This window comes from Gryllotalpicola reticulitermitis, from assembly GCF_042651345.1.
Lineage (GTDB): Bacteria > Actinomycetota > Actinomycetes > Actinomycetales > Microbacteriaceae > Gryllotalpicola > Gryllotalpicola reticulitermitis.
On sequence record NZ_JBHSCN010000002.1, the window covers coordinates 340,441 to 450,686 of the forward strand.

General features: G+C 67.9%; 113 protein-coding genes, 2 tRNA genes and 2 pseudogenes (2 of these 117 only partly in view). 45 read left to right on the forward strand and 72 right to left on the reverse strand.

All coding sequences use genetic code 11. The features are described from left to right. Together ACFOYW_RS02045 and ACFOYW_RS02050 are read left to right on the forward strand one after the other, a co-directional pair. Nucleotides 1-239, forward strand: the 3' end of a protein-coding gene (locus ACFOYW_RS02045; protein ID WP_390226936.1) for a bifunctional 4-hydroxy-2-oxoglutarate aldolase/2-dehydro-3-deoxy-phosphogluconate aldolase. 406 nt of this gene lie to the left of the window's left edge; only the last 239 of its 645 coding nucleotides appear in the window; the start codon falls outside the window, past its left edge; the stop codon is at nt 237-239. Next, nucleotides 236-1,216, forward strand: coding sequence for a phosphotriesterase family protein (locus tag ACFOYW_RS02050; RefSeq protein WP_390226937.1), 981 nt, complete (start codon nt 236-238; stop codon nt 1,214-1,216). Before ACFOYW_RS02045 ends, ACFOYW_RS02050 begins: the two co-directional genes overlap by 4 nt. A gap of 5 nt (nt 1,217-1,221) precedes the next feature. Here ACFOYW_RS02050 and ACFOYW_RS02055 read toward each other — a convergent pair whose 3' ends face one another. The 10 genes from ACFOYW_RS02055 to ACFOYW_RS02100 all read right to left on the reverse strand — a co-directional run bounded on the left by ACFOYW_RS02055 (nt 1,222) and on the right by ACFOYW_RS02100 (nt 11,026). Continuing rightward, nucleotides 1,222-2,295, reverse strand: a complete 1,074-nt coding sequence (locus ACFOYW_RS02055) for a zinc-dependent alcohol dehydrogenase family protein (protein WP_390226938.1) — start codon at nt 2,293-2,295, stop codon at nt 1,222-1,224. A gap of 3 nt (nt 2,296-2,298) precedes the next feature. Then, nucleotides 2,299-3,627 carry a hypothetical protein gene (locus ACFOYW_RS02060; protein ID WP_390226939.1) on the reverse strand — a complete coding sequence of 443 codons (1,329 nt, stop codon included), beginning with the start codon at nt 3,625-3,627 and terminating at the stop codon, nt 2,299-2,301. Continuing rightward, a complete protein-coding gene (locus tag ACFOYW_RS02065; protein WP_390226940.1) occupies nt 3,624-5,027 on the reverse strand; it encodes a GH1 family beta-glucosidase in 1,404 nt (467 codons plus the stop codon). Before ACFOYW_RS02065 ends, ACFOYW_RS02060 begins: the two co-directional genes overlap by 4 nt. Beyond that, on the reverse strand, nt 5,024-5,413 hold the full coding sequence (locus ACFOYW_RS02070; RefSeq protein WP_390226941.1) for a tautomerase family protein: 390 nt from the start codon (nt 5,411-5,413) through the stop codon (nt 5,024-5,026). Before ACFOYW_RS02070 ends, ACFOYW_RS02065 begins: the two co-directional genes overlap by 4 nt. A 25-nt stretch (nt 5,414-5,438) precedes the next feature. Further along, entirely contained in the window at nt 5,439-6,410 is a 972-nt protein-coding gene (locus tag ACFOYW_RS02075) for an aldo/keto reductase (protein ID WP_390226943.1), read from the reverse strand. Next, the gene (locus tag ACFOYW_RS02080; RefSeq protein ID WP_390226944.1) at nt 6,403-7,197 is read right to left on the reverse strand and encodes a VOC family protein; all 795 of its coding nucleotides are present in this window, start codon (nt 7,195-7,197) and stop codon (nt 6,403-6,405) included. Before ACFOYW_RS02080 ends, ACFOYW_RS02075 begins: the two co-directional genes overlap by 8 nt. Nucleotides 7,198-7,211: 14 nt before the next feature. Next, complete coding sequence (locus tag ACFOYW_RS02085; protein WP_390226946.1) at nt 7,212-8,099, reverse strand: carbohydrate ABC transporter permease; 888 nt, start codon at nt 8,097-8,099, stop codon at nt 7,212-7,214. Continuing rightward, complete coding sequence (locus tag ACFOYW_RS02090; protein WP_390226947.1) at nt 8,096-9,058, reverse strand: carbohydrate ABC transporter permease; 963 nt, start codon at nt 9,056-9,058, stop codon at nt 8,096-8,098. Before ACFOYW_RS02090 ends, ACFOYW_RS02085 begins: the two co-directional genes overlap by 4 nt. 35 nt (nt 9,059-9,093) lie before the next feature. Further along, complete coding sequence (locus ACFOYW_RS02095) at nt 9,094-10,431, reverse strand: ABC transporter substrate-binding protein (RefSeq protein ID WP_390226949.1); 1,338 nt, start codon at nt 10,429-10,431, stop codon at nt 9,094-9,096. 331 nt (nt 10,432-10,762) lie between these two features. Beyond that, on the reverse strand, nt 10,763-11,026 hold the full coding sequence (locus tag ACFOYW_RS02100; RefSeq protein ID WP_390226950.1) for a DUF1905 domain-containing protein: 264 nt from the start codon (nt 11,024-11,026) through the stop codon (nt 10,763-10,765). A 95-nt stretch (nt 11,027-11,121) separates the two neighbouring features. Between ACFOYW_RS02100 and ACFOYW_RS02105 the strand changes: the two genes are divergently transcribed. Beyond that, nucleotides 11,122-11,772 (forward strand): TetR/AcrR family transcriptional regulator, encoded by a 651-nt coding sequence (locus ACFOYW_RS02105; RefSeq protein WP_390226951.1) that lies wholly within the window; start codon nt 11,122-11,124, stop codon nt 11,770-11,772. 73 nt (nt 11,773-11,845) lie between these two features. On the opposite strand, the gene ACFOYW_RS02110 is transcribed toward ACFOYW_RS02105, so the two are convergent. From ACFOYW_RS02110 to ACFOYW_RS02140, 7 genes are all read right to left on the reverse strand, one after another. Next, nucleotides 11,846-12,274: a tautomerase family protein gene (locus tag ACFOYW_RS02110; RefSeq protein ID WP_390226952.1), complete on the reverse strand. Its 429-nt coding sequence runs from the start codon at nt 12,272-12,274 to the stop codon at nt 11,846-11,848. A gap of 68 nt (nt 12,275-12,342) precedes the next feature. Further along, nucleotides 12,343-13,365, reverse strand: a complete 1,023-nt coding sequence (locus ACFOYW_RS02115) for a GlxA family transcriptional regulator (protein WP_390226953.1) — start codon at nt 13,363-13,365, stop codon at nt 12,343-12,345. Then, nucleotides 13,365-13,925 (reverse strand): TetR/AcrR family transcriptional regulator, encoded by a 561-nt coding sequence (locus tag ACFOYW_RS02120; protein ID WP_390226954.1) that lies wholly within the window; start codon nt 13,923-13,925, stop codon nt 13,365-13,367. Before ACFOYW_RS02120 ends, ACFOYW_RS02115 begins: the two co-directional genes overlap by 1 nt. 153 nt (nt 13,926-14,078) lie before the next feature. Beyond that, nucleotides 14,079-15,095, reverse strand: a complete 1,017-nt coding sequence (locus tag ACFOYW_RS02125) for an alpha/beta hydrolase (protein WP_390226955.1) — start codon at nt 15,093-15,095, stop codon at nt 14,079-14,081. A gap of 10 nt (nt 15,096-15,105) precedes the next feature. Further along, the gene (locus ACFOYW_RS02130) at nt 15,106-15,576 is read right to left on the reverse strand and encodes a nitroreductase/quinone reductase family protein (protein WP_390226957.1); all 471 of its coding nucleotides are present in this window, start codon (nt 15,574-15,576) and stop codon (nt 15,106-15,108) included. 91 nt (nt 15,577-15,667) lie between these two features. Next, nucleotides 15,668-16,399 carry an SDR family NAD(P)-dependent oxidoreductase gene (locus ACFOYW_RS02135; RefSeq protein WP_390226958.1) on the reverse strand — a complete coding sequence of 244 codons (732 nt, stop codon included), beginning with the start codon at nt 16,397-16,399 and terminating at the stop codon, nt 15,668-15,670. 50 nt (nt 16,400-16,449) lie between these two features. Beyond that, nucleotides 16,450-17,187: an SDR family NAD(P)-dependent oxidoreductase gene (locus ACFOYW_RS02140; protein ID WP_390226959.1), complete on the reverse strand. Its 738-nt coding sequence runs from the start codon at nt 17,185-17,187 to the stop codon at nt 16,450-16,452. 220 nt (nt 17,188-17,407) lie between these two features. On the opposite strand from ACFOYW_RS02140, the gene ACFOYW_RS02145 reads away from it, so the two are divergent. Continuing rightward, nucleotides 17,408-17,812, forward strand: coding sequence for a pyridoxamine 5'-phosphate oxidase family protein (locus ACFOYW_RS02145; protein ID WP_390226960.1), 405 nt, complete (start codon nt 17,408-17,410; stop codon nt 17,810-17,812). A 111-nt stretch (nt 17,813-17,923) separates the two neighbouring features. Here the strand turns inward: ACFOYW_RS02145 and ACFOYW_RS02150 are convergent, their stop codons facing one another. Genes ACFOYW_RS02150 through ACFOYW_RS02160 form a run of 3 tightly spaced genes read right to left on the reverse strand, consistent with a single transcriptional unit; the run spans nt 17,924 to nt 21,524 of the window. Then, nucleotides 17,924-19,399 (reverse strand): carboxyl transferase domain-containing protein, encoded by a 1,476-nt coding sequence (locus tag ACFOYW_RS02150; RefSeq protein ID WP_390226961.1) that lies wholly within the window; start codon nt 19,397-19,399, stop codon nt 17,924-17,926. Beyond that, a complete protein-coding gene (locus tag ACFOYW_RS02155) occupies nt 19,396-20,562 on the reverse strand; it encodes a CaiB/BaiF CoA transferase family protein (RefSeq protein WP_390226962.1) in 1,167 nt (388 codons plus the stop codon). The genes ACFOYW_RS02150 and ACFOYW_RS02155 overlap by 4 nt, the downstream gene beginning before the upstream one ends. Then, nucleotides 20,562-21,524 (reverse strand): cyclase family protein, encoded by a 963-nt coding sequence (locus tag ACFOYW_RS02160; RefSeq protein WP_390226963.1) that lies wholly within the window; start codon nt 21,522-21,524, stop codon nt 20,562-20,564. Before ACFOYW_RS02160 ends, ACFOYW_RS02155 begins: the two co-directional genes overlap by 1 nt. A 128-nt stretch (nt 21,525-21,652) precedes the next feature. Here ACFOYW_RS02160 and ACFOYW_RS02165 point away from each other — a divergent pair, with 128 nt between their 5' ends. The 3 genes from ACFOYW_RS02165 to ACFOYW_RS02175 all read left to right on the forward strand — a co-directional run bounded on the left by ACFOYW_RS02165 (nt 21,653) and on the right by ACFOYW_RS02175 (nt 24,049). After that, nucleotides 21,653-22,000, forward strand: a complete 348-nt coding sequence (locus ACFOYW_RS02165; RefSeq protein WP_390226964.1) for a Zn-ribbon domain-containing OB-fold protein — start codon at nt 21,653-21,655, stop codon at nt 21,998-22,000. Beyond that, complete coding sequence (locus ACFOYW_RS02170) at nt 22,000-23,160, forward strand: acetyl-CoA acetyltransferase (RefSeq protein ID WP_390226965.1); 1,161 nt, start codon at nt 22,000-22,002, stop codon at nt 23,158-23,160. The genes ACFOYW_RS02165 and ACFOYW_RS02170 overlap by 1 nt, the downstream gene beginning before the upstream one ends. A 73-nt stretch (nt 23,161-23,233) precedes the next feature. After that, entirely contained in the window at nt 23,234-24,049 is an 816-nt protein-coding gene (locus ACFOYW_RS02175) for an IclR family transcriptional regulator (protein WP_390226966.1), read from the forward strand. A 103-nt stretch (nt 24,050-24,152) separates the two neighbouring features. Here the strand turns inward: ACFOYW_RS02175 and ACFOYW_RS02180 are convergent, their stop codons facing one another. The 4 genes from ACFOYW_RS02180 to ACFOYW_RS02195 form a co-directional block, all read right to left on the reverse strand. Further along, nucleotides 24,153-25,541, reverse strand: a complete 1,389-nt coding sequence (locus tag ACFOYW_RS02180; RefSeq protein ID WP_390226967.1) for an MFS transporter — start codon at nt 25,539-25,541, stop codon at nt 24,153-24,155. A gap of 137 nt (nt 25,542-25,678) precedes the next feature. Further along, on the reverse strand, nt 25,679-26,518 hold the full coding sequence (locus tag ACFOYW_RS02185) for an SDR family NAD(P)-dependent oxidoreductase (RefSeq protein WP_390226968.1): 840 nt from the start codon (nt 26,516-26,518) through the stop codon (nt 25,679-25,681). A 71-nt stretch (nt 26,519-26,589) separates the two neighbouring features. Continuing rightward, on the reverse strand, nt 26,590-27,588 hold the full coding sequence (locus ACFOYW_RS02190) for a zinc-dependent alcohol dehydrogenase (protein WP_390226970.1): 999 nt from the start codon (nt 27,586-27,588) through the stop codon (nt 26,590-26,592). Then, nucleotides 27,589-28,278 carry a GntR family transcriptional regulator gene (locus ACFOYW_RS02195; RefSeq protein WP_390226971.1) on the reverse strand — a complete coding sequence of 230 codons (690 nt, stop codon included), beginning with the start codon at nt 28,276-28,278 and terminating at the stop codon, nt 27,589-27,591. It lies immediately after the preceding gene. A 107-nt stretch (nt 28,279-28,385) separates the two neighbouring features. Between ACFOYW_RS02195 and ACFOYW_RS02200 the strand changes: the two genes are divergently transcribed. From ACFOYW_RS02200 to ACFOYW_RS02210, 3 genes are read left to right on the forward strand one after another with little or no spacing between them, the layout of a single operon-like run. Continuing rightward, nucleotides 28,386-29,414, forward strand: coding sequence for a zinc-dependent alcohol dehydrogenase (locus tag ACFOYW_RS02200; protein ID WP_390226972.1), 1,029 nt, complete (start codon nt 28,386-28,388; stop codon nt 29,412-29,414). A 10-nt stretch (nt 29,415-29,424) separates the two neighbouring features. Continuing rightward, nucleotides 29,425-30,309 (forward strand): sugar phosphate isomerase/epimerase family protein, encoded by an 885-nt coding sequence (locus ACFOYW_RS02205; RefSeq protein ID WP_390226974.1) that lies wholly within the window; start codon nt 29,425-29,427, stop codon nt 30,307-30,309. 11 nt (nt 30,310-30,320) lie between these two features. Beyond that, nucleotides 30,321-31,145 (forward strand): fumarylacetoacetate hydrolase family protein, encoded by an 825-nt coding sequence (locus tag ACFOYW_RS02210; RefSeq protein WP_390226975.1) that lies wholly within the window; start codon nt 30,321-30,323, stop codon nt 31,143-31,145. A 43-nt stretch (nt 31,146-31,188) separates the two neighbouring features. Here ACFOYW_RS02210 and ACFOYW_RS02215 read toward each other — a convergent pair whose 3' ends face one another. Beyond that, nucleotides 31,189-32,403: an LVIVD repeat-containing protein gene (locus tag ACFOYW_RS02215; RefSeq protein ID WP_390226976.1), complete on the reverse strand. Its 1,215-nt coding sequence runs from the start codon at nt 32,401-32,403 to the stop codon at nt 31,189-31,191. A gap of 4 nt (nt 32,404-32,407) precedes the next feature. Continuing rightward, on the reverse strand, nt 32,408-33,988 hold the full coding sequence (locus ACFOYW_RS02220) for an AMP-binding protein (RefSeq protein WP_390226978.1): 1,581 nt from the start codon (nt 33,986-33,988) through the stop codon (nt 32,408-32,410). A 57-nt stretch (nt 33,989-34,045) separates the two neighbouring features. Between ACFOYW_RS02220 and ACFOYW_RS02225 the strand changes: the two genes are divergently transcribed. Next, entirely contained in the window at nt 34,046-35,089 is a 1,044-nt protein-coding gene (locus ACFOYW_RS02225; RefSeq protein WP_390226980.1) for a tartrate dehydrogenase, read from the forward strand. Between the two features lie 8 nt (nt 35,090-35,097). Here the strand turns inward: ACFOYW_RS02225 and ACFOYW_RS02230 are convergent, their stop codons facing one another. Then, nucleotides 35,098-36,000, reverse strand: coding sequence for a DUF6282 family protein (locus ACFOYW_RS02230; protein WP_390226981.1), 903 nt, complete (start codon nt 35,998-36,000; stop codon nt 35,098-35,100). An 87-nt stretch (nt 36,001-36,087) separates the two neighbouring features. Then, nucleotides 36,088-36,708 carry a DedA family protein gene (locus ACFOYW_RS02235; RefSeq protein ID WP_390226982.1) on the reverse strand — a complete coding sequence of 207 codons (621 nt, stop codon included), beginning with the start codon at nt 36,706-36,708 and terminating at the stop codon, nt 36,088-36,090. A gap of 146 nt (nt 36,709-36,854) precedes the next feature. On the opposite strand from ACFOYW_RS02235, the gene ACFOYW_RS02240 reads away from it, so the two are divergent. Further along, nucleotides 36,855-37,907 carry a sensor histidine kinase gene (locus ACFOYW_RS02240; protein ID WP_390226983.1) on the forward strand — a complete coding sequence of 351 codons (1,053 nt, stop codon included), beginning with the start codon at nt 36,855-36,857 and terminating at the stop codon, nt 37,905-37,907. Nucleotides 37,908-37,911: 4 nt separating this feature from the next. On the opposite strand, the gene ACFOYW_RS02245 is transcribed toward ACFOYW_RS02240, so the two are convergent. Beyond that, complete coding sequence (locus tag ACFOYW_RS02245) at nt 37,912-38,667, reverse strand: phosphatase PAP2 family protein (RefSeq protein ID WP_390226984.1); 756 nt, start codon at nt 38,665-38,667, stop codon at nt 37,912-37,914. A gap of 61 nt (nt 38,668-38,728) precedes the next feature. Further along, the gene (locus ACFOYW_RS02250; RefSeq protein ID WP_390226986.1) at nt 38,729-39,184 is read right to left on the reverse strand and encodes a MarR family winged helix-turn-helix transcriptional regulator; all 456 of its coding nucleotides are present in this window, start codon (nt 39,182-39,184) and stop codon (nt 38,729-38,731) included. Nucleotides 39,185-39,273: 89 nt separating this feature from the next. On the opposite strand from ACFOYW_RS02250, the gene ACFOYW_RS02255 reads away from it, so the two are divergent. The 4 genes and pseudogenes from ACFOYW_RS02255 to ACFOYW_RS02275 all read left to right on the forward strand — a co-directional run. Continuing rightward, a complete protein-coding gene (locus ACFOYW_RS02255) occupies nt 39,274-40,689 on the forward strand; it encodes an MFS transporter (RefSeq protein ID WP_390226987.1) in 1,416 nt (471 codons plus the stop codon). A 31-nt stretch (nt 40,690-40,720) separates the two neighbouring features. Then, entirely contained in the window at nt 40,721-41,287 is a 567-nt protein-coding gene (locus ACFOYW_RS02260; protein ID WP_390226988.1) for a YbhB/YbcL family Raf kinase inhibitor-like protein, read from the forward strand. Nucleotides 41,288-41,366: 79 nt separating this feature from the next. Continuing rightward, nucleotides 41,367-41,914: pseudogene (locus tag ACFOYW_RS18715) on the forward strand (transposase); the annotation flags it as partial. Then, nucleotides 41,899-42,295 (forward strand): annotated as a pseudogene (locus tag ACFOYW_RS02275) (ATP-binding protein); the annotation flags it as partial. The pseudogenes ACFOYW_RS18715 and ACFOYW_RS02275, both read left to right, overlap by 16 nt. A 164-nt stretch (nt 42,296-42,459) precedes the next feature. Here the strand turns inward: ACFOYW_RS02275 and ACFOYW_RS02280 are convergent. The 4 genes from ACFOYW_RS02280 to ACFOYW_RS02295 are packed head-to-tail and all read right to left on the reverse strand — an operon-like array spanning nt 42,460 to nt 44,233. Next, nucleotides 42,460-43,041, reverse strand: a complete 582-nt coding sequence (locus tag ACFOYW_RS02280; RefSeq protein WP_390226989.1) for a carboxymuconolactone decarboxylase family protein — start codon at nt 43,039-43,041, stop codon at nt 42,460-42,462. Then, the gene (locus ACFOYW_RS02285) at nt 43,028-43,360 is read right to left on the reverse strand and encodes a hypothetical protein (protein WP_390226990.1); all 333 of its coding nucleotides are present in this window, start codon (nt 43,358-43,360) and stop codon (nt 43,028-43,030) included. Before ACFOYW_RS02285 ends, ACFOYW_RS02280 begins: the two co-directional genes overlap by 14 nt. Before the next feature lie 34 nt (nt 43,361-43,394). Beyond that, nucleotides 43,395-43,889, reverse strand: a complete 495-nt coding sequence (locus tag ACFOYW_RS02290) for an SRPBCC family protein (RefSeq protein WP_390226992.1) — start codon at nt 43,887-43,889, stop codon at nt 43,395-43,397. After that, entirely contained in the window at nt 43,886-44,233 is a 348-nt protein-coding gene (locus ACFOYW_RS02295) for an ArsR/SmtB family transcription factor (RefSeq protein ID WP_390226994.1), read from the reverse strand. The genes ACFOYW_RS02290 and ACFOYW_RS02295 overlap by 4 nt, the downstream gene beginning before the upstream one ends. A gap of 474 nt (nt 44,234-44,707) precedes the next feature. On the opposite strand from ACFOYW_RS02295, the gene ACFOYW_RS02300 reads away from it, so the two are divergent. The 4 genes from ACFOYW_RS02300 (at nt 44,708) to ACFOYW_RS02315 (ending at nt 47,103) form a co-directional block, all read left to right on the forward strand. Beyond that, nucleotides 44,708-45,271, forward strand: a complete 564-nt coding sequence (locus ACFOYW_RS02300; RefSeq protein WP_390226995.1) for a VanZ family protein — start codon at nt 44,708-44,710, stop codon at nt 45,269-45,271. A 294-nt stretch (nt 45,272-45,565) separates the two neighbouring features. After that, on the forward strand, nt 45,566-45,877 hold the full coding sequence (locus ACFOYW_RS02305) for a hypothetical protein (protein WP_390226996.1): 312 nt from the start codon (nt 45,566-45,568) through the stop codon (nt 45,875-45,877). 204 nt (nt 45,878-46,081) lie between these two features. Further along, entirely contained in the window at nt 46,082-46,450 is a 369-nt protein-coding gene (locus ACFOYW_RS02310) for a TfoX/Sxy family protein (protein ID WP_390226998.1), read from the forward strand. Beyond that, entirely contained in the window at nt 46,447-47,103 is a 657-nt protein-coding gene (locus ACFOYW_RS02315; RefSeq protein ID WP_390226999.1) for a DUF2461 domain-containing protein, read from the forward strand. The genes ACFOYW_RS02310 and ACFOYW_RS02315 overlap by 4 nt, the downstream gene beginning before the upstream one ends. A 395-nt stretch (nt 47,104-47,498) precedes the next feature. Here the strand turns inward: ACFOYW_RS02315 and ACFOYW_RS02320 are convergent, their stop codons facing one another. From ACFOYW_RS02320 to ACFOYW_RS02330, 3 genes are all read right to left on the reverse strand, one after another. Then, the gene (locus ACFOYW_RS02320) at nt 47,499-47,807 is read right to left on the reverse strand and encodes an HNH endonuclease (RefSeq protein WP_390227357.1); all 309 of its coding nucleotides are present in this window, start codon (nt 47,805-47,807) and stop codon (nt 47,499-47,501) included. Beyond that, nucleotides 47,698-47,964 (reverse strand): hypothetical protein, encoded by a 267-nt coding sequence (locus ACFOYW_RS02325; RefSeq protein ID WP_390227371.1) that lies wholly within the window; start codon nt 47,962-47,964, stop codon nt 47,698-47,700. Before ACFOYW_RS02325 ends, ACFOYW_RS02320 begins: the two co-directional genes overlap by 110 nt. A gap of 213 nt (nt 47,965-48,177) precedes the next feature. Further along, a tRNA-Ala gene (locus ACFOYW_RS02330) sits at nt 48,178-48,250 on the reverse strand. Between the two features lie 84 nt (nt 48,251-48,334). On the opposite strand from ACFOYW_RS02330, the gene ACFOYW_RS02335 reads away from it, so the two are divergent. After that, a complete protein-coding gene (locus ACFOYW_RS02335) occupies nt 48,335-49,279 on the forward strand; it encodes a cation diffusion facilitator family transporter (protein ID WP_390227000.1) in 945 nt (314 codons plus the stop codon). Here the strand turns inward: ACFOYW_RS02335 and ACFOYW_RS02340 are convergent. The 3 genes from ACFOYW_RS02340 to ACFOYW_RS02350 form a co-directional block, all read right to left on the reverse strand. Beyond that, complete coding sequence (locus ACFOYW_RS02340) at nt 49,276-50,469, reverse strand: hypothetical protein (protein ID WP_390227001.1); 1,194 nt, start codon at nt 50,467-50,469, stop codon at nt 49,276-49,278. The genes ACFOYW_RS02335 and ACFOYW_RS02340 overlap by 4 nt on opposite strands. A 64-nt stretch (nt 50,470-50,533) precedes the next feature. After that, nucleotides 50,534-51,190, reverse strand: a complete 657-nt coding sequence (locus ACFOYW_RS02345) for a GNAT family N-acetyltransferase (RefSeq protein ID WP_390227002.1) — start codon at nt 51,188-51,190, stop codon at nt 50,534-50,536. A 26-nt stretch (nt 51,191-51,216) separates the two neighbouring features. Further along, nucleotides 51,217-52,137: a UTP--glucose-1-phosphate uridylyltransferase gene (locus ACFOYW_RS02350; RefSeq protein WP_390227358.1), complete on the reverse strand. Its 921-nt coding sequence runs from the start codon at nt 52,135-52,137 to the stop codon at nt 51,217-51,219. Here ACFOYW_RS02350 and ACFOYW_RS02355 point away from each other — a divergent pair. The 4 genes from ACFOYW_RS02355 (at nt 52,073) to mscL (ending at nt 53,634) form a co-directional block, all read left to right on the forward strand. Continuing rightward, the gene (locus ACFOYW_RS02355; RefSeq protein ID WP_390227372.1) at nt 52,073-52,213 is read left to right on the forward strand and encodes a hypothetical protein; all 141 of its coding nucleotides are present in this window, start codon (nt 52,073-52,075) and stop codon (nt 52,211-52,213) included. The genes ACFOYW_RS02350 and ACFOYW_RS02355 overlap by 65 nt on opposite strands. Before the next feature lie 7 nt (nt 52,214-52,220). After that, nucleotides 52,221-52,838, forward strand: coding sequence for a 5-formyltetrahydrofolate cyclo-ligase (locus ACFOYW_RS02360; RefSeq protein WP_390227003.1), 618 nt, complete (start codon nt 52,221-52,223; stop codon nt 52,836-52,838). 32 nt (nt 52,839-52,870) lie between these two features. After that, a complete protein-coding gene (locus ACFOYW_RS02365) occupies nt 52,871-53,131 on the forward strand; it encodes an FmdB family zinc ribbon protein (RefSeq protein ID WP_390227005.1) in 261 nt (86 codons plus the stop codon). Between the two features lie 74 nt (nt 53,132-53,205). Then, on the forward strand, nt 53,206-53,634 hold the full coding sequence (gene mscL / locus ACFOYW_RS02370; protein ID WP_390227006.1) for a large conductance mechanosensitive channel protein MscL: 429 nt from the start codon (nt 53,206-53,208) through the stop codon (nt 53,632-53,634). 126 nt (nt 53,635-53,760) lie between these two features. On the opposite strand, the gene ACFOYW_RS02375 is transcribed toward mscL, so the two are convergent. Then, entirely contained in the window at nt 53,761-53,955 is a 195-nt protein-coding gene (locus ACFOYW_RS02375; RefSeq protein WP_390227008.1) for a hypothetical protein, read from the reverse strand. Continuing rightward, nucleotides 53,952-57,704 (reverse strand): AAA family ATPase, encoded by a 3,753-nt coding sequence (locus tag ACFOYW_RS02380; RefSeq protein WP_390227009.1) that lies wholly within the window; start codon nt 57,702-57,704, stop codon nt 53,952-53,954. Before ACFOYW_RS02380 ends, ACFOYW_RS02375 begins: the two co-directional genes overlap by 4 nt. A 75-nt stretch (nt 57,705-57,779) precedes the next feature. Here ACFOYW_RS02380 and ACFOYW_RS02385 point away from each other — a divergent pair, with 75 nt between their 5' ends. Then, nucleotides 57,780-59,357: a Mur ligase family protein gene (locus ACFOYW_RS02385; protein ID WP_390227010.1), complete on the forward strand. Its 1,578-nt coding sequence runs from the start codon at nt 57,780-57,782 to the stop codon at nt 59,355-59,357. Nucleotides 59,358-59,430: 73 nt separating this feature from the next. Here the strand turns inward: ACFOYW_RS02385 and pdxR are convergent, their stop codons facing one another. Continuing rightward, the gene (gene pdxR, locus ACFOYW_RS02390; RefSeq protein ID WP_390227011.1) at nt 59,431-60,888 is read right to left on the reverse strand and encodes a MocR-like pyridoxine biosynthesis transcription factor PdxR; all 1,458 of its coding nucleotides are present in this window, start codon (nt 60,886-60,888) and stop codon (nt 59,431-59,433) included. Between the two features lie 67 nt (nt 60,889-60,955). Here pdxR and ACFOYW_RS02395 point away from each other — a divergent pair, with 67 nt between their 5' ends. Continuing rightward, on the forward strand, nt 60,956-61,690 hold the full coding sequence (locus tag ACFOYW_RS02395; RefSeq protein ID WP_390227012.1) for a pyridoxamine 5'-phosphate oxidase family protein: 735 nt from the start codon (nt 60,956-60,958) through the stop codon (nt 61,688-61,690). Nucleotides 61,691-61,711: 21 nt separating this feature from the next. Here ACFOYW_RS02395 and ACFOYW_RS02400 read toward each other — a convergent pair whose 3' ends face one another. The 5 genes from ACFOYW_RS02400 to ACFOYW_RS02420 all read right to left on the reverse strand — a co-directional run bounded on the left by ACFOYW_RS02400 (nt 61,712) and on the right by ACFOYW_RS02420 (nt 67,305). Then, nucleotides 61,712-63,304: a S53 family peptidase gene (locus tag ACFOYW_RS02400; RefSeq protein ID WP_390227013.1), complete on the reverse strand. Its 1,593-nt coding sequence runs from the start codon at nt 63,302-63,304 to the stop codon at nt 61,712-61,714. Between the two features lie 68 nt (nt 63,305-63,372). Then, on the reverse strand, nt 63,373-64,512 hold the full coding sequence (locus tag ACFOYW_RS02405) for an esterase-like activity of phytase family protein (protein WP_390227014.1): 1,140 nt from the start codon (nt 64,510-64,512) through the stop codon (nt 63,373-63,375). Nucleotides 64,513-64,740: 228 nt separating this feature from the next. Next, nucleotides 64,741-65,406: a response regulator gene (locus tag ACFOYW_RS02410; protein ID WP_390227015.1), complete on the reverse strand. Its 666-nt coding sequence runs from the start codon at nt 65,404-65,406 to the stop codon at nt 64,741-64,743. Further along, nucleotides 65,399-66,826: a sensor histidine kinase gene (locus tag ACFOYW_RS02415; protein WP_390227016.1), complete on the reverse strand. Its 1,428-nt coding sequence runs from the start codon at nt 66,824-66,826 to the stop codon at nt 65,399-65,401. The genes ACFOYW_RS02410 and ACFOYW_RS02415 overlap by 8 nt, the downstream gene beginning before the upstream one ends. A gap of 119 nt (nt 66,827-66,945) precedes the next feature. Then, the gene (locus ACFOYW_RS02420) at nt 66,946-67,305 is read right to left on the reverse strand and encodes a histone-like nucleoid-structuring protein Lsr2 (RefSeq protein ID WP_390227017.1); all 360 of its coding nucleotides are present in this window, start codon (nt 67,303-67,305) and stop codon (nt 66,946-66,948) included. Nucleotides 67,306-67,647: 342 nt separating this feature from the next. Between ACFOYW_RS02420 and ACFOYW_RS02425 the strand changes: the two genes are divergently transcribed. Further along, complete coding sequence (locus tag ACFOYW_RS02425) at nt 67,648-68,619, forward strand: phosphodiesterase (RefSeq protein ID WP_390227018.1); 972 nt, start codon at nt 67,648-67,650, stop codon at nt 68,617-68,619. Here ACFOYW_RS02425 and ACFOYW_RS02430 read toward each other — a convergent pair. The 9 genes from ACFOYW_RS02430 to ACFOYW_RS02470 form a co-directional block, all read right to left on the reverse strand. Continuing rightward, a complete protein-coding gene (locus tag ACFOYW_RS02430) occupies nt 68,552-70,192 on the reverse strand; it encodes a stealth family protein (protein WP_390227019.1) in 1,641 nt (546 codons plus the stop codon). The genes ACFOYW_RS02425 and ACFOYW_RS02430 overlap by 68 nt on opposite strands. 72 nt (nt 70,193-70,264) lie before the next feature. Further along, nucleotides 70,265-71,464, reverse strand: a complete 1,200-nt coding sequence (locus ACFOYW_RS02435) for a threonine synthase (protein ID WP_390227020.1) — start codon at nt 71,462-71,464, stop codon at nt 70,265-70,267. Nucleotides 71,465-71,495: 31 nt separating this feature from the next. Next, nucleotides 71,496-71,972 carry a GNAT family N-acetyltransferase gene (locus ACFOYW_RS02440; protein WP_390227021.1) on the reverse strand — a complete coding sequence of 159 codons (477 nt, stop codon included), beginning with the start codon at nt 71,970-71,972 and terminating at the stop codon, nt 71,496-71,498. A 4-nt stretch (nt 71,973-71,976) separates the two neighbouring features. Beyond that, a complete protein-coding gene (locus ACFOYW_RS02445) occupies nt 71,977-72,810 on the reverse strand; it encodes a M55 family metallopeptidase (protein WP_390227022.1) in 834 nt (277 codons plus the stop codon). Continuing rightward, nucleotides 72,807-73,820, reverse strand: a complete 1,014-nt coding sequence (locus tag ACFOYW_RS02450) for an ABC transporter ATP-binding protein (protein WP_390227023.1) — start codon at nt 73,818-73,820, stop codon at nt 72,807-72,809. Before ACFOYW_RS02450 ends, ACFOYW_RS02445 begins: the two co-directional genes overlap by 4 nt. Next, on the reverse strand, nt 73,820-74,902 hold the full coding sequence (locus tag ACFOYW_RS02455) for an ABC transporter ATP-binding protein (RefSeq protein ID WP_390227024.1): 1,083 nt from the start codon (nt 74,900-74,902) through the stop codon (nt 73,820-73,822). Before ACFOYW_RS02455 ends, ACFOYW_RS02450 begins: the two co-directional genes overlap by 1 nt. Before the next feature lies 1 nt (nt 74,903). Further along, nucleotides 74,904-75,812 carry an ABC transporter permease gene (locus ACFOYW_RS02460; RefSeq protein ID WP_390227025.1) on the reverse strand — a complete coding sequence of 303 codons (909 nt, stop codon included), beginning with the start codon at nt 75,810-75,812 and terminating at the stop codon, nt 74,904-74,906. A gap of 20 nt (nt 75,813-75,832) precedes the next feature. After that, a complete protein-coding gene (locus ACFOYW_RS02465; RefSeq protein WP_390227026.1) occupies nt 75,833-76,777 on the reverse strand; it encodes an ABC transporter permease in 945 nt (314 codons plus the stop codon). An 81-nt stretch (nt 76,778-76,858) separates the two neighbouring features. Beyond that, complete coding sequence (locus tag ACFOYW_RS02470) at nt 76,859-78,427, reverse strand: ABC transporter substrate-binding protein (protein ID WP_390227027.1); 1,569 nt, start codon at nt 78,425-78,427, stop codon at nt 76,859-76,861. A 195-nt stretch (nt 78,428-78,622) separates the two neighbouring features. Between ACFOYW_RS02470 and ACFOYW_RS02475 the strand changes: the two genes are divergently transcribed. From ACFOYW_RS02475 to ACFOYW_RS02525, 11 genes are all read left to right on the forward strand, one after another. Continuing rightward, complete coding sequence (locus tag ACFOYW_RS02475; protein ID WP_390227028.1) at nt 78,623-79,846, forward strand: amidase; 1,224 nt, start codon at nt 78,623-78,625, stop codon at nt 79,844-79,846. Nucleotides 79,847-79,982: 136 nt separating this feature from the next. Continuing rightward, nucleotides 79,983-80,936, forward strand: a complete 954-nt coding sequence (locus ACFOYW_RS02480; RefSeq protein ID WP_390227029.1) for an isoaspartyl peptidase/L-asparaginase family protein — start codon at nt 79,983-79,985, stop codon at nt 80,934-80,936. A gap of 64 nt (nt 80,937-81,000) precedes the next feature. After that, nucleotides 81,001-81,909: a MurR/RpiR family transcriptional regulator gene (locus ACFOYW_RS02485; protein WP_390227030.1), complete on the forward strand. Its 909-nt coding sequence runs from the start codon at nt 81,001-81,003 to the stop codon at nt 81,907-81,909. 7 nt (nt 81,910-81,916) lie between these two features. Continuing rightward, entirely contained in the window at nt 81,917-82,615 is a 699-nt protein-coding gene (locus ACFOYW_RS02490; protein WP_390227031.1) for an SDR family NAD(P)-dependent oxidoreductase, read from the forward strand. A gap of 14 nt (nt 82,616-82,629) precedes the next feature. Beyond that, the gene (locus tag ACFOYW_RS02495) at nt 82,630-84,375 is read left to right on the forward strand and encodes a DUF885 domain-containing protein (RefSeq protein ID WP_390227032.1); all 1,746 of its coding nucleotides are present in this window, start codon (nt 82,630-82,632) and stop codon (nt 84,373-84,375) included. Further along, nucleotides 84,372-85,229 carry an alpha/beta fold hydrolase gene (locus ACFOYW_RS02500; RefSeq protein ID WP_390227033.1) on the forward strand — a complete coding sequence of 286 codons (858 nt, stop codon included), beginning with the start codon at nt 84,372-84,374 and terminating at the stop codon, nt 85,227-85,229. Before ACFOYW_RS02495 ends, ACFOYW_RS02500 begins: the two co-directional genes overlap by 4 nt. Before the next feature lie 27 nt (nt 85,230-85,256). Beyond that, nucleotides 85,257-86,222, forward strand: coding sequence for a ketopantoate reductase family protein (locus ACFOYW_RS02505; RefSeq protein WP_390227034.1), 966 nt, complete (start codon nt 85,257-85,259; stop codon nt 86,220-86,222). After that, nucleotides 86,222-87,466 carry a methylaspartate ammonia-lyase gene (locus tag ACFOYW_RS02510; protein WP_390227035.1) on the forward strand — a complete coding sequence of 415 codons (1,245 nt, stop codon included), beginning with the start codon at nt 86,222-86,224 and terminating at the stop codon, nt 87,464-87,466. Before ACFOYW_RS02505 ends, ACFOYW_RS02510 begins: the two co-directional genes overlap by 1 nt. Before the next feature lie 32 nt (nt 87,467-87,498). Beyond that, nucleotides 87,499-88,212 carry a creatininase family protein gene (locus ACFOYW_RS02515; protein ID WP_390227036.1) on the forward strand — a complete coding sequence of 238 codons (714 nt, stop codon included), beginning with the start codon at nt 87,499-87,501 and terminating at the stop codon, nt 88,210-88,212. Then, nucleotides 88,209-89,609, forward strand: coding sequence for a M20/M25/M40 family metallo-hydrolase (locus ACFOYW_RS02520; RefSeq protein WP_390227038.1), 1,401 nt, complete (start codon nt 88,209-88,211; stop codon nt 89,607-89,609). The genes ACFOYW_RS02515 and ACFOYW_RS02520 overlap by 4 nt, the downstream gene beginning before the upstream one ends. Continuing rightward, entirely contained in the window at nt 89,606-90,793 is a 1,188-nt protein-coding gene (locus ACFOYW_RS02525; protein ID WP_390227039.1) for a dipeptidase, read from the forward strand. The genes ACFOYW_RS02520 and ACFOYW_RS02525 overlap by 4 nt, the downstream gene beginning before the upstream one ends. 25 nt (nt 90,794-90,818) lie before the next feature. Here ACFOYW_RS02525 and ACFOYW_RS02530 read toward each other — a convergent pair whose 3' ends face one another. Continuing rightward, nucleotides 90,819-91,586, reverse strand: a complete 768-nt coding sequence (locus tag ACFOYW_RS02530; RefSeq protein WP_390227040.1) for an SDR family oxidoreductase — start codon at nt 91,584-91,586, stop codon at nt 90,819-90,821. 189 nt (nt 91,587-91,775) lie between these two features. Between ACFOYW_RS02530 and ACFOYW_RS02535 the strand changes: the two genes are divergently transcribed. The 4 genes from ACFOYW_RS02535 to ACFOYW_RS02550 are packed head-to-tail and all read left to right on the forward strand — an operon-like array spanning nt 91,776 to nt 95,578. Next, nucleotides 91,776-92,855, forward strand: coding sequence for a LacI family DNA-binding transcriptional regulator (locus ACFOYW_RS02535; RefSeq protein WP_390227041.1), 1,080 nt, complete (start codon nt 91,776-91,778; stop codon nt 92,853-92,855). 5 nt (nt 92,856-92,860) lie between these two features. Continuing rightward, entirely contained in the window at nt 92,861-94,216 is a 1,356-nt protein-coding gene (locus ACFOYW_RS02540; protein ID WP_390227042.1) for an MFS transporter, read from the forward strand. After that, a complete protein-coding gene (locus ACFOYW_RS02545; RefSeq protein ID WP_390227043.1) occupies nt 94,216-95,043 on the forward strand; it encodes an MBL fold metallo-hydrolase in 828 nt (275 codons plus the stop codon). Before ACFOYW_RS02540 ends, ACFOYW_RS02545 begins: the two co-directional genes overlap by 1 nt. A 19-nt stretch (nt 95,044-95,062) precedes the next feature. Continuing rightward, a complete protein-coding gene (locus ACFOYW_RS02550; RefSeq protein ID WP_390227044.1) occupies nt 95,063-95,578 on the forward strand; it encodes a gluconokinase in 516 nt (171 codons plus the stop codon). An 18-nt stretch (nt 95,579-95,596) separates the two neighbouring features. On the opposite strand, the gene ACFOYW_RS02555 is transcribed toward ACFOYW_RS02550, so the two are convergent. From ACFOYW_RS02555 to ACFOYW_RS02595, 9 genes are all read right to left on the reverse strand, one after another. After that, on the reverse strand, nt 95,597-97,405 hold the full coding sequence (locus ACFOYW_RS02555) for a glycoside hydrolase family 2 protein (protein ID WP_390227045.1): 1,809 nt from the start codon (nt 97,403-97,405) through the stop codon (nt 95,597-95,599). Further along, nucleotides 97,398-98,762: a family 1 glycosylhydrolase gene (locus tag ACFOYW_RS02560; protein ID WP_390227046.1), complete on the reverse strand. Its 1,365-nt coding sequence runs from the start codon at nt 98,760-98,762 to the stop codon at nt 97,398-97,400. Before ACFOYW_RS02560 ends, ACFOYW_RS02555 begins: the two co-directional genes overlap by 8 nt. 5 nt (nt 98,763-98,767) lie before the next feature. Beyond that, on the reverse strand, nt 98,768-99,634 hold the full coding sequence (locus tag ACFOYW_RS02565) for a carbohydrate ABC transporter permease (RefSeq protein WP_390227047.1): 867 nt from the start codon (nt 99,632-99,634) through the stop codon (nt 98,768-98,770). After that, nucleotides 99,624-100,580: a carbohydrate ABC transporter permease gene (locus tag ACFOYW_RS02570; RefSeq protein ID WP_390227049.1), complete on the reverse strand. Its 957-nt coding sequence runs from the start codon at nt 100,578-100,580 to the stop codon at nt 99,624-99,626. The genes ACFOYW_RS02565 and ACFOYW_RS02570 overlap by 11 nt, the downstream gene beginning before the upstream one ends. Beyond that, the gene (locus ACFOYW_RS02575; protein ID WP_390227050.1) at nt 100,577-101,848 is read right to left on the reverse strand and encodes an ABC transporter substrate-binding protein; all 1,272 of its coding nucleotides are present in this window, start codon (nt 101,846-101,848) and stop codon (nt 100,577-100,579) included. Before ACFOYW_RS02575 ends, ACFOYW_RS02570 begins: the two co-directional genes overlap by 4 nt. Nucleotides 101,849-101,912: 64 nt before the next feature. After that, nucleotides 101,913-102,971 carry a LacI family DNA-binding transcriptional regulator gene (locus tag ACFOYW_RS02580; protein ID WP_390227051.1) on the reverse strand — a complete coding sequence of 353 codons (1,059 nt, stop codon included), beginning with the start codon at nt 102,969-102,971 and terminating at the stop codon, nt 101,913-101,915. Nucleotides 102,972-103,192: 221 nt separating this feature from the next. Continuing rightward, on the reverse strand, nt 103,193-104,044 hold the full coding sequence (locus ACFOYW_RS02585; RefSeq protein ID WP_390227052.1) for a nucleotidyl transferase AbiEii/AbiGii toxin family protein: 852 nt from the start codon (nt 104,042-104,044) through the stop codon (nt 103,193-103,195). Then, a complete protein-coding gene (locus ACFOYW_RS02590) occupies nt 104,041-104,598 on the reverse strand; it encodes a type IV toxin-antitoxin system AbiEi family antitoxin domain-containing protein (protein WP_390227054.1) in 558 nt (185 codons plus the stop codon). Before ACFOYW_RS02590 ends, ACFOYW_RS02585 begins: the two co-directional genes overlap by 4 nt. A 192-nt stretch (nt 104,599-104,790) precedes the next feature. Further along, nucleotides 104,791-104,862 (reverse strand) — tRNA-Arg (locus ACFOYW_RS02595). A gap of 70 nt (nt 104,863-104,932) precedes the next feature. Between ACFOYW_RS02595 and ACFOYW_RS02600 the strand changes: the two genes are divergently transcribed. After that, nucleotides 104,933-105,316, forward strand: a complete 384-nt coding sequence (locus ACFOYW_RS02600; protein ID WP_390227055.1) for a VOC family protein — start codon at nt 104,933-104,935, stop codon at nt 105,314-105,316. Between the two features lie 5 nt (nt 105,317-105,321). On the opposite strand, the gene ACFOYW_RS02605 is transcribed toward ACFOYW_RS02600, so the two are convergent. The 5 genes from ACFOYW_RS02605 to ACFOYW_RS02625 form a co-directional block, all read right to left on the reverse strand. Continuing rightward, nucleotides 105,322-105,597: a hypothetical protein gene (locus tag ACFOYW_RS02605; RefSeq protein ID WP_390227056.1), complete on the reverse strand. Its 276-nt coding sequence runs from the start codon at nt 105,595-105,597 to the stop codon at nt 105,322-105,324. Further along, nucleotides 105,594-106,754 carry an inorganic phosphate transporter gene (locus ACFOYW_RS02610; protein WP_390227057.1) on the reverse strand — a complete coding sequence of 387 codons (1,161 nt, stop codon included), beginning with the start codon at nt 106,752-106,754 and terminating at the stop codon, nt 105,594-105,596. Before ACFOYW_RS02610 ends, ACFOYW_RS02605 begins: the two co-directional genes overlap by 4 nt. A gap of 79 nt (nt 106,755-106,833) precedes the next feature. Next, a complete protein-coding gene (locus tag ACFOYW_RS02615; RefSeq protein ID WP_390227058.1) occupies nt 106,834-107,334 on the reverse strand; it encodes an HNH endonuclease in 501 nt (166 codons plus the stop codon). Between the two features lie 456 nt (nt 107,335-107,790). Further along, nucleotides 107,791-108,711 (reverse strand): C40 family peptidase, encoded by a 921-nt coding sequence (locus tag ACFOYW_RS02620; RefSeq protein ID WP_390227059.1) that lies wholly within the window; start codon nt 108,709-108,711, stop codon nt 107,791-107,793. A 249-nt stretch (nt 108,712-108,960) separates the two neighbouring features. Further along, the gene (locus ACFOYW_RS02625; RefSeq protein ID WP_390227060.1) at nt 108,961-109,650 is read right to left on the reverse strand and encodes a metal-dependent transcriptional regulator; all 690 of its coding nucleotides are present in this window, start codon (nt 109,648-109,650) and stop codon (nt 108,961-108,963) included. 52 nt (nt 109,651-109,702) lie between these two features. Between ACFOYW_RS02625 and serC the strand changes: the two genes are divergently transcribed. Next, nucleotides 109,703-110,246, forward strand: partial view of a phosphoserine transaminase gene (gene serC, locus ACFOYW_RS02630; RefSeq protein WP_390227061.1) — the beginning only. 569 nt of this gene lie beyond the right edge of the window; the window shows 544 of its 1,113 coding nt (coding positions 1-544); its start codon is at nt 109,703-109,705; its stop codon lies beyond the right edge, outside the window.

A 110,246-nucleotide genomic window follows, 5' to 3' on the forward strand; every position in this document is an offset into this window, starting at 1 on the left:
CGGCCGGGCTTCAGGGGCCGGGGCTGCTCAAGGCGCTCGCCGAGCCCTTTCCCGAGGTGGATTTCGTCCCGACGGGCGGCGTCACCGCCGAGAACCTGCCGGAGTGGTTCGCCGCGGGCGCCGTCGCCGTCGGAGCGGGCAGCTCGCTGTGCTCGAGCCAGGCCCTCGCACGCGCCGACTGGAGCGAGGTCGAACGCCGGGCGCGTCGATTCGCGGACGCGTTCGCCGCGGTCCGATGAGCTCCGCCGCGGCGCGCGTGCGCACCGTGACCGGCGATCTCGACGCGGCCGAGCTCGGCGTCACGGACTATCACGAGCATCTGTTCCAGGTCTCGCCCCTGCTGCCGGGCGATGAGCTCGACGATGAGGCCGCCGCAGAGCTCGAGGCACGCGAGCTTCGCGCCTGCGGATTCGACGCCATCGTCGACCCCACGCCGATCGGGCTCGGACGTCGACCCGAGGCCCAGGCTCGCGTCGCCGCCGCCACCGGCCTCCGCGTCGTCGCGGCCACCGGCGTGCACCGCGACGACCACTATGGGCCGGACCACTGGATCGGCACGATGACCGAAGAGGCGCTCGCCGAGCGCTTCGTGCGCGAGCTGACCGCCGGGCTTCCCCTCTCCGACGTGCCCGGCACCGACCGGGCCGGTGCCGCCGAGAGCGCCGTCGCGCCCGACGGCACGCCGGTACGGGCGGGCCTCATCAAGACCGGCATCGACTACTGGCGGATCACGCCCCGCGAGCACGTAGTCCTTGCTGCCGCGGCGCACGCGCACGAGCGCACCAACGCGCCGGTCATGGTGCACCTCGAGCAGGGCAGCGCGGGATTCGAGGTGCTTCGGCTCCTCGATGAGCTGGGCGTCCCCGCCGACGCCGTCGTGCTCGCCCACGTCGACCGCAATCCCGATCCGGGGCTGCACGCCGAACTCGCCGCCGCCGGCGCGTACCTCGGCTACGACGGGTGGGGGCGGTACAAGGACTGGCCCGACTCGGTGCTGATCGATTGCTTCGTCGCGGCGGCGGAGGCCGGCGCATCCGATCGCCTGCTCGTCGGCGGCGACGTCGCGCGCCGATCCCGCTTCCGCGCCTATGGCGGCATGCCCGGTCTCGCGTACGTCGGCGAGCGCGTAATGCCCCGCCTGCGCACCTTGGCGGGGCCAGAGCTCACCGACGCGGCGACGCGCCGCAACCCCGCGCGCCTCCTCGCCCGGTTCTGAACCGGCTACGCCCCGGGCACCAGCACCGTCTTGATGCTCGCGCTGTTCGCGACGGCGGCGAGCGCGGCGCCGTAGTCGTCGAGCCCGTAGCGGTCGGTGATCATGCCGGTCGTGTCGACGCGCCCGCTGCGCAGGGCGTCCAGTGCCCGATCGAAGGAGAACTGCTGCGCGAACGAGCCCTTCACCGTGAGCTCGCGGCGGAACACGTCGTAGGGCCGCAGCGGCCAGACGGCGCCTTCGCGTGTCATGCCGTACACGAAGATCGTTCCCCCGACACGCACGAGGGAGGGAGCCAGCTCGAGCACGTCGGCGGAGCCCGACGCATCGATCACGATGTCGAATCCGTCGCCGCCGAGCCCGCCCGCCGCAACAGGATCGATCTGCCGCCCCGTCACCTGGGAGAGCGCCTCCAGCGACGCATCTCGCGCGCCGGGAAGATCGGAACGATCGACCCTGACGGTGCGGTCGGCGCCGCGCGACGCAATCAGCTCGAGCTTGTGGGCGCTCGGCGCGGCGACCGTCACGGAACCGGCACCGGTGCGGGCCAGCAGCTGCGCGAGGATGATGCCGGTCGGCCCGGCGCCGAAGATCAGGATGTGAGCTCCCGGTGCCGGGGCGAGCACGTCGAGTCCGTGCACGACGCATGCCGTCGGCTCGGTGAACACGGCGACGAACGGGTCGAGGTCGCCGATGTCGAAGCAGCGGTCGGCGTCGGTGGTGAGGTATTCGGCGAATCCGCCGGGAGCGTTCACGCCCTGAGCGACCAGGTTGCGACAGAAATTGGGCCGCGCGCGCCGGCACTCGACGCAGTGACCGCAGGCGGCGGTGTTGTCGACGACGACGCGCGCGCCGATCGCGGGCGACGCGACATCCGGCCCGAGCGCGACGACCTCGCCGACGAACTCGTGACCGGGAGTCAGGGGGTACGTCGGGCCGAACTCGCCGTCGTGCAGGTGCACGTCGGTGCCGCACACCCCCGCCACGAGAACGCGCAGCAGCACCTCGCCGCGGCCGGGTTCCGGCATCGGGCGGTCCGCGACGGTGAACGAGCCGGGCTTGTCATAGACGACGGCGCGCACGCGTCAGATCCTGGTGGTTCCGACGCCCAGAGCGTCGCCGACGAGTTCGAGTCGACGGCCGACATCGCCGACGGCGAGCACGGCGTGGTGAGACGGCAGCTTCTCGACGTAGCGGTAGCCGTCCTCGACGCGCAGCACGGCGCCGTTCAGGCAGTCGGAGTTCGCGTACTGCTCATAGTTCTCGAGCACCGCCGGGGTGAAGGTGAGCTCGTCGAGGGTGCTCGTGATCTTCACGATCGTGAGGTCGCCTTCGGGGAAGCGCGCGTCGAGCGCGTGCGCGTTCTCGTCGACGATCTCGAGCACCCGCGGCTTGATCTCCCACTGGGTCGACCACGACTTCGGCACGATTCCGAAGAAGCCGCAATGCGCCGCGAGGATGTGGTTCTCCGGCTCGTCGGCCGCGGGGAAGTACGGAATCTTCTCGTGTTTCAGCGCGGCGTCGCCGAGCAGGAACGGGTACAGGTTCGTCATCATCACCGGCGTGCGAAGCGCGTTCCACACGAGGTACTTCGTCATCATCGAGGTGAGATCGGATTCGCAGCCCCAGATGAGCCCGCGCTCCTCGAACAGCATGCTCCACGCCAGACACGGGGTCGTGGCCGACGTCGCGGATTCGTTGAGGCAGTTGATGCCCGCCGCGATCACACCCGGCGTCTCGTCGAGCTCGTCGCTGAGGGCGAGCTTGAGCCGCAACGCCTCCATCCGGGCTCGCCGTGCGACGTCGCCCGAGATCGGGTACTCGGCTTCTGCCGCCGCGACGGCGTCGGCCACCCGTGACTCCGGGATTCCGTTCGCGCGCTCCACGAGCCCGCGGAAGCTGCGCCGCTCGACGGTCGTGCCGAACTGCTGCTTGATCAGGTCGACGCACTCGTCTTCCCACCAGAAGAAGCGCTTGAAGATGTCCGGCTGCTTGCCGCCGCCCAGATCGTCGAGATACGCGAGCATGGTCGCGGTCTCGAGCCTCTCGCGCGCGGCGAGGGCACGGAACAGATCGTGCATCTCCGTCAGGGACGTCGGCGCCAGCGTCGAGACGCCGCGCCTGCGCAGGAAGTCGCGGATCTCCCAGTCCCACATCGACACGGTGCCGAATTCGGTGCTGATCACGAGGATCGGCGCCTCGATCCGCGCGAACGAGTCGAGCAGCCGGTAGGCGACGCCGCTCATGTCGGGCACCACGACGGCCGTGCAGCGGATGCCTGCAGCATCCGTCACCCGCGCCGCGGGGAGCCAGTCGACCTCGTCGCCCGCCAGCTCGATCAGAGCCGCCAGCTGATTGCGGAACGAGTCCTGCGGCTCCTCCTCCAGCCAGACGGGGAGCAGACGGGGCTTCATCGCGCTGCCTGCGCGGGAACGCCGTCGGGCGCCTCGAGAGCGCCGGAGAGGAATCCTGCGAGCCAGGTTCCGCTCGACTTCACCGTGCGCCGCTGCGTCGCGTAGTCGACGTACGCCAGCCCGAACCGGCGGCTGAACCCCCACGCCCACTCGAAGTTGTCGATCAGCGTCCAGATGAAATAGCCGCGCAGCGGAAGGCCTCGGCCGATCGCCGCGGCGCACGCGGCCACGTGCTGCTCGAGATACTCCTGCCGTTCGGGGTCGTCGACGCGGCCGTCGGGCTGGACGACGTCGGGCCACGCCGACCCGTTCTCGGTGATGTAAAGCGGCAGCTCAGGCGCGTAGGCGTGCGCCTGCTCGAGCACGTCGATCAGCCCATCGGGGTGGATCTCCCAGCCCATCTGCGTCTTCGTCGCACCGGTGTCGATGAAGCGGACGAACTCGCTGCCGGGGTTGGCGCTCGGCGTCGCGCTCGTGTCGGCGTCGCGCTCACCGGCGGCCGCCGTGTGCCGGCTGTAGTAGTTGATGCCGAGGAAGTCGATCGGCTGCGCGATCTCGGCGAGGTCCTCGGTGCGCTCGCCGAACCAGGCCTCCTCGCCGAGGTCGGCGAGCACGTCGGCCGGATAGCGGCCGGTGAGCACGGGCTCGAGGAACAGACGATTCTGGAGGCCGTCCGCGCGTCGTGCGGCGTCGCGGTCGGCGTCCGAGTCGCTCGCAGCCCGCACGGAGTACAGGTTCAAGGTGATTCCGACGGATGCCTCGGGCTGCAGCCTGCGGATCACGGCCACCCCGCGACCGTGCCCGAGCAGCAGGTGATGCGCGGCGTGCGCAGCCTGCGAGCCGACGTGCCTGCCCGGCGCGTGATGCCCCGAGGCGTACCCGAGGAACGCGGAGCACCACGGCTCGTTGAGGGTGATCCAGTGATCGATCACGTCGCCGAGCGACTGCACGGCGAGCTCGACGTAGTGCACGAACGCATCGACGGTCGCCCGGTTCAGCCAGCCGTCCGCGTCTTCGAGGTACTGCGGCAGGTCCCAGTGATACAGCGTCGCCCACGGCGTGATGCCACGGTCGTTGAGCTCGGCCGCGAGCGTCCGGTAGTACTCGACGCCTGCGGGGTTGAGCTCGCCGTCCGGCGTGACCAGCCGTGACCACGAGATCGAGAACCGGTAGGCGTTCACTCCGAGCTCGCGCATCACCGCGATGTCGTCGCGCCACAGGTGGTAGCTGTCGTCGGCGACATCGCCGACGTTCCCGTCGGAGACCGTGCCAGGGGTGTGGGTGAAGGTGTCCCAGATGCTCGGGGTGCGTCCGTCATCGGCGACGCCGCCCTCGATCTGGTACGACGCCGTCGCCGTTCCCCAGGCGAAGTCAGACGGGAAATCGCTGCGCCGAGTCATTCGGTCACCCCCGCCGCGACAGGCGCCTCGTCCTTCTCGGGGGCGTACCAGTCACTGCCGTCGTTCTCGGTGAGTGCGATGAGGATATTGTCGCGTTTGAGCCCGACCGCGGCCAGCTCGTCGACGATCGCGCGGCAGGCTCGCTGCTTGACCTCCGGCGTATAGATCCGCGCCAGCAGGATCTGGATGTACACGATGTCGGTGCGCTCGGCGTTCGGGAACGTCGTCGTGTAGAAGAGGTCGCCGCGAGGGTGCAGGCGGAAGATCTGGAACAGGTCGTCCGGCGTCATCTCCAGGCCGCTGACGAGTCCGCGGTGAATCGCGGCGCTGATCTGGGGGCGCTGGTCGGCGAGCGTGTCGTGCGCGTCGATGCGAACGAGAGGCATGGGAACTCCTTTGGGTAGTGGACCGTCAGGCCGCGTGGTCGAGCCAGTTCTCGGGCGGCGGCGTCAGGCTCTCGAGCTCGTCCCAGAACGCGAGAGGCAGGTCGACGGATGCCGCGGCCATCGACTCGTCGATCCGCGAGCTCTTCGTGAAGCCGACCACGGTCGAGCTGATGCGTTCGTCGCGCAGCGACCAGGCCAGCGCGACGCGGGCCAGCGTGGTGTCGTGCCTCTCACACAGCGCCTCCATGTCGGCAATCGCGCTGAGCGTGGCGGCAGAGGCCGGGCGGTAGCCGTAGTCGGTGAGACCGGGCCGGGACCGGGTGAGGATGCCTCCGCCGTACACCGCCGCATTGAGCACGCCCATTCCGCGGGAGACGGCGGCCTCGATCAACTCGCCGGCGCTGCGGTCCACGAGCGTCCAGCGGTTGTGAGTGAGCAGCACCTCGAAGACACCGAGGTCGACGAAGCGACGAATCGCCTGCACCTTGCCGCCGGCCACCCCCAGGTGGCCGATGACGCCTTCGTCGCGCAGTGCGACGAGAGTCTCGACCGCGCCGCCCGGGCCCGCGAGCGTCTCGAACGGGTGGAATTCCGGATCGTGCAGGTGCACGACCGGAAGGAAGTCGAGGCCGAGGCGCGACATGCTCTCCTCGATCGAGCGGCGCACGCGGTCCCCCGAGTAGTCCCCGTCGCGGGCATCGACCTTCGTCTCGACCAGCACGCCATCGGGCAGGCCGCCGGCCTCGGCGATGGCGAGGCCGATCCTCCGCTCACTCGCGCCGTCCGAGTAGCCGTTCGACGTGTCGATGAAGCGGATCGGGCTCTCGAAGACCTCTTTCACGAGCGCCACGGCGGCGGCTTCGGGCACGTCGTAGCCGAAGATGCGCGGCATGCTGCCGAGCGGAGCACCACCGAGGCAGAGGGCGGAGACCGTGAGACCCGTGCGCCCGAGCGGGCGCAGCCAGTTCTCCGGAGTGCGAGAGGACGGCTCAGCCAAGCGCGGCCTCCGTGACGAGCGTGAAGGGGAATCCGTCGCGGTCGGAGACGACGGTCGTTCCGGCCGCGGTACGACCGACCTCGATCGCGTCGGCCGGCGCGCCCTCCTGCGGACCATCGAGCACGGCCGCGACGAATCCTGGCGCGCTCAGCTGCGGCGCACGCGGGTGCTTGGGAACGTCGTAGCTGAAGATCTCGAGGACCGTGTCGCCGCTCTTGAGGAAGTCGAGGTGGTACCCGCGCGGGTCCCATTCCTGTTCGATCGTCCCGATCCGGGCGAAGCCGAACGGACGATAGAACTCCTCGGTCGCCGCCTCGTCCTCGACCGTCACCGCGATGTGGTCGAAGCGGGGTCGCTCGGGCACGCCGAGCGCCCGTTCCCGCGCGACTCCGACTTCGTCGTGCACGACGTGGTACTGCAGATCGCGCTGCACCAGTTCGAGCAGCGTTCCCTCGGGAGCGAAGAAGAACGCGATGCGCACCCCGCCCTCCGCCTCAAGCGGGTCGAGGTGGAAGGGCACGCCCGCACCGCGCAGCGCCTCGACGAGCGGGTCCACTTCGGCCACCTTGAACCCGGTGTGCCGGAAGCCCTTCACGAGGTCGTCGGTACTCCAAGTGGACTCGTCCGGCTCGTCCACCCGGCGCAGCTCGAACGTGGCGGTGACAAGGTCGAGCACGGCGTGGTCCGAGTCGATCTCGCCGACCGACAGTGCCCCGAGGAACCGCTGGTAGAACGCAGCCGATCGCTCGACGTCCGGCGTGTTGATCAGAATGTTGCGAATCGCCATGACGGCTCGCCTCCTTAGTTCTTGACCGCGCCGAGCGTCAGACCCGCGACGAACTGCCGCTGCATCCAGACGTAGACGAGGATCACCGGGATGATCGACATGGTGAGCCCGGCGGTCAGCGTCGGCCAGTTGGTGTTGTACTGGCCGAGCAGGCTGAAGAGCACCGGCTGCAGAGGCAGCTTGCCCGTGTCCTGAAGCACGGTGTTCGCATAGAGGAACTCGTTCCACGTCTGCAGGAACTGGAAGATGATGACCGTGGCGAGTCCAGGGCGCGCCATCGGAATGATCACCCGCCAGAACACCGCGAACTCGCCCGCGCCATCGACACGTGCCGCTTGAACGAGCTCGTCGGGCAGCGTCGAGAAGAACGCCCGCATGAGGAACATCGAGAACGGCGCCGAGCTGCTGACGTAGAGGACCACCAGACCGAACTGATCGTTCAGCAGCCCGATCGACTTGAGCTGCAGATACAACGGAATGATCAGCGTCGTCGCCGGCATCATCAGAGTCGCCAGAAGTGCGACGTAGATCACGTTCTTGAACGGGAAGCGCAGCTTCGCGAAGGCGTAGCCGGCGATCGACGCGAAGATCAGGACGCCCACGACGGTCGCCACCGTGATCCAGAGACTGTTCAGGAAGTGGATCGCGAAGTCCGTCGACACCCACGCCTTCGGATACGCGGCGAAGGTGAAGCGGGTCGGGATGATCGGCCCCGTGAAGATCGTGTCCGCCGGGCGCAGCGAGGTGAGCACCAGCCAGATCAGCGGGAAGATCGTGAGCGCCGCGACGGCGATCAGGATGAACGACGCGAACGACTTTCCGAACGGGAAGCGCCGGCGCCGGCGCGCCGTCCGTTCCGAGCCTCGCGTGGTCGTGATGGCTTCCGAGGTCGCGGCGGTCATCGCTGAGCCCTTCTGGTCAGGAACACCTGCACGCCCACCGCGACGCCGCAGAGCAGCATCACGATGACGCTGAAGGCGCTGCCGTAGCCGAGTTGCGGAATCGATCCCGCGGTGGATCCGAAGGCGAGGGAGTAGAGGTACGTGCCGAGCACTTCGGACGCATGGCTCGGGCCCCCGCCGGTCATGACGTAGATGATGTCGAACACCTTGAAGCCGTTCAGCAGGTTGAGGCTGATGACGATCGCGGTCACCATGCGCAGGCTGGGGATCGTCACGTAGCGGAACTGCTGGATCTTGCTCGCGCCGTCGATCGATGCCGCCTCGTAGTAGCTCGGATCGACGCCCTGGATGCCGGCGAAGTAGATCAGCATGTTCGTGCCGATCGCGCCCCACAGCGAGACGACCATGATCGCCGGCAGCACCGTGCTCGGGTTGCTCAGCCAGTTGTTCGTCAGCGAGTGCAAGCCGATCGCGGTCAGCGCCTTGTTCAGGGTGCCGATGTTCGGGTCGTAGATCAGGCTCCACAGCACGCCGGACACGACGAACGACACGATCCCCGGGATGAAGATGATCGTGCGGATGACCACGCTGAGCGCCCGCCACACATTCGCGAGGAGGACCGCGATGACGAGCGGGATCGCCGTCTGCAGAATCGTCGTGACGACCGCGTAGACGATGGTGACGACGAAGGCGCGCCGCGCGACCGGGTCGTTCCACATCCGCACGTAGTTCGCGAGGCCGGTGAACTGCGGCGTTCCGAACCCGGCCCACGTGGTGAAGCCGAGATAGACCGCGTGGATGATCGGCCAGCCGACGAAGATCGCGAACAGGATGGTGATCGGCGCGACGAATCCGTACCCTGCGAGCCGCTCCGAGCGCTGCATCTTCCAGAGGGATGCGCCGCCCCCGGCGCGGGCCTTACGGCCGCGCGCCGGGGTGTTGACTGCTTGAGTTGACATGAATCACTCGAGTTCTCTCGTTGGCGCTCCCTCGCCTACTGGCCTCCGGCAGCGTTGGTGACAGCGGTCTGCATCTGCTGCGCGACCTGCTGCGGCGTGGCCGTCTGATCGAAGATCTTCGTCAGCGGGTCGCCGGCCGCGGACGAGCCCGCGCCGAACGGGATGTGCGGGCATCCGTTGGGAAGCCAGCCGGCCATCAGCTTCACGGTCGGGTCGGTGATCTGCTCGACGGCCGCCTGCGTCGCGGGCATGCTGCTCGAGGAGTTCATCAGCTTCGGGTACACGTCGTTCGAGTAGAGGTACTGCAGGAACTCGAGCGCCGCGTCCTTCGACTTGCTCGTCTCGGACACCGCGAGGCCTGCGCCGGCCTGGTCGGCCGTCCAGTGCCTCGCACCGGACTTGATCGCCGGGGTCTGCATGACCTTGTACTTGGCCTGGAACGCAGGCGACGCGTTGGTCTTGAAGGTCGGGACCGAGAACGACCCGGAGTAGAGCATCGCCGCGGCCTCGGTGTAGAACAGCTGCGGCGCCTGGGTGCCCGAGGTGCCGGTGGTGCCCTTCTGGAAGACCTTCGCCTTGACGATCTTGTCGTTCAGCTCGAGCGCCTGGACCACCGGCTGGTTGGTCCACTTGTAGCCCTTCTCGAGCTGGTCGAGCTTGAGGAAGTACGTCGGGTCGTCCGTCACCTGGGTGATGAGCGGCAGGAAGAAGTCGAGCGCGCTGGTTCCCGGGTTGGCCGAGAACGAGACGGCCGACTTGCCCATCGCGTTGATCTTCGCCGCGGCCGCGATCAGGTCGTCCCACGTCTCGGGCTCGCCGTCGATGCCGGCCTGCTTGAACATGTCCGGGTTGTAGAAGATGCCGAAGGTCTGAGCCTCCCAGCCGACCGCGTATTGCTTGTCGCCGTCGCTGTACTCCTGGTTCTCGGCCGGGAAGAACTGCTTGAGGAAGCTGCTGCCGAGCTCCTTCTTGAGGTCGGCCGAAATCCCCTGCTTCCCGTAGGTGATCGCGCGCACGTGAGGCGCGAAGATCTCGGGGACGTTGCCGCCCGAGACCGCCGCGGTGAGGGCGGGGAGGTACTGGTCGGGGGTGCCGAAGGTGCGCAACTGGACCGTGATGTTCGGATGCTTCGCCTCGAATGCCTTGATCACGGGCGGAAGGGTGTTCTGGTCCTCGGTGTACCAGGTCCACATGCGAACGGTGGCCTTGCCGTTCTTGCTCGTGCTCCCCGAGCCGCCAGTCGAGCAGGCAGCCAGCAGGCTGCTCGTCGCGGCGGCGCCGGCTCCGGCGAGACCGAGCTTCAGAAGTGATCGACGGTCCAGCTGGGACCGTGAGAAGACGGAGCCCAGGGGCCCGCTGCTGGTGCTGTGCATTTCGTATCTCCTCATTGAGATGACCGCCGGCCTCACCGGCGGACGGTGTCGTGGTCGTGCTGCCCTTGCAGGTGTAGTAACACTACACACTCGGGTCAAAATAATTACAGATCAACGGAAACGCTGGGAACGCAAGCGCCGTTTCGAGCGCTCCGCCTCCAGCATGTGGAGCGTTACTACATGGATCGATCGGCTCGCGCCGTCACGGACTTTCTATCTCAATCTAAGCAAGTAGACAATACCGAGGTGCGCAAAAACACAGGCCCCGGCCAGAACATCCGTTCTGACCGGGACCTTTTGGTTCCGAGAATGCCGCGTGGCGGCGAGCTCGTCAGCGGTCAGGATCGACCAGCAGCTCGACCTCGATCTCGTCACCGGCGCCGCGGCCGGTGTTCTTGCGCGTCTCCGCGTTGAACGAGACGAGGTAACGACCCCCCATGACGCCGATCGTGGTCTTGTAGGTGTACGCGCCGTCGATGGTCACCACGACGGGAACGCGCTTGCCGCGCTCGAAACCGAGGACGATGTCTTCCGGCACGACGATGCCGACGTTGTTTCCGCCGGTCGACTCCAGGGTGGTGCGAAAAGTGGTCATGCCATCTCCTTGAGGACGCGGGCGTGCGGTGCAGCAGCAGAGTAGACCGCAGAGAACTGTACCGTCCAGTACTTGCCCGCGATTAGGCTGAGCTGATGAACGCGCTGCCGGAGCCGGCGTCTTCCAGCCGCACCGAGCAGAAGCGTCGAGCGATCCTCGCTGAGGCGACCACGCTGTTTCTGCGCAATGGGTACCGCGGCACGAGCATGGACGAGGTCGCGTCCGCGGCAGCGGTTTCCAAGCAGACCGTCTACAAGCAGTTCACCGATAAGGAAGGTCTCTTCCGCGAGATCATTGCCGGCGTCGCGCAGAACGCCGACGCGATCGTCGAGACCATCAGGTCGGCCTTCGGGGCGGTGCGGGCCGCCACACGGGAGGAGCTGGAGACCGGATTGGCTTCGGTCGCGCGTGCGTACCTGGATGCCGTGCTCGAGCCGCAGGTGCTGTCACTGCGCAGGCTGATCATTGCGGAGGCGGAACAGTTCCCCGACCTTGCCGAGAGCTATTTCCGCGCGGCGCCGTCACGCGGCATCGACACGACCGCGGCATGCCTGGCGCCCTATGTCGAATCCGGCATCCTCGTCGTCACCGACGTGCAGCTGGCTGCCGCCCATTTCGCCTACCTTGCGCTCGCCGTTGCGCAGGACCGCGCCCTCTTTCTGCCGTCGAGGCTGCCCGGGGCGAAGGAGCGTAAGCGCCTCGCCACCGCGGCCGCACGCGCATTCATCGCGGCATATGCTGCCTAGTCGCGCACTTCCGTCAAGTGGTCACTGGGCGCCTTGACTGAAGCAGCGAGGACGCGGGCGTGCGGTGCAGCGGCTATCCCTGCAACGAGGCGATCTCCTTGCGGGCCGCATCAACGAGCTCCTCGTTCGTGTGCGCGTGCCCCCAGAGCCCCCAGCCGCCGGGCGCAGCTTCGGTGAGCAGTACCCAGGTCCTCTCACGGGCCGACTCGTCGCCCGCCTCCGCAGCGATGATGTCGGTGAATCGCGCCACGACCGCGAGTTGCTTGCCCCGGTCAAGCGCCCCGGCATTGGTGAGCACCTGCACGCGCACATGGGCGCTCCCGCCATCGACATTGGAGATCGCGGATGCGGGCAGCTCGTGCACGAATGCGCCCGTGTTCGAGCGGAACATCGGGATGTCCGGCACGCCCTCGATCTCCATCAGGGTGGCCGCCAGGCGCTGGGCGAGGCGGTGAGTGCTGGGAAAGGTTCCAGACTGGGCGTACACGTCGATCATCGGCATGGCGGCAGCTCTCTTCTCGGACTATGACGGTCAGCATAATGCTAGACCGTCGCAGCCGAGAACGCGCGTCAGGCGAGCTCTAGTGCTGGTTCAGCCTTGAACGCGCGTCGATACGACGTGGCCGAGGTGCCGACAAGGCGGCTGAAATTGCGCCGCAGCGACTCGGCGCTGCCCAGCCCGACCATCGCCGCGATCTGCCCGATGGGCAGGTCCGTCGTCTCGACGAGAATCTTCGCCTGATTCACGCGCTCCCTCGTGATCCAGTCGTAGGGGCTCATGCCGACCGCCTGATTGAACTTGCGGGCAAGGTTGCGCTCGCTCATGTGCTCGTGTTCCGCGAGGCCCGCCATCGTCAATGGCTCGTCGAGGTGCTCGCGAATCCACTCCGTGAGGGAGCCGAGCGGCGGTTCCCTGTCGATCCTGATCGAATCCTTGATGAACTGCGCCTGACCGCCAGGGCGGACGGGAGCCGAGACCAGCAGCCGGCTGAAGTCATTCGAATACGCGTAGCCGAGATCGACCGCCAGCATGTGGAGGCTCAAGTCAGTGGCAGAGAAGATCCCGCCGGACGTGAGCACGTTGCCGTCCTCGATGAACAGCTGCTCCTCCTGCAGCGTCGCCAATGGGAACTGCTCCCGAAATTCGGAAGCGAGCACCCAATGCGTGGTCACCCGCTTGCGGTCCAGGATTCCGGCCTGTCCGAGAACGAACGCCCCACCGCAGAACGAGACCATCCGAGCGCCCGCGGCTTGCGCGTCACGCAGCGCCTGAAGCAGTTCGTCGCTGCGCTGGGCGAACGGATTCTCCAACCCTGTGACGATCACCGTATCCGCCTCGCGGAGCACGTCGAGCGGTGCCAGTCGCCCGAGATCGGCCCCCGACGGGAGCACGTAGTGCTCTTCCTCACCGCAGAGAATGACTTCGTAGGGGCTGGTGTCATCCCCGGTGATGCGAGCGAATCCGTACATTCGCGGACCGAAGACCTGCTGGGCTATCGCCACCTCGAGCGCGACGGTGTCCGGGACCACGAGCACCGCGATGCGATGACGGTCTCGGCCGCGAGTCAGCGGCGGCTTCTTTCCTGGCTGCATCAGCACCTCTCCCCTCGGGCTCGCGCCCGCAGCTCGTCCGCGACCGTCTCAAGCGGCTCGACACTGCGAGCAGCCCGACACATCACCACGGCGCCCTCCGTCGCCGCGATCAGCAGCGTCGCGAAGCCGCCGGCCTCTGACGCCTCGAACCCGGTCTCCTCCAGTCTCGCCGCGAGGGTGCCGCGCCAGTCGCGGAAGACCTCGGCGGCGCGATCCAGAACCACCTCGGTGTCGGCCGAGACGGTCACCCCGAGAACCGAGCACCCCGCCTCGAACTGTGTGCCCACGAGAAGGCGCCGCCACATGCCGATGAACTGATCCACGACTCCGAGCGCCGTCGTGGCGTCGCCATTCGTCAGGGCCGTGAGCGCCTGAGCATCCGCCAGCTCGAGCGCGGCCACGACCAGCTCGTCCTTCCCGCCCGGGAAGTGGTGATAGATCGATCCGCGAGGAGCACCAGTCTGCCCGATCACGTCGGCAAACGAGGTGCCGTGGTAACCGCCGCGCGCCAGTAACCGGACCGTGCCCTCCACCATTCGCTGCCGCACGTCGCCTGCCATCAAGCCGCCTCCCGTTTCCGATGATATGCGGCGGACGTACGGGGGCCGGCCGGTGAACGAACGGCAGCTACCTCCCGGCGAACACGAGGAATCCGTATACGACGAAGGCGGTAGCAGCCGCGAGCACGACGAGGGCGCACCACCCGAGTGTCTTCATCGATTTCCCGTCTGTTCGTGAAGGAACGCAAGTGTTCGCTGAAAGGCCTCGCGTGCTTCGGGTGTCGAGTAGTTGAACTGGTATTCGTGCCCCAGCCCGTCGCCTGAGCCGTCCCAGAAGAGCGTGTCGACGGAGACGCCGTGCGTGTGCAGTGCTGTGGCGAGCTCGTGGCCCTGACCGTCGAAGGGGTCCTTATCGCCCACCGTGACGAACGTCGGCGGATAGGCGGAGGTGACGTTGGCGACCGTCGACATCGCCGACGCACCGGGCGCCGTAAGCCAGTTGCGCTTGCCTGTATAGGCCCATAGATACGTCCGAAGCCCCGGGAAACCTGTCGAACCGACGGACTCGAGGTTGTAGAGGCCGCAATAGAGCACCACGGCGGCGAGGCCGCTGGACACGGCGGGAACGATCCCGTCCGCTTTGGCCACTGCGGGGTTGCTCTGCACGGCCGCGAGCTCGCTTGCGATCTGCGCGCCGGCCGAGTCGCCACCGACGACGATCCGGCCGGGATCGCCGCCGTAACTCCCGGCGTGCTTCTCGAGGAACGTCAGGGCGGCGTTGGCCTGCCGCACCGGCGTCGGATGCGTGGCGGCGGGAGCCAGCGTGTAGTCGAGGCTCGCCACCGTGTACCCCGCGTCGGCGAGCATGATGGCGAAGTCGGCGACAGTCGACGGCGAACTGGAGATGAACCCGCCGCCGTGCACCCACAGGACGATCGGGCGCGGTCCGGTCGTGCCGGCGGGCGTGTACAGAACCAAGCTGCTCTGCGGCGCGCCCGTCGCGGTGATCGGAACCGACGGCCAGACCTTCACTTGCGCGCGAGTCGAGGCGAAGCCGGCCGGCGGCGTCACCTCGGGGGAGGCTTCAAACACAGCACGGACGATGCGTGCGCCCGGCTGCACGCTGACGTGGTACCACGCGAAGCCGACGAGGCCCCCGATGATCAGAGCGACCAGGGTGCGCGCACCACGCCGGAAAGCCGGGTGGGCGCGCCATGCCTGCAAGAACATCGCGCGTGGATCAGTCGACGGGTTCGAGGACTACCACCGGGATGTCGCGACCCTCGGCCTTCTCCCGATATTCCGGGAAGTGCGGCCAGAAGCTCTCTGCCACCTGCCACCAGTGGTCTTTCTCGTCCCCGTGCACCTCGCGAGCAATCCGCAGGTCCACGGTGGGCCCGTCCTGCAGACGCACCACCGGGTGCGCGGTGAGGTTGCGATACCACTGCGGGTCTTCCGGCGCACCCGCGGCAGACGCGACGACGACGTAGACGTCGCCTTCAAGCGCCCTGATGAGGGGGTTCTTTCGGACTTTCAAGGAGCTCGCTCCAACCGTGGTGAGGATGATGACCGGCCGGTCCTCCAGCGTGTTGTCCCGCGTGCCGGAGCTGGCCTCGAAGCCCGCCACCTGGTCGCGAATGCGCGGGATGGGAGAGGGCACGTAGGTGCCGTCCAGCAGAGCGGCGCCTGCCGCAACATCGGGGTGGGTCATGTGCTTTTCTCTTCTCTTCTCGTCTCAGCGCGACTCTGCGTCGCGGGGAACAGCTCGAACTCATTGTCTTCGCGCGGCATCCGCGCCGGAATCAGATGGCAGTGCGGCCGCCGTCCGCCGCGTAGACCGCCCCCGTCACGTAGCTTGCGCGAGGGGATGCGAGGAAGGCGACGACCTCGGCGATCTCCGAGGGCTCGGCGGCCCGCTGAAGTGCCGTGCTCGCGCCCAAGGTGTCGAAGAGTGCGCGCGCCTCCGGCCGCGTGTAGATCGGGCCGGGGGCGACGGTGTTGACTCGCACCCCGCGAGGGCTGAACTCCGCCGCCCAACCGCGGGTCAGGGACGCCAGCGCCGCCTTCGTCGCGCCATACGCCGCTCCCGCCGGCAGCCCGATGGTGCCTGCCATGCTGCCGATGTTGACGATGCTGCCCGACCCTCGGCTCGCCATCCCGGGAGCGAATGCCGCGACCAGCAGGAACGGCGCACGAACGTTGCTGGCGAACATGCTGTCGAAGTCGCTCACCGAGATCTCCTCCGTGGGGCCCCAAGTCGAGTGGCCGGCGTTGTTGACCAGAACGTCGATGTCGCCGATGTCGCGAGCCAAGCGGCTGATCTGCGCCGGGTCCTCGACGTCGGCCGTGAGGAACTCGACCTGACCTCCTTCGCCCGTGATCTCGCTGACGGCGGCCGCCCCTCGTTCGGCGTTCCGGCCGACGATGGTCACACTCATGCCATCGCGGGCAAGCAGGCGCGCGACCTCCTTGCCGAGACCGGCGGTGCCGCCGGTGACGAGAGCACGCAGGGCTGGTTCTGCTGAGACTGACATTTCATTCCTCTTGTTCTGTGGGACCTGGATCATGTGCTGCGGGAACCGGATCAGATCGCCGTGCGTCCGCCGTCGACGGCGACCACGGCCCCGGTGATGTACGAGGAGCGCGGCGACGCGAGAAACGCGATCGTCTCGGCGATGTCCTCGGGCTGCGCGGCTGTGCCGAGCAGCGTCGTCTCACCCAGAGCAGTGGTGAGGCCGTCGTCGGCAGCGCCCGTGTAGATCGGCCCCGGCGCGACGGCGTTGACCCGAACCCCCTTGGGCGAATACTCAGCGGCCCACGAGCGCGTGAACGAACTGAGTGCGGCCTTGGTCGCGCTGTATGCGGCGCCACCCGACATTCCGATGTTCGCCGCCATACTCGAGACGTTGACGATCGCGCCTTCGCCGCGCGTGACCATGCCGGGTGCGAGCTGCGCGGTCAGAAGGTATGCCCCCTCGACGTTGCCGGCGAACAGCCGGTGGTAGGTGTCCGTGTCGAGTTCCTCGCTGGGGCCGAACCAGGCCGCCCCCGCGTTGTTGACGAGGATGTCGACGTCGCCCGCCTCGTGGGCGAGCTTCGAGGCCCCGACGGGAAGGTCCGCACCGATGAATCGTGCGCGTCCGCCGCTGAGCTCGATCTCCTCGATCACGCGGGCGGCGCGCGCAGCGTCGCGTCCGTGAATGATGACGTCTGCGCCAAGCGCTGCGAGCGCGATCGCGGTGGCGCGACCGATACCCGATGTGGCCCCAGTGACGAGGGCCGTCTTACCGGTCAGTTCGCCGGTGGTGACTGTCGTAGACATGTGCGTTTTTCCTTGTCTGTCGCGTCGCTCTGCCCGGTTGGCTTTATTTGTTCGGCGCACTATCGAGAATGCAGCCGAACGCGTTGTCGTATCCCACCCCGACGGACGGCGAGCGCTCGAATCCGGACGTCTTGCGCAGCCGGGCCGGCCGGGAATGCCGCACCACATTGCGACGTCGCCGAGGGGCGCGCGCGGCGGCCATCTGCGACAGACTGTGAGCATGCCCGCGAACATCCCCGCCACGCACGCCGACCTGCTCGACAACCCGATCGTCACCATTGCGACGACGGGCGAAGACGGCTACCCGGCCGTCGCCGCCGTCTGGTTCCTCTACGAGGACGGCCTCATCAAGACATCCGGCGTCTCCAGTCGCAAGTGGTTCCAGAACGCCGCCCGCACGGGCAAAGCGACCTACTTCTTCACCGACGCCTCCGGCTACAAGACCCTCGAGGTTCGCGGCGACGTCAGTGTCGCGGACGACTCGTCGCTCGAGTGGATGCGCCACCAATTCGAGAAGTACGACACGAAGATCGAGGACTTCGGCGACCCCGAGGCCCCGATCCGCAAGGTGCTGATCCTGACGCCGACGAAGGTCCGCGCCTGGGGCGGCGACGGCGCCCACTGAGCATGCCCCATCTCGGCCCTGGCATCTGCGCGCTGTCGGGCCCGAGGCCGTCACTATCAGAGATGCTGTCCCGCGCGGTCGCGCCAACCGGACAGAGCCGGCCACGCCGTGCTAAGCGTCGACCCGGAAACGCTCGCTGCGGTCGCGCAAGCGCACGCCCAAAGGGATGGCCGATGCGACCGCGATCTGTTGCGCGATGACCGTGGACAGCGCTTCGAGAAATGCTGCCCAGCTGCGCCCTTCGCTGACGACCACATCGATGACGCCATGTTGGGCCAGGTTCGCCGCGGCGACCCCCTGGAGCTCGGCAAGCATTGGAGCAAACGAGGTGTCGCCGTCATGCAGGATGGCGCTCGCCCCTTCGGGCGGCAGGGGTGCGAGCCACGCGTGCTCCGCGGCAATAATGCGGTCGGCGGGAAGCAGCGCCAGCGCGCCGCCGCCGCTCCCCTCACCCAGCAGGACGGACACGACCGGCGCATCCACTTCGAGAAGGTCGACGAGGCAGCGCGCGATCTCGCCTGAAAGGCCGCCCTCTTCCGCCTCCTGCGACAGCGAGGCGCCCGGGGTGTCGATTACCGTCACGAGCGGCAGTCGCAGTTCGCGCGCAAGGCGAATCCCGCGCCGCACCTGCCGCAAGGCGCCCGGCCCGATCGGGCCCCGATGGCGCTGCGCGCCGCGGTCCTGCCCGACGACAACGCAAGAAACGCCCGCGATTCTCGCCAGCGCCGTCACAACTCCAGGCTGGTGCTCACCCTCCGCCGTGCCGAACAGCGGCACGGCGGCCGACGCCGCGTCGCGCAGCATGCGCCGGATTCCGGGCCGGCGCGGTTCACGGGTCGTCTCGATCGAGTCCCAGACTGGCGCGTCGATGATGGGGCGGCCGGCGGCGACAGCCCCCGGCTCAGCTGGTGCCGTGAGGATGCCGATCGTCTTTGCCGCAATTTCTGCGAGGTCAGCCGGGGACACCACCGCATCGATCACTCCGTGCGCCGCGAGATTCTCGGCGAGCTGAACACCACGCGGGAATTCGCCGCCATGCAGGGCTTCGAATACCTTCGGCCCGAGGAATCCGATCAGCGCGCCAGGCTCACCGACCGTGAGGTGGCCGAGTGAGCCCCAGGAGGCGAAGACTCCGCCCATGGTCGGATGCCGCAGGTAGACGAGGTAGGGAAGGCCCGCGTTCTTGTGGTCGACGATCGCCGCAGTGATGCGCACCATTTGGAGGAAGGCAATCGTCCCTTCTTGCATCCGGGTCCCACCTGAAGCGGGTGCGGCGAGCAGCGGCAGCCGATCTGCCGTTGCGCGGCGCACAGCTGCCTCGATGCGATTGGCGCATGCGACACCCACAGAGCCGGCGAGGAAGCCGAACTCGCTGACCACGAATGCGATCGGGTGCCCCTGAATGCGGCCCTGGCCCGTGAGCACCGCCTCGTCGGACCCGGTTCTCGCGCGGGCTCGGTCGAGGTCCGCCGCGTACGCGGGAGTGATGCCGGATGGCCTCGGGATCGGCACGTCCCACGACTCGAAGCTGCCCTCGTCGAGGACGGTCGCGATGAGTTCTTGCGCGGTCAATCGGGCGGTGCTCATGGCGCGAATTCTTCCCTGACCGCAGTGGTGTGCTCGCCATAAAGCGGAGGAGCTGCGTGGGTACGGTGCCATTCGCTCCCCTCGATGTCGAAGAAGCGGAGCGGCGGCCCCGGCAGCTGCATCCGACCGAGAACGGGGTGGTCCACGTCGATAATCAGTCCTTGGCTGCGCACCTGATCCCACTCGTAGACCTGCTGGAGGTTCCGCACGCGGCCCGCCGGGACGCCGATGGCGTCGAGCTTCTCCAGCAGCGCTTCGGTCGTGAACTCGGCGAACGCCGCATCGACGGCTTCGCGCAGTTCACCCGCGTGGCGCACGCGATCGCTGTTGACGGCGAACCGGGCATCGTCGACAGGTAGGTTGAACGCGGGAGCGAACCGGCGCCACAGCGACTCTGACCCGACCGCGATCTGCACAACGCCATCGGATGCGTGGAACAGGCCATAGGGACAGATCGAAGGGTGGTGTGCACCCTGCGTCACGGGTACGCGGTGGGCAACCGTCCACACAGTCCCCTGAAACGCATGCATGCCGACGAGCGCGCCGAGGAGCGACGTCCTCACGACCGAGCCGCGGCCCGTTCGCTCCCGCTCATGGAGTGCCGCGAGGACGCCGAATGCGCCGTACATGCCTGCCGCAACATCACCGATCGGCACACCGACCTTGGTCGGCGTTGCAGGGTCGGGGCCGGTCACCGACATAATTCCCGCCTCGCCCTGGGCGATCTGGTCGTATCCCGCGCGTTCGCCCTCTGGGCCGCCGTCCCCGAACCCGGAAATCGCGAGTGTGATCAGTCGAGGATTCAGCTCGGTCAGACGAGCGACCGGAAATCCCAGGCGATCAAGCACGCCGGGACGGAAATTCTCGATCAACACGTCGGCCGAGCGGATCAGCCGCGCGAGCACGTTTGAGTCGGCGGGGTCCTTCATGTCGAGGACCACCGACTCCTTGTTCCGGTTGGCAGAAAGGAAATATGTGGAGATCGAATCATCCGGCCCGACGAACGGCGGCCCCCATGACCGAGTATCGTCGCCGCCGCCTGGCGACTCGACCTTGATGACACGCGCTCCGAGATCCCCGAGCATCATCGACGCGTGCGGGCCGGCCAAGGCCCGGCTCAGATCTACGACGGTGATTCCATCAAGAGGGCCTGATGAGCCCATTATTTGATCGCGATCGGGTTCAGCGGTGAGGCGACGGCGTTCGTGAAGGGCAGCGCCGGACCGACGAAGAAGAACTCGTACGTGCCGTCCGATGCACAATCGGCCGCGAGCCCCTCAAGGTCCCAGATCTCACCAACGAGCAGCCCGAGATGCACGATGAAGACCAGGTGCAGCGGCTGGAAGACATCCGCCGTCTCGTTCGGAAGTACCTCCATCCCCCACGTATCGGTGGCGATCGCGGCGATCTCATGGCTGGCCACCCAGTCAATGGCGCCGAGCCCGAGCCCGGGCGCGCTGCCACCCGCGTAGTCGCCCCACGAGCCGCGACTGCGCACCTGGGCCACGTTCCCGGTGCGAACCAGGACGAAGTCGCCCTTCTGCACTGCGATGCCCTCAGCAGCCAACGCCGCATCAAGGTCGTCGCCTGTGATGGGGGTGCCGGGCTCCAACCAGTCGACGCCCTTCAGCTTCGGAATGTCGAGCAGGATGCCTCGTCCCGCCGGTTCGACTGACGCGTGCGTGATGTCGTTTCGGAGAGCGCCCTTGCTCGACACCTGGTCGGCGCTGTAGCCGTTGTAGATCTTGTCGTCGAGGACCACGTGCGCGAGTGAGTCCCACTGGGTGCTTGCCTGCAAGGGCAGAATGACCAGGTCGTCGGTCCCCCGGAAATGGCGGTCGCGATCGCCATAGAAGTCGCGGACGGACGTCCCCGCGATCGCGTCTGCTCCGTCGCGGGTCATCAGGTGAATCGGGTTGAACCGGTTGAAGGTACCCCGCTGCGGCCCGTTTTCGTCATACGGGATCGCAAGCGAGAACACCTTGCCGGTTTTCACGAGCGATGCGGCGCGCTGCCTGATCTCGGGCGTCACGTGGTTCAGCGTGCCGAGTTCGTCGTCTTCCCCCCAACGCCCCCAGTTGCTGTACTTGTCGATGTACTCGCGAACGGTGCTGAAATCGGGCACGGGGAGTCCTCTCAGTGGGTGACGTCGTTGTTCTGTCTATATTATATTGCAACACCGTCTCATTGTTAGAGCACCGGAGGCCACATATGGTTCGAGTCGATGCCAGTCGTCCACGCGGTGAGGAGGCCGTGTACGCCGACGCGCTTCGCGACGGGCGCATCGTGTTTCAGCAGTGCACATCCTGCCAGGAGCCGGTTTGGTACCTGCGGACGGTCTGTCCGAAGTGCATGTCATCGGACCTGGTAGTCACGGAATCGCGCGGGCTCGGCACCGTTTACACCCTGACCACACTGCTCCGAGCGGGCGACCCCGCCCGCGCCGAGGACGTGCCCTATTCGGTTGGGCTCGTGGATCTCGATGAAGGCATACGGGTCATCGGTGAGCTGACCCGCGAGGCCGCGGCCGCCGGAATCGGCGGGCGCGTCGTGGCCGCAGCCGACGAGACGGGCGTGACGTTTGCGCCGGTGACGCCGTGATGGCGAAGCGCGGGGCGTCGCTACGCGGCCGTATTGCGATCGTCGGGATCGCAGAGCTCGCGGAGCCGGCCGGCGCCCGCTCACCTGCGGGAATGATGGCCGACGCAGCGCGACTCGCCATCGCCGATGCTGGCGTGCGCAAGGACCAGATCGACGGGCTGTTCGCTACGACGCCCTATTACTACGCCCCAACGCTGACATTCGCCGAATACTTCGGTCTGGCGCCGCGGTACACGGACTCGAGTGTGCTCGGCGGATGCTCCTTCGAGGCCTACGTCGGGCACGCCGCCGCCGCGATCGAGACCGGCCTCTGCGACTACGCGCTGATCACCTACGGCTCAACGCAGCGTTCAGACGGACGTGCACTCGTGAGCGGCTCGGAGTGGCTCGAATACGAACGGCCCTACGGCATGATGCATCCCATCAGTCCGATCGCCATGATCGCGGCGCGCCACATGCACCAGTACGGCAGTACCTCAGAGCAGTTCGCGCACGCCGCCGTCGCCGCCCGCGAGTGGTCACGGCTCAACCCGCGTGCACCATATCGCGATCGCCCGCTCACCATCGATGATGTGCTGAGCTCTCCGCTCATCTCGACACCCGTGCACAAGCTCGACTGCTGTCTGGTGACCGACGGCGCAGCCGCACTCGTCATCACCTCCGCCGAGCGAGCCCGCGAGCTGCCCACGGTCCCGGCGTTCGTACTCGGCTTCGGCGAAGCATCCGATCATCGCAACATCACCGGTATGACCGACCTCACCGTCACCCGCGCCGTGGACTCGGCACAACGCGCGTTCGAGATGTCTGGGCTGACTCCCCAGGACGTCGATGTGGCCGAGGTCTACGACGCGTTCACGATGAGCCTCGCCGTACTGCTCGAAGACATTGGATTTTGCGCGAAGGGCGACGGCGGGGCACTTCTGGAATCAGGCGCGACGAGGCCCGGCGGATCGCTGCCGCTCAATACCAACGGCGGCGGCCTCTCGTTCGTGCACCCCGGAATGCTCGGAGCATTCCTGTTGACGGAGGCGGTGCAGCAGCTCCGGGGCGATGCCGGCGCCCGACAGGTGACGGGAGCACGAACCGCCGTCGCGCACGGAATGGGATTCACACTCGGCGGCCACGCGACCGTCGTGCTGGGTGCGGCAGAGACTCTCTGAGACTGCCGCGACCGCGCCACTAAAGTCGTCATGTCCACTGATCGAAGCAGTGGCCGAGGAAGGGGGCTCGCGCGTGAGTATCGAGGCAGCCGAGGGCGCGACCACCGAGACCGCGATCGCCGCGCGGCGGCGGAACCGTCCCACGACGACCAGCAAGGTGATCATGCTCCTGCGCGAACTGGCCGCGCGCCCGGAAGGCATCGGTGTGCGCGAGTTGGCACGGGATCTCGGCATCGACAAGAGTGCCGTTTCTCGCCTGCTCGAGCAGCTGACAGACCAAGGAATCGCCTTGCAGGACGAGTTCTCGGGCCGCTTTCGCGTCGGGCCTGAGCTGTTCGCCTTGGCGGCGACGATCCACAGTCGTGACACGCTCTGGCAAGCCGCCGAGCCAATCGTGCGGGAGCTCGCGACCACCTTCAACGAGACGTGCTATCTCGCAGTGCGCGAAGGTGACGAGATCATCTTCCGCGACAAGGTCGACTCGACGCACAATGTCCGCTACGTCATCGACCCCGGGGAGCGTGCCCCGCTGTACGCAGGAGCCGGCGGCCGCGCTGTCCTGTCCACTCTGTCGGACGGCGAGATCGCGGCGCTTGTTCGGCGAGTGGGTCTGATCCCCATGACGCCGAGCACGATGACGGATGCCACTCGGCTGATCGAGCAAGCCCGGGTCGATCATGAGCGTGGCTTCAGTGTCAGCCATGGCGAGCGCGTCGTCTCGGGGGCGGCCGTTGCCGCCCCGTTCTTCGACGCCGCGGGGTCCTGCGTCGGCTCGATCGTCTTCACCTGGCCGTCGCAGCGTTCGGACACCGCGCAGGAGCCCGAGATCGCGGCCGCGGTTGTCGCAGCCTGCCACGAACTCAGCGGGCGGCTCGGGTTCCGAGACTGAGCGTGCGACCGAGGTCGCCCGTTCGGGGAGAGAATGTGCGCTGGGGAAGCCGCGTCGGCCGAAAACTCTCCCCGAGCGCGCATTCTCTCCCCGCGCGTGGCGGTCACAGTTTGAGGTCGGCCTTGTTGGTCTCGCGTGCGAACAGCACCGCGACTGCGGTCAGCAGCGCGACGGCTGCGACGTAGATCGCGACCGACGAGAACTTCCCGCCAGATGCCGCGACGAGCGCTGTCGCGATCACCGGCGAGAGGCCGCCGAAGATTGCAGCCGAGACCTCGCGACCAAGTGCGAAGCCGCTGTAGCGCAGTTTGGTCGAGAAGACCTCGCCGAACAGCGAACCCTGCACGCCCGCCATCATCTGGGTCGTGACGCCACCGACGAGAATCACGGCGAATGCGGCCCAGAACGGGTTACCGGTGTTGATCATGAGGAAGTACGGGAATGTGAGCGCGGCGGTGAGCAACGCTGCGCCACCGAAGACGACCTTCCTGCCGATCTTGTCGGACAGCAATCCCCATAGTGGAGTGCCGATGACGGACGCCACGCCCGCGAGGAACACGAACCAGGTGCTCTGCTGCGGCTGGAAATAGGCGGCGCCCGACGCATCCTTGAGTCCATTGAGGTACGACAGGATCCACGTGAGGAACACGTAGGTTCCCATCTGGACGCCGGCGGCCAGGCAGAACACGAGGATCAGAGAGCGCCACTCACGGCGGATGACGCCGCCAAGCGGGACGCGTTCGACAAGGTCCTTCTTAACGACGGCCTCGAAGAGCGGCGATTCGCTGACCCGGTATCGAATCCAGATGCCGACGGCGACCAGAATCGCGCTGAGGTAGAACGGCAGGCGCCAGCCCCACGCGAGCAGCTGGTCGTGCGGCAGGAACTGAAGCAGCAGGAAGACAGCGGTGCCGAGCATGAGGCCCGTGGAAGAGCCAACCGTGCCGACCGACCCGTAGAGCCCGCGGCGCTTCTTGGGGGCGTATTCGAGCATGATGACGGATGCCCCGGCAAACTCCGCGCCCGCACCGAAGCCCTGGGCGACACGAAGCACCGTCAGGAGGATCGGCGCCCAGACACCGACGAGGGCGTACGAGGGCAGGAAGCCCATTAGGAGCGTCGAGATCCCCATGAGGAGGAACGTCGCGACCAGCACCGGCTTGCGACCGATCTTGTCGCCGAGGTTGCCAAAGACGATGGCGCCGATTGGGCGGGCGAACTGCCCGACCGCGAAACCACCGAATGACAGCAGCACGCCGGTGATGGCGTTCTGGTTCGGGAAGAAGATCGCCGGGAACACGAGCGCCGCGGCTTGCGCGTAGATGAAGTAGTCGAACCACTCGATGACGCCGCCGAAGATAGCGCTCGTCGCGACGGTGCGGAGCGCTCCAGGGGGTGGGGGCGGCACCTCGGCAGGATCGATGGCGATGCCGGTCTCGGTGCCGACCTGGAAGGAGGGTCCCGCGGCGCGCGGGGTTATCTGCTCTGACATGATCTGGTCCTTCTCCTTTGAATTGATCCCAGAGGTGGGGCGTCAGTTTGGGCTGTGCAGCGGGTTGAATGGTCGGGCGGCGGTCTCAATCTCAGTTCGGCAGGGTGTGTTGAGTTGATGTTTCGCGAAGGACACCGTTAGGCGCGGGACGCAAGCGTCTCGGCGTCCCCCGATGTCATGGGGCCGACGCCGCCGGACGCGGCCCAGCCGCCATCGACGCGGAGGTCGGCGCCAGTGATCCATGACGCGTCGTCGGAGACGAGGAAGAGGACGGCGTTGGCGATGTCTTGTGGGTGCCCGGTGCGCTGAGGCAATAGAGCAGGACGGCTCACCAGTTCTCGTCTGGGTGTCCCGGGCAGGCCATAGCTGCGCAGGGTCGACGCGGTCTCGACGATGCCAGGTGACAGCGTGTTGACGCGCACACCGGCCGCCCCCAGCTCGTTAGCGAGTGCGACACTGAGTCGCAGAATGCCGGCTTTGGCGGTGGAGTACGCGACAAGGTTCGTCGTGTTGCCGGGATAACCGGTGCCGAACTGGGCGCCGGAAACCGAGGCGATGAAGAGCACCGAGCCCTGACTCTCCTTGAGCGCGGGGATGGCGGCTTTGGTCACCAGCCATGGCAGAGTGAGGTTGCGGTCGATCGTGAATCGCCAGTCCTCGGCGCTCGTCTCTTCACCGGAGCCGCCGCGCGCCGCCTTCGCGTTGTTCACGATCGCGTCGATGCGGCCGTGACGCGCGAGTGCGAACTCCACCCAGCGCTGGGCGTCCCCTTCGACGGAGAGGTCGAGCGGATGCAGCGAGTCCATGCTGCCGCCCGCGTCCCGCACAGCGGCCACGGTCTCCTCGGCGAGTTCGACATTGATGTCGCAGCCGACGACGTGGGCGCCTTCCCGTGCCAGCGTGATCGCCGCGGCCCGCGCGATATCACCGCCGGTACCCGTGACCAGCACGACCTTGCCCTCTGCGCGACCGCTCATTACAACAAACTCGATCCGTTCTATCGATACAGTGTCTCGTTCTTAGCACAACTTGTGCACGGCGTACACAATTACGCGGGGTAATCCAGCACAGCGCCGAGCACGTTCGCCGGATCCCTGTCAACGAGTTCATAGGCCTCGGCAGCAGCGGCGAAACCGACGTGGCTGCTGATCATGTCGGCAACGCTCAATCGCTCGAGCAAGCCGAACGCCGCCTCCGTCCGACGCACCCAGTTCCACCTCGCCTGATCGGTCGCCTGTGAACTCGTGATGCGCAGCCTGCGGAAATGGAACTCGGGCGCCAGCCTGAGCGGCACCTCGTGATTTCCGTACAACGAGATCGCCACGATCTCGCCCTGATCGGCCGCGATCTCGATCGCGGACTGAAGCGCAGGCGGTGCGCCGCTTGCCTCGTACACGACGTCGGCGCCGCGGCCGTGGGAGAGCTCGAACACCACATCCTTCACGTCCTGGGGCTCGACGGCCGCGCGCGCACCGTAGTGCAGAGCGAGCGCGCGGCGCTTCTCGAATCGGTCGACGACGACGGTCGCGGCCGCGTTGAGCCCAGCGATCCGCGCACACATCATTCCGACGATGCCCTGCCCGAACACAACGGCGGTCTCGCCCACTTTCACGGGGACGTCGAGCACCCCGGTGAGGGCGACGCGCGTGAGGTTGAGGAATGTCGCGGTCGAGTCGTCGACACCGGCTGGCACGCGGACGACATACTCGGGTCGCGCCTCGATCGTGAAGAGATCCTGATGCGGATGCCTGGTGAACACGTGCTCGCCAACATGGAAACCGCTGTCCTCGCCTGCAGCGACAACCTCGCCCACGGTCTGGTAGCCGTACTTCGTCGGGAACGGGAACTGCCCCTCCGAGTTCGGCGGCATACGGTCGCCCGGGTTCGTGTCGCCGCGATACACGAGCATCTCAGTGCCGGCACTGATCAGCGAACGCGTGGCACGGACTGTGATCTCGTACGGCTCCGGCCTGTGCACCGGTGCCTCGCGCAGTTCGATCTGACGTGGTCCGACAAACCACACGGCACGGCTGGTATCGAAAGGCACTTAGTCCTCCTCCTTCTCACCCTCAGCACCGAGGGCTTCATAGACGACCGAGCGGGTGTGCTCGAGGTGCTTGTAGACGAGTGCCGACACTGCGTCGGCATCGCCGAGCCGGCATGCGTCGGCGATCGCGCGGTGCTCGGCGACGCGATCCTCTGCACTGCCGCGGATGCCGGTGGAGATGCGTTGGTAGCGCTGGCTGTTCTCCCAGAGCATCTGCTGCACGTCGATCAGCCAGCGATTGCCACATTGGTTGTAGATCGAGAAGTGGAACGCGTGATGGTCGGCGTCGTAGCTGTCGACGTCGCCGGCCAGAATGGTGCCCGACAGCTTTTCGAGAGCCCGGCCCATGGCGTCCATGGCTGCGCCATCCATGCGCGGCACGGCAAGCCGAGCCGCGTAAGGATCGAGGAGTTGGCGCATCTCGTAGGTCTGCTGAAAGTCCTCACGATCGGCTGGGCGCACCCGGAACCCGCGCTGCGGGATGGCCTCGACGAGCCCGCGTGAGGCGAGCGTGCGCAGAGCTTCACGTACCGGAATCGCACTCATTCCGAGTCGGTCCGCCATCTCGTCCGCATAGATTCGCACTCCCGGACGCAATTCGCCGCTGAAGATCAGCTCGCGCAGCATGTGCTCGGCATGGCCGGTGAGCGTCAGGATCTTCGATCGATGGGGTGTACCGTCTCCGGCCATCTGTCCTCCTTGACACGAAAACTATATTTTATAGACTCGCTCGCATGTCAAGCACAACTGCCGTGCGGGCGCCAATGAGGGCAGCCCGTCTTTATGGCCCAGCGGACATGCGGATCGAAGAAGTTCCAGCCCCTTCCGCCCCGGGCCCGTTGCAAGCCATCGTCTCGCCGCTCTGGAGCGGCATCTGCGGAACGGACATCAAGGAGTACACCGGCCACGGCACGAGTGACTACGCCGCGCGGCATCCGTTAACCGGCTATGAGGGGCGCCCGCTGATTCTCGGTCACGAGTTCTCAGCGCGCGTCGAGGAGATCGGCGCCGAAATCGAGAACGTCAAGGTCGGTGACGAGGTCGCGGTCTACCCTCTGCTGCACTGCGGCAAATGCGAGGCGTGCCTCCGCGGCGAGTACCAGAACTGCCGCATCAAGGCGTGGAACGGGCTGAGCTCGCCGTGGGGTGGCTTCGGCGAGAAAGTCCTCGTCGAGCACTACCAGCTCACACCCTTGAACGGCATCCCAGCATCGACCGGAGCGCTGATCGAACCGGCCGCCGTCGCGCTCAACGCCGCGCAGAAGGCGGGCGTGTCCGCTGGAGATACCGTCTTTATCGCGGGCGCCGGTGCGATCGGCGTACTGTCGCTTCTCGCGGCGCGGGCCCTGGGTGCCGCACAGGTGCATGTGTTCGAGCTCAACCCGAAGCGCGCGGCGCTCGTCGGCAAGTTCGGTGGGACGGTGATTCCGGCCGACGCGGCGTCGGACATTCCCGGGTATCTGCGCAACATTACGGGCGGTCTTGGCGTGGACGTCGCGATCGACGCGGCGGGCAAGCCGGCGGCGAACGCGACCGCACTCGAGTCCGTCAAGCCGGGCGGAACCCTCGCCGTGCCCGCGGTGCACCTTGAGGCGGTCACCTTCGACATACGCCGCATCACCCGTGCCGACCTGACCATGGTCGGGTCTGTGGGCTACACCCGGCACGCGTGGGATGCCACCGTCGCGATGGTGCGTTCCGGCGCTTACCCGATCGATGGAGTCGCAACCGCGAAGATCCCCCTCACGGAGATCGTCGCCCGTGGTTTTGAGGTCCTGTCGCAGCCGAGCGACGAGCTGAAGGTGTTGGTGCAGGTCAATGAGTGAGGAGACGACGGTGTCCGAAAAGCCTCTGTTCGCCGTATCGGAGGGGACGACCTACCACGCGCCCTTCATCAACGAACTCGCCGAGTACCCGAAGGCGGATGTGCACGGCATCGGCCTGTGGGAGTTCAAGCTCGAGGGCGACCGCGATGCGGAGCGTTCGGCTGCCCTCGCAGACGCCGGCCTGAGCGCGACCTTCTGCTTCCCGCTCACTCCGGGCATCTTCACCGGCAATGGGCACTTCGCCCACCCGAAGGACGCGGCCGCGCGGCTGCAGATGCTCAAAGAGTCCGTCAAGCGGTTCAGCGTGTTCAACCCCGTAGCCGTCTGCATTCTCGCCGGCGCTCCACAGGGCGGTGACTCGACAGATTCCCGCCGTCGCGTTGTGGCGGCGTTCAAGGAGGTCATCGACGTCGCCAAGGACGCAGGTGTGAAGCTCGCGCTCGAGGTGATCAGCCCCGGAAGCGCGGGCAGCCTGGTGCAGACGATCCCCCAGGCCGCTGACCTCATCGCCGACGCCGGCGGAGAGGGCACGATCGGCGTGCTCCTCGATAACTGGCACATCGCCGACGAACCCCTCGAGAATATCCGTGAGTACATCGACGTGATCGCCGGCATTCAGGTCTGCGATCGAGCCCCCGGCAATCCCGGCCGCTTCGACCGGGCGCTTCCCGGTCAAGGCGTCTTACCGGTCGAAGGCGTTATTCGCACCGCGCACGACGCGGGCTATCGCGGCTGGTACGAGCTCGAGATCTTCTCCGACGACGGAACGTTCGGCGAGCCCCTGCCCGACCCGATGTGGCAGTGGCCTACGGCGCGGCTTCTCGACGAGGGAAAAGCCGCATTCGATTCCGTCTACGCCGCCGCGACCGCGCCTCGCGCGACGGTCGCCGACTGAAGCGGGTCGTCATGCGTCTTGTCGGCTATCGCTCTGGGCGGCGCGTCATCGTTGCGCGACGGATCAGTGCGAGCACGGCTCTGCCAATCGCCGAGCTCGAGGAGTTCTGGGAGGACCCGTTCCGCTGGGGTGAGTCCGCAGGCGAGCGCGAGAGCGAGCCGATCGCCCTTGCCGCCGTCGAACAGGTGCCACCCGTGCGCCCGTCGGCTCGCGTGATCTGCATCGGGCTCAACTACGCGGAGCATGCGGCGGAAGGCAGCTGGGCGCCGCCCCGGCATCCGACCGTGTTCGCGCGCTGGACCGCGTCGCTCGCCCTGGACGGCGACGCGGTGCCGGTGCCGCGCAACGAACCCGGCCTCGACTGGGAGGCCGAGTTGCTCGCGGTTGTGGGCCGGCCACTATATCGCGCACGCGCGGCCGAGACGGCCGGGGCGATCTACGGCTATGCGCCGTTCAACGATCTGACCGCCCGTACGCTGCAGAAGCTGACGACGCAGTGGACGCTGGGGAAGAACACCGATCGCAGCGGGCCTATCGGCGATATTGTGACGTCGGCCGAGGTCGGCCCGATCGACGGTGGCCTCGCGATCGAGTCGCGCGTCAACGGCGAAGTCGTCCAGTCCGATTCCACGAGCAACATGATCTTCGGCATCGGCGAGTTGCTCGAGTTCCTGAGTCAGGAGATGACTCTGAACTCGGGCGACCTCATTGCAACCGGCACGCCCTCGGGCGTCGGCTATGTCCGCACACCGCCACGCTTCCTCGTGCCTGGCGATGTCGTCGAGGTCGCGATCGAGCGCGTCGGGGCGGTGTCGTCACCGATCGTCGCCGCGTGACGAGTGGGCGGGCGAACAGTTCCGGCTGCCGCCCGCCCTCCGGTCAGTCAGCCAGCGTCAGCACGAAGAGCCCGTAGTTCTTGTCGGTGCAGTAGATGTAGCCGCGCTCGTCCACGATGAGGTCCTCGAAGGACGTCGTGAGCTGAGCTGGCTTCGGCCCGAGCCGCTCGGTGGGGTCGGCGGGAACGTAGTGGGCGATTTCGCGCGGACGCAGCGGCTCGGTGAAGTCGTACACCCGCAGCCCCGCGTTGAAGTGGGTGAAGTACACCCGCGACGAGTCCTCCAGGGTGCCTGCCACGCCCTGATACTGGTGTTGATTGTGCGGCCCGTGACGACCGCCCTTCTGCTGATAGCTGCGCAGACCCGTGCTCTCTTCCGGGATCGGTGTCGGGAACCAGGAAACGATCCGTGGCATCGCCGGGTCATGCACGTCGACCGCAACCGCATATGGCAGTCCCTCGCTGTCACCCTCACCCAACGACTCGCTGTTCACGACAACGAAATCGCCGTGCTTGAACGCAGTGTGCACACCGAGGGGACTGCCGAAGTCCCCGAAGCTCACCCGCGACACCAGCGTCGGCTGCGTCTTGTCGGAGACATCGAGAATGAGGAATCCGTACTGCCCCCAACTGCAATAGGCAAGGTCGCCGACCACGTGCGCGGGTCCGTGCAGTCCCCACTTCGAACCTCCGGTCTCACCGGCGGCCAGGTGCTGACCGGGCGCCCACCAGCGTCCGACCTCGACGACGTGGGTGGGGTCGGAGACGTCGACAATTGAGAGGATGTTGCCGGTGAAGCCGTCGGCCTCCGTCGCCAGGTAGGCGTAGCGACCGCCGTCGTAGTAGTTGCGATGAGTGCCGCGTCCGCCCGTGTCGTAGTGGGCGATGAATGACGGATGCGCGGGGTCGGCCTTCACATCGAAGAGCAACACACCGACCTCTTCGGTCGCGGCGGGGTCGTAACCCCAGCCCGGCGTGGGACGTTCGAGCGCGCCGATCATGAGTCCGTCGGCCACCTGGACCTGATAGGTCCAACTCGCAGGCGGCCCGTCGACATGCGAGATGAGTTCGGGGTTCGCTGGATCTGTGACATCGATAACCGACCAACGCGATACCCAGAAGTGACTCAGATATAGGTAGTACCGCTCACCCACCCTCTGCATCGCCACTTTGAACGCGGGGTTCTTCCCGAGATCGTGGTACCCGACGAGTTCTATGCCGCGCGACTCCGCTGTCGCCGGCGCGTCCTTCAACGCCATGTTCCTACCTTCTCGCGCCGGCGCGCTCGATGCGACCGGACCGGTCATCCGCGTCGATCGCGCGGAGCTTCTCCTTCTGGACTTTGGCGGTCGCTGTTTTGGGCAGCTCACCGATGAGGCGCACGTACAACGGCACCTTGAAGTCGGCCAGGTGTTCGGCCGCCCACACGAAGACCTCGTCTGCTGTCACAGGCTCACCGGGGTCACGCGGCACGACGAAGACGAGCAACTCTTCGTCTGAGAGCTCTGCGGGCACGCCGATGACGGCGGCCTCCGCGATGTGCGGGTGGCGCGCAACGGTTCGCTCGACCTCGAGCGACGAGATGTTCTCACCGCGACGCCGGACGATGTCTTTCATTCGGTCGACGAAGAAGAAGAATCCGTCCTCGTCCTGATATGCACTGTCACCGGTGTGCAGCCAGCCATCGATGAGCGTCTCGGCGGTCTTGGCTGGACGGCCGAAATACCCGAGCATCATTGCGGCATTCTTGAGCAGCAGCTCCCCCGCAGTCCCGCGCGGCACCTCCACACCGTCGCCATCGACGATCTTCGCCTGCGTGCGCGGCACCATCGGATCGGGGTGGTGTCGCTCGATCCCCATCGAGCCCGGTCGACGCGGCTGATCGAGCGGCTCGAGAAGACCGAACGTCGTCTCGCTCATGCCAAAGCCGGAGATGCACCTCAGCCCGAAACGGTGCTCGATCGCGTCGACGACCTCTGTGGCGAGTGTTGGCACGCCATACGCGATTCTGACGGCGTTGTCGGCGTCGTCCGCGGATGGCTCGGACTTGGTAAGGATGAGCGCCATGGCACCGATGAAGTTGAACACGGTGACCCGATGCCGCCGCACCTCGGACCAGAATCGACTCGCGCTGAAGCGTGGCGAGAGCACCATGGCGCCACGGGCGGCGATCGCCGCCATCGTCGAGTACGCCTGCGAGTTGATGTGGAAGAGTGGCAGGCACGCGTAAATGCGATCACCGCGCTCCATATGCATCCAGTCGACGTACGCCTGGCCCGTGAGAACGAAGTTGCGATGGGTCTGCATGACCCCTTTCGGATTGCCAGTGGTACCCGACGTGTATATCAGCGAGATAACGTCATCGCCCGAAAGTTCAACGTGCGGTGCAGGATCTAGCTCGGCCTCCATCAGCGCCGTGAACGATTCGGTCCCCGCGTCGCCGTGTAGCACGGCGACCTCCGGAAGGGCCGCCTGCACGCCACGCAACACCTCGACGTGCTCATCGCCGGCGAGGACGAAGCGCGCGCCCGAATCGCGCACCAGGTATTCGGCCTCCGAAGTCTTGAAGCCGGTGTTGATGGCTACGAGCACGCCGCCAATGCTCGCGAGTCCGAGCCAGGCCCAGACGAACTGCGGCGAGTTATCGAGCATGAACGCGACGCGATCACCTTTGCCGACCCCGAGGCTGTGCCACGCCGCGGCGGCGCGCGTGATCTCCGCGCCGGCGTCGCGGTAGCTCCACTCGCGATCGTCGCCGGTGAACACGAGGAACGACGACCCGGGGGTCTCGGCAATGGCCCCGCCGAAGAAGTCGCGTACGTTAAGACGCGCGAGATCGATCATGACAATACAATAAGACGCTGTATCAAAATAACGCTAGACACGACGCGAGGAGCCCAGATGCCGACGTTCACCATCTCCGTAATTCCAGGGGACGGCATCGGGCTCGAGGTTGTTCCTGCAGCGACCCGTTGCCTGGAGCGCGTCGCATCACGGCACGGCATCGGCCTCGTGTTTAACGAGCATCCGTGGGGCTCCGAGCACTATCTCGCTACCGGCCGCATGATGCCGACCGACGCGCTCGATACGCTCGCGGCGTCGGACGCAGTGATGCTCGGCGCAGTGGGACACCCCGACATCCCTGACACCGAAACCCTCTGGGGTCTGCTCATTCCCATTCGCCGGGGATTTCAGCAGTACATCAATCTGCGCCCCGTGCGCACCCTGCCGGGGGTTCGCGGGCCCCTCGCCAATGACGCCCCAATCGACTTTCTCATCGTCCGCGAGAACAACGAGGGGGAGTATTCGGAAATCGGCGGCCGACTCTACCGTGGCTCGCCAGACGAGATTGCGAGTCAGCTCGCCGTCTTCACACGACGTGGCGTCGAGCGCGTGACTCGCTTCGCCGCCCGTCTGGCGCATGCGCGCACCGGCGTGCTTACGTCGGCGACCAAGAGCAACGGCATCATTCATACGATGCCGTTCTGGGACGAAATCGTCACGGAGCTGGCGGCAGACGAAGACGTCCAGGTCGACAGCGTTCTCATCGATGCGCTCGCCGCGCGCATGGTCCTCAAGCCCGAGTCGCTTGACGTGGTCGTAGCCTCGAACCTTTTCGGCGACATCCTCTCTGACCTCGGCAGCGCCCTCACCGGCTCGATCGGTGTCGCGCCGAGCGCGAACCTCAATCCGGAGCGGAACTTCCCGTCGCTTTTCGAGCCCGTGCACGGCTCCGCCCCCGACATCGCCGGCCGCGGCATCGCCAACCCCGTCGGACAGATTTGGTCTGGCGTGATGATGCTCGAACACCTCGGCGCAAGCGAGGCTGCCAGCGATCTCATGCGCGCAGTCGAGGAAGTGCTCAGCGCCGGACTGGCGACACCCGACCTCGGCGGCAGCACGACCACCGCCGAGTTCACCGACGCGGTCCTCGACGCCATCTGACGGCGGGTTCAGATTCCGAATAGTTCCGAGGCGTTCTGCCCCGTCAGCTGTCGGACTTCGTCATGCGAGAAGCCGAGGTCGAGGCACATCACGATCGTCGCGCGCATCCCGTCGACCGGATGAATCGAATTCGGCTGGCCGAGATCGCTTGCGAGCACGGTGCGGTTCACGTTCGCCGCCCTCACGTACTCGCGCAGAAGCTCAGGCTCGAATCGCCGAAACGGGGAGCCCTCGAGGAAGAGGTTCATCGAGTGCTCGGTGAACACCCCGTCGCGGGCGAGCTGCGCTACGTCTGAGGTGCTAGCGCCCACGATCTCCGGCGGGTGAAGCAGAAGAAGCCGGGTCACGCCCCGGCTGCGTGCCTCATCGAATACCCGGACAACCTCGCTGATGTGAAGGTGGCCGCTGATGAGGACTTGGTCATGCTCGGCGACCACGTCGATGACGCGTTTGAGGTCGTCCACGACAGCACCCCCGTCAGTCAGCACGTCGACAGCGCCTCCAGCTATGCCAGCCGCCACACCGGGGTGGGCATAGCCTGCCTCGTTCTGCTGCCATCGGATGTGGTTGCGCGCCGAATAGGTCGGGAGCCACACGGCGCGGCCACCGATCGCGGCCGACGCCTCAACTGCGGCGGCATTCAGTCCCCCCACCGCCGCATTGAGCACCACGCCCGAGTACATTCGTGTGCCGCGGTCGCCGTAGTGCGCGTTGACCAGCGCCGCGATCGGGGCGCCGTCGTAGTAATGGTCCTTGGTCACGATCGCGCGATAACCGGCGGCCGAGGCTGCGGCAATCATCTCGATATGGTCGAGCGCGCGAGGCACCCGTGAGGGCCCGGAGTGCACGTGAGTGTCGACGACGCCGTGCAGCAGCTGACTGACCTCGTCGCGGCGCCCCTCGATGTTCACGCGCCCATCATCGCACTAGAACACAACACCGTCTGGATTTTGCATATGCGACGCGCCTTCGCCACCAAGGCATCGGCAGCCCGTTGACTATTCGCCGGCGGAGGCCTTGCGCCGTGCGCGCAGCGCGCTGACCGCGAGCGGGAGGACGGAGATCAGCACGACGACGACCATCAGCACGTCGATGTTCTTCGTGACGAACGGGATTCCGCCGAGAAGGATGCCGAGGATCACCATGATGCTCGCCCAGATGCAACCGCCGAGCACATTCCACGGCGTGAAGCGCCGGTAGGGCATCGCGACAATACCGGCGGCCAGCGGAACGTATGTGCGCACGACGGGGACGAAGCGCCCGAGCACGAGGGAGACCGCGCCGTAGCGGAGGAAGAACGCCTCGGCGCGATCGAGGTGAGCGGTCTTGAGCACGCGCGCATCGGGCTTGAACAGTCGCCGGCCGAGGCGCTTGCCGATCAGGTAGCCGGCTTGGTCGCCGGCGAATGCTGCGATTGCCGCGACGAGGACGATCGACCAGGGCTGGATGCCGAGCACCGGAGCGAGGATCGCGGCGGTGATGAGCAGCGAGTCGCCGGGCAGGAACGGGAACAGGACACCCGACTCGATAAAGACGATGACGGCGATGCCGATGAGTACCCATGGCCCGAAGGAGTGAAGCAGGCCGGACGGGTCTAACAGGGGAATCGAGGCGAGCATGAAAACACTCTCGCGTGCTCTCCGCGAGGAATTACTAAGAATCGGCCGACATTGACGTTCCCGCGTGTCGACCGCGAACAGGGGTTCGGGATGGGTCTTGCCTACGATGTGCACGCCCGCAGATCACGGGCCGGAAGGGGCGCCCTGTGAGGCGATGGCTGAGCGCATTGCTGGACCGGATCGGCCTGTGGGTCGTGCGCCGATTCAACGGATGGCGCGTCGGCGACCCGGACCGGCAGATGTACCTGGAGTCCGCGGCTCGGATCGGAGTGCGTGTCGCAGCGGTCTCCTCAGCACTGGTCGTGGGGATGGCCGTCGTCGTCGCGGCATATATCGCGTGGAAGGCATCCCCCGCACAGATGCACGCGCATCACGGGCCCCGCTACGTGCATATCTATCTCGACACCCGCGACCTCACGATCGGCGTCATTGCGTTGGGCTCGTTCTCCGTGGCGATGGCGTGCGTGGCGACCTGGGTCATCGCGGGCCGTGCGGTACGTCCGCTGGGCGAGGCGTTCCAAGCCCAGCGGCGGTTCGTCGCGGACGCCAGCCACGAACTGCGCACCCCGCTCGCCGTCTTGAGCGCTCGGGTGCAGCAGCTCCAGACTCAGTTGGGCAACCCCGATCGGCGCGAGGAGATCGCCGGCCAGGTGTATGCGGACACGAACGTCCTCATCGACATCGTCAACGACATGCTCGAAGCAGCGGCGGGGCGCGCCGCCGAGGTGACGGAGGCGTCCCTCGTGGCAGAAGCGGACGGCGCCCTGCGCGACATGGCCGTCATCGCCGAGCAGCACGACGTCAATCTCACCTGCGAACAGCTGCCCGAGGTACGCGTGCATCTCCCGCCGATTCAGCTGCGCCGCGCCATCGTGGCGCTGATCGACAACGCGATCGACCACACGCCCTCCGGCGGCCACGTCACCGTGACCGCAGGCCTCCTCGGCAGCCGACTGCAGTTGCGCTTCACCGACACGGGCCGCGGGATCACGGGCATCGACCTGACCCACATCTTCGACCGATTCGCCCACGGCGAGCCGGGGGGACGCAATCCGCGAGCCAACTCCCGCACCGGCTACGGCATCGGCTTGGCGCTGGTCAGGGAGATCGCAGCTCGCGCGGGTGGAAGCGTAAGCGTCGAACGGACGGGCGCGAACGGCACCGTGTTCCTCCTCGACCTGCCGGTCGTCAGAGGCTGAGGTCTCAGGCGACGAGCTCGAGGCGGTCGTGGCGTTCGAAGATCCTCGGGAACACCGCGGCCGCGGCGGCGTCGATGACCCGGCCGACCGGAGTCGTCTGATCCAGCCACGCGATGACGACGAACGCGCTCGGGGTGACGAGGAATCCGTAGAGAGCGGCCGCGAGCACATCGCTCGGGTAATGCGCGCCGACGTACAACCGCGCGAAAGCAACCGTCACCGTCACGCAGAGACCAACGACCGCCGTGAAGACGCGCCACTCGAACCTGCGCAGCAGCATCACCGCGGTGACAGTCAGCGCGGCGGCGAAGGTCACGTGCCCGCTCGGGAAGCTCGGATCGATCTCGGCCACCCCGACGTGGTGAGGAAGCAATCCCCAGTCGGGCCGCGGGCGGTGCACAAGGAGTTTGACGATGTCGCTCGATGCCCAGCTCAGTCCCGTCACAAGGCCAGCCGCGAGCCCAGTGGCTGCCCGCTTCGTGAGGATCGCCACAACCACGGCGAACACGAAACCCATGGCGACAGCGGGTGCCGGGGAGAACAGCTTGCTCAGGCCGAGCGCGAGCAGAGTCACCCCGGGGCGGTGGTGCGCGTCGAGCCAGAGGTCGACGTCGAATCCCGCCCTGCTTCCGCGGCTCGCGAGACCCCACAGGAGAATCACCAGGGCCGCGCCTGTCCCGACCATCAGCGTGATCCACGGATGACGCCGCTGGCGAAGGCCCGAGACGGTGGTGCGCGCGTAGGAGGGTGATCCGGTCATGCGATGAGGATCGCCTGCCGGCTCAGAGGTTCCTCTGAGAAATCCTGGGTCGACTGCGCGCCTACGAAGCGGCGATCTGACTGAGCAGCGCGCAGGCGCGGGCGATCGCGCTCTTATCCTCGGGGTCGAGCGCCAGCAGCTGAGCGTCCAGCCAGGCATGACGCTGGGCACGCGTGGCCAGTGCGAGCTCGGCACCCTCAGGCGTGGTGACGAACAGCACCTTCCGGCGGTCCTTGGGGTCGTGGGTGCGGATCGCATAACCGGACGAGGTCAGCCGGTTCACGCTCTGGCTCATCGAAGCGGGCGCCACTTGACCGTATTCGCTGAGCTCCGTCAGCGTCTGCGGGCCGTTCTTGTACAACCAGCTGAGCACATCCAGCGCGGTATCTCCGAGGGCGCCCTCAGGGCGTTCGCTGCGGAACCGGCGGTAGAGCAACCCCACCGTCGATCGCACCTCGGCCCCGAGACCGGGATCGTCGGCGTCCCGTGGCCGGCCCCGACTTGCATTCGCATCCATAGGTAATTAGTGTATCTAAAAGAAAGTCTTTAGTAGACCTAAACATCGATTCGGATCGGATCGGTGACGCACCATCTTCGGAGCACCCCATGTCATCACCCACCACCGCCGGCGACACCGCCGTGAGGGGTAAGTCGTTCTCCTGGCGATTCACCACCCCGTTGTTCATCGGGTCGGCGTTGAACCCGATCAACAGCTCCATGATCGCCACGGCACTCGTGCCGATCGCGACAGGCCTTCACGTCCCCATCGGCCAGACCGCCTCGCTGGTCACTGCCCTGTACCTTGCCAGCGCCATCGCTCAGCCGACCGCGGGCAAAGTGGCCGCAGTCTTCGGCGCCCGCCGGGTGTTCCTCACCGGGATCATCCTGGTGCTCCTCGGTGGTGTGCTGGGCGGGGTGGCGCAGAACCTTCCCATGGTGCTGATCGCCCGCGTGCTGATCGGCTTGGGCACCTCCTGCGCGTATCCGTCGGCGATGATGCTGATCCAGCGCCGCGCCAAGGCCGCGGGAATGGAGAAGCCGCCGGGGGGCGTGCTCGGCGGGCTCCAGATCGCCGGTCTCGCGACCGCCGCGCTCGGCCTTCCGATCGGCGGGGTGCTCGTGGAGACCGCCGGATGGCGGTGGGTGTTCCTCGTCAACGTCCCGGTCGCCCTGATCGCGCTGGCCGCGGCACTGATCTGGATCCCGCGCGATCCCGCTCAGAACGAGCGAAAAGGCATCCGCTCGGTTCTCTCCAGCATCGACCTGACCGGCATCATCGGCTTCTCGCTGGCGATGATCGCGCTGCTCCTGTTCCTCTTCTCGTTGCAGGACCCGAATTGGATCATGCTGGCCGCCGCGGTTGTTCTCTTCGCCACGCTTACGCTCTGGGAGCTGCGCGCAACGTCGCCGTTCATCGACGTGCGACTCCTCGTGCGCAATGCCGCCCTGACCCGCACCTACCTGCGCTACGCGCTGATCGCCTTGTGCGTCTACGTCGTCATGTACGGCATCACCCAGTGGATGGAGGCGGCACGTGGAACGTCCGCGCTGAGCGCCGGGCTCCTCCTGCTGCCGATGAGCGTCATCTCCGGTGTGGTCGTCGCGCCGATCTCTCGTCGCAACCTGGTCCGCGGCCCCGTCGTCATCGCCGCGATCGCCAGCCTCGCCGGCTCCATCGGCGTGCTGTTCCTCACCTCGAGCACGAGCATCGTCTGGATCGTCGTCATCACCGTGATCTTCGGCGTGGTGCTCGGAACTGCCTCGAGCGGAAACCAGCTCGCCCTGTACACCCAGGCTCCGCCCGAGCAGCTCGGCGTCGCATCCGGCCTGTTCCGCACCTTCGGCTACATCGGCTCCATCGCCTCGTCCGCGATCACCGGCATCGTCTTCCACACCAGCGTGACCGACAGCGGCGTCCACACCATCGGACTGATCATGATCGGCGTCAGCATCGTCGCCATCGCATTCACCATCTTCGACCGCACACTCCGAGCCCCGAGCCGCACGGCGCCCCAGGCATAGAGACCCCAGTCATAGAGAGGTAGACATAACCATGCCCGCAAACCCCCTCGGTGTCCTCCTTCGCAACCGACGCGCCGGCCACCACACCCTCGCCTGGGCCGATCCCGCTCTCCAGGCGCCCGAGACCTTCACCCTCACCAGCCCCGCTTTCGAGCACGGCGCACCGATCCCCGAAAAGCACCGCGGTCGGATGCGAGGGCCGAACATCTCCCCCGCGCTCAGCTGGACCATGCCGCCCGTCGGCACCCGCGAGCTCGTCCTGATCGTGCAGGATCCCGACGTGCCCATCGGCAAGCCCGCCACGCACGCCCTCACCGTCGGCATCGACCCGGCCCTGCAGGGCATTCCGGAGAACGGTCTCGCCCACCCCAGTCCCGTCGACGGACTCGCGCACGGCAAGGGTGCCCTCGGCCGCCTCGGCTACGCAGGCCCGCTTCCCATCCGCTCGCACGGACCCCACTCATACGTCTTCCAGCTCTTCGCCCTCGACACGCGAATCGAACTGCCGGGCACTTTCACCCTCGATGACACGCTGAAGGCCATCGCCGGGCACGTCATCGCCCGCGCCCGCCTCGAGGGTACGTACGAGATCAAGTAGGGGGGTCTGTCGGGATTTTCGTGTAAGTGGCTCGGCGTGATGCCGCGGGCGCAGCTCGTGGCGGAAGGAGCATCACGTCATGGAGTCCATGGATGAGGGCCGAGCGGAACCGGTTGTGCTGGGCCCGGATATATACCAGGTCGCGCAGGAGCTGGTCGCGCAGGCGTCCGAGCGCGGGATCGCCTTGACCGGGGAGGGCGGCCTGCTGACCGCCTTGACCCGGCAGGTTCTGCAGACCGCGCTGGAGGCCGAGCTCGCCGCGCATCTCGGGTACGAGAAAGGGCGATCGGGCCGGCGGCAGCGGCGGCGACTCCAGGAACGGGTCGAGCCCGATGACGGTCACGACCGAGAGCGGGCAGGTCACGGTCGATGTGCCCCGGGACCGGGAGGGAAAGTTCGAGCCGCAGATCGTCCCGAAGCACCAGCTAAGGCTGGCCGGGTTCGATGAGGCGGTGATCTCGCTCTACGGCAAGGGCATGACCAGCAGGGATCGCCGAGCATCTCGCGGAGGTCTACGACACGTCCGTCTCCCGCGACCTCGTCTCGACCGTGATCGCGAAGGTGGCCGAGGAAATGCGGGCCTGGCAGGCGAGGCTCCCGGACACGATCTACCCGGTGGTCCTCATCGCGACGAGGCGTGGCGGCTGGTGAGTCACCCGGCGCATGGACGCCCATTGGCGGCTCAGTCGCCACTACGGCATCGCCAACATGCTCGTGTTCCACCGCCTTGGCGACCTCGACAACGTCGGCGACCAGGGCTCGGCAATGCGCGCCCTTGCGTCCTCGCTTCTGGCGAACGCAGAGACGCGGATCATCTACCGACAAGAATCTGATCAGCTGGGCGCAACCGCCGCTGCGCTCGGCCTCACCGGAACAGAGCAGCGACTGATCGCGGGGCTTGGGACCGGGCAGGGCCTGTGGCGCATCCGCGAGTCCAGCTACATCGTCCAGCACCAGATGCACCCCGACGAACTCGCCTGGTTTGACACCACTGCGCGCATGGTGAGCGATTCCCGCGGGTTCACGAATCGTGAGCGCCGAAAGGGCCAGAACTCACTGGTTCAGGGAAGTCTTGGGGCGAGTAGCGGTGTGAGTTCGCGGAATTTGCGCTCTCGCCCTTGGTCTCGGCTGTTGACGATGCGTGGTTCTGATCGGAGGGGGGCGAGGGCTGGTCAGCGGTAGCCACGCTTGAGCATCATCCCGGCGGCTTTGTCGAACTCGTCGTCGGTGGGGATGGCGAAGTCGAGTGTGTCGGCGTAGTGGGTGGTGATGTTGAAGATCGCGGCGACGGCCGCAGCGTCGGCGAGCTGGGCCTGTGACGCTCCAGCCTTGAGCGCCGCTTGCGCGTGGGCGGCGCTCAGTGTCTCTGGTTCTCGGGTCATGGTCTCCAGGAAGGAGAGCGAGGCGCGTAGCGGTTCCGAGATAGGAGCCGTTCGGTAGTCGGCCAGGCAGGCGTTGACGGTGTCACGGTCGAGGCCTCGGACGGCGATGGCGCTGTGGGCGCCGACGCAGAAGGTGCAGGAGTTCCAGTGGGCGACCATCGCGGCCATGAGCTCGCGTTCACCGACGCTCCATTCGCTGGGGCCGCGCATCAGCGCCTGGGTCCATGCGCCGAACGTCGGTCCGACGAAGCCTTTGTCGTAGAACGCGACGCGGGCGGCGTCGGGGAGGCGGATGCCCGAGACAGCGGAGATGATCCGGATCAGGGCGCGAGAGCGCAGATTCTCGCCGCGTTCGATGTCAGGGAGCCGCATCACGGGCCTCCTCGATCGCCCGCACGGCCGCGCCCCACCGCGCCAGTCCTGCGCCGATGCAGGCAGACATGATGATCTCGAACGCGGCCTTGTCGCTGCCTGTGGCCTCGCGGACGGCCGCGACCTGCGCATCGGTGACCTTGTAGGCCGCCTCCCCGATCTGGCGGGCAAGCTCGTCGCGGGGCTGGTCGATGGGTGCGCCTCCGCCTGCGCGCTCCAGTGCCGCAGCGCGCAAGAGCGCGTCAGTCTCGCTGCCGTTGCGGGTCACGGCCGCTTGGAGCGCGCTCGCACGGTCCTGGTTCACAAGGACTGATTCCATCGGTGGTCTCTCTCTGCTGGCCTCTGTCGGCGGGCTATTCGGCCTCTGCCGAGTGCTCGACGACGGTGCGGAAGCGTTCGAGGTAAAGCGGCCAGCCGTCGCCGGTCTCCAGGCTGGTGAAGCTCTCCCATCCGGCGCCATGCCGGTCCAGGTGTCGGTGCTCGAGTTCGACCCGGGTGCGCGTCGCGGACTCTGGGACGAACCGGATCTCGACCTCGCTGGTCCGGTTCGGATCGGTCTCGATCTGCCATCGGGGGCTGATGTCCCAGCTCAGCACGAGCCGGTGCGGGGGCTCGTAGGCGAGGACCTTCGCCCACGTGCAGGTGCTGCCATCGGTGCCGATGTCATACACCGCGCCGCCGACGCGCGGCTCCAGCACGGTACGGTCGATGGGGACCTGGAGCAGGTTGTGCTCGTGCGGCTTGATGTCGTCGAAGCGTTCGGTGAAGACGCGGAATGCATGCTCCGCGGGGGCATCAACGGTCACGGCGACGTGGATGCTGGTGGCGTGATCGGGTGTTGCGCTCATCGCGATGGGATTCCTTCCTGCGCTGCGGCGTCGGCTCGATAGCTCTGTTCGGCCAGCGTCTTGAACGTCGACAGCGTCTGGACCCAGTACGACTCCAGCTCGTGCCGAAGCCCGGCCAGGCCGTCACGTCGAGGTCGATAGAAGCGTTCGCGCCCCTGACGGCGGACATCCACGAGCCCGGCGTCCAACAGCACCCGCAGGTGCTGAGACACCGCAGGCCTGCTCACCGGCAGCTCCCGCGCGATCTCGGTCACCGAACACGGGCCAGCCGCCACCCGGCTGAACACCCGACGCCTCGTCGGATCAGCCAGCGCGTACCAGGGATCGAGCACTGGAACAGACACAACAGGTAAGTTACCACTTACGCATCACCGTTGGCGGCTAGATCCGATCGGGCGTGCTCGCGCAGCAGGCGGCCGGCTCGACGCCGATATCGAAGAAATCGCTGATGCTGCGGATGCCTCCGCCGGTGGCGTGCATCTCCTGGATGATGCGGCCCGCGCACGGCGCCTGCGGGGCGATGCCTGCTTTGGTGCCGGGGAACCGGTGGGCGAGCGCGCTGAGCCGTGGGGCGGCGTGGCTCGTCTCGAACCGCTAGGGATTCAGAGTGCACGGGCATGTTGCCGCCCCTTGGTCGAGTCAACGGGTGAGGCGGACGCGGACGAGTTCGTCCGGCCGGATGGCCCGTCCGCATGCGATGCAGCAGAACGCCAGCCGGCCTGAATAGGGTCGATCGGAACGGTCGGATGTCGGCCACGGGACGCCCGCGGCGCCCGCGTCCGCGACGTGGGCGACCCGACCAGGTGGCGAGGTGTCGAGTGAACGAACGTAAGGCCGGGTCAGCGCCAGATCGTGAGCTGGTACGGGCGGGCGCCCGGGCATTACTCGTCACGGCCTTCGTCGTGTACCTCGCGCTGCTGGCCTGGATCGTGCTGTGGAAACTGCAAGCGCCATATCTGGGCAGCGGCGCGCTTCGCGAGATCAAGATCGTGCCCTACCTCCCCGCGGGCGGAGACGGCGGAAGCGGTCCTCTGGAGGTCGTCGTCAACGTCATCCTGTTTATCCCTGTCGGCGCCTTTCTGGGGCTCCTCGCGCCCTCATGGCGGTGGTGGATGCATGCGCTCGTGCTTGCGGGCGCGAGTCTGGTACTCGAGAGCACCCAGTACGTGATGGCCATCGGGAGCAGCGACATCACCGACGTCATCGACAACACACTCGGGGGCGTCGTCGGGCTCGGGATTCTCGCCCTCCTGCGCCGCGGGTCCACAGCGCGAGCGGAGACGGGAATGCGTCGGGCGCTCGTGATCGTCACGACGATCTTCGCACTCGCGGTCGTGGCGTTCCTCCTCTCGCCGCTGCGATTCCACGATCCCCACGTCTGAGTCGCCAGCCGCCGCTGCGCTCTTCGGCACGATCCCGACCTCACGGCCTGTCGCGGGGCCGCGACATGGTCAATCCGGTACGGCCGCACGCAGTTCCTAGACCACCGCAGACAGCCTGAGCGCCTACCGCTCTTCAGAAAGCGGGTCACCAGCCGACGGAACAGAAGCCGATCGTGACCATAGGGCGAGCAATCCTTTTACGTTCCTTTGTTAGCGGCCGGTAGCGTCAGCGGCGCCGGACGCGACCGCGTCACGGCTCGGCTCGGCTCGGCTCAACCCAGATAGGGGTTCGCAATGACGCAGTTCCTGGTGATCTATCGCGCAGATCCGGAGGCCACGGCGGCGATGCCAGAGCCCTCACCGGAAGAATTCCAGCAGATGATGGCCGCATGGGAGGGCTGGGCGCAGACAGCCGGCTCGGCCGTCGTCGACTTCGGCAACCCCACCAAGCCCGCCAGCGAGGGAGCCGACGCAAGCATCGGCGGCTACTCGGTACTTGAAGCCGAGGACTACGGAGCTCTGCAGCAGATCCTCGAGGGGCATCCACACGCGGCAATGGGCGGCAAGCTCGAGGTCTTCGAGATCACCCCCATCGCAGCAATGTAGCCGTACACAGAGAGGTGCCCCGCGAACGTGCGCGTACGCGGGGCGATCGTGCCTGGTACGTTCCGGCAGGCGGACGGTCAACGGACGCACCCCACCGGCGCATGCCCCCGCCGAGCCGCCGCTCGGACCATCAGCCGAAACCTTATCCCACCGAGCTCACCGAGTTTCTCGATGAGCCCGTGGCCCTCGAGAGAAACCGAACGCATGCAGCTACCCAAACCGAGTGATGAGATCAAAGATCTCTTCCGCTCGGTCGTTCCCGACGCGCCAGGCGTCGAGGTCAAGCCGATGTTCGGCAACCTCGGCGCGTTCGTCAACGGCAACATGTTCGCCGGACTGTTCGGCCCGACCATCGGCATCCGCCTCCTCGACGAGGCCTCGACCGCCGAGCTCCATGCCATCGACGGCACGGGCCCGTTCGGTCCCGAAGAACGCCCGATGGGCGGGTACACCTCCCTCCCCGCCACGTGGAACACCGAACCCGACCGCATCTCGGCCTGGGTCCAGGCTGCACTCGAACAGGTCGGCCAGCTGCCCGCAAAGCAGCCGAAACCCCGAAAGAAGGCGCAATGACCAGCGCAACGACATTCACTGGCTGGCCCCCCGCCGCTCTCGACTTCTACCGCGGCCTCGAGGCCGACAACTCCAAGAGCTACTGGACCGCGTACAAGGACGTATATGAGCAGGGCGTGCTCGCGCCCATGCAGGCGCTCCTCGCCGAGCTCGCAGGCGAATTCGGCGAGGGCAAGATCTTCCGCCCGAACCGCGACCTCCGCTTCAGCGCGGACAAGTCCCCGTACAAGACCGCGATCGGCGCGGTCCTGGGCCGCGGATACGTGCAGTTCTCCGCACAGGGCATCGCGGTCGGAGCCGGATGCCACACGATGGCACCCGATCAGCTCGACCGGTACCGGATCGCGGTGGCGGACGACACGAAGGGGACCGCGCTGCAGGCGGTGATCGCCGAGCTCGCGGACGCCGGCATCGACGTCACGACGCGCGAGACCCTCAAGAGCGCCCCGCGCGGCTTCCCGAAAGACCACCCGCGCGCCGGACTCCTGCGCAACAAGGACCTCGCGGCCTGGAAACAGTGGCCCGCCATCACGAGCTGGGTGGGCTCGACAGGCGCCAAGACGCACATCATCGAGACGCTCCGCGCCTCACAGCCGCTAGTCGACTGGCTCGACACGAACGTCGGCGAGACGACACTCGAACACCGACGCTGAGGTCACGGCCCGCGCCTGCCCCGGTTGGCGAGGACCACCTGGCCGTTGGCGAGTGTGACCACAGCGGCCACGATCGCAAGCCCGAGACCAGCACCGCCAGCCCGGGGGGGGGGGGGGGAGCGCCTCGTCCGGGCGGCTAAACCTCTCCGTGGCCGCAACGATGAATTCTGGGGGCGTCCCCGGCCCATTGTCGGAGACGACGAGGACGGAGGCGCCGTCCTGCCGCCTTGTCAGGGTGATGTCACAGATCCGTGCAGCAGACCCCCAGTTCAATCGCAGGGTTCGCCATGATGGAAAGCTACAGCCGAGCACGGACACAGCATCGGCGGCAACGCGCTCGGAGGCGCAAGACCCACTGGCTGTTGTCGTCGGTGCGCAGCTTTAGCCGACCTGTCCTACTCGCTAACTTCGAACTTTTGACGGGCAAGGTCGAACACTTCGAAATCGAAGCGCTCAAGGCCGCCGTTCTCCCGCGCCCCGTTGCACCATCGATGTGCGAGCCGGAGGTTCTCGGGCTCGTCGCCGCCGCCATCGCGAGCACGCGTGATGTGGTCGAGTACAGGTGACTTGTCTTCGAAGGGCAGAGCGTCGCGCTCAACTGGCAGCAGACAGATCTGGCGGGCCCGAACCGGGCTTGTGCGCGAAGCCGTCGCGGCGGTGTGGGTGCCGCGCGACGGTGTGCAGGGCGCGGTCCAAGCACACAGGCATCGGGCACTCAAACGAGCGGCCGGATTCACGCCATGCGATTGCTTGACCATCCGGCAGCTCGACCAGCTCGTCGATGGTCACGTCGCGGGCCCAGATGAGCCGCCGCTCACCCGACTGGAACCGTGCGACGTCCTCGGGTGAATGCAGCGGCATGACTGGGACGCTAGCTGCGGGCCCTGACATTGGGGAGGCCCAAGTTCAGGGGCGAACGCGTGGGTCGCCTGTTTTGAGCTGACCCGAACTGACCTCTCGGACTTCTTCGGCCCTAATCGGCCTGTTGTTGTTTGGGTTTGAGGGTCAGCTAGCTGACCTCGTCCGCAAAACAAAGCATCCCGGTCAGAAAATCTGCTCTGACCGGGACTGTTGTGGACCCTAGGGGATTCGAACCCCTGACCTTCTCATTGCGAACGAGACGCGCTACCAACTGCGCCAAGGGCCCAAGTGCTGGTCAAGACTATCACGGCCGAAATGTCGCTCTTGACCGCGAACCCCGCGGCAGCACCGTCCCCGGTACCTTTGCCCTGTGACTCTCGCGCACGGCCATTCCCACGACCACGCCCCGGTGGGCGCTGCCGCGGGTCGCGGCCCGCTCGCGGTCGCGTTCGCGATCAGCTGCGTGATTCTCGTGGCCGAGATCGTCGGCGCCGCGCTGACCGGGTCCCTCGCCCTGGTCGTCGACGCGGGTCACATGCTGACGGATGCCGGCGGCCTCGCCGTCGCTCTCGTCGCGGCCAATCTCGCCACCCGTCCGGTCACCAGTCACCGGACCTGGGGCTACGCGCGCGCCGAAGTTCTCGCCGCGACGGCGCAGGCCGCCGTGCTGCTCGCCGTGGGGCTCTTCGTTCTCGTCGAGGGCATCGGTCGCCTGATCTCTCCGCCGCCTGTCCCCTCGGGCGGCCTGCTGATCTTCGGCGCGATCGGACTCGTCGGAAACATCGCCGCGATCCTCGTGCTGAGCGCGCGCCGCACTGCGAGCTTCAACCTGCGCGCCGCGTTCCTCGAGGTCGTGAACGATGCGCTGGGCGCGCTCGGCGTGATCGTCGCGGGCATCGTGATCATGCTGACGGGCTGGCAGCGGGCGGATGCCGTCGCGGCCCTGCTCATCGGCGCCCTGATCCTTCCCCGCGCATACGGGCTGCTGCGCCAGACGGTCGACGTGCTGCTCGAGTCGGCTCCGGCCGGTCTCGACCTCGAAGCCGTCCGCACCCACCTGCTCGAGGTCGAGCACGTTCAGCAGGTGCATGACCTCCACGCGACGCAGATCGCCACCGGGTTGCCCGTGCTCACCGCGCACGTCACGGTTGACGCGCAGTGCTTCCGCGACGGTCACACGCCGGCGATCCTCGACCAGCTGCAGGACTGCGTCGCCCAGCACTTTCCGATCGCGGTCGAGCACTCGACCTTCCAGCTCGAGCCCGCCGCGCACCAGCGGCACGAGCACACCCCGCACGGCGAGGCGCGAAGCTAGACGGCGCGACGGCGGCGGAGCGCCTCATCGAGGTTGAGCCCCGGCCCGTCGGAGTCGCCGACGATGCCCATGCGCGCGTAGCGCGAATCAGGGGCGACGGCTGCCTGCGGCGCGGGCTCCGCCACAGCCTGGGCTGCGTCAGCAGTCGGAGCCGCCGGAGCCCCAGCAGCAGCAGCCGGCGACGCGGCAACAGGCGCCGGCGCCGGCGGGACGAGCTTCGCGACGGCCGGGCTGCGCTCCGCCTCGATCCGCGACGCGCGCTCCTCGAGCTCCGAGCGGAGCGCGGCGCGCCGCAACTCGGCGGCCGCGGCGAGCGACGCCATCGTCGAGGCGGCGACGGTGCCGCGCGACAGGTGCAGCGGGCGCGGCAGCGGCTGCGGGGTCCACGGCTCGGAGGCGACGTACTCGATCTCCTCGTCGACCGGCTCCGCCTCGGGCTCATAGTCGGCGTGATCGTAGAGCGCCGCGTCGGCGCCCCCGCCGAGCCCGTACGTACGCGTCGAGCGCCGAGCATCCGCCACCCGCTTGGCCAGCCGGCCGAGCACGGTCAGCGACCCGACCACGAGAGCCGCGCCGACCGCGATCGGCGCCAGAATCAGCAGGGCGCCGGCGCCGACCACCGCGGCGACGACGCCGACGGCGAGCACGAGGACACCGGCCAGGAGCAGCGAGCTCGCGAGCACACGACCGCGACGGATGCCCCGCGCCACGTTCGCGGGAAGAGTGGCGCCGGCGGCCCGGGCCTTGCGCTCCGCAGCCTCCGCTCGCTCGCGCGTGGCCGCCATGCGGGCCTTCGCCTCGGCGGCGGCCCACGCTCGGGCCTGAGCCGAAGCCTGCTCCTCCGCGCGCGCCTGGGCGTCGGCGGCCGCTTTCTTCTCGGCGAACACCTGGGCCTCAGCCTGCGCGGCGATCGCCGCACGCTCCTTCGCATCGGCGATGGCGCGCTGCTGCACTTTGCGCAGCGCCTTCTGCGTCTCCGCGACGTCGCGGGCGTTGGCCTCCACGCGGATCTCCTCTGGAACCTCGGCTGCTTCGGCGAGGATGCGCAGGGTCTGCTGAAGCCTGACCGCGTTCCGCTCCGTCGCCATGAACTCGCGGCGTCGCAGCCACGTCGGAATCAGGTAGACGAGCCACAACATCGCGGCGAGCGCCACCACAACGCCACCACCGAGCATGTTCCCGCCACCCATGGGCCGATGTTATGGGCGAATCCAGGCGCGATCTGGCTAATTACAAGCGTGTCATTCAGTTGATCTACTTGATGACCGGAAGGTGTTGCTGGGCCGCACGGATGTCGGCCTCGGGCCGCGTCGCGGCATCGGCGGGCACGGCATCCGTTCGCCAGCGTCGCAGCACGCCCTGGCGTACCTCCTCGGCGACGAGCGCGAAGCAGAAGTGGTCCCGCCAGTCGCCGTTGATGTGGATGTAGCGCCGCCGCAGCCCCTCATAGCGGAAGCCGAGCTTCTCGACGACGCGCAGCGACGGACCGTTCTCGGGTCTGATGCAGATCTCCATGCGGTGCAGCCCCATGGAGAAGAAGCAGTAGTCCGTGACGAGGGCGACCGCGATCGGTGTGATGTCCTTGCCCGCGAAGCGCTGCGCGACCCAATAGCCGATCGTCGCGCTCGAGAGCGACCCGTATGAGATCGATGAGACATTCAGCTGGCCCGCGATCTCGCCGTCGTACTCGACGAGGAACGGCAGGCCGTGACCGGCGCGAGCGTTGGCGAGCAGGGCACGGATGCTTGCCCGAGTGTCGAACCCGAGCGAGCCGTGCGGATTCGTGGCCTCCCACTTCGCGAGCCAGGTACGGTTGTCGATCAGTTCCCGCTCAAGCGCACGTGCGTCCCGAACCCGGACCGGACGGACGCTGATCGGCCCGTCGTTCAGAGTCGGCAGAAAGAGTGCCATGGCGATCAGAGTATCTGCGCGGGCCCTCAGTGCTGCTTGATGACCGGGATGACACCCGTGCTCGGCTCCGGCAGCACTTCGCTGGCCGGGATCTCCTCGCTGAGCGAGCCGGCGTAGCCGATGAGCCAGTGCCGGAAATCGGGGCCGAGGTCCTCGCGATCGGCGGCGATGCGCACGATCGACTTCAGGTAGTCGAGCCGGTCCCCCGTGTCGTAACGGCGGCCGCGGAAGATCACCCCGTACACGCCCCCCAGCCACGCCGGCCCCTCGGCGAGCTCCTGCAGGGCATCCGTCAGCTGGATCTCGCCGCCCTTGCCCGGCTGGGTGTGCTCCAGCACATTGAAGATCTCTGGGCGCAGCACGTACCGGCCGATGATCGCGTAGTTGCTCGGCGCGTCCTCGGCGCTCGGCTTCTCCACCAGCCCCGTGATGCGGACGACGTCGGCCTCGTCGGTGGTCTCCACCGACGCCGCGCCGTACAGGTGGATCTGGCTCGGGTCGACTTCCAGCAGCGCCACGACCGTGGTGTGCCGCTTCTCGGCCACATCAAGCATCCGCGTCAGCAGCGGATCGCGCTGATCGATGATGTCGTCGCCCAGCAGCACCGCGAACGACTCGTTGCCCACGTGCGGGCGTGCCCGCAGCACCGCGTGCCCGAGCCCCTTCGGGTCGCCCTGGCGCACGTAGTGCACGTCCGCGAGCTCGGTCGAGAAGTTGACCTTCGCGAGCTTGTCGACGTCACCCTTCTTCTCGAGCATCGACTCGAGCTCTGCGGCCCGGTCGAAGTGGTTCTCCAGCGCGTTCTTGTTCCGGCCGGTCACCAGCAGCACATCGTGCAGCCCGGAATCCACCGCCTCCTGCACCACGTACTGGATCGCCGGAGTGTCCACCACCGGCAACATCTCCTTCGGCATCGCCTTCGTCGCCGGCAAGAAACGAGTCCCCAAACCCGCAGCAGGGATGACAGCTTTTGTAATCGATGAGGAGGCCATGAGCGTCAGCGTACCGACAGCCTCCTTATGATGTCGGCATGCCGGCCGACGAGATCGTCAATCAGAAACGTGCTCTGCGCGCCGAACTGAAAGGACGACGGCGGAACAAACCGCAGATTCTTCAGGATCGCGAGACCGCCCAGCTCACCGCACAGCTGCAGCAGCTGGTCGAAAATCTTGAGGCCCATTCGCTTTCAGCGTATTTGTCGGCGCCGACCGAGCCGAACACCCGGCCGTTCCTCAACTGGGCTCGGGCCGAAGGCATCCGTACCCTGCTGCCCATCTCGCGTGTCGACGGCCTGCTCGACTGGACCACCGGCGACGGCGAGACCGAGGCGATCAGCGACCTCGGCGTGCCCGAGGCGGTCGGCGAACTGCTCGGGCCGATGGCGATCGACGAGGTCGATCTGATGCTGGTGCCCGCGGCGTCCGTCGATGTCACCGGTATGCGCCTCGGTTGGGGGAAGGGCTATTTCGACAAGATGATCGGCAGCATGGGAAAATGTCCCCCGGTATTTGCCGTGCTGTTCGACGACGAGCTGGTTGACGAGGTACCCCGCGAGCGGCACGACGAGCCAGTCGACGGGGTGGTGACTCCGAAGCGCGTCGTCCTGCTGTCCAAGCGCGCTAAAGCGCTCGGGCTGGCCGAGGCGTAGCGAACCGCACGGCGACGAGAACGCGAGTAACCATGCCCACCTATTCCTATAAGTGCACCGAGTGCGGTCACGCCTTCGACATCGTGCAGTCGATCGCGGATGCCTCACTCACCGCGTGCCCGAACTGCGGCGGTACCCTGCGCAAGGTCTTCGGCCTCACCGGCGTGACCTTCAACGGCTCCGGGTTCTATCGCACCGACTCGCGCAGCAACACGAAGAGCGGCTCGGGCGACAGCTCGAAGAGCAGCTCGTCGTCGGCGAGCACGGGCTCCAGCGCGTCGTCCACCTCTTAAGACTCGCTGGGCTCATAGAATCCCCCCGAGCCCGCACTCGCACGGCGGGCGACCGTGACCGTGGGAGGGGCATCGTGCTCAAGGGCTTCAGGGACTTCATTCTGCGTGGCAATGTCATTGACCTTGCCGTCGCGGTCGTCATCGGCGCGGCGTTCACCGCGATCGTCACCGCGGTCGTGCAGGGGTTCATCAACCCTCTGATCAGCGCGCTGTTCAACGCCAGCGACCTGAGCAAGGCCCTGATCGTCAAGATCCCGACCGTGTCGGGTGGCCACTCGAGCCTCGCGTTCGGCACGATCATCGGCGCCATCATCAACTTCCTCGCGGTCGCCGCGGTGGTCTACTTCGTCATGGTCATGCCGATGAACCACGTCAAGGACCGCCTCCAGGCCCGCAAGGACGCCGAGACGCCCGAGGGCGAGCCGCCGGCCCCGACCGACGTCGAGCTGCTGGCCGAGATCCGCGACCTGCTGCGCGAGCAGAACCGCCCCCCGCAGCTCTAGCCGCCGGGCGCGCGTCGCGCGTCGCGCTCGGGGAGAGAATTCACGGTCGGGGAGACTTTTCGCGCGATTCAGCCTCCCCGACGGTGCGTTCTCTCCCCCAGCGCACGCGCCACCGCGCGCTGACGGTCACCAGTGCGGGGGGACGTCGCGGCGCAGGCGCTCGTCGTTCGAGCCGTCGCGCTCGGCACGTTCCTCCGGCGCGTCAGCGCGCGGCGGCAGTGCCGGGGCCGGATCCGAGCCCGGGGCCGGCTGCGTCGTCACTCTGCGGTGAGCGCGGCGGCGAGGCATCCGCTCGCCCTCGCCATCACTCGACCCGCTCACCCAGCGATTCTCGCCCGCTCGGCGTTCTGCATGTGCACATTCGTGGGGGCAATGAGCTTCGCCACGCGCGCGGCGATCGCCTCGGGGTCGACGAACAGCTCGAAGCTGTGCACCCGCAGGTAGTGCCAGCCGAGGCGGCGCAGCAGCTCGGGCCGCAGGCGCAGCGACTCGCGCAATGAGCCCTGGCCGACGATCTGGTCGGTCTCGACGACGACGGCCTTGCCGCCGTACGACGCGACGAGCGGCAGCGCTCCGCGGTAGCCGAGTCGCACCGACAGCCCGCGGCGCTCGAGACGACGACGCAGGTCGACGAGCAGCGGCTCGGTCGTCTCGGGGGCGTCGGGCAGCGAGGCGTCCATGTCGGCGGCCTCGGCGAGCACGTGCGACAGGGCGACGACGCCGTGCGGCAGGCGGGTGTCGTCGACGTCGTCGGGCCGGAAGCACGACACGAGGTCCATCGACCGGCGCGCTCGGGTGAGGCCCACCGCGAGCAGCCGCTCACCGCCGGGCACCGCGAGCGGTCCGAAGTTCGACAGCAGGCGCCCGTGGGGCGTGCGCCCGTAGCCGATCGAGAAGATGACACGGTCGCGGCTGAGCGCCGTCGCCTGGTCGAGCGTGACGACGGTGAACGGCTCGGCACGGTCGGCGAGCAGGAAGTCGGCGAGGTCCTGACGCTGCTGGAAGACGCGCAGCACGGCCTGGTTCACGCGCACGGCGTGGCGGGGCGACGCCGTGATGACCATGAGCGACTCGCGCGGCCGGTTGATGGCGTGGTCGGTGACGAGCTCCACGACCTTCGCGACCTCGCTGTCGACCGACTCGACCGCGCCGCTGTCGGGGTCGGGCAGTCCGAAGCCCTCCTTGACGACGTGCAGGTTGAGCGAGCCGTGCCCGAGGTACGTTCCCGCCCACGGGAGCGCCTCGATCTTGCCCCCGTAGAAGCGGCGGTTCACGAGCTCGGCGAGGTCGTCGCCGCCGGCGCGGTACGACCGCGTCAGCGTGAACACCGGCAGCAGTTCCGACAGGCGCGCGAGGGTCGAGCTCGCGTGCAGCCCGTCGACGTCGACCTCATGAGCGACGGATTCCTCAGCGACGGCCGTCTCGAACGGCGCAGGCGTCTGGGTCACCGGGTCGCCGAACGCCACGACCTGGCGGGCGCGGCGGATCACACCGAGGTTCTCGGGAAGGCTGCACGCTCCGGCGTCGACGATGAACGCGGCGTCGAAGTCGAGTGAGGCCGGCAGCGTGCCGACCTCGTACGGAGAGACCAGCCAGACCGGCGCCAGCGCGCGGCCGAGCCGCGGGGCGGACTCGGCGAGCGACGTGGGCGTAGCGCGGTCCACGCGCAGCAGCTGCTTCAAGGCATCCGCTTCGTCGGGGTTGTCGATCACGCCGATGCGCCACGCCTCAGCGAGCTGCCACGCAAGCGTGCGCCCCTGTGCCGACGCGTGGGCGTCGTCGACCAGCCGGAAATCTGCCTCGAGCCGGTCGAGCACGCTCGCGTTCCCGCCGAGCAGCGCCTTCTCATTGGCGAGCAGGTGCTCGAGCACGGACTGCCACCAGGCGAGCTCGAGCTCGGAGGCGATGCGGCGCTCGTCGACGTGACGGCTCGAGAGATCGGCGAGCAGCGGGTCGAGGTTGACCTCCCGCAGGCGCGCCACGAGTTCGGTGCGCTGCTGCAGGTTCGCCAGCACCTCGCTCTCAGCCGCGAGGCCCGCGACCTGATAGCTGAGCTGGGCGAGCGGAAGCACTGTCAGCGATGCGGGAGTGCCGGCGCGAGCGAGCGGGCCGTCGAGGCTTGCAAGATCGGATGCCACGCGCTGGTACGCGACCTGCACGTCGGCGATGCCGACCGGCACGGCCGGGGGCGCGCCTGCTTCGGCGAACCGGTTCCAGAGCGTGCGCTGCTGCTGGATCTTGAGCAGGCTCTCGTGCATGTCGGCGACGTGCACGCCCGGCCGCACGTACTCGAGCGCCAGCTTCCGCAGGCGGCGCCGGTCGCCGTTGTTCATGCCCGTGTCGCGACGCCCCGAGACCGCCGTGATGAGCTCGGTGAGCGGTCGGTCGAAGACGCTCGGCTGGAAGCGGTCGAGCGTCTCGCGCAGGTCGGCGAGCAGTCGCAGGTAGACGCCCAGCTCCGAGATGTTCTCGAACGGGCGCAGCTTCGTCGTGGCGACGAGCTTCGAGGCCCGGTCGATGAGGCGGGGAAGCTCGATCGAGTGCAGCTTCTTCGCGAGCTCGTGCGCCGCCTCGCCGTCGGCCGGCGTCTGGAACTGTGCGCCGTACCAGGGCGAATCCCCCGGCCCGTACTTGAACTCACCGAGGCGCGCCGCCTTGATGAGCGTCTGCGCCGCCTCCTTCCGCGAGTTCGCGATGGCCTGCAGCGACTCGAGGTCGAGCCGCGCCGTCGTCGAGGGGGCCGGCGAGAGCAGAGCGAGGTTGGCGAGCTCCTCCAGCGCATCGAGCACGCTGACACCGAGCGACGGATGCTTGCGCGTCAGCGCCTCGCGGTAGTCGAGCAGCACCTTGCGCAGCCGCACGAGTGCGTCATCGACGTCGGCGACGTGCGGCTGCTCGGCCTTCTCATTGCGGGTGATCGCGCTGATCAGGTCGCGACGCAGCGTTGCGGGGCGGATCGCGGCCCCGCCGAGTCCGACGTTGCTGAGCCGCAGGGCGATGCCGTCGAGACTCGAGCGGCGGGGGCTCGCGACGAGCACACGCTTGTTCTGGGCGATGAGCGCCCCGAGCGCGTTGACGATGGTCTGCGTTCCGCCGGCGCCGGGCAGCGTCTTCACGATGAGCGAGTTGCCCCCCGCGATCTGCGCGACGATCGCGTCCTGCTCTTCGTCTGCGTCGAGCAGCAGGTTGTCGACGGCGGCCGGCCGCGAATCCTGCCCGATCACCTGCGCCGGGCTGTACGCGCTCTCGACCTGCTGGTGCGCCGACTGGTTTCCCGCGAGAGCGTCGAGCACGGGGTGGTGGAGTCGCGCGGCATCCGCCGTCATGCGACCCGCGACGTCGGCGAAGGTCGAGACGACCAGGCGCGGGTGAACGGTGAACCAGGCGAGCTGAGCGGTCACCGCGCGCAGTCGGTCGATCACCGGCTGCGGCTTGAAGGTGCCGCCGGCGACCGAGAGCGCCACGAGCTCGTCGGCGTCGAGGCGGATGCCGAACTGCTCGTCGAGCGCGCGCGCGAGCATCGGGTTGAGGAACGGCTTCCCGCGCAGCTTCAGCTCGAAGTCGCGTCCGTAGCGACGGATCGCGAGGGGGCGCAGCAGGACGGGCGCGAGGTACTCCTCACTGCCGTTCCGCCAGGCCGCGAGACCGATGGCGAGGTGCACGGCGTCGATGCCTCGCCCGCTGCGCAGCTCGACGCCCTTGTTCGTGATCGCGCCCGCAGCGAGGCGCGCGTTGCGCAGTGCGAGCTCATCGCGGATCAGGCTCGAGAGCAGCGTGCGCTCGCCCGTGATGAACGTCGGCATGCCGCTTGGGTGTGCCGAGCTCAGATCGATGCGTGCGCGCGATTCGTCGCGGAAGTGCAGCAGCGGCGAGGAGCCGCCCAACGTCGCGATCTCGGCGCGCCACTGCGTCCACGCGTGCTCGGCGACGTTGCCGACCTGCACATTGGGGTCTCCGGTCGACAGCTGCTGCGGTATGGCATGCTGCTGCGCAGGCGGGTTCAGGGCGTGGTCAGACGCCGGATCGGCCGCCGCGCCGTCCGGCGCGCTCTTCCTCTCGATGCCCCACACGCGAGCCACCCTAGGTGGAACGACTCGCGATTCCGCGGAAGCACGCCCAAGTTTCGCGGCTTTAGAGTGGTTCGCATGTCCCTCACGCAGCCGGCGCCGCCCGTGCGCCCTCGTCGCAGTCCGTCCAAGCCGCTGGCCGAATTGGGCCGACGTTTCGGTGACGAGCGGTCGGTTCTGGGCTCCTCCCCCGAGGACGTTCTGATCCACGGCATCACGCTCAATTCGGCGACCGTCGAGAAGGGCGATGTCTTCGTCGCCCTCACGGGCCGCAAGCAGCACGGAGCGGCATTCGCGGCAGATGCGAAGGCGGCCGGCGCGGTCGCGGTCCTCACGGATCCGGCGGGCCTCGAGCAGGCGGCCGCGACAGGGCTGCCCGTCGTCGTGCACGACGAGCTGCGGGCCTCGCTGGGCGCGATCGCGGCCTGGTTGTTCGATACGGATGCCTCGCCCATCAAGCTCTTCGGCGTGACCGGCACCAACGGCAAGACCTCGATGGTGCACATCCTCGAGGCGATCCTCACTCAGGCCGGCGTGACGACCGGCCTCTCGTCGACCGCAGAGCGGCATGTCGACGGCGAGAAGTTCACCTCCGGCCTCACGACTCCCGAGACCGTCGATCTGCACTCGCTGATCGCCCGGTGGACCGAGGGCGGCGCCGAGGCCGCCGCCGTCGAGGTCAGCGCACAGTCGATCGAACGCCATCGCATCGACGGCGTCCCGTTCGATGTCGTGGGCTTCACGAACCTCACGCACGACCATCTCGATGACTACGGCGACATGGCGACCTACCTCGAGGCGAAGCGTCCGCTGTTCCGCCCCGAGCACGCCAAGGCCGCGGTCATCAGCCTGGACTCCCCTGCGGGCGCGGAGATCGCGGGGACCGCTCCCATTCCGGTCCAGACGATCTCATCGGACCCCGCGGTCGCCGCCGACTGGCACGTCGAGGTCACGAACGAGACCATCGATGGCGTCTCCTTCACCCTGCGCCGCACGGTCGACGACTGGTCGGTCTCATCCTCGGTCTCGGCTATCGGCAGCGTCATGGCACACAATGCGGGCCTTGCGTTGGCGATGCTGTCGCTCGCCGGCTACTCGGAAGAGCGTCTCGCTGAGGCCGTTGCGGACGGGATCGACGTCTACATTCCCGGCCGCACTGAGCGCGTCTCGGGCGAGACCGGGCCCGCCGTGTTCGTCGACTTCGGCCACAGCGAGGACGCCTTCGTCCGCACTCTCGACGCCGTGCGTGCCGTGACGCCGGCGGGCGGCCGACTGATCTTCCTGTTCGGAGCTGACGGTGACCGCGACAAGACCAAGCGACCGCTGATGTCGGCCGCCGCTGTCGACCACTCGGACCTCATCGTCATCACCGACCACCACCCGCGCATGGAGGACCCCGCCGCTATTCGCGCCGCTCTGCTCGAAGGCGCCCGCACCCGCGCCGCCGAGACCAAGCCGGGCTTCGAGATCGTCGAGGTCTCGCCGCCCGAGGCCGCGATCCGCAAGGCGGTGTCGCTCGCTCGTGAGGGCGACTCGATCCTCTGGTGCGGCCCTGGCCACCAGTCGTATCGAGACATCGCCGGGGTGCGAACGGCCTACAGCGGCCGCGAAGAAGCCCGCGCCGCCCTCCGTGAGGCGGGCTACCCGCCCCGCTGATCGGTGCGCTGAGGCCGCCTCGACGGGCGCCGAGTACGGAGTAGTTGTCGTCGATCGTGCCGACTGAGGGCATCTACTCCGTTCTCGGTGCCGGCCCGGTGAGCTCGGCGGCGATGATCGCCAACGCACGGGCCAGCGCCGTCGCCGAGACGGGCCCGTAGCCGAGCACGATTCCGCGAGTATCGAGCCGTGACCCGTCGACGACGTAGTCCCCAAGGGCGGCGACGGCAACGCCGCGGTGGCGAAGTCGACTGACGGCGGATGCCTCGTCGGGGCCGCGCTCCCACTCGACGACCGCGTGCAGACCTCCGCTCAGCGCGCTCACGCGCAGACCGGCGGTGTCGGCCAAGGCATCCGTCAGCATCGACCGCTTGTGGGAGTAGTCGCGTCGCACCCGCGCGAGGTGCCGGCGAAGCGCACCGCTCGACATGAACCACGCGAGCGCGTGCTGAACAGGTGTGGCGACGGCCGCACCCCGCGCGACCCGAGCGGCGCTGAGCGTCGCGGCCGCGGTCGTGTCGCCCGGCAGCACCAGGTACCCGGTGCGCAACTGCGGGTTCAGCACCTTGGAAAAGCTGCCGATGTGTACGACGCTGCCGCTCACGTCGATCGCGGCGAGGGCCGGCAGCGGCGCACCGTGGTGCCGGAACTCGCTGTCGTAGTCGTCTTCGATGAGCAGCACGCCGTTCGCCGCCGCCCACTCGAGCAGTTCGCGGCGGCGCGAGATCGGCATCACGGCGCCCATGGGGTACTGATGACTGGGGGTCACGGCGACCGCGGCGAGCGGCTCGGCGTTGTGGGCGATGCGCAGTTCGTCAAGGCGAAGGCCGCCTTCGTCGAGACCGATCGGGATCAGTCGTGCCCCCGCGCTCGCGAGCGCGCGGCGCCCTGAGCGGTATCCGGGGTTCTCGACCGCGACGCGCGCGCCGCTGCCGAGGGCCTCGGCGACGAGCGACATCGCCTCGGACGTGCCCGCGCTGATCACGACGCGCTCGGTCGCGGGAGCGAAGCCGCGGCTGAAGGCGAGCTGCTTCGCGATCTCAGCCCTGAGCCCCACGTCACCGAGCGAGTCGGGGTAGCCGTCCCCCAGCGGGAGCGAGGCGGCGTGGCGCCACGCAGCCCGCCAGTCGCGGCCGGAGATCGCCGACACCGCGGGCACGCCCGGCACGAGGTCGATGACGGATTCGACGACCGCGGCGCTCGCGGGACCGGCCGGACCCACGGGCTGGGCAGCGCCGACCTGCGGCGCCTGGACCCGCGGGGATGCGCGACGGCCCCTCGCGGGCGGGTCCGCGAGCGTCGCGGCCACCCGCGCCGCCGCGCCATGCCGGACCGTGATGTAACCCTCGCCATCGAGTTGCTCGAACGCCGTCACGACGGTGCCCCGGGCGACGCCGAGCTCGGCGGCGAGCGCGCGCGTCGACGGCAGTGCATCGCCCTCGCGCAGGCGCCCGTCGTGGATCATCGACCGCACCGTGTCGGCGACGCGCGCGGTCTTCGTGCGCGAAGTCGCGCCCACTGGTTCCGTCATAGTGGTCCAATCGAGTGCGAAGGAATTGGACCCAACATTAGACCACTCACGCCTCTAATCTGAGGTCATGACGGATGCCTCACCCAGCCTGACCGTGCGACGGAAGCGCGAGCGGCAGAGCGACGACCCCGCCGTGCTCGACGAGATCCTCGAACACGGTCTGATCGCGCACGTCGGCATGGTGCGCGACGGGCTTCCGGTCGTGCTGCCCTATCTCTACGCCGTGGGGGACCTCGGCGACGGTCGGGGGCGCCGCCTGCTGCTGCACGGGTCGACCGGCGGGGGCCTGTTCCTCGACGCGGGCGCCGAGGGCGTCTCGGTCTCGGCGACCATCACCCACGTCGATGGTCTCGTCTACGCGCGGTCGCTCAACGACAGCTCCGCGAACTATCGCAGCGCGATGATCTTCGGCCGAGCGACGATCGTGCCGGCCGAACTGCGCATGACGGCGCTGTGGATCGTCGGCGACCACCTCATGCCGGGCCGGCGGAAGAGCATCCGCGAGATCACCGCGAAGGAGCTTGCGCAAACGCAGGTACTGCAGCTTCCGCTCGATCGCGTGAGCGTCAAGGTGCGCTTCCAGGGCGTCGGTGAGGCGCCCGACGACGGCGAGGACCATGGCGTGTGGGCCGGCATCTTGCCGCTCGCGGTACAGGCGGGGGCACCCATCACGGGAGCGGTGACGGATGCCGGCGTGCCGGTGCCCCCCGACGTCACGGCGCTTTCCGTGGAACTCGACGCGCGAGGCACCGCACGCCGCGCGGCCCTCGTCGAGGCTCTCGGCCCCGCCGCGCGGACGTAGCAGGCTCGCGACTACGCCGCCCTACTTCGCGCCGATCACCTCGGCCAGCGCCGTGCCGTTCGGCGAGCCGAGGCCGGTGCACGGGTCCCACCCGGCGGCCGCCGAATATGCGCCGTTCGAGCCGGAGGTGATGTCGCGGAAGCCGGTGGGAACCGTGCCCTTCCCGGCCTGCGCGTAGAGCGCTGTCTGCGCGAGCCCCATCGGCTTGCCCGATGCCTGCACGAGACGCGTGATGAGCGCAGCCCAGAGCGGCGCCACTGCGCTTGTGCCGCCGATCACGGTGTCGTTTCCGTCGACGCGCACCTTGTAGCCGGTCGCAGGGTCGGCGACGGCGGCCACATCGGGCACGCCGCGGCCGCTCTTCCCGCCGGACGCCGCGGAGACGTCGACGGGCTGCTGCCAGTCGGGCAGCGGATAGGTGTCGCTCACCCCGCCGCCGGTGGCCCCGCCGTTCGACCCGTCGTTCCACACGGTCTCGGACGAGACCGCGCCCGACGAGTCGAGTTCGAGCCGCGTGCCGCCGCAGGCGAGCGCATGCGGGCTCGACGCCGGGAAGTCGACGTGCGGTTTGCCGTCGCTCTCGTTGTCGCCAGACCCGTTGTCGCCAGCGGCCACCGTCACGGTGATGCCCAGCGCGGCCGCGTCGGAGAACGCGTCGTCCATCGACTGGCGGCCCTGGGCTGTCCACTGGTCTTCGCTCTGGCCCCAGCTGATGCTGATGGCGTCGGGCGTGGGCGATGCGTGCGCCGCCTGCGACACGGCGTCGACGAAGCCGGCGTCGGTGTTGGGAGCGAAGTAGACGAGGATCGTCGCCGCCGGCGCAAGGGCGCCGACGACCTCGATGTCGAGCGCGACCTCGCCGTCTGCGCCGTTCGGGTCGCCACCCGGCTTGTTGTCGGTGCCGTCGACGCTCACCGCGGTGACGGTCGGTGAGGCCACGCCGAGCCCCGAGAAGTAGGTGTCGAGATCGGATGCCTCGAAGCCGCCGCCCAGCTCGATGATCGCCACGGTGCGGCCGGAGCCGTCGGTGTTCGCCGGGAACGCGTACGCCGTGCCGAGCTGCAGCGGCGTGTAGCTCGTGTCGACCGCCTCGGGCGACACCGCGCGGAAGTTCGCCCGCGCCTGCGGGCGGGTGTCGAGGCCGAGCACGGCGCTCACGACGCCGTCGAGCTCGGACGGCACGCTCAGCTCGCCGGTGCGGTGCCAGTGGGCGACGGTGCCGCCCGCCGGGGCGTCGCTCTCGGCCCACTCGAGCGTCGTGCCGAACGCGCTCTGCAGCTGATCGACGGTGCCTGCGATGCGCACTCGCCGACTGGCGAGGTCGGACGACACGATCTCGACCCCGTGTGCGGCGAGAGCCTGCGACACGCGCTCGACGTCGGCCGGGTCCGCTCCGTATCGCGACGCGAGCTCGTCGCGCGACAGCGGCGCGCCGCGCAGCACCGACTCTGGCAGCTCGGCGCGGCGGCGCAGCACGAGCGTCGCCTCGATGCGCGAGCCCGTGTCGGCCGGCCGCGCCACGGCGCGCGCACCGGGCGCGGCCGCGCGCTCGCTGCCGGGAAGCGGAGTGCGCCCCGTGGGGGCGGCGTTCGGAGTCTCAGGCGTGTTCGTCATGAACCCTGCCTACCAGCGACCGCCGACACGCACACCCCCTGGGCTTCAACAGATTCGCCGAGTCGCCGTTACGGAAGCTTCACCGAGAGGTTCAGGATCCGGGTGTGCTGCTGCGGGCTGTTGTTGTCGTCGCTGATCAGCGAGACCCCGTAGCGGCCATTGCGCTCGCGCCCGGTGATGGCCATGCCCTCGAAGTTGTCGAGCAGCGGGTTCTGCTGGAACTCGAGCGCGGGGGCGCCGAGCGTCGGGCAGTTCACGAGGTCGCCGAGCGCGGTCTTGTGCACGGCGAGTCGGGCCGGCGCGTTGCCGAGGTTCGTGACGCGCGAGACATCCGCTGCCTTCGACAGGCCGGTCACCGAGAACAGGTTCACCTCGTTGCCTGTCGTCGCCGTCCACGCCGCCTCCTCGACGATGATGGCGTCGTTCGAGTACGCCGCGATCTCGGGGATGCGCATGCCGCTGTCGGTCTTGTACTCGATCTGCTTCTCGAGCGTCCACTGGCCGCGCTTGCCGAGGGTGTAGACGAGCAGGCGGTGCGAGTTCACGTCGCCCGAGGTCGAGACGTCGCCCGAGAGGGCACCCTCCATCGACGCGATCAGCGTCTTGCCGTTCGGCGTGAGCGTGAGGCCCTCGAGCGTCGCGTTCGACGTCGCCTGTCCCTGCGGGGTGAGGCCGGTCACACCGAAGCGCGCCGGGATCGGCAGCGACTCCTTCTGCACGCCGTTGCGGCCGTAGATGCGGATCGAGGGCTCCGTCTCCGAGCTGACCGCGTAATCGCCGTCCTTCAGCACGGCGAGACCTTCGTTGTCGGCGGCGTTCGGGTCGGTGGCGATGTTGCCGCCGTCGTAGGGCGTGCCGTTCGGCTTGCGCAGGATGAGCGGCGCGTGGATCACCTTCGGGTCGGACAGGTTGCGGAACGACCAGACGTACTCGGGCGTCGTCTGACCGTTGTTGTCGAGGGCCGAGACCCAGGCGTTCTGGCGGGCGTCCCATGCGAGCGACGACAGGCCGCTCACCTCGGCGCCGTAGGCCTCGAGCTTGTTGAGGGCGTCGCTGTAGCTGATGGCGTCGATGCTGCTCGAGCATGCGGCCGGGTCGGTCGCGGGGTGATGACCGGGGCGGGCGGGCGAGGCCGTCGCGGGCTGAGCAACGAGAAGAGCAACGGATGCCGCGACCGCGGCACCTACGAACACGAGGTTCTTACGCATGGTCCTTCTTCTTTCGATGATTCGGCTACGAAGGCGAGCCGTGGCCCCCATGGTGGTCACACCGGGTTAACCGCGGGTAGCCCTTCGGCGGCGGATGCCGGACGCCGAACCGCACGCCGCGCTACACGCTGATCGCCAGCTGCGCCTCGACCAGAGCGGTGAGGTCGACCGAGTACGTCGCGGGCAAGGTGATGGCCGCGGGGTCCGTGCTCGCGGCATCCGTCTCGCTCATGGCCTGGCTCCCATCAGTTCGTTCTCGTATGCGAAGGCGACCACCTGGACCCGGCTCTTGAGGCCGAGCTTGCCGAGCACCTGCCGTACGTGGCTCTTCACCGTCGCCTCGCTCAGCACGGTCGCATCGGCGATCTCGGCGTTGCTGAGGCCGCGGGCGATGAGGAGGAACACCTCGCGCTCGCGGGCCGTCAGCTGGGCGAGCGTGTCGTCAGGCGTGCGCGTCTGAGCCGGCCGCGCGAATTCGCGGACGACGTCGACGGCAGCGGAGGCCGCGGCGAGGCTCTCCCCCGCGACCGCGTCCCGGATCGTGCGCGTCACCTCTGCGGGCAGCGCGTCCTTCGTGAGCAACGCCGTCGCTCCCGCGCGCAGCGCGAGATAGACCGCTTCGTCGCGCCTGATCGTCGTCACGACGACGACCTTCGCAGGCGTCGGTTCGGCCACGACGAGCCGCGTGGCTTCGAGGCCGTTGAGGCCCGGCATCCCCAGGTCCATCAAGACCACATCGGGGCGCACCTGCCGCACGAGGGTGAGCGCCGCGCCGCCGTCGTGCGCGGTCCCCACGCACCGCATGTCGGGCTGCGCGTCGATGAGCATCGCGAGACCCGCCGCGAACAGCGGCTGATCGTCGACGATGACCACCCGGATCGACTGGTCAGTCACGTGCGCCCTCGATCTTAAGCAGTGCGGTCTCGGCGAACGCGTCGACGAGGTCATCGGATGTCTCGCCGCCGGACCGGGGTGACGAGCTCGGGGCAACCTCGCCCCGAGCCTCGGCGTCGGGCGGGATGAACGCCGTCACGACGAAGGTCTCATCATCGCTCGGCACGGCGGTGAGCCAGCCGCCGACCAGGCGCGCCCGCTCCTTCATGCCCGCGATGCCGATCCCGCGACCGCCGGTCTGCACGAGCGGCAGGCCGTGGCCCGATTTCGAGACCACGAGCACTGCGAGGCCGGTGCCCTGCGCGTCGAGTGTGACCGTCGCCGTCGCGCCGCGGCCCCCGTGCTTGAGCGCGTTCGTGAGGCTCTCCTGCACGATGCGGTAGACGGCCACCTGCTTGGAGAGCGCGAGCGCCCCCGGCTCACCGAGCACCCGCAGGCTCGCCTCGACACCGGCTGAGCGCATGTCGTCGATGAGCGCCGGGATGTGCTCGAGCCTGCTCGTGTGCTCGCTCACGTCCTCGTCGTCGTTGATCCGCTCGACGAGCCGGCGCACCTCGCCGAGCGCGTGCCGCGCCACGGTGGCGATGTTGCCGAGCGACTCGGGCGCCGCCTCGGGCTTGAGCTCATGGATCGCCGCCGCCCCCTCGGCCTGCGCCACGATGATCGCGAGAGAGTGGGCGAGCGAGTCGTGGATGTCTCGCGAGATCCGCCCCCGATCGTGCGCCAGCTTGAGCTCGAGATCGGTCTCGTCGAGGCGCGCGGCCGTCGTCTGCAGACGACCCGAGACGACCCGCACGCGCCAGAGCGCGGAGACGCCGACGCCGATCAGCCACGCCACGACCACGAAGACCAGCAGCGGACCGATCAGAGTGAGGAACCCCACCAGGACGTTGACCGCCTTCGAATGCCAGACGATCGCACCGGCGAAGTCGGAGTCGACCAGCCATTGCGGCCACCCCTCGTGCACGAGGAGCGCGGCGTAGCCGAGAGTGCCGATGACCCCCGCGACGAGGGCTGCCCACTTCAGACGCCACGAGCTGTTCGTCGCGGCCACGTACCCGAGGGCGATCGGCACGATCCACCACATGCTCCAGGTCGCGCCCAGGTTGAGCGCCCAGGCGAGGCCCGCGTGATAGGTGACGGCGAGGAACAGCGCCATGCCCCACTCGCCGCCGAGGACGACCAGGCTGCCGATCACCGCCGCCCACGGGAAGAACCCCGCGACGCCGAGCACCGCCGCCCACGAGAGGGCGGCGACGAGCTTCTGGCCCCACGGCCACGCGCCGAAGGTCGAGTCCCCCCAGCCGATCAGGAACACGATCGCGCCGACGATCGGCAGGAACCGCACCACGACATTGAGGTACTGCTGCGGGACCGAGAGCGGGATGGCCCGTCCAAGGCGTGCGACGAGTTGGTTCATGCCGCTAACGGTAGGGCGAAGCATCCGTATCGGTCATGCGCGCCGAGCGAAGATCATCCAAAGTGATGAGCCCGCCCCCAAAGGGACGGGCTCATCACGAACAGCTAGTGGCAAAGGCCCTAGTTGTGCGCGTCTTCGTATGCCTTCATCACCGAGTCGGCGACGCGCCCGCGCGGCGATACCTCGATACCATTCGCCTCGGCCCACTCGCGAACGACGGCATACCCGGCCGTCCAGTGCGAAGTAGAGGACTTGCCGATACGGCTCACCGCCTGGCGCGCCGGGCTGCTCAGAGCGGATGACCGGCGCCCCGCCGCGATATACGGCTGCAGGGCCTCGCGCAGCGCAGCGGCATTCGAGCCGCCGAGGTCGATCTCATACGACTTGCCGTCGATCGCGAACGAGACGGTTTCACCCTCACCGTCAGTAAGGACGTCGCCGTTGAGGTCGTCGACAAGCTGCTCGATGACTTTCTTCATAAGAGAAATCCTTCACTGGAGTTGTTCTCGATATTCGCGCGATAACCCGAATACCGCGTCGCTCCACAAAGAGTAGCGCGCTGGATATCGAGGTGGCGGCGGATTTCAGAGCCCTGACGCCCCACATACCACCGATATGCCGGGTATCGCCCTGGAACCTGCCGTGAACGTAACCGCCCGGTCAATCGCACCGCGAGCCCGGGCCCGTCGTGATGACCGGACCACTTAGCGAGCGCTCCATGTCGCGTGTCGTTCACTCGGCGTTGATATCGAAGTGGTCGTATAACTCGCGACGCGTGTCGAAATCTGCGAGCACGCAAGAGCGAAACGGACTCTCCCCCCGTGAACTTCCGCACAGCGGAGTACCCGCGACCGGACCACTTCCTGCTCCATCTCTCCGACACCCACCTGCTGGCCCGGCACGACGGCGCTGCGGGCAAGCTGTACGACCGCGTCGACAGCGCCGCCAATCTGGCCGAACTGTTCGCCGAGCTCGAGGCGAGCCGCGGGCGCCCTGAGGCGATCGTGTTCACCGGCGACCTCGCTGACAAGGGCGAGGGGGATGCGTACGAGCTGCTGCGCTCGATCGTCGAGCCGAGCGCCGCGCGCATCGGCGCTCAGGTGATCTGGGCGATGGGGAATCACGACGACCGCCGTATCTTCCGCGAGCACCTGCTCGGCGAGGTACCGACTCCGCGCCCCGTCGACCGGGTCTACGACGTCAACGGCCTGCGCGTCATCACCCTCGACACGAGCGTGCCGGGCGAGCACTGGGGCATCGTGACCCCGGAGCAGCTCGACTGGCTCGCGGAGGAGCTCTCGTCGCCGGCACCTCACGGCACGATCCTGGCCATGCACCATCCGCCCGTGCCCGCCGTGCTCGACCTCGCGGTCACGGTCGAGCTGCGCGACCAGGCGCGGCTCGCCGAGGTCGTCGAGGGCGCCGACGTCCGCGCGATCCTCGCCGGGCATCTGCACTACTCGTCGAGCGGCGTGTTCGCCGGGATCCCCGTGTCGGTGGCATCCGCCACCTGCTACACCCAGGATCTCCAGGTGGATTTGCGCGGGCAGACCCGCGGCACGCGTGCCCGCAATGGCGCCCAGGCGTTCAACCTCGTGCACGTGTACCCCGAGACGGTGCTGCACTCGGTCGTGCCGCTCGGCCAGTACGAAGCGCTCGACTATGTGAGCCCCGAGGCGACGGACGCGCGGCTCGCCGAGGCAGGCATCCGGATCCCCGACCGCGTCAACGCATGGGTCGAGCCGGAGGAGCCGCTGCTGCTGCCGGAGCAGGAGCCGGCGCTCGAGAGCTAGCCGCAGGGCGCTCCCACGGCGCCGGAATGGGGAAGTAGCGCTCCAGGAACTCCGTCACCGCGGCCGTGCGCTCCTCGACCGACAGCTCGGGGCGGCTGCCGTCGTTCAGGCAGAACATGTCCTGATCGCGCCGCCGCAGCAGGCGATTGAGCTGGTTCAGTGAGCGACGCAGCGTCGTCTCGACATACGTGGTCTTCGCCTGCCGCTGCTCGACCGCACCGCCCGTGACGAGCGCGTAGTAGTGATAGAGCGAGTTCGTCACCGAGATGTCGGTGGCACTGCGGAAGGGGCTGCCGGCGGTGCGGCGGAATTCGTCGGGGAACTCGGCCTCGAGCCGATTCAGGACACTGACCCGCAGCGGGGCCGCGCAGTGCTCGAGATGCCGCGTCGTGGTGCGCCCGAAGCGCTCTCGAAGGAGCCGGCGGTTCACCCGTGCCGCATTGTCGTGGCCGCTTCGCGCCGGGTCGTTGTCACCGAGCCCGATACGGGTCGTCGCCTCGACGAACTTCGAGATGCCGCCCGGCGAGAAGAACAGCGACGGCTGAAGCGGGCGACCGAAGAACATGTCGTCGTTCGAATACAGAAAGTGCTCCGCGAGTCCAGGGATCCGGTGCAGCTGAGCCTCGATGGCGTGCGAGTTGTGAGTGGGCAGCGCCTCGGGGTCTTCGAAGAACTCCTCGCTGCGCACGATCGTCACCTTGGGGTGCTCGGCGAGCCATGGCGGCGCCACCGAGTCGGTCGCAATGAAGATGCGCCGCACCCACGGGGCGAACATGTGAACGCTGCGCAGCGCGTACTTGAGTTCGTCGATCTGCCGGAAGCGCGCCTCCGAGTCGTCGCCCTCGCCGACCACATAGCTCGACATGCGCGCGGCCCGAGCTCGCTGCAGTTCCACCGAGGAGCCGTCGACCCACGAGAACACCAGGTCGATCGGAAAGTCGACGTCGCCCACCATCGGATCGAACATGCCCTGCAGGGTCGGCCAGCTCTGCCCGAACAGCTCGACCTCGTCGGCGATCGCCTCCGCGCGCTTCATGCGCGTGCGGGTCAGCGCATTGGGCAGCGGCGCCTCGATCTCCTCGTCGCCGAAGCGCCACAGCTCGAGCTGGAAGGCATCCCGATGCCCGAAGCGCAGCAGACCGACGGGCTCGATGCGCGGGCGATACAGCCGGAACACCGCCGCCTTGCGGCGCTCGGAGAGAACGCCGTCGGCGAGCAGCAATGGCCGGCTGTCGTCTTTGCGCGCCAGCGTGCCATCGGCCCGCATCGTCTTCACGTAGAACGGCTCGTCGCTGAAAGCCTGGGCAAGAACCGCGGCGAGCTGCTTGCGCGCCGCGCGATCGACGGCGACCACAAGGCGGCCCGTCTCGTCGCGCACGAGCAGGAACGGGATGCCGGATGCGTCGAGCACGGCCCGCACGGCGAGCAGGTCGCTCGCCATGGACTCGTACGACGTGAGGTCGGCGTTGCGCAGCGCGTAGAGGCCGCCGCGCAGCACGATGTCGGCGCGGTCGCTCAGTCTCGAGCCCCGCGCTGCTGGAGAGTCGGGGTCACCCGGGATGGCGTGAAGCATGTCCCCACTGTAGGGACATCGGTGCAGAGGGGCTCCCGGCCGCGCAGCCGGCATCCGTCCCTGGCGCGCGCGTCACTGCGCGGGCGTGCTCGCATACGGTGACTTGAGGCCCGCGCCGCACAGCGGAACCACGACATCGGCGCCCGTCAGGTGCGGCCGCGCGAGCGCCCACGTGCGCGTGTCGCTCTGCTCTCCGTCATGCGCCGCCTGGGCCGCGGCGAAGCAGGCCGCGGCCGTGGGCTCGACGAACAGGCCCTCGTCGGCGAGAGCCTGCCGGGCACGGCGCACGTGGTCGTCATCGACGGAGACGATGGTGCCGCCCGTCGCGCGCACGGCCGCGAGGATCTGCGCGCCGCGGGGCGGGGCCGAGATCGCGATCCCCTCCGCGATGGTGTCACCGGCGACGATCGCGGCGGGCTCGTCGGCTCCCGCGAGCTCGGCGGCTTCCAGCGGCGCACAGGCACTGGCCTGAACCGCGACGATCGTGGGCATCCGGCTCACGAGGCCCGCGCGGAGCAATTCGCTGAACGCGAGGTAGCAGCCGAGCACGAGCGTGCCGTTGCCGACCGGAAGAACGACCGTCTCGGGCAGTTGGAACCCGTTCTGCTCCCACAGCTCGTAGCCGTAGCTCTTCACGCCGTGGAAGAAGTACGGGTGATACACGTGACTCGCGTACATGACGCCGGGGCGGCCTGCGGCGTCGAGAGCCGCTGCCGACGTGTCCGCGCGCGTCCCCGGAACCAGCACGACCGTCGCGCCGTGAGCCCGCAGCTGTGCGAGCTTGCCGGACGACGTCGACTCCGGAACGAACACCGTGCACCCGACCCCGGCACGCGCGAAGTAGGCCGCGACCGCGGTGCCCGCGTTACCGCTGCTGTCGATCATGGCGTTCTCGACGCCGAGCCGGCGCGCCAGAGTCGCGAGCATCACGGCCCCGCGGTCCTTGAACGAGAGCGTCGGCATGAGGAAGTCGAGCTTCAGCCGCACCGCGGGGAGCGCAGCCGAGCGAATGAGCGGCGACATGCCCTCGCCGAGCGAGACCGCTGGGTCCGCATCGATCGGGAACGCCTCGCGGTAGCGCCACATCGTCGGGGCGCGCGAGCTGAGCGCGGCGACATCGATGCCGGTCTCGAACGGGGCGACATCGAGCAGCCCGCCGCACTCGCAGCGCCAGACCAGACTCCGCACCGGGTAGTGGGTGCCGCATGCCCGGCACTCGAGGCCCGGCAGAGTGTCCACGGCAGCCAGTCCGTCCGCTGTTCTCGAGCTCATTCGCGCTCGGCCCCCTTCCGGTTCTTCGCCGTCACAGCGAGCGTGTCATCCATACATATTGCGGAAATGCGTGATTGACGCCCGCGTCGACGAAGCCGGCCCGCTGATAGCTGCGAAGCGCAGGAACGTTCCCCGGCACGACGAGCAGGCCGGCAGACGTCGCCCCGATTCGGCGCGCCTCATCGAGAGCGCGATCGACGAGCTGCCCCGCCAGCCCTCTGCCACGCAATGCGGGAGCGATCGCGACCCGGGCGAGACGGATGCTGCCCGCTCCGGCCTCGACCAGCTCCACGTGGCCTGCCAACACGTCGGCGACGTCGCCGTCGCGGCCGACCAGCTGGGCCGAATAGGCGTGCACGCCGGGCTCACTCCTGCGCCGTTCCAGCTGAGCCGGCGTGAGGGGCCACGCGCCCGCGACGCCGGCGAACAGCTGCAGGGCCTCGTCGCTTGGGAACCAGGAGATGAGCTCGGCGTCGTCGGAGGCGACGAAGGGACGCAGGGCGAGCATTCCGTCAGCGGCCGCCAACTTGCCTCGTGATGTAGGTGACGGCCACGAAGGAACGATAGATCGCGAGCAGATCGGATCCGACGATGGCCACGCTGCGCTGCCCGGAGCGCTCGACCCCGGCGACCCAGGTGGCGATCTCGGCCATGTCCGCCGTCTGGAAGTCGATGTCGACGGTTGCCGGCGCGGCGATGCGCGGCGCGGCGAGCGAACCGGCAGCCACGCTCGCGACGGCATCCGCGGCCGCCGCCCGGATCAGTCGACGCGAAACCGTCGGGTGCAGGTTCTCAGCGGCGAACCTGCTCACGCTCGTCTTCGTCTGCACGCTGACCACGTCTGGAGCGATGCCCTCGAGCTCGGCGGCGGTGACCTGGTCGCCGCTCACGAAGGCGATCGGAACGCCGTAGTGCGCGCCGACCAGCGCGTTGATGCCGCTCTCGCCCACGTACTGCCCGTTCACCCGCACCCCGCTGAACACCTCGGGGTTGTAGGTGTGCGAGAGCACTGATGGCGGCCCGGAGATCGACCCGTGGTACCCGATCAGGAACTGCGCGTCGAAGCTCGCGTCCAGCCCCTGCATCATGTACATCGGCTTGTGGCCGCCGGAGATGTAGCTCGCCTCACCGTGGATGGCCTCCGGATCGAGGTTGAACATCTTGCCGTGCGAGTCGTTGATCACGATTTCAGCCTCGCCCGCGTCGAGGATGCCGTCGATGGCGGCGTTGACCTCGCCGAGCATCAGGCGGCAGCCCTGTTCATAAGCGGCGCCGCCGATGCGGCCCTGAGACCAGTCGACCGTTCCGGCGATGCCCTCGAGGTCGACTGAGATGAAGATCTTCATACAAGTTCCTCCGCGTAATGACAGGCCGAAAGATGGTCCTCGAACTCGCCGCCGGCCGTTGGGGTGGCACTGACCAGCCTGAGCGCCGGGTCCTCGGCCCGACACCGATCCTGTACGAGCGGGCAGCGCGACTGGAAGCGGCACCCGACGGGCAGGTTGATCGGGCTCGGCGGGTCGCCCTGAATGGCGGGCTCGCGCTCGATGGTGCGGTGCATGCGCGGGATCGACGCGATGAGGGCCCGGGTGTACGGATGCTTGGGATTGTCGAAGATCTCATCGACATCGGCGACCTCGACGATCCGCCCGAGGTACATGACGGCGACACGTTGACACAACGAGCGCACCACCGAGAGGTTGTGCCCGATGAACAGGACCGACAGGCCGAGCTCTCGCTGCAGCTCGCTGATCAGGTTGAGGACGGTCGCCTGCACGGACACGTCAAGTGCCGAGACCGGCTCGTCCGCGACGAGAATGTCGGGTCGCACGGCGAGCGCTCGCGCGATCGCGAGCCGCTGGCGCTGGCCGCCCGAGAACTGCCCGGGATACGCATCGAGCACCTCCTCGTCAAGACCGACCAGGTTCACGAGCCGCACGAGCTCCGCGTCGATCTCGGACGGCGGAACGATCCGGTGCACACGCAAGAGTTCGCCGATGGCGCGCCGGACCGTCATTCGTGGGTTGAGCGAGGAGTACGGGTCCTGGAACACCATCTGGATCCGCCGCCGGTGGGAGATACTGCGCTCCGCACCGATGTGCTCGCCCTCGAAGTGCACCTGGCCCGCGGCCGGCGCGAGGCGTCCGACGAGCACGTTCGCGAACGTCGACTTGCCGGAACCGGACTCGCCGACCAGGGCGAGGCTCTCACCCCGGCGAAGAGAGAGGGAGACGCCGTCGAGTGCGTGCAACGCGGAATCCGATCGCCTCGCCCCGCCGAAGATGCGCGCGAAACCCTTCGACTGATTGAACAGCACCGCGATGTCGCGCGCCTCAAGCATGATCTCTTCTGGCATCACTCGCTCCTTCCAGCGATCGCGCCGTTCGTCGCGGCGGCGGAGAGCAGTGCCTCGCCGGCATTCCGCGGATGCAGGCAGGCAACAGTGCGGTCCGGCTCGAGCTCGGCGAGCTCGAGCCTTCCGACTCGGCAGTCGTCCTGGGCGAACGCGCACCGCGGTGCGAACACGCAGCCGCTGCCGCGGTTCGCGACGTTGGGCGGGAAGCCGGGAATCGACACGAGCTCGCGATCGGGCCGGTCGAAGTCGGGAGCGGATTCGATCAGCCCGAGCGTGTACGGGTGATGCGGCTTCGGGAACACCTCATTCACCGCGCCCTTCTCGACGATCCGACCGGAGTACATCACCCCGACCCGGCTGCAGGTCTGCGCGACGACCGCGAGATCGTGCGTGACGAAGACGAGGGAGGTTCCCGTGTCGTCGCAGAGGTCGGCGAGCAGGGTGAGCACTTGGTCCTGGACCGTCACGTCGAGCGCTGTTGTCGGCTCGTCGCAGAGCAGAACCTTCGGCGAGCACGACAGCGCGAGCGCGATCATGATGCGCTGGCGCAGGCCGCCGGAGAGCTCGTGGGGGAACGCCTTGGCGCGTCTCGCCGGGTCGGGGATGCCGGTGCGCCGCATCATCTCGACAGCCAGCTTCCTCGCGTCCTTGGCCGACAGCCCGAGGTGCTGCCTCGGCCCCTCGGCGATCTGATCGCCCACCTGCATGGTGGGATTGAGGGCGGTCAGCGGCTCCTGGAAGATCATCGCGATCTCCGGGCCCATGAGTGCACGTCGACTCGACGCGGAGAGCTCGAGCAGATCTCTTCCTCCGTACAGGATGCTGCCCGAGAGCACCTCGACGCCCGACGGCAGCAGGCCGGCGATGGCGCGCAGCGTCATCGACTTGCCGGAGCCGGACTCGCCGACGAGCCCGTAGCGCTCGCCGAGGTCCACGGAGAACGACACATCGTCGACGAGCTTGACGACGGCCGACTTGCGCCTCATGCCGATGTCGAGATTGCGAACCTCGAGCACCGGCCGATCGGCCGTGAGGATGGTGCCGGTGTCGGTCGCGGTCTGGGTGTGCGGCTGCGTTGCCATGTCATCGTCTCCGTTCGGGTGCGAGCAGCTCGGCGAGGCCGTCTCCCGTGAGCGACAGGCCCAAGCCGGTGAAGACGACCGCGATGCCCGGCACGGTCGAGAGCCACCATTCCGATGTGATGAACTCCTGACCGTCGACGATCATGCTGCCCCAGTCGGGCGTCGGCGGCTGAATGCCGAGGCCGAGGTAGCCGAGGGTCACGATCGCGAGGATGTCGAGCACGATGTCCGACATGGCGTAGACGATCGCCTGCGAGATGACGTTGCGGATGATGTGACCGCCGATGATCCGCCCGTGCGAGAGGCCGCCGAGCCGCGCAGCGACCACGTAGTCCTGCTGACGTGCGACGAGCACCTCGCCGCGCACGATCTTGCAGTACGACACCCACGAGACCGTCGCGATGGCGAGATAGATCGCCCGCTCGCCGGTGCCCAGCACGTAGACGAGCGCGATGACCAGCACATAGAAGGGGAACGCGAAGAACACGTCCACGACGCGCATGACGATCGCGTCGACGATGCCGCCGAAGTAGCCCGCGATGGCCCCGACGACGGTGCCGAAGACGAAGGGGATGAGCACGGCGAGGAATCCGACCCGGAGGTCGACGCGCGTGCCCCAGATCAACCGCGAGAGGACGTCCCGCCCGAGGTTGTCGGTTCCGAGCCAGTGTTGCGCGCTCGGCGGCTGGAGGATGTGGGTCAGGTCCTGCTTGAGCGGGTCGTGCGGCGCGATCCACGGCGCGAACACCGCCACGAGCACGAGGAACAGCACGATCGAGAGGCCCACGACGAGCGGCGTGATCTTGTACCAGGGCCGCAGCGATCGGGAGCGCGACCTGACGACCGAGAAGCGCCGTCGCGGGAGGTCGGGTGCGCTCATGCGCACATCAGCTGCTGTGGATTCAGTCATCCGTTTTCTGTCCAGATTCTCTATGCGAGCTTGACCCGCGGGTCGAGCAGTGCGTAGACGACGTCGGTCAAAATGCCGACCACCACGACCATGAGCGCGATCACGAGGGTGATGCCCTGCACCGTCGGGAAGTCTCGGTTGAAGATCGCGGTCACCATGTAGTTGCCGAGGCCGGGCAGGGCGAACACCTTCTCGACCACGATCGTTCCGCCGAGCAGGTAGCCGACATTGACGCCGAGGACGGTCACCGTCGGCACCGCGGCATTGCGCAGCACGTGACGGCTGAACAGGTGGAACGGCGACGTGCCCTTGGAGCGCGCGGTCCCGACGTAGTCGGAGCCGAGCACGGAGATCATCGCCGAACGCAGGCTGCGGATCACGATCGGCGACATCGAGATCGCGACGGTGAGCGCCGGCAGAAAGAGATAGCCGAGGTTCGCCACGAAGTCGCTGCCGTAGCCGCCGATCGGGAAGATCTTGAGCCGTACGCCCAGGATCAGGATCAGCATGATGCCGACCCAGAACTGCGGCATTCCGAGGCCGACGAGCGGCCCGACCCTCACGAACTGATCCCGCGCGCGCCCCGGCGCAGACGCCGCCACCGCGGCCAGCGGCACGCTGATGATGACGGTGAGGACGATGGCGTAGACGACGAGGTACAGGGTGGCCGGGAACCCGACGCGCACGAGCTGGGACACCGGCTGGTGATAGAAGAGGCTCTGACCGAGATTGCCCCGGACGAGGTTCCCGATGAAGTCGCCGTACTGGACCCAGATCGGCGCGTTCAGACCGTACTCCTTGTCGACTGCGGCGATCGCCGCAGGCGTCGCGTGCTCACCGAGCATCGCGATCGCGGGGCTCCCCGGCAGGAAACGCACCAGGAAGAAGACGACGAGCGTCACCCCGAACACCACGGGGATCGCCTGGACGATGCGCAGCGGGATGAATCTGAGTCGTTGTAGCACTGAAGTTGCTCCTGTCGATCAGGCGGCGAGGCGGCCGAGCAGGGTGGGCGGCGCCGTCGGAGGCGCCGCCCACCCGTGCCGCTACTTGCTGAGCGAGACGTCCTGCAACGGGTAGTTGCCGAGCGGTGTCACGTAGAAGCCGTGGACCTTGCTCGATGTCGGGTAGGCATACGGCACGTAGAACATCCACGCCATCGGCGCGTCCGCAGCGACCTGGTCCTGCAGCTTCGTGTAGATCGTCTGACGAGCGGACGACGTGGTGGTCTGCTCCCCCTGCTGGGCCAGGGCGATCACCGACGGGTTGTTGTAGTACGTGAACGCGGAGTGTGCTCCACCAGTGGGGTTGACGGCGAACGTCACCCACTCGTCCGGGTCGGGGATGTCCATCGTCCAGATGGAGATCGCCATCTCGTACTGTCCGGCCTGCACCTGAGCGTGCAATGTCGTCGGGTCGATCTGCTGGATCTTCACCGTGATGCCGATCTTCTGCAGCTCGCTCTGCACGATCTGCCCGATCGTGGCCTCCTCGCTGTTGCCGGACTGGATGCCGAAGTTCACGGTGAAGCCGTTCGGCACGGACGACTCCGCCATGTCCTTCTTGGCGGCTGCGAGGTCGTACTGGATCCCCGGGGTCTTGGCGTCGTAGTACGGCACACCCGGCATCAGCAGCGAGTTCGCCGGCGTGCCGTGCCCGAACAGCGCGGCCGAGACGAGCGACTTGCGGTCGATCGCCGCCGAGATCGCCTGACGAACGTGCACGTCGTTGAACGGCGCCTTCTGCTCGTTGAACCCGATGTAGTCGATCTCGGTCGACGGGAACGAGGTCGCGTCGATTCCCGGCATCCCCTTCAGGCTGTTCATCGTGGCCCAGGTCGGCAGTGCGTCGATGTCCGCCTGGCCGCCCTGGAGCTGAAGCTTGCGCGTGTTGTCGTCAGGAACGACGTTCCAGGTGACCGAGTCGAGCTTGGGAAGGCCAGGCTGCCAGTAGTCGGTGTTCTTCACGACCTTGAGCGAGCGGCCCTTGTTCCAGAAGTCCCACTTGAACGGGCCGGTGCCGATCGGATGCGTGTAGAACTCGCTCGCCGACTGGCCCGCGTAGTTGTAGGGGACGATGCTGTTGCTGAACAGCGAGAGGTCGGCGATGAGCGGCGACCACGCGTGCTTCAGCTGGATGACCACCGTGTCGGGGTCGGGCGTCGAGATGCTGCTGATCGCGCCGTTGATGTAGCCCCAGCCCGTGTTGCCCGTCGCGGTGTCGGCGTCCAGCGAGAACTTGACGTCCTTCGACGTCATGGGCTGGCCGTTGGAGAACTTCACGTTCTTGCGCAGCGAGATCGTGTAGGTCTTCTTGTCCGACGAGATGGTATATCCCGTGGCGAGGTCGGGCTGAGTGCCCTTGCCGTCCTTCGTCACCGTGAACAGCGGCTGCATGATCTGTTCCATGATGTAGAGCGACGTGTTGTCGAAGGTCGTCGTCGGGTTCATCGACACCGCGTCCTGCGCGTCATCGATGATGAGATTTCCGCCGGCCGGTGCCGAGGTCGACTTCGAGGTCGAGGCCGCGCCTCCGCCCGAACAGCCGGTGATGACGAGCGCCGTCGCGACGGCCACGGCAGCGACGCTGCCGATGCGCCTGGTCTTGGTGTTCATTGATTGTCTCGTTTCCTTGGGGTTCGGAAAAAAGCTCTGAGGTATCCGTTGGCGGATAAGTCCAACATGCGAATGCGTCAGTTTTGTTACAGATGACGTCACTTGCTCGAAATAATCATTTTCGTTACATTCGCCATCACGGCCGCCGCAACGCCGACTTCCCGAAGCAGGCCGGCCACGCGAGAGGAGAGAACGATGAGCGACCCGCAATCGATTCGCGAGGCAATCTCGACGCGAGGACGGCCGCTCAATGCGGTCGTGACAGTGCTGCCCGCGCCGGACCATGAACCGGCCGGCCCGCTCGCCGGACTGCCCGTGGCCGTGAAGGACATGATCGACATCGCGGGTCAGCCGCGTGGCAACGGCAACCCCGAAGACATGGCCGGCCCACCCGCCCAGGCGGACGCGCCGATCATCTCTCGCCTGCGGGAGCTCGGCGCCGACATCGCCGCGACGACGGCGCTGCTCGAGTACGCGGCCGGCGCGCAGCATCCGTTGCTCCCCGAGGCGCGCAACCCGGTGGCACCCCACCTCACGGCGGGCGGATCAAGCGGCGGCTCAGCGGCGCTCGTCGGCACCGGCGCGGTCCCGGCAGCGCTCGGCACCGACACGGGCGGCTCGATTCGCCTGCCTGCGCACTACTGCGGTGTCGTCGGGTTCAAGCCGTCGTTCGGCCTGTTGCCCGTAGCCGGCGTGCAGCCGCTGTCGCCATCGCTCGACCACGTCGGGTTCCTCACGAGCGATGTGGCCACCGCGATCCGCCTCTTCACGGCTCTGACGGGAACCGCCGTCCCGCTCGCTGACGGCGGCCTGCGCTTCGGTGTGCTGAGCAGCCAGCTCGGCGACGCACGGCTCGAGCCCGGCATCCGAGCATCCGTCGAGGCCGCGATCGCGCGACTCGCGCACCGCGCCGACGTGATCGACGTGGGTGGCGCCCCGCTCGACCTGCTGAACGAGCCACTCGGCCCGATCATCCGGTACGAGTCATGGCAGGTGCACGGCGAGACGATGACGGCGCACCCGGATCATTTCGGGGCGACGACGGCACGGATGCTTCGGGCCGCGGCCGGCGTGACGCGCGAGGACTATGCCGACGCACTCGAGCGTCGCACCACGCTTCTCGGTCCGGCAGCCGCCCTGTTGCGCGACGTGGACGTTCTCGTGGGGCCGGCAGCACCGTACGCGGCACCCGAGATCTCGCCGCCGGTCGACACTCCCGAGGGCGAGATCGAGGGGATCTTCAGCGGGCCGTACAACGCGACAGGCCAGCCCGCGATCGTCATTCCGTGCGGTCTCACGACCGACGGACTGCCCGTCGGGCTGCAACTCGCCGCCCCGCGCGGCGAGGACGCCAGGCTGCTCGCGGCAGCACTCTTCGCCGAGGAGGCGCTGAGCGTCGGCGGCAACGTCATTGTGTGACGTTCGTAACATAGACGAAAAACAGCGCAATTAGTGTAATAAACACTACGCACCCCGCTGGGTCGTTCCAGCCCACGCCGACGGCACCGGTCCCCCGATCGCGTCGTCGACCTCACCGCCACTACGGAGGTCCCCAATGTCCCGTGACGAAGAAGCCATCGCAGCCCCCCGCCCCCTGCGGCTGTGGGAGGTGGCGCCGAAGAACGGCTACGCACTCGCGCTGCACGGAGGGGCCGGCGGCCGGATCGAAGAACTCTCGCAGGAGAGCCGCACCGCTTTCGAGGCAGGCCTTCGAGCGGCGCACCACGCGGGCACGGCCGTGCTGAGCTCGGGCGGCAGCGCCGTCGACGCCGTCTGCGCCGCCGTCGAGCAGCTCGAGAACGACCCCCTGTTCAACGCCGGGCGCGGCGCGGCGCTCACCACCGACGGCTGCGTGGAGCACGACGCGGCCGTGATGGACGGCGAGCGCGGCCTCGCCGGTGCGATCGCGGCCTCACGGTTCGCGAAGAACCCCGTGTTCCTCGCGCGCGAGGTGATGGAGCGCAGCAAGCACCTCTTCCTGGTCCGGCCCAGCGCGGAACTCGCGACGGCCTGGGGCGTCGAGACCGCGCCCCAGGACTACTTCATCACCGAGGCTCGCGTCGAACAGCTGGCGCGCATCCGCGCTCAGAGCGGCGACGGCCCGAGACACGGGACGGTCGGGGCGGTCGCACGCGACGCGCGCGGCAACGTCGCCGCGGCCACCTCGACCGGAGGCATGGCGAATCAGACGGACGGCCGCGTCGGAGACTCGCCCGTGATCGGTGCCGGCACCTACGCGCGCAACGAGATCGTCGCCATCTCGTGCACCGGTGAGGGCGAGGCATTCATCCGCGGCGTCGTGGCCTATGACATCGCCGCTCGCATGCGCTACCTCGGCTCAGGACTCCCCGACGCCGTGACGCAGACGGTCGAGACCGAGCTGACCGCACGCGGGGCGAGCGGCGGTCTTGTCGCCGTCGATGCGGAAGGCCGCGTCACCGTGGCCCACAACTCACCCACGATGTTCGCCGCGTTCGACGGCGACGACGGACTCGTTCTCTTGACGTAGGCCACGATGAAACCGCGGGCCGAGGCTGCCCGCACAGGCCTCGAACAGGAAGTAGGCGAGTTACATGCCGGTGAACGACGAGATCTTCGAGCGGATGGGCGAACTGGCGCCAGCGGAGAAGAAGGTGGCGCGTACCTTGCTCGCGAGCTACCCCAGTGCGGGGCTGCAGAGCGCCGCCGCTCTCGCGAAGGCGGCCGGCACGAGCACGCCTACGGTGCTGCGCCTCGTCGCGCGCCTCGGCATCAACAGCTACCCCGAGTTCCAGCGACTGCTGCGTGAGGAGATCACGCATCACATGAACAGTCCGGTGAGTCGCACCCAGCACAGCACGGTGAAGCACACCGAGTCCGGCGTGCTTCAGGACGCAGTGACCAACAAGCTGCCCCTGATCCACGAGCTTCCCACGAGCGTCCCGCCGAGCGAGTTCGATCACGCGGTGCAACTGCTGGCCGCCGGACCACGCCAGGTGACCATCTCGGGCGGCTACTTCACCCGCTACATGGCGATGCTGCTCAGCAGCCAGCTCGACCAGGTCATCCCCAACGTCGAATACGTGCAAGAGCTGTTCGGCCACGACGTCAGCAAGTACCTGCGGCTCGGCTCGGGCAGCGTTGCGATCATCCTCGACTTCCGTCGCTACGAGCTGGCCGCGAAGCAGACAGCGGAACTCGCGAAGTCTCGCGGGGCGACCGTCATCGTCATCACCGACCAGGGCCTCTCGCCGGCATCCGAAAGCGCGGACATCGTGCTGCCCGTCACGGTCGACGGCGTGCCGTTCGACTCGGTGGTGGCGCTGCTCGTGCTCATCGAGGCGCTCGTCGAGGCCGTGATGCTCGCGAGCGGCGAACGCGGAATCGCGCGGATGAAGCAGTGGGAGGACTCGGTGCAGATCGCCCGCGCCTACCGCTCGCCCGCCGCGATGAGTGTCGACCTCACCACAACCCCAGAACGTCAACGCCACGAAGAGGAATGAGGAAATCATGGCAGAGCTCACCGGCATGGTCGCGGTCGTGACCGGAACCGCGCAGGGCATCGGTCGCGCCATCGCAGATCGGCTTGAGGCCGAGGGCGCGACTGTCCACCGGGTCGACAAGGACACCGTCGATCTGAGCGATGCCGCCGCGGTCGAGGACTACTTCGCCGGCATCGGCGACGTGGACATCCTGGTCAATGACGCGGGTGGCGTCGTCGGCCAGACGCACACACCGATCGACGAACTCACTGATGACGCATGGGATGCCGTCATCTCCGCCAACGTCACCACCGCCAAGAACTGCACGCGTGCCGCCGCGCGCAGCATGAAGAAGCGCGGGTACGGGCGCATCGTCAACATCTCCTCCGGCGCCGGGCGCAGTGTGAGCCTCACCGGAATCCAGGCGTACACGACGGCCAAGGCGGCGCAGATCGGCTTCACCCGCCAGATGGCTCACGAGCTCGGTCCGCACGGCATCACGGTCAACTGCATCTGCCCCGGCTTCGTGCTCTCGAACCCGACGAGCCAGGCGCAGTGGGACAGCTACGGCGAAGAGGGACAGCGAGCGTTGCTCGAGCGCATCGCGACGCGCAAGACCGGCAAGCCCGAGGACATCGCACGCGGCGTCGAGTTCTTCGTCTCGCCCGCCGCCGACTGGGTCAGCGGACAGACCATCTCCATCGACGGCGGACACTCGCTGTTCTGAACGCGGACCCGACGATGACTGACACCACCATCACAGCATCCGATCGCCTGGCCGCGCTCGGCGAGAAGTACTTCGCCACCCAGCACAGCTACGACCCGTACAACGCCACGCTGCTCGGGCTCAGCGAGTTCGACGACCTGCCCGGGGACCCGAGCCTCGAGGCATCCCAGACCGCCGCAGCCCGACTCTCCGGCATCGAGGCGGAGGTCGCCGCGATCGATCCCGGCGAGCTCGACCGCGCCGGCGTCGTCGATCGCAGCGTGCTCGCCGCGCTCGTGCACGGGGCGCAGCAGGATGCGGAGCACTCGCTGTGGGCCGCGAACGCCTCCGCCAAGAGCTACGTGAGCCGGCAGGGCCTCATCTTCCAGGCCGTTCCCGCGATGAGCGCGTCACCCGGCGATCCCGCAGAGCGCTACCTCAGCCGTCTCTCGGGTGTCGCACGCACGCTGACGGCCGTCGGCGACCGCTACGCCGTCGAGGCGGGGCGCGGCGCTGTGCCCACGGCGCTCGGCGTGGAGCACTCGATCCAGCAGCTCGAGGGCTACCTCGCCTACGAGCTCGACCGCGACGTGCTGCTCACGCCGGCGCGGACGAGCGGAGACGACAGGACCCGTGATCGGGCGCGCACCATCGTCGCCGACGAGATCCGCCCGGCGATGGCGGCTCTGGCCACGCGGCTGCACAGCGAATTCCTGCCGATCGCGCGCCCCAACGACCGCGTCGGAGTGTGCCATCTGCCGGGTGGTGAGGCCGGCTACCTCGCCGCCGTCGCGCGGCACACCACGACTGCTCTCACACCAGCCGAGGTGCACGAGATCGGGCTCGAGGTGCTTGACGAGATGCAGGCCGAGTGGTCGACGATCGGACGCGGCGCGCTCGGCGAGGGCGAATTCACCGTCATCGCGGAGCGGATGCGCGCGGACCCGGCGCTGCGCTTCGAGACGACCGATCAGATCGTCTCCGTCGCGCAGGCCGCGCTCGACCGGGCCGAGGCGGTGCGGGACCGCTACTTCCCGGCGTTCGACATTCCGGCCTGCTCCATCGAGGTGATCAACCCCGTCGAAGCGTCGAACACCGCGATGGCGTACTACCGGCCCCCTGCGGTCGACGGAAGCCGGCCCGGCGCGCACTGCCTGCTCGCCACCGATCCCACGTCGCGGTATCGCTACGAGTACGAGGCGCTCGCGTTCCACGAATCCGTACCCGGTCACCACCTGCAGCTGTCCAGTGCCCAGCTGCTCGACATTCCCCGCTATCGCCGCCACCTGGACGTCGAGGCGTGCAGCTTCAACGAGGGCTGGGGCCTGTACTCCGAGCAGTTCGCCGACGAGATCGGGCTGTACAGCAGCGATGTCGCCCGGCTCGGCATGCTGTCCTTCCGCGCTCTGCGCGCCTGCCGCCTCGTCGTCGACACCGGGATCCACCACTTCGGCTGGTCCCGCGAGCGCGCGATCGAGTTCATGTGGGAGCACACGGCGACGACGCGGGAGCACGTGACGAACGAGGTCGACCGCTACATCGCGTGGCCGGGTCAGGCGCTCGCATACATGATCGGCCGTCGCGAGATCCTGCGTCTGCGCGAAGAGTCCAAGGCGGCACTCGGTACCGCATTCTCGATCGCGGACTTCCACGGCGCGGTGCTCGGCAGCGGAGCGGTACCGCTCGGGGTGCTGACCGAAAACATCGCCGCGTGGCGGCGCGACGCCGGAGATCCGGCCGGCGCCTCCGCACGCGGCACGAACAGGACAGAGGACGAATGATGGATGTCACGATCAACGGCTGCCGCCTGAACGTCGAGGTCTTCGGGCCGGAAGACGGCCCGGTGCTGATCGCTCACCACGGTGGCGGCGGCATCGGCTCGCTCGCCGAGCCGAAGTCGACCTTCGGGACACTCGCCGACCGCTTCCGGGTCATCGTCTTCGACTCCCGCGGCTGCGGCTTGAGCGAAGGCATCCCGCCCTACTCGCACGCGCAATGGGCTGCCGACGTCGACGAACTGCGCAAATGGGCCGGGGCCGAGAAGGTCGTCGTCGCCGGCGGCTCCTACGGCGGCTTCATCGCACTCGAGTACGCCGTGCGGTACCCCGAGCACGTCTCGGCCGTACTGCTGCGTGACACCTCGGCCGACGGGACGAATCTCGAGCTCGCGTTCGAGAACGCCAGGAACCAGGATCGCGTCGAGATCAACTGGGAGCACTTCGACCGGTACTGGTCGGGCAACGTGCGCAGCGACGCCGAGCTCAAGGCGCTGTGGGCCGAGCTCATTCCGCTCTACGACTACGAGTACGACGAGGCGAAGTCGACCGCGGCCGTCGAAGCCGGCATCTATCGGCACGAGTCGCACAACGCCTGCTTCCAGGAGAACTTCCCGACGTACGACGTCAAGCCGCTCCTGCCGGGCCTGACCGTCCCGGTTCTCGTCACCGTCGGCCGCGGTGACTGGGTCACGCCCGTCAGCGCCTCCGAGACCATCGCCGCGCTCGTTCCGGACTCCGAGCTCGTCATCTTCGAGAAGTCCGGCCACTCCCCGCAGGTCGAGGAGCGCGAGAAGTTCCAGCAGGTCATCCGCGACTTCCTCGACCGCACAGTGCCGGCCGGCGCTGCAGTCGACTGAACACGGTCCACATCCAAGGAGAATCACGTGAAGCTCACCATCATCGGCGCCGGCGCGATCGGCGGCACGATCGGCGCCCGCATGTTCCGCGACGGGCACGACATCACCCTGTGCGACGCCGACCCCGACTACGTCGCCGCGATCCAGCGCGACGGCCTGCACATCGAGGGCCCGGTCGAGGAGTTCACCGTGCGCGTGCCGGCGATCACTCCCGACCAGCTGCCCGACCGCATCGAGCGCGCGCTCGTCGCAGTCAAGAGCCTGCACTCGGCATCCGCTGCCGAACTGCTGCGCGATCGTCTCGCTCCCGACGGCTACGTGCTCACCGTTCAGAACGGCCTCACGGCGGGCGCCCTCATCGACGCCGTCGGCGCCGAGCGCGTCATCTCCGCCTTCGTCAACTTCGGCGCGGACGTCATGGGCCCCGGCCGGGTGATGCAGGGCAACGTCGGCACCTTCCGGGTCGGCGAACTCGCCGGCGGTGCGATCACCGAGCGGGTCCGCGAGATCGCCGACGCGCTGCCCTATGCCGAGCCCACCGACAACGTGCTCGGGTACCTGTGGGGCAAAGAGGCCTACGGCGCGATGATGTGGGCCGGCGCCGTGTCCGACCTGCCGATCGCCGAGACCCTCGAGCGCCCCCGATACCGCCCGGTGATGATCGCGATCGCCGAAGAGGTGCTCGCTCAGGCCCCCGTCGCGGTCGAGAGCTTCGACGGCTTCGTGCCGGACGACCTCGAGGGCTCGCTCGACCGGCTCGCCCTGTTCAACCGCAAGAGCGCGAAGAGCCACAGCGGCATCTATCGCGACCTGATGGTCCGCAAGCGCAAGACCGAGGTCGACGAGGTCCACAAGGACTTCCAGGGCCCGATCTTCGACCGCGTGGTCGAGATGATCCACGACATCGAACAGGGCCGGCGCACCTGCGAGGTCGCGAACCTCGACGAGCTCGCCGACTTCGTCGCCGCTCTGCAGACGCCGCGAACCGTCTGATGCGCGTCGACGACGTGCTCGCCGTGCCGGGTCGCACCGGCTTCTTCACGGACGACCAGGCCGCGATCCGCGCGGGGGCCGCCCACGACGGCTTCGGGTACCTCGGCGCGCCGCTGACGCCGGGCTTCACCGGCATCCGTCAGCCCGGCGAGGCCCTGTCCGTGATGCTCCTGCTCGACGACGGAACCGTGGTGCACGGCGATTGCGCGGCCGTGCAGTACAGCGGCGCGGGCGGCCGCGACCCCGTCTTCTCGGCTGCCGACGCGGCGGTCGCGGTGGCGGAGTACGTCGCGCCCCGATTGCGTGGCCGCGAGCTGAGCGGATTCCGTGAGGAGGCGGCACTCATCGAGGCGATCGAGACTCCGACGGGGGCGCTCCACACGGCCGTGCGCTACGGCGTCAGCCAGGCGCTGCTCGGCGCCGTGGCCCACGCGCACCGACTCACCATGGCCGAGCTCGTGCGCGACGAGTACGGCACGGGGGTCGAGTTGCGTGCCGTGCCGCTCTACGCGCAGACCGGCGATGACCGATACCTGAACGCCGAGAAGATGATCGCGAAGCGCGTCGATGTGCTTCCTCACGCCCTGATCAACACGCCCGAGAAGCTGGGCGAGCGCGGCGAGGCACTCGCGGAATACCTCGCGTGGCTCGTGGGTCGCATCGGTCAGCTCAGGCCGGATGAGAGCTACCGCCCGCGCATTCACGTCGACACCTACGGCACGGTGGGGCTCGCCTTCGGAGGTGACATCGACGCGGTCGCCGAGTATCTCGACGGGCTGGGGCGGCTGTGCGCGCCCTACGAGCTGACGGTCGAGCATCCGATCGATGCGGGCGCCCGCGACGCTCAGATCACGCTCTATGTGCAGTTGCGTGCGGCGCTGCGGTCCCGCGGCGCCACCGTGAAGATCGCCGTCGACGAGTGGTGCAACACCCTCGACGACATCCGTCTGTTCGTCGAGGCCGGCGCGGCCGACGTGATCCACGTCAAGACGCCCGATCTCGGCGGCGTGAACAACACCATCGAGGCCCTGCTGCTGGCCAGGGAAGCCGGCCTCGAGGCCTATTGCGGCGGCACCTGCAACGAGACGGACCGCTCCGCGCAGATCTCCGCACACATCGCCATGGCCTGCGCCGCAAGCCAGGTGCTCGCCAAGCCCGGCATGGGCGTCGACGAGGGCTTGATGATCGTCGGCAACGAGATGGCGCGCACCGCGGCGCTCGCCGGTGCACGGCAGCGGCTCTAGATCACGCGGCTGTAAAGAAGGGGAATGAGAGCATGAGAATCCAAGACCGCAACTGGATGCAGATCGAGGAGTATCTGACCCACGACGATCGGATCGTCCTGCCGGTCGGTTCGACAGAACAGCATGGTCACCTCTCACTGGCGACGGATGCCCTGCTCGCCGGCAAGGTGGCGGTCGAGGCCGCCGAGCCGCTCGGCATTCCGGTGCTGCCGACCCTGCCGTTCGGCATGGCGCCGTATTTCACCGAGTACCCGGGCAGCATGAGCCTGCGCATCACGACCTACATCGAGGTGATCCGCGACCTGCTGGACGTCATGGTCGGGCAGGGCTTCCGGCGCATCGCACTCATCAACGGTCACGGCGGCAATGCTCCCGTGACCGGGCTGATCAGGGAGTGGCTGAGCACCCAGCGCACACCGGGCGTCGAGGTGCTCTTCCACAGCTGGTACAACGCACCGCGCACCGCCGCGGCCGCCGGCGTCTTCTCGGACGTGCAGCTGCACGGCGCCTGGGTCGAGAACTTCCCGTGGACGCGGGTCGAGGGCGCCGAGATCCCCGGCGGTAGCATCCCGCCCCTGCCGCGCACGCTGACCGCCGTGCTCTCGAGCAGCGAGATGCGCAAGGCGTCACCCGACGGCAGTCACGGCGGTGACTACGGCCGATCGGATGAGGACATGCAGACGGTCTGGGACGCGGGCGTGCTCGAGGTGCGCGAGCTGCTCGAGAACGGCTGGTCGAAGCGATGAGCCGCTCGCTGAACTTCCCGGATTCCACGAGCCTCCTGCCCGAGCTCGGCGAGTACGTCGCGATCCCGAGCATCAGCCGCAGTGCGGCTGCCGAGACGATGCGCGAGGCCGCCGAGTGGGTCGCCGCGCAGCTCGCGTTCGCGAATGGGCGCGTGACCGAAACGGATGGCTTCCCCGTGGTGCGCGGTGAATGGCTCGGCGCGCCGGGCTCGCCGACGATCCTCGTCTACGGGCATTACGACGTGCAGCCGACCGGCAGTCGCGAGGAGTGGACGAGCGACCCGTTCGAGCTCGTCATCGACGGCGATGTGGTCCGTGGCCGTGGGGTGACGGACGACAAGGGGCCGGTGTTCATCGTGCTCAAGCTCGCCCAGGCGTTCATCGCGCAGGAGGGCGGTCTGCCGCTCAACGTGAAGTTCTTGATCGAGGGCGAAGAGGAGATCGGCAGCCCGCATCTGTCCGCCTATGTGCGGTCGCATGCCGACGAGCTGGGCGCCGACCTCGTCATCTCCGCCGACGGCGCGCAGTGGCGCCCCGGCGAGCCGTCGCTCTCGGTGGCATCGAAGGGACTCGTGAGCCTCGATATCGCGGTGACCGGAGCATCCGTGGACCTGCACTCGGGCCGCTTCGGCGGCACGGTCGCGAACCCGGTGCACGCGCTCGCCACGATCCTCGCGAGTCTGCACGATGAGACCGGCCGGGTCGCGGTGCGCGGCTTCTACGCCGGAGTCCCCGAGCTCAGCGACGACCGCCGGGCGGAGATCGCCGCCGTCCCGTTCGACGACGACGATTACCGCGTCGCGCTCGGGGTGCCGCAACTGTTCGGGGAGGCGGGCTTCAGCACACTCGAGCGGCTCTGGGAGCGCCCGACTCTCGAGATCACGGGGGTCTCCAGCGGCGGCAAGTACTCTGTCATCCCCCACACCGCGGTCGCGCACCTGTCCTGCCGCCTGGTCGGCACGCAGGACCCCACCCACGTGCTCGCCGCGATCGGCGCGCACGTCCACGGCCTCGCGATCGACGGTGTCACCGTGCACATCGACTACGACACGGCGCGGGTTCCGGCGTACCGCATCGACCCCGAGCACCCCGCCATCGCGGCGGCCGCGGAGGCGCTCGGCGTCGTATACCCGGGCGAGGACGTTCTGCTCGCCGTGATCGCGGGGACGCTCCCCGCCACCACGTTGTTCGAGGAGGTGCTCGGGGCCAAGACCATGTTCTTCTCGTTCTCCACGTCCGATGAGAATCTGCACGCGCCGAACGAGTTCCTGCGCATTCGCCGAATCGGCGAGGGACTGCGGGCGTGGGAGGCGCTGTGGCGGCTGCTCGCCGATGGTGAGCATTCACTGTCGGGGGCCGCTGTGCACGCTGCGAGCGCGGGAGGAAGCGCGCAATGACGACACCGTACCGGTCCTACGACTATCTGAACGGCGACCTGGGTCTGCCGCGCGACCCACTGACCCCGGAGTTCGATCGGGTCGCGCCGTTCGACGGCGGGTTCTCGGCGGCCGAGACCGAGCGCGCGGAGCGGTTGCTCCAGGCGCTCATCACGATCAGCCTGCACGACCACCCGGTGCTGTTCCCCGCGGACATGGCCAACACGCCCGCGTACAACCGCACCGGCCGTCAGCACACCGCCTTCGCCGGGTTGCGCCGATCGGGGCTCACCGTCGTGTTCGACAACATGATGGACGGCACCGCGATGGTGACCGGCAACACCCCGTGGCAGTGGGATGACGTCATCGTCGACCTCGGCATGCGCCAGGCGGACATCGCCCACCAGGACCACGTGGTGATCATCCGTCGTGTCGCGGACATCGAGGCCGCCCACGCGGCCGGGCGGGTCGGACTGGTCCTCGGCCTTGAGGCCGCGACGCCGATCGGCAACGATCTCGACCGCCTCGACGTGCTCTACGGCCTTGGCATCCGTCAGATCGGCATCGCGTACTCCGACTCCAACGGCCTCGGAGCCGGCCTCAACGAGCCCACCGACTTCGGGCTCACGAAGTTCGGCCGCGCTGCGGTGCGTCGCATGAATCAGCTCGGCCTCGCCATCGACGTCTCGCACTCGTCCGACCGCACGGGCATCGAAGCGGCCGAGGCGTCGAACGCGCCGATCTTCATGACGCACGCGGGAGCGCGGGCGCTGTGGGACATCCCGCGCCTCAAGTCCGACGACGCCCTGCGCGCCGTCGCGGCCTCCGGCGGCGTGATCGGAATCTCCGCCGCGCCGCACACGACCATCTCGCGCGACCACCCCGAGCACAGCATCGCGTCCGTCATGGACCACTTCCGCTACTGCCTCGACCTCGTCGGCATCGACCACGTGGCGTTCGGGCCCGACACGCTCTACGGCGATCACGTCGGGCTGCACACGGCTTTCTCGGCACTGCTCGCCTCGGCGGCCACCACTACGCGGCCGCACCCACGTGTCGCGTACGTCGACGGGCTCGAGAACCCCAGCGAGAACTTCCACAACATCGCCGCGTGGCTCGTGCACGAGGGCTTCTCGGACGAGGAGATCGGAAAGGTTCTCGGGGCCAACGTTCTGCGAGCGCTCGGGAGCATCTGGTCGCGCTAGCCCTCGGGCGGCGCGGTGACGCGGCTCAGCCGAAGTACTGTGCGCCGTTGATGTCGATCACCGCGCCGCTGATGAACGAGGCGTCGGGCTGAGCCAGCCACGCCGCGGCTGAAGCGACGTCGGCCGGGACTCCAGCGCGGCCGACCGGAATCGTCGCGATCGTCGCCGCCTTCGATTCGGGCGTGGTGAACGTGTCGTGGAACGGCGTGGCCTCGATGAAGCCCGGCGCGAGCGCGTTGACGGTGATGCCACGCGGCGCGACCTCTTTCGCGAGCCCGCGGGTGAACCCGAAGATCGCCGCCTTCGATGCCGCATAGGCGGTGGCGCCGGCGTGCCCGCCATTGCGCCCGGCGAGCGAGGCGACGTTGATGATGCGCCCTGCGCCGTCACGCATCGTGGGAAGCAGGTGGTGCGTGACGAGGAAGAGGCTGTCGAGGTTGACGGCGAGCACGCGCCGCCACAGCGCGTAGTCCATGTCGCTGATCGTCGCGCGCTGCACCAGGCCCCCGACGTTGTTCACGAGGATGTCCACACCGCCGAAGGCATCGCTCAGTCGCGCCGGAAGCTCCGCGACCTGAGACTCGTCCGTCGCATCGACCGAGATGGCGATCGGTTCGGCCCCGGACAGCTCGCGGAGCCGCCCGAGCAATTCCGCATCGGGCTCGTGTGTGCGATAGGTGACGGCGACACGCGCGCCCCGGGCCGCCAGCTCAACGGCGATTCCCGCGCCGATTCCGATGGCGCCCCCGGTGACGAGTGCGGTACGGCCGCCAAGAGACGTGTTCGAGGTCATAGAACGTGGTCCTTCCAATGGTGCTCGGTCCGGCGCAGTCACGCCGGGAGTGAACCGATGCACCGGTTCATCGTAGCGCCGGATTCACAAGCATCCGGCGATTTGCACGATCGGCGTTACCATGCTTAGTGTATCGATACACCACGAGCCTTGGCTCGATCAATGGCGCTCGAAGCAAGGAGGTAGGTCATGCCGGCAACCACGGGCGGCCGCTCGACGATCGAAGACGTCGCGCGACTCGCGCGCGTCTCCCGCACCACGGTTTCCAACTTTCTGAATGGCCGCGACGCGCGGATGAACGACGAGACGCGGCTGCGCATCAGGTCCGCCATGGACGCGCTGAGCTACGTCCCGCTCGCCTCCGCGCGACAGCTGCGCACCGGCCACGCAGAGATCATCGGGGTCATCGTGCCCTCGGTCGCGAACCCGTTCTGGGGGGAATTCGTGCGCGCGGCCGAAGAAGGTGCGCTCGCCGCCGGCTTCGGCGTGCTCGTCGGGAGCAGCGAGCGCCTCGCTGAGCGCGAACGCACGCACGCAGAGGCGATGTACCGCCAGGGCATCCGCGCCGTCATCTTCGGATCGTCGCCGCTCTCCATCGGCCACATCGTTCCTCTCGCCGAGCGCGGACTCTCCGTCGTCGCATTCGACCGCGAGTTCCATGGCGGCGACATTCCGAACATCGAGTGGGCCACGGTCGACAACCGACTCGGCGCCCGGCTTGCGACCGGGCACCTGCTGGAGCTCGGCCATCGTCGGATCGGATTCCTCTCCGGCCCGATCCGCACCGCGAGCCGACGGGACCGCCTCGACGGATACCGCGATGCTCTCGGCGCGGCCGGCCTGAGCTTCGACGGATCGCTCGTCTGGGAAGGAAGCCAGAGCAGCGCGTTCGGCGACGACGAGGGTGCCGCCCTCGGCGCCCTCGGGGCGCGCCAGCTCGCGGAACTACCCGAGCCGCCGACCGCGCTCGTATGCATCAACGACATGTATGCGATCGGCGCAATGACGGGGCTCGAGCACGCCGGGCTCTCCGTTCCCGACGACGTGTCAGTCATCGGCTTCGACGACATCCCCCTCGCGTCCTACACGCGCCCGGCACTCACTACGATCCGGCAACCGGTCGCCGCCATGGCGCGCGCCGCCGTGGACGTGCTCATCCGTCGCCTGCGCGCCGAGCCGCCCCCCACCGATTTCCGCCACGTCTACGAGCCCGAACTCGTAGTACGTGCTTCCACCTCCCCCACGCATCCGCATCAAGAACTGGAGTAGCCCGCATGAGCATCTCGCTCAGCGCCGAGCGCAGCGCAATCCGCAAAGCCGCATACCGGATCATCCCGATGATCCTGATCCTCAACTTCATCTGCTACCTCGACCGCGTCAACATCGGTTTCGCGTCGCTCACGATGAACGAATCCATCGGCCTCAATGCGGCCGCCTATGGCTTCGGCTCCGGCATTTTCTTCATCGCGTACTTCATCTTCGAGGTGCCGAGCAATCTGCTGCTCCACCGCCTCGGAGCACGGGTCTGGATCGCCCGGATCATGATCACCTGGGGCATCATCTCGTCGCTGACGTTCCTCGCGCACGGGCCGGTCAGCTTCTACATCTTCCGATTCCTGCTGGGCGTCGCCGAGGCCGGATTCTTCCCCGGCATCATCCTGTACTTGACGTACTGGTTCCCGAAGCGACAGCGCGCGCTCGCCATCTCGGCCTTCATGGCCGCGTCTCCTCTGTCGAGCGTGATCGGGGCGCCGCTCTCGACGTTCGTCATCTCGCACTCGACCGGATTCTTGGGCCTCGCCGGCTGGCAGACGATGTTCCTCATCGAAGGCATCCCCGCGATCATCGTCGGAATCCTGACGATCATCTTCCTGCCGAGCCGCCCCAAGGACGTGCGCTGGCTGAGCGTCGACGAAAAGTCCTCACTCGACGCGCGGCTGTCGGCCGAAGCCGCCGAGGCGGTCGTCGGCTCGAAGGTCTCGGTGCGCCGAGCGCTTCTCGACGGCCGCGTCATCGCCCTCGCGCTCATCCACTTCGGGCTGCAGTTCGGCCCGTACACCCTGAGCTTCTTCCTGCCGCAGATCATCAAGACCACCGGCTCGGCGCTCAGCGTGCAGGCGGTCGGCTGGATCACGGCCGTACCGTATCTCTTCACGACGGTCCTCATGCTGATCTGGGCGCGCCATTCCGACCGCACCCGCGAACGGGTCTGGCACATCGCCGGCCCGATGATCATCGGCGCGGTCGTTACCGCCCTCGCCGTCCACCTCGGGAACTTCTGGCTCGAGATCGCGGCCGTGACCGTCACCTCGATCGTGTCGTACGCCGCCCTCCCCGTGTTCTGGCAGTTCCCCGCCACCCTGCTGGGCGGAACGGCCGCCGCGGCCGGCATCGGCCTCGTCAACTCGGTCGGGAACCTCGCGGGTTTCGTGGCGCCGTACCTCACCGGTGAGCTCGTGACCGCGAACCACGGCAGCTACAGCGTCTCGATGTACGTGCTCGGCGCGATCATGCTCGCGGCCGCCCTCGGCATCCTGCTGCTCGGCCGTCGTTTCGGCCCGCTGCTGTCCAGGCCCGAGCCGCCGCTTTCGGAACTGGCCGAAGACGCGACGATTCAGGCGGCGTCGTGATGGCCTCCCCAGTGCAACAGCATCCGACCGTCACCACGCTGCTCGCCGGCAGCCGCATGGAGACCGACCGCGGCAGCGTCGCCTTCTGCGCCGTGACTCTCATCACCGGCCGCGATCGGACCGGGGCGCTCCGTCGCATCGTCGTCGACGTGGGTCACACCGGCCGACGCCGACCGCTCGAAGCCGCGCTCGCACGCGAGGGCCTGACTCCCGGTGACATCGACACTGTGCTGTGCACGCACGCGCATTGGGATCACACCGGCAACCTCAATGTGTTCCGCAGCTCCGAGATCATGCTGAGCGAAGCAGAGCGGACCTACATCAGGGACCCGCATCCGAACGACTGGCCAAGCCCCGACTGGATCAACGGCGTGTTCGACGGCTACCGCGATCGCCTCACGCTCGTCCGCCCCGGCGGTGAAGTGCTGCCCGGCGTCACCCTGATCGACGCCGCGGGCCACTCGGCGGGCAGCGTGGCCGTCGCCGTCGAGACCGCCGACGGCACCATCGTCGTCGCGGGCGACGCGATCCAGAACACCCAGGTCGCGGCGTCCGGTCGCAACGCGCTCGTGCTCTGGGACACCGAGCTCGCCGAGCGCTCGATCGCCCGCATCCGCGACGCAGCCGACCTCGTCCGGCCCGGCCACGACCTGCCCTTCGAGATGGACGCTGCCGGCGACTTCCGCTACACCGAGCCGTTCGAACTGACGCTCACCGGCCTCGACGGGACAGAGCCGGGTCTCGCCTTCTCGAATCCCGCAGCCGGGAGCCAGCTTGTCATGCCCGGCATCGAGACGCAGCGCCCCCGCTTCCCGGGACTGGCGTAGCCCAGTGGGAGCAGAACGGATGCCGCCCCGCCGCATGCCCGTGCGCATCGTCGTGATGGGCCCGTCCGGGGTGGGCAAGTCGACGGTGGCGCAGCAGCTCAGCAGCGCGCTCGGGGCGGCATTCATCGAAGCGGACGACCTTCACACGACGGCCAATCGCGCGAAGATCTCCGCGGGAGTTCCCCTCACCGACCACGATCGCCTGCCATGGCTGCGCGCCGTCGGCGAGCGGATCGCGTCGGTTCCGGCATCCGTCGCCGCGTGCAGCGCGCTCAAGCGCAGTTACCGCGACACCCTGCGCGCCGCAGCCCCCGACGTGCTGTTCCTGGAGCTCACCGCTCCCCCGGAGCTGACCGCCGAGCGCTCTCGCACACGAGAAGGGCACTTCGCCTCACCTGACCTGGTCGCCTCGCAGCTCGCCATTCTCGAGCCGCTTTCCGTCGACGAAGCGGGAGCGCGAATAGCCGCGGGCGCCGACGTGGCGACCGTCCTCAACGCGGCGCTCGACGCCGTGGCGCGACTGCGGAGTGCGTGACGCGCACGCGTTCATGCCTCAGGCGGAGCCCGGTGCGGCGTCGCCGAGTATCGCGCGTCTGATGCTGTCGACGGGCGCTTTCGGGCGTCGGTCCGCCGTGCAGAGCCCGTTGGTCTCCTGCAAAGTGTCGGTCAGCTGGGTGTAGCAGGACCCCGCCAGGAATCCGCTTGCGTGAACGCCGCGATACAGCCCGGCGACCTGTTCGAGCCACGTCGCCTCGGTGTCGGCCTCGGTGTAGCCCCAGCCGTCACCCCGGGGGCCGGTCGGCTGGTAACTGATGCCACCGAACTCGGTGACCATGACGGGCTGCCCGCGGTAGACGGCATCGCCAACGAAGACCGCGCGGCCGGCCGGGCCGAAACCTGAGACGAGGCCGTCGCCGGGAACCGCGCCCGCATAGCGCGGCGCGAAGACGCCCGGATCGCCCTCGTAGTCGTGCAGCCCCACGATGTCGGAGTTCTGATGCTCCCAGCCGTCGTTCGAGATCACGGGGCGGCTCGGGTCGAGGGCGCGAGTGGCATCGGCCAATGCCCGCGAGAATGCCTGCTGGGCGGGGTCGTGCGCGATGTCCTGCACACCCCAACTCTCGTTGAGAGGCACCCAGGTGACGACGCTCGGATGGTTGCGCTGTTGTCGCACGGCCTCGAGCCACTCGCCGGTGATGGCCGCGGCGCCGGCCGGCGTGTAGTGGTACGCGCTGGGCAGCTCGGCCCAGACGAGCAGGCCGAGCCGGTCAGCCCAGTGCAGCAGCCTCGGGTCCTCGACCTTCTGGTGGATGCGTGCGGCATTGAAACCGAGTTCGCGGATGAGTTCCACTTCGCGGCGCATCGCCTCGACGCTCGGCGGTGTGTACAGGCTGTCGGCCCAGTAGCCCTGCTCGAGAACGGCGCGCACCGGGTACGGCCGGCCGTTGAGCAGGAAGCGGCCGCCGCTCGTCTCGACCGTGCGCAGGCCGATGTAGCTCGCGACCGTGTCGACAGTCTGGCCCTCACGGGTGACGGACACGGTGGCGTCGATGAGCACGGGGTTCTCGGGCGTCCACAGGTATCGCTCGCGCGCTTGGCCGTTCTCGAGCGCGCTCACCGGAACCGTCAGCGTGACCGACCGCCCCGTGGCGTGCGCGGCTCCGACGCCGAGCGTGACGCCGTCGTGCACGAGGGTCGCGGTGACGGCGGTGTCCGGCGCCGGCGCAGTCGCCAGGCCGACCTCGAGCTCGACGCGCGAGCGGGCGAGGTCGAGCGTCCAATTGAGCTCAGCGATGTGCTGGTCCGGCACTTCCTCGAGCCAGACAGTGCGCCAGATGCCGGTGCTGCGGTGGTACCAGACCACATGCGGGTCGAGCTCCCAGTCCTGTTTGCCGCGAGGGAGGCTGGCCTCATGCGGGTCATCGTGCGCGCGCACCACGATCGCGTGGTCGGGGCCGCTCTGCAGCGCATCCGTCACGTCAAGGCTGAACGCCGTGTAGCCGCCCCGATGGCTGCCGACGTGCTGCCCGTCGACCCACACGTCGGCGTCGTGATCGACCGCGCCGAAGTGCAGAAGCACGCGCCTGCCGGCAGCAGCCGTGATGGCGAGCGCGCGTCGATACCAGACGATCGGATGGAATCCGGTGTCCGCGATCCCGGAGGCGCCGCTCTCTGGCGCGAACGGCACGACGATATCTCGGCCGAACGCCCCCTCGGCCTCCGCGGCGTGCCAGCGCTCGCGCAGCCCGGCGTCGCTGTCGTCGTAGGCGAACCGCCACACGCCGTCGAGGTTCTGCCAGCCGTCGCGCACGAGTTGCGGTCGGGGGTGATCAGCGGATGCGTGGGGCTGAGGCTCAGACATCCACCGCCTCCGTTTCGGTCGACGTCGAGCCTGTCCTCGCTGTGGCCGCCGCGATCTTCGCAAACTCGTCGGCCGCAGCGGTACGGCGCAGCACAAGCGCCCCATCGCGCTCGTCGAGTCCCATGAGGCCCATGCGGCGCAGGAACGGCTCGCGCGGGACGGGCCTCGGGCCGTCATGCGCGGCGAGGCGCGCCGCGAGCACGTCGGCGGGAATCTCGAACTCTTCGATGTTCGCGCCGCCGGAGGCGTAGGACCAGTCGACGAAGTCGAAGAACGGCCACCAGGTGAAGGCGCGGATATCGACGCCGCCGGAGATCAGCTCGCGCACCGCGTTCGCCGAATCGTGCAGCCACGAGCGACGCAGTTCGTCATCACCCTCGATGCTCGTCTCGGTGATCATGATCGGCAAGCCGTAGCGCGTCGAGAACGCACGGATCGAGGTCTCGAGCCCATCGGTCCACAGGTTGTGGGCGAGTTGAATCGACTCGCCGGCCGAGCCTTCGTGCGAGTCCGGGTGCGCCGTGATTCGCCGGGGAGAGAGGTCGGGGTAGTAGTTCACGCCCATGATGTCGATCCCGGCCGGCCGCGCGCGCAGCGCGTCGAGCCGTGCGGGGCTCGCACCATGCCGCACCAGCCACGCATGGAGTGGATGCGTGTCATCGACGCGTCCGACAGCAAGGTCGGTGGGCAGGAAGCCGACGCGGGAGAGTTGCGCCGCCTCACCGTCGTGTTCGGCCGAGCCGGCGGTGTAAAGGGAAGCGGCTTCGACGTGCACGATCACGGCATCCGGGTTGCTCGCCTTGACCGCAGCGCTCGCCTCGGCGATGCCTTCGGCGATGTTGAGAGTGACCGTCGTCCACCCGTCCCAGCCGGTGAGCGCGGGCGGCCACACGCCGCGCAGGCCGCTGAACGAGGCGGTCGTCAGCGGCTCGTTGAGGGGTGTGATGTGGTCGACGGCACCGCGAAAATGCTCGGCGAAGGCCCCGGCGAAGGCGGCCACCGCGTCGACGTAGCCGTCGTCGGCGAACGCCTGCTCGAGCCAGCGGGGGGTGCCGTAGTGCACCAGGTCAGCGATCACGTCGAGACCGAGCTCGGTCGCGAATCCGAGGCGCTCGTCGAGCATCGCCCAGTCGAACCGCCCGGGCGCCGGGTGGGCGAGCGGCCAGCTCGCGCCGTAGCGGATCGCGGTGGCGCCGAGATCTCGTGCTGCGCGGATGTCGTCCCGCCACCGGTCGTCGTGATCGGTGAGGGCATGCTCGTCGAGTGTGAACATGCCGTAGCGGTCGGGCGGATACACACAGGTGTCCTCGATGCCGAGGGTCCACGCGAGGCGGCCCGTGGTGAAAGGGGTGGTCATTCTTGTTACTTCAGTCCGCTCGTTGTCAGGCCCGCCACGAAGTAGCGCTGGGCGAAGATGAATCCGATCGCGAGGGGGATGATCGAGATGGTGGCCCCCGCGAGGAGAACCGCGTGGTCGGTGATGTGCTGGCCGCCGAAGAGCGTGAGCCCCGCAGGCAGGGTCAGCATGTTCTGGTTGCTGGTGATCACGAGCGGCCACAGTAGGTCGTTCCACAGATTCATAAAGTTGAGCACCGCGACCGTCGCGATGGCAGGTTTTGCGAGCGGCAGGATCACCTGCCAGTAGATGCGCAGGTGGTTCGCGCCGTCGATGCGTGCCGCCTCGTCGAGTTCGCGCGGGATCGAGATGAACGACTGCCGGAACAGGAAGATGCCGAACGCGCTGGTCGCTCGCGGGATGATCAGCCCCTGGTAGGTGTTGAGCCACCCGAAGTGGAACAGCTCGATGAAGACCGGAATGAGCGTCACCTGGAAGGGCACCATCAGGGTTACGAGGATCAGCACGAAGACGACGTTGCGGCCGCGGAACTGCATACGCGCGAGGGCATATGCACACAGCGAGTCGAACACGAGCGTCAGGAACGTCGTGCCGCCGGCGAAGACGAACGAGTTGATCAACTGGCGCAGGAACGGCAGCTGCTGCCAGATTCCGATGAACCCGTGAAGCGTGAACGTGTGCGGGAAGAGGCTCGCCGGATTTCCGAACAGATCGCTCTCGGAGCGGAAGGCGCCGAAGACCATCCAGATGAACGGCACGATCGCGAGGATCACGGCGACCCCGAGGTAGATCCAGGTGACGGTGGCGCGGGCCGCGCTGCTGGGCGTGGGGCGGCCGGTTCCCCGGCTGGAGAGTTGGGTTTCAGTCGACATCGTTGAACCTAAAGAGTCGCAGCTGCACGAGCGAGACGATCATGATGATGATGAACAGCACCCACGAGATCGCGGATGCATAGCCGGTCTGGAAGTTCTGGAATCCGACGCGGTAGAGCATGTTGACGAGCGAGTCCGTCTTGAACAGCGGGCCGCCGTCGGTCATGACGTAGACCAGGTCGAAGACCTGCAGCGACTGGATCGTCAGGATCATCGTTGTGAACAGCATGGTGGGGCGGATGGACGGCACGGTGATGTTCCACACCAGCTGCAGGTTGCTCGCGCCGTCGAGGCGCGCGGCCTCGTAGTACTCGGCCGGCACGTTCTGCAGGCCCGCGAGGAAGAGGATCATCGCGAAGCCCATCGAGCGCCACACCGCGACGAAGATGACGGTGGGCAGCGCGAGGTGCACCGAGGTCAGCCAGTCGACCGGGTGCAGGCCGATGGCCTTGGTGAGCCCTCCGACGAGGCCGATGTCGGGGTCGAGCAGGAACTTCCAGACCATGCCGATGGTGACGAACGAGACGATCGTCGGGAAGAACAGCACCGAGCGCACGATCCGATTGGCGATCGAGTTGCGCAGGAGCAATAGCGCGGTGACGAAGCCGAGAACCAGAAGGAGGATCACGGATGCGACGGTGAACTCGATCGTCACGCCGAGGGCGTTCCAGAACTGGTTGTCGTGCAGCAGCTGCGTGTAGTTGCCGAGGCCGACCCACTGCTGGTGCGCAGCGCCGATGGTCCAGTTGAAAAAGCTGTAGTACAGCGATCGCAGGATCGGGTAGAAGACGAACACCGCGAGGATGATCAGGCTCGGCGCCATGAACAGCCAGGCGGGCTGAAAGCGGATGCGCCGCCGCCGGCGCTGCGCGATCGCGCCCCGGGGGGCGGTGGCTCCGCCGTCGCGGTGCGACAGCGGAGCCACCGTGGTGAGTTGCTGGGTCACGACGAGCATCCGGTCAGGGAGTTGATCGTCTGCTGCGCCTGTTTGGTGGCCTGTGACACCGGCGTGCCGCGCGTGATCTGCCCGATCAGCGTCGTGTAGGCGTCCGAATCGACCTTCGTCGCATTCTTCACCTGGGGCAGGTACTGGCGCGCGTCACTGACCTGGCTCTGGAAGACGGAGATGGTCGGGTCGGCCGTGAGCTTCGGGTCGCTCGTCAGGTCGCTGCGCACCGGCGGGAAGCCGGTGGTCAGCGAGAACTGCTCCTGCGTCGACTTGCTCGTCCAGTAGGCGAGGAACTCCTGCGCCTGCTTGGGGTACTTCGTCTTGGCCGAGATGGCCAGCGGCGCCGTCGAGCCGAGCGTCGCGGACTTGCCGTCGACGCCGGTGGGGATCGGGACGACTCCGTAGTCGATGCCATCGGCCTTGTATGTCGCGCCGGCCCACGGCCCGTTCATCTCCATCGCAGCCTTGCCCGCACCGAAGAGCGAGTCGGCCTGCGCACCCGTCAAGCCGACCGGCGAGATCTTGTCGTCGGTCACGAGCTTCGCCCAGCTGGAGAGGCTGTTCTGGCCGGCCGGGGTCTGCACGACACTGCAGCCCTTCGAGTCGACGATGTCGCCGCCTTCGAGCCACTGCAGGATCGGCCACATCTGGATCGTCTGGTTGTCCGCGAGCACCAGGCCGTACTGCGTCGTCCCGCCGGTGAGCTTCTTCGCGTCGGCCTGGAAGTCGGCCACCGTCTTCGGCGGCTGCAGGCCGGCCGCGGTGAACGCCTTCTTGTTGTAGTAGAGGCTGAGCGTCGCATAGTTGGCCGGCACGCCATAGAGCTTCCCGTTGTACGTGAACTCCTGGGTGAGGCCGGGCGCGAACGCCTTGGTGTCGATCTGCGTGCTGCCCGTGCCGGTGTCGGTGATCGGGAGGACCGAGTTCGTCTTCACGTAGTCACCGACGGCGTTCGGGTCGCTGCTGGGCGCCGCGATGTCGGGGCCCGAGCCCGTGAGCCAAGCGGCTGGCAGCTTCGCCTCGATCGTGTCCCATGACTCGACCGTCATGTCGACCTGGATGTTCGGGTGCGACTTGTTCCAGTCTGCGACGATCTGCTGGTAACCGGGGCGGTCGCCCCCGGTGAACCCGTTCCAGAACGTGAGCGTGACCTTCTGATCGCTCGACGACGAGCCGGTCGACGAGCTGCCGCTGGAGCAGCCGGCCAGGGCCAGCCCGATGGCGACGCCGGCCGCGGCAACCGCGGCAAGCTTGCTGTGCTTCATTGTGGTGTTCTCCTTGTTGGAAGTCCCGGAGCCGACGTCTGTGTCGGTCCGGCGTGGGGATGAGTCATTCGGACAGCGCGTCGCCGGCGCATCCGCACGACGTTCGCGCGATGAACTCGACGGGCAGCTCGACATGCGCAGGGCCGGTGCGCTCTCCGGCCAAGATGGCGAACAGCGTGTCGGATGCGGCGAGCGCCATCCGCTCGGCTGGAACGCGCATCGTCGTGATTCCGGGGGTGGTCGTGCGGGCGATCCCAAAATCGTCGAAGCCCACGAGCGCGATGTCGTCGCCTACCCGGCGCCCCAACCGCCGCAGCGTCTGCATACCGCCGAACGCCATGTCGTCGTTCGCGAAGACGACGCCGTCGACCTCGACGCCCATGTCGTGGGCCTGCCGAACCGCCTCGGCCCCGGACTCCTCGCTCATGTCGCCTTCGAGCACCAGGGCGTTCTCCCCCAGGGCGTGCGCGCGAACCGCTTGGAGGAATCCTTCACGCCGATCGATGCCGGTCTGGTGATCGAGCGGGCCGGAGACGTGCAGCAGCCGTGACCGGCCGTGCACCGTGATGAGGTGCTCGGTCACGAGCCGGCTCGCGGCCACGTCATCGGTGCCCACGCTCACGGCCTCGGGCAAGTACGGAAAATTGCCGATCAGGACAACGGGCAGCCCGGAGGCCACGAGAGCCTCCACGTTCGCGTCGTCAACAGCCGCGCTCGTCACGATCACACCATCGGCAGAGCCCGAGCGGATCACCCGCTCATAGGCGTTGACGCCTTCGGCTCCGTCAGTGTTGGTCGACACGATCACCTGCGCGTCGTGAGCATTCGAGGACGAGGAGACGCCCGTCAGCACATGCATGAAGTAGGCGTGACCGAACACGTGGTGCGAGGTGTTCGGCACGATCAAGGCGATCGCGCCCGCGCTCTGACGCCGCAGAGCACGCCCGGCTGAGCTCGGCACGTAGCCCAGTTCAGCCGCAGCCCTCTGCACTGCTCGCCGGGTCTTCTCGCTGATGCGCGGATTGCCGGCCAACGCCATCGACACCGCTGCCTGCGTCACACCGACACGCGCGGCGACATCCTTCAACGTGACGTTGCCACGGCCTTTGGCGTCCACGCTCATCGCAGCCCTCGCTTCCTTGCAACAGTGCTTCGTCTCAACGACGACGCGTGCTTGATCGTTTAAGCGCTTAAACGTTTAACCGCGCCGGTGAAACAAATTACGCCGCCCCTCGGTGGATGTCAACTGCCGCGCTAGCCCTTAACACGCGAGCGCGACGAAGCATTGTTCATCAGCGATCCGCCCACTGAACCGACCGATAGCCGGTGCAGCCTCACCTTCGACTAGGCCGAGCCGAGCGCGAAGATCGGATCCAGAAAAGATGCGACCAACGCGACCTGGCGGTCGAGGTTCTCCTCGCACACGGCCTCGAGCTTCTCCTTGCGACGCCAAGCGGCCCACTTGACCTGCCCGACCCCGCCGTACCCGGCAAGGTGCGGCGCGACCGGTTCGAGCGCGAGGCCGCGGTAGCTCGCCACCGCGCGGGCAGAGCGCAGCAGTTCATCCGCGTCGAAGCCTTGCTGGGCAAGCTGGACGATGTCGACATAGTCGCGCCAGCGAGTGCTCGCGATCCCGCGTTCGAGGATCGTCACTCCCTTCTCGGCGATGGTGGTCTCTGGCGCGTAGCCGACCAGGTCGATCGGTTCGCCGAGGACCCGGTCGATCCGCACCCGCCTCGGGGCGGGGATGATTGGGTCTCCAGTGGAAACATCCCACGCCGCGGTTCCCGTCCAAGGGCCGATACTGGCCCTCACACGCACCCGCAGACCCGGATAGTCGGCCTGCTCGCGGATCTCCTGAACGGTGATCGTCTCGGTGTCGAAGACGACACCATCTGGCGCGTCGACAGCGGCGATATCGCGGATGACGGCGGCGATGCTCCGGCCGGAAACATCAGCGCCGACGGCATTCGCGTCGGCGTCCTTGGTGGGCCGACGCACCCCGTACGCGCCTAGCAGAATGCCGCCTTTGAGCACGAAGTCGTCGGCATGCTCCGTGCGGGTCAAGCGATCCAGAAAGGATTCGAGAAGATGCCGAATAAGGTATTCCTGCGTCGGTGCACGGCTGCCGGCCTTATCCGCGACCGAGCGCGCGGCCGCCTGGATTCGACGGTAGGTCTCTTCACCGTCGCTCATGACAGTGCATCCAGCGCCTGCAGTACCGGTGCCTTGGAACGCGGCAATCGGCTGGCGATTTCCATCAGACGGCCAGGCTTGCCACCTCGTCGCAGCCATTCCCTCAGCGCATCGCGGGCGAGCTCGTAACCGAGTTCCCCGCGTAGCCGGAACGCATCGGCGATCGTCCGCTCCTGTGAGTACAGGCCGATGGTGAGGTCGCCACCGGGAATGGGGATCTCTTCCCGGCCGAGGAGGAAAGTGGCGCGATCGAAGGAGTGCCACGCGATCGCCGACCCACCCGCCGGAATCCGGACGCCGCGTGGGATTGCGATGTCCAACGCCGAAGGGATCACATCGGTCAAGTCGTATTGCGCTAGTGCCGAGGTGAGGCAGATCGTCGCTTCAGGGCGGCGCGTCGCCGCCTCCAGCCAGTCCCAGTCTGCTGCCGGAGCGTCTGCAGAGACATAGATCCCACGAGCGATCCGCTCATACCGACCCTGTCGAGTCGCACGATAGAAGCCACTGCGCGACAGCCCCTCCTGCCCCGCATTCCGCGGCGCCAACGCAGCCATCGCTCACTCGCCTAGCTTCCGTATGAATCGTATACAGATAACACTATCTGCCAGCGATTCGTTCCGTCAACGCCTGTGCCGCGACTGGAGCACGCGATGAGAGAGATCTCACATGCTGATGCAGCGGATGTGCTCGTCGGGCAACGTCCCCAGGCCCCGAACGCGTGATCAATGTCGCGACTCACGGCAATGTGCCCCTGGAGGGACTCGAACCCCCAACCCTTTCCTTAGGACGGAACTGCTCTTCCATTGAGCTACAGAGGCCGGCGCCCCAATGCTACCGGAGGCGCCTGCCTCCCTTGCCGCTCACAGCCAGAACCGCGAGCATCGACCCATGGCCATCACACAGGTACAGGTCGTCTCGGTTCCCGTCTCCGACCAGGACCGCGCCGTCGAGTTCTACGTCGGCGTCCTCGGTTTCACATTGCTCGCCGACAGTCAGTTCTCGCCGGAGATGCGCTGGGTCGCGGTCGCGCCCCCAGGCGGCCGCACCGCGCTCACTCTCGTCACCTGGTTCCCGACCATGCCGCCCGGCTCGTTGCAGGGCACCGTGCTCGAGACCGACGACCTCGACGGCGACATCGCCGCGCTGACCGAGAAGGGCGTGACGCTCAGCGAGCTGCAGGAGGCGCCGTGGGGCCGCTTCGTGACCCTCGCCGACCCCGACGGGAACGGTATCGTGCTGCAGGCATCCGCCCCCGACGCGATGAGCGCCTGACCCGCCTAGTGGAACTGCGGGATCAGCAGATACAGCCCGAACAGCACAACCGCGATGTCGATCGCGAAGCACAGGTAGGCAGCCGCTGACGCCCACGGCGGGCGCTGGTGGCTGACGGCGACTTCTCCGTCCGCGACCTGCTCGGTCGCGGCGGAGAGGCGCGCGTGCGGCGGCGCACCGACCGCGAGCATGCGAAGGCCGAGAGCGAAGATCGACACCGCGCCTGCGGCGGAGACGAGGCTTACAACGAACTCGATTCCGAGTGCGGCCCAGTTGATCATTTCGACTCCCCTGTGCTGACGGGCGTGCGACGGCTGGACAGGACGTCCTCGTCGTCGTTGACGGTCTCGTGGGTGACCGGATGCCTGCGCGACAGCAGCCAGAAGGCCACCATGCCAGCGACGGCGGCGACGACGACGATCACCGTGCCGACCGCGCCAGTGGTGACGACGAGGGTCGCGACCCCCGCGACGAGCGCGGCCGCAGGCACCGTGACCAGCCACCCGAGCGCCATGCGCCCGAACGTGCCCCAGTGGACCGACGCCAGCTTGCGGCCGAGCCCGGAGCCCACGACGCCGCCCGTGGTGACCTGAGTGGTCGACAGCGGGAAGCCGAGGTGGCTCGACACGAGAATGGTCGCGGCCGAGGCGGCCTCGGCCGAGAACCCCTGTGGTGGCGACACGTCCGTGATGCGCTTGCCGACGGTGCGCATGATGCGCCAGCCGCCCGAGTAGGTGCCAGCACCGATCGCGAGTCCGCACGCCAGGATCACCCACAACTGCGGCGTGGTCCCGCTGTGCTGGAAACCCGCGGCGACCAGCGTGAGGGTGATGACGCCCATCGTCTTCTGCGCATCGTTGGTGCCGTGCGCGAGCGACACGAGAGAGGCCGAGACGGTCTGACCGTACCGGAACCCGCGCTCTGCCCCGCTGGTCGTCGCGCGTCGGGTGATCATGTAGGCCGAGTACGTCGCCACCATCGCGACGATGCCCGACACGATCGGTGCGAAGAGCGCGGGCAGCGCGATCGTGGAGATCACATTCGGCCAGTTGACGGAGCCGATGCCGGTGCCGACGATCGCGGCGCCGATCAGGCCGCCGAGCAGCGCGTGCGTCGAGCTCGACGGCAGACCCAGATACCAGGTGGCGAGGTTCCACATGATCGCGCCGACCAGCGCGGCGAAGACCATGGCCGGCGAGATGTGCACGCCCCCTTGGCCCTCCTTCACGATGCCGCTCGAGATCGTCGCCGCGACCGTCGTCGACAGCAGTGCGCCGACGACATTGAGCACAGCGGAGATGAGGACCGCGATGCGCGGCTTCAGGGCGCCCGTCGCGACGGACGTGGCCATCGCGTTGGCGGTGTCGTGGAATCCGTTCGTGAAGTCGAACACCAGACCAAGGACGATGACGATGACGACGATCGGGAGGGCGTCCATGCGGCGCACGCTAAGCGTGCGCGTTGAATTCGGGGTGAACTCGCGATGGGGTTGACAATGAGCGGATTATTCCGGCCGCTCAGGCCGCCTGGGGCTGCAGATAGTCTTCCCACTCGGGCAGCAGGTGCTCGGAGCCCCGGACCATCCACGCCGGCTCGTGCGGCATGCGCGGCGTGAAGCGCAGCTGCCAGCCGATCTCGGAGAGCATCCGATCGCCCTTCACGTTGTTGCAGCGCAGGCAGCACGCGACCAGGTTCTCCCACGAGTCCTGACCGCCCCGTGACCGCGGGATCACGTGATCGATCGTCGCAGCCGGCTTGGCGCAGTAGGCGCACCGGTGCGCGTCTCGGCGCAGCACACCGCGGCGGGAGACCGGAACCTGACTGCCATGAGGCAGGCGGACGTATCGCGTCAGCAGGATCACGCTCGGCCTGTCCCACGGGCCGGAGATGCCGAAGACCGGGTGCCCCGTGTCGATCTGGACGATCGTCGCCTTGTGATTCATCACGAGGGCGAGGGCGCGCTTGAATGACACGACGGCAAGCGGCTCGTAGCCGGCATTCAGAACGAGAGTTCGCATGGGACCCCTTGCGCTGGCGCGACCTGGCTGGCCGCGACGACGGAAAGCTCCGGAATCGGAGGCATGGCTGAGAACACCGACTTCGCCCGCATTAACGACGAAGGCGCCGCCACAAGGGCGACGCCAAGAGAACTGCCGCGCGGGCAGAAGTGGTGCACGTGGTGCAGATGGTGACGGTGATGGGACCGGCACATGACCGCGCTGCGGCGCACGCGCAAGGCGTGCGCGTTGCTGATCGCGGGGGTGTTCACGGTCAAATCCCATCTACGGGTCGCCGCCGGCTGCGGCGCCCGACCCGCCCAGAGTAACTCGCAAAGCGTCACGCAACCATGCGAATTCAGGGCGAGACGCCCGTGTCGTCGGCAGAAATTCATCTGATCGAGTGGCGCAGAACGCAATCGGCGCACCGCTCGCTGTTGCGAGCAGTGCGCCGACAAGAGTGCGGCTGGCCGATGATCAACCGCCGAAATGCTGGATGTGATACGCCGTCGTCCACAGCTCACGGATGCTCACGTGGCCACCGGGCTTCGGAGCGTCGAGGATCAGCACGTTGCCGCTCGCGTCGCGGCCGGCGTAGAACCCGACGTGCGAGCCGTCGTTCAGCGCGATCACGTCACCCGGCTGCGCGTCGGCGAGCGACACGGTCTGGCCGATCTGCGCCTGCTGGCTCGACGAGTGCGGCAGCGAGACCCCGAACTGGGCGTACACGAACATCACGAAGCCGGAGCAGTCGAAGCCGGCCGGCGTCGAACCGCCGTAGACATAAGGAACGCCGATGTACTTCTTAGCCGTGGCGAGCACCGCGGACAGGCTGTAGCTGGTGCCGGACGGTGCGGCCTGGGCGAGGTACTGCGCCGCAGTCGGGCCGCTGTATGCAGCGCTGTAGCTGGCCGCCTTGGCCGCGGCGACCTTCGCCGCGGCGGTGCGCTGCGCCGCAAGCTTCGCCGCGGCCGCTGCCTGGGCGGCGGCCTCGCGCGAGGAGTTGATGTCGGTGATGCTCGTCGCCTGGTAGCTGTCGTGGTTGACGGCCGGCGCCTGCGCGGTGCTGCCGACCGCCGCGCTCTGAGCGTCGGCACGGGTCATCGTGGCAAGAGAGGCCGAGGCCGAGGCCGAGCCGGCGTGCCCCTGCGTGCTCGGGTTGAACGCGTAGGCGGGGATGGCGGCGGTGCCGACGACACCCACGGCGGCGACGAGGACGAACACGTTCGCGAATCGCTTGATCGGATTCTTCTTGGCAGCAGGTGCCCGCGTCGCCGGCGCAGTGGGCGATGCCACGGGACTGCGTCTCGCGAGGGCACCCGTGCGGGTCTGATACCGCTCGCGGGCCTCGCGGCGCGTCAACGCGCCTTCGGTGTTGCCGTTCGGTTCCTCTGTCAAGGTGTGCGTCTCCGGCGCTCCCCTGCGAAGGCACAGGCTGACGCGCGTGCAAACACAGTCCCGTCCAATGGTCTGGGCCCCTTGGGGGAGGGCTTCGGCTTCGCGGATCGAGCGACGGGGTAAAGAGCGTCTCGACTCGGGTCTAGCGGCCGGGTGCTGGCCTTTCGACTTGATCGACAATAGGCGAAGGTAACGAAAATGTCACACTGAATTCCGCTCGCGAAATCCTTTTCGGGCTTTTGCCCAGTCTCAGGCTGCGACGAAGATGTGCGCCGCGACTTCCGGGGGCAGTTCCAGACCGTCGGCATACCCGCTCACCTCGGCCAGCACGTAGCCGGCCGCGGGCGTCAGCGTCACGACGTTGCCGGGCACGATGCCCGCCTCGCGCAGCTGGCCGAGTAGCTCCGGGTCGAACTGCACGGGCTCCCCGAGTCTGCGGATCGGAGCGGTGACGGGCTCGCCCGACGCGATCGCGTCGACCGCGCGCACGACACCGTTGAGGAACACGGTCGAGAGCGTGCGCCCCTCGTCGTCCATGCGTGGGATCGGAGTGCCGTAGGGCGACTCGGTCGGATCACCGAGCATCCGCCGGATCTTCTCCTCGACGAGCTCGCTCATGACGTGTTCCCAGCGGCAGGCCTCGTCGTGCACGAACTCCCACTCGAGGCCGATCACGTCGGAGAGCAGTCGCTCGGCGAGGCGGTGCTTGCGCATGACATGGACCGCGCGGCGGCGGCCTTCTTCAGTCAGTTCGAGATGCCGGTCGCCCGAGACGACGACGAGACCGTCGCGCTCCATCCGGGCGATCGTCTGCGACACGGTCGGGCCCGAATGCCCGAGGCGCTCGGAGATGCGCGCCCGCAACGGCACGATCGCCTCTTCTTCGAGGTCGAGGATCGTGCGCAGGTACATCTCCGTCGTGTCGACCAGATCCGTCATCCAGACTCCCCTCGGGACCTTTTGCTCTATGAGCCACTAATAAGCTTGTCATATGCCGAGCATCCCCCTGCCTGATGAACTGCTCCCCGCTGATGGCCGCTTCGGTTGTGGCCCCTCCAAGATCCGGCAGGAGGCAGTGAACGCGCTCGCCACGCGCGGCGCCGATCTGCTCGGCACCTCGCACCGGCAGGCTCCGGTGAAGTCGCTCGTCGGCCGCGTGCGCGACGGTCTCGGCGAGCTGTTCCGCCTGCCGGAAGGCTACGAGATCATCCTCGCCAACGGGGGCTCGACCGCCTTCTGGGACGCCGCCGCGTTCGGGCTCATCGAGAAGCGTGCCCAGAACCTCACCTTCGGCGAATTCGGCTCGAAGTTCGCGAAGGCGGCCGGCGCGCCCTGGCTCGAGGCCCCGTCCGTCATCGACGCACCGGCGGGCCAGAGTGCGAAGGCGCAGCCGACCGAGGGGGTCGACGTCTACGCGTGGCCCCACAACGAGACCTCGACGGGCGTCATGACCCGAGTCGAGCGCGTCGCGGGGGACGCTGGTGCTTTGACCGTCATCGACGCGACGAGCGCGGCGGCCGGCGTCGACTTCGAGG

What these genes read in the sequence shown, in the direction of transcription:
- ACFOYW_RS02220 (WP_390226978.1), bottom strand. Translation starts at nt 33,988, where the DNA reads ATGATCGATCTCGCGCGTCTTAACGTACGCGACTTCTTCGGCGGGGCC.
- ACFOYW_RS02590 (WP_390227054.1), bottom strand. Translation starts at nt 104,598, where the DNA reads ATGGCTGCGTTGGCGCCGCGGAATGCGGGGCAGGAGGGGCTGTCGCGC.
- ACFOYW_RS02130 (WP_390226957.1), bottom strand. Translation starts at nt 15,576, where the DNA reads ATGACCCACCCCGATGTTGCGGCAGGCGCCGCTCTGCTGGACGGCACC.
- ACFOYW_RS02420 (WP_390227017.1), bottom strand. Translation starts at nt 67,305, where the DNA reads ATGAAGAAAGTCATCGAGCAGCTTGTCGACGACCTCAACGGCGACGTC.
- ACFOYW_RS02100 (WP_390226950.1), bottom strand. Translation starts at nt 11,026, where the DNA reads ATGACCACTTTTCGCACCACCCTGGAGTCGACCGGCGGAAACAACGTC.
- ACFOYW_RS02150 (WP_390226961.1), bottom strand. Translation starts at nt 19,399, where the DNA reads ATGAGCACCGCCCGATTGACCGCGCAAGAACTCATCGCGACCGTCCTC.
- ACFOYW_RS02435 (WP_390227020.1), bottom strand. Translation starts at nt 71,464, where the DNA reads ATGAGCTCGAGAACAGCGGACGGACTGGCTGCCGTGGACACTCTGCCG.
- ACFOYW_RS02585 (WP_390227052.1), bottom strand. Translation starts at nt 104,044, where the DNA reads ATGAGCGACGGTGAAGAGACCTACCGTCGAATCCAGGCGGCCGCGCGC.
- ACFOYW_RS02450 (WP_390227023.1), bottom strand. Translation starts at nt 73,820, where the DNA reads ATGCCAGAAGAGATCATGCTTGAGGCGCGCGACATCGCGGTGCTGTTC.
- ACFOYW_RS02540 (WP_390227042.1), top strand. Translation starts at nt 92,861, where the DNA reads ATGAGCATCTCGCTCAGCGCCGAGCGCAGCGCAATCCGCAAAGCCGCA.
- ACFOYW_RS02140 (WP_390226959.1), bottom strand. Translation starts at nt 17,187, where the DNA reads ATGTCTACGACAGTCACCACCGGCGAACTGACCGGTAAGACGGCCCTC.
- ACFOYW_RS02580 (WP_390227051.1), bottom strand. Translation starts at nt 102,971, where the DNA reads ATGAGCGTGGACGCCAAAGGCCGTGGCAACGTCACGTTGAAGGATGTC.
- ACFOYW_RS02535 (WP_390227041.1), top strand. Translation starts at nt 91,776, where the DNA reads ATGCCGGCAACCACGGGCGGCCGCTCGACGATCGAAGACGTCGCGCGA.
- ACFOYW_RS02625 (WP_390227060.1), bottom strand. Translation starts at nt 109,650, where the DNA reads ATGACGGATCTGGTCGACACGACGGAGATGTACCTGCGCACGATCCTC.
- ACFOYW_RS02500 (WP_390227033.1), top strand. Translation starts at nt 84,372, where the DNA reads ATGATGGATGTCACGATCAACGGCTGCCGCCTGAACGTCGAGGTCTTC.
- ACFOYW_RS02470 (WP_390227027.1), bottom strand. Translation starts at nt 78,427, where the DNA reads ATGAACACCAAGACCAGGCGCATCGGCAGCGTCGCTGCCGTGGCCGTC.
- ACFOYW_RS02170 (WP_390226965.1), top strand. Translation starts at nt 22,000, where the DNA reads ATGGCGAAGCGCGGGGCGTCGCTACGCGGCCGTATTGCGATCGTCGGG.
- ACFOYW_RS02120 (WP_390226954.1), bottom strand. Translation starts at nt 13,925, where the DNA reads ATGGCAGGCGACGTGCGGCAGCGAATGGTGGAGGGCACGGTCCGGTTA.
- ACFOYW_RS02490 (WP_390227031.1), top strand. Translation starts at nt 81,917, where the DNA reads ATGGCAGAGCTCACCGGCATGGTCGCGGTCGTGACCGGAACCGCGCAG.
- ACFOYW_RS02340 (WP_390227001.1), bottom strand. Translation starts at nt 50,469, where the DNA reads ATGGGTGGCGGGAACATGCTCGGTGGTGGCGTTGTGGTGGCGCTCGCC.
- ACFOYW_RS02135 (WP_390226958.1), bottom strand. Translation starts at nt 16,399, where the DNA reads ATGTCAGTCTCAGCAGAACCAGCCCTGCGTGCTCTCGTCACCGGCGGC.
- ACFOYW_RS02520 (WP_390227038.1), top strand. Translation starts at nt 88,209, where the DNA reads ATGAGCCGCTCGCTGAACTTCCCGGATTCCACGAGCCTCCTGCCCGAG.
- ACFOYW_RS02555 (WP_390227045.1), bottom strand. Translation starts at nt 97,405, where the DNA reads ATGTCTGAGCCTCAGCCCCACGCATCCGCTGATCACCCCCGACCGCAA.
- ACFOYW_RS02210 (WP_390226975.1), top strand. Translation starts at nt 30,321, where the DNA reads ATGCGTCTTGTCGGCTATCGCTCTGGGCGGCGCGTCATCGTTGCGCGA.
- ACFOYW_RS02180 (WP_390226967.1), bottom strand. Translation starts at nt 25,541, where the DNA reads ATGTCAGAGCAGATAACCCCGCGCGCCGCGGGACCCTCCTTCCAGGTC.
- ACFOYW_RS02195 (WP_390226971.1), bottom strand. Translation starts at nt 28,278, where the DNA reads ATGGCCGGAGACGGTACACCCCATCGATCGAAGATCCTGACGCTCACC.
- ACFOYW_RS02485 (WP_390227030.1), top strand. Translation starts at nt 81,001, where the DNA reads ATGCCGGTGAACGACGAGATCTTCGAGCGGATGGGCGAACTGGCGCCA.
- ACFOYW_RS02115 (WP_390226953.1), bottom strand. Translation starts at nt 13,365, where the DNA reads ATGCAGCCAGGAAAGAAGCCGCCGCTGACTCGCGGCCGAGACCGTCAT.
- ACFOYW_RS02415 (WP_390227016.1), bottom strand. Translation starts at nt 66,826, where the DNA reads ATGAACCAACTCGTCGCACGCCTTGGACGGGCCATCCCGCTCTCGGTC.
- ACFOYW_RS02325 (WP_390227371.1), bottom strand. Translation starts at nt 47,964, where the DNA reads ATGCCGCTGCATTCACCCGAGGACGTCGCACGGTTCCAGTCGGGTGAG.
- ACFOYW_RS02145 (WP_390226960.1), top strand. Translation starts at nt 17,408, where the DNA reads ATGCCCGCGAACATCCCCGCCACGCACGCCGACCTGCTCGACAACCCG.
- ACFOYW_RS02395 (WP_390227012.1), top strand. Translation starts at nt 60,956, where the DNA reads ATGACGGATGCCTCACCCAGCCTGACCGTGCGACGGAAGCGCGAGCGG.
- ACFOYW_RS02200 (WP_390226972.1), top strand. Translation starts at nt 28,386, where the DNA reads ATGCGGATCGAAGAAGTTCCAGCCCCTTCCGCCCCGGGCCCGTTGCAA.
- ACFOYW_RS02105 (WP_390226951.1), top strand. Translation starts at nt 11,122, where the DNA reads ATGAACGCGCTGCCGGAGCCGGCGTCTTCCAGCCGCACCGAGCAGAAG.
- ACFOYW_RS02475 (WP_390227028.1), top strand. Translation starts at nt 78,623, where the DNA reads ATGAGCGACCCGCAATCGATTCGCGAGGCAATCTCGACGCGAGGACGG.
- ACFOYW_RS02460 (WP_390227025.1), bottom strand. Translation starts at nt 75,812, where the DNA reads ATGACTGAATCCACAGCAGCTGATGTGCGCATGAGCGCACCCGACCTC.
- ACFOYW_RS02315 (WP_390226999.1), top strand. Translation starts at nt 46,447, where the DNA reads ATGACCAGCGCAACGACATTCACTGGCTGGCCCCCCGCCGCTCTCGAC.
- ACFOYW_RS02215 (WP_390226976.1), bottom strand. Translation starts at nt 32,403, where the DNA reads ATGGCGTTGAAGGACGCGCCGGCGACAGCGGAGTCGCGCGGCATAGAA.
- ACFOYW_RS02560 (WP_390227046.1), bottom strand. Translation starts at nt 98,762, where the DNA reads ATGACCACCCCTTTCACCACGGGCCGCCTCGCGTGGACCCTCGGCATC.
- ACFOYW_RS02345 (WP_390227002.1), bottom strand. Translation starts at nt 51,190, where the DNA reads ATGGCACTCTTTCTGCCGACTCTGAACGACGGGCCGATCAGCGTCCGT.
- ACFOYW_RS02530 (WP_390227040.1), bottom strand. Translation starts at nt 91,586, where the DNA reads ATGACCTCGAACACGTCTCTTGGCGGCCGTACCGCACTCGTCACCGGG.
- ACFOYW_RS02090 (WP_390226947.1), bottom strand. Translation starts at nt 9,058, where the DNA reads ATGTCAACTCAAGCAGTCAACACCCCGGCGCGCGGCCGTAAGGCCCGC.
- ACFOYW_RS02290 (WP_390226992.1), bottom strand. Translation starts at nt 43,889, where the DNA reads ATGAGCGCAACACCCGATCACGCCACCAGCATCCACGTCGCCGTGACC.
- ACFOYW_RS02550 (WP_390227044.1), top strand. Translation starts at nt 95,063, where the DNA reads ATGCCGCCCCGCCGCATGCCCGTGCGCATCGTCGTGATGGGCCCGTCC.
- ACFOYW_RS02575 (WP_390227050.1), bottom strand. Translation starts at nt 101,848, where the DNA reads ATGAAGCACAGCAAGCTTGCCGCGGTTGCCGCGGCCGGCGTCGCCATC.
- ACFOYW_RS02050 (WP_390226937.1), top strand. Translation starts at nt 236, where the DNA reads ATGAGCTCCGCCGCGGCGCGCGTGCGCACCGTGACCGGCGATCTCGAC.
- ACFOYW_RS02495 (WP_390227032.1), top strand. Translation starts at nt 82,630, where the DNA reads ATGACTGACACCACCATCACAGCATCCGATCGCCTGGCCGCGCTCGGC.
- ACFOYW_RS02405 (WP_390227014.1), bottom strand. Translation starts at nt 64,512, where the DNA reads ATGCGTAAGAACCTCGTGTTCGTAGGTGCCGCGGTCGCGGCATCCGTT.
- ACFOYW_RS02400 (WP_390227013.1), bottom strand. Translation starts at nt 63,304, where the DNA reads ATGACGAACACGCCTGAGACTCCGAACGCCGCCCCCACGGGGCGCACT.
- ACFOYW_RS02525 (WP_390227039.1), top strand. Translation starts at nt 89,606, where the DNA reads ATGACGACACCGTACCGGTCCTACGACTATCTGAACGGCGACCTGGGT.
- ACFOYW_RS02080 (WP_390226944.1), bottom strand. Translation starts at nt 7,197, where the DNA reads ATGGCGATTCGCAACATTCTGATCAACACGCCGGACGTCGAGCGATCG.
- ACFOYW_RS02060 (WP_390226939.1), bottom strand. Translation starts at nt 3,627, where the DNA reads ATGAAGCCCCGTCTGCTCCCCGTCTGGCTGGAGGAGGAGCCGCAGGAC.
- ACFOYW_RS02565 (WP_390227047.1), bottom strand. Translation starts at nt 99,634, where the DNA reads ATGTCGACTGAAACCCAACTCTCCAGCCGGGGAACCGGCCGCCCCACG.
- ACFOYW_RS02440 (WP_390227021.1), bottom strand. Translation starts at nt 71,972, where the DNA reads ATGCTCGCCCTGCGTCCCTTCGTCGCCTCCGACGACGCCGAGCTCATC.
- pdxR (WP_390227011.1), bottom strand. Translation starts at nt 60,888, where the DNA reads ATGACGGAACCAGTGGGCGCGACTTCGCGCACGAAGACCGCGCGCGTC.
- ACFOYW_RS02260 (WP_390226988.1), top strand. Translation starts at nt 40,721, where the DNA reads ATGCCCGCAAACCCCCTCGGTGTCCTCCTTCGCAACCGACGCGCCGGC.
- ACFOYW_RS02615 (WP_390227058.1), bottom strand. Translation starts at nt 107,334, where the DNA reads ATGCGAACTCTCGTTCTGAATGCCGGCTACGAGCCGCTTGCCGTCGTG.
- ACFOYW_RS02285 (WP_390226990.1), bottom strand. Translation starts at nt 43,360, where the DNA reads ATGGAATCAGTCCTTGTGAACCAGGACCGTGCGAGCGCGCTCCAAGCG.
- ACFOYW_RS02155 (WP_390226962.1), bottom strand. Translation starts at nt 20,562, where the DNA reads ATGGGCTCATCAGGCCCTCTTGATGGAATCACCGTCGTAGATCTGAGC.
- ACFOYW_RS02065 (WP_390226940.1), bottom strand. Translation starts at nt 5,027, where the DNA reads ATGACTCGGCGCAGCGATTTCCCGTCTGACTTCGCCTGGGGAACGGCG.
- ACFOYW_RS02515 (WP_390227036.1), top strand. Translation starts at nt 87,499, where the DNA reads ATGAGAATCCAAGACCGCAACTGGATGCAGATCGAGGAGTATCTGACC.
- ACFOYW_RS02245 (WP_390226984.1), bottom strand. Translation starts at nt 38,667, where the DNA reads ATGACCGGATCACCCTCCTACGCGCGCACCACCGTCTCGGGCCTTCGC.
- ACFOYW_RS02250 (WP_390226986.1), bottom strand. Translation starts at nt 39,184, where the DNA reads ATGGATGCGAATGCAAGTCGGGGCCGGCCACGGGACGCCGACGATCCC.
- ACFOYW_RS02360 (WP_390227003.1), top strand. Translation starts at nt 52,221, where the DNA reads ATGCCGGCCGACGAGATCGTCAATCAGAAACGTGCTCTGCGCGCCGAA.
- ACFOYW_RS02095 (WP_390226949.1), bottom strand. Translation starts at nt 10,431, where the DNA reads ATGCACAGCACCAGCAGCGGGCCCCTGGGCTCCGTCTTCTCACGGTCC.
- ACFOYW_RS02185 (WP_390226968.1), bottom strand. Translation starts at nt 26,518, where the DNA reads ATGAGCGGTCGCGCAGAGGGCAAGGTCGTGCTGGTCACGGGTACCGGC.
- ACFOYW_RS02310 (WP_390226998.1), top strand. Translation starts at nt 46,082, where the DNA reads ATGCAGCTACCCAAACCGAGTGATGAGATCAAAGATCTCTTCCGCTCG.
- ACFOYW_RS02225 (WP_390226980.1), top strand. Translation starts at nt 34,046, where the DNA reads ATGCCGACGTTCACCATCTCCGTAATTCCAGGGGACGGCATCGGGCTC.
- ACFOYW_RS02455 (WP_390227024.1), bottom strand. Translation starts at nt 74,902, where the DNA reads ATGGCAACGCAGCCGCACACCCAGACCGCGACCGACACCGGCACCATC.
- ACFOYW_RS02385 (WP_390227010.1), top strand. Translation starts at nt 57,780, where the DNA reads ATGTCCCTCACGCAGCCGGCGCCGCCCGTGCGCCCTCGTCGCAGTCCG.
- ACFOYW_RS02545 (WP_390227043.1), top strand. Translation starts at nt 94,216, where the DNA reads ATGGCCTCCCCAGTGCAACAGCATCCGACCGTCACCACGCTGCTCGCC.
- ACFOYW_RS02255 (WP_390226987.1), top strand. Translation starts at nt 39,274, where the DNA reads ATGTCATCACCCACCACCGCCGGCGACACCGCCGTGAGGGGTAAGTCG.
- ACFOYW_RS02605 (WP_390227056.1), bottom strand. Translation starts at nt 105,597, where the DNA reads ATGATCAACTGGGCCGCACTCGGAATCGAGTTCGTTGTAAGCCTCGTC.
- ACFOYW_RS02085 (WP_390226946.1), bottom strand. Translation starts at nt 8,099, where the DNA reads ATGACCGCCGCGACCTCGGAAGCCATCACGACCACGCGAGGCTCGGAA.
- ACFOYW_RS02510 (WP_390227035.1), top strand. Translation starts at nt 86,222, where the DNA reads ATGCGCGTCGACGACGTGCTCGCCGTGCCGGGTCGCACCGGCTTCTTC.
- ACFOYW_RS02600 (WP_390227055.1), top strand. Translation starts at nt 104,933, where the DNA reads ATGGCCATCACACAGGTACAGGTCGTCTCGGTTCCCGTCTCCGACCAG.
- ACFOYW_RS02125 (WP_390226955.1), bottom strand. Translation starts at nt 15,095, where the DNA reads ATGTTCTTGCAGGCATGGCGCGCCCACCCGGCTTTCCGGCGTGGTGCG.
- ACFOYW_RS02365 (WP_390227005.1), top strand. Translation starts at nt 52,871, where the DNA reads ATGCCCACCTATTCCTATAAGTGCACCGAGTGCGGTCACGCCTTCGAC.
- ACFOYW_RS02305 (WP_390226996.1), top strand. Translation starts at nt 45,566, where the DNA reads ATGACGCAGTTCCTGGTGATCTATCGCGCAGATCCGGAGGCCACGGCG.
- ACFOYW_RS02235 (WP_390226982.1), bottom strand. Translation starts at nt 36,708, where the DNA reads ATGCTCGCCTCGATTCCCCTGTTAGACCCGTCCGGCCTGCTTCACTCC.
- ACFOYW_RS02430 (WP_390227019.1), bottom strand. Translation starts at nt 70,192, where the DNA reads ATGCTTCACGCCATCCCGGGTGACCCCGACTCTCCAGCAGCGCGGGGC.
- ACFOYW_RS02480 (WP_390227029.1), top strand. Translation starts at nt 79,983, where the DNA reads ATGTCCCGTGACGAAGAAGCCATCGCAGCCCCCCGCCCCCTGCGGCTG.
- ACFOYW_RS02070 (WP_390226941.1), bottom strand. Translation starts at nt 5,413, where the DNA reads ATGCCTCTCGTTCGCATCGACGCGCACGACACGCTCGCCGACCAGCGC.
- ACFOYW_RS02280 (WP_390226989.1), bottom strand. Translation starts at nt 43,041, where the DNA reads ATGCGGCTCCCTGACATCGAACGCGGCGAGAATCTGCGCTCTCGCGCC.
- ACFOYW_RS02610 (WP_390227057.1), bottom strand. Translation starts at nt 106,754, where the DNA reads ATGGACGCCCTCCCGATCGTCGTCATCGTCATCGTCCTTGGTCTGGTG.
- ACFOYW_RS02445 (WP_390227022.1), bottom strand. Translation starts at nt 72,810, where the DNA reads ATGAAGATCTTCATCTCAGTCGACCTCGAGGGCATCGCCGGAACGGTC.
- ACFOYW_RS02110 (WP_390226952.1), bottom strand. Translation starts at nt 12,274, where the DNA reads ATGCCGATGATCGACGTGTACGCCCAGTCTGGAACCTTTCCCAGCACT.